Genomic DNA, 115343 nt, shown 5'->3' with positions numbered 1-115343 from the left:
GTTAATACCTACGATATACGCTTGATGGACAGCGAAAATATATTGGAAGATATAGCTGTCTCTGCTGAACACCGCAGTCATTCCAATACTGAATCTTTGGTTAAAATCGAAAATACGATTATGCCCGTGACCATTATCGACCGCCGAACCATTGAGTTGATGGGAAGCCGGCGTTTGGATGAGGTTGTCAAGGAACAGACCGGTATTGCAATCGTCAATGATATCGGTGCGGGAGCACGGTCAGTAGGCGTGCAGATGCAAGGATTTGGCAGCGAATATGTGATGGTGCTGATCGACGGGCAGCCCATCGTGGGGCGTAACAACGGGAATTTTGATCTTTCCCGTATCAGCGTCAATAATATTGAACGCGTGGAGATTACCAAAGGTGCAGCATCCAACATTTATGGAGGTGACGCACTTGGGGGAACAATTAATATCATCACGCGTCAGGTCGTGACCGATCCGCAGGCGGTGGTCTCGGCTGCCTACGGCAGTAATGAAACTATTGATGTGTCGTTGGACGGAGAGACGCCTGTGTTGAATAAAAAAGGTATTCTCTCCTTGGGTGGAAATTTTTACCACACCGGCGGATTTAATACTACACAGGGGCATATAACCGGTACCACAATGCCTCCGTATGACAACTATGCAGGTCATAGCCGTTTCCGTTACAAATTTAATGAGCGCAATGCGATGTCCGTTAGCGCCCGTTATGGCCTCCGGCGCAGCTTTATGAACAAAGCCTTTGCAGGAACCGATTACCAAACGAACGATGCGCTGGAAGATCGTGACCTCAACCTCATGGTTAACTTCGACCACCGCTTTAGCGAACGCTGGCGAAGCATGACCCGCTATTATTTTACACGTTTTGACAACGATAACTTTGTTGCACTCACGCAGGGAGATAGCCTGAGCCAGTCGAGTTTCGGGCAGACCCTGCACCGTTTTGAGCAGCAGGTATCCTATAGTATACCCCAAAAACTGGAGTTGATTACCGGTGGCGGTGGTACAATAGAGAGCATCGATGAAAACATCTTAACCGGTATTGACCAGATTAAGGCCTATTTCGCCTATTCGCAAGCTAACTGGAATGTACTCCCGAAACTGGAAGTGACGTTTGGACTTCGCTACGACAATATTGTAGACTACGGATGGCGGTTGGATCCGAGCGCCGCCCTGAAATATGAAATTCTGCCCAATTTGACGGCAAAGGTCGCCTATGGAACAGCGTTTAAGGCGCCGGATATGAAAAAACTATATCAGGTGTCTTACGATCCGGGGATCAACAGTATGCTTTTAGGAACCTATACAATGCTCGACGTCATGAACGCATTGCGACAGAGCGGAAGGGTAAGTCAATATGAGCTAGAGCCCATCTATGATGAGATAAAAGGCTTGGCCTTGAACGCAGAACAAAGTAAATCCTATAATTTCAGTCTGATCTGGGAATCAACTGACCGAAAACTCCGGGCAGAAGCCAGTGCTTTCCACCATGATATTACCAATCAGATCAACCGGGTATTGATCGGTATGGACATCGATGGAGGTCTCATCTATTCGTATCGGAACAATCCCGAAGCCTATTACCAAGGGACGGATTTTTCTTTTACCTATAGCCCGTTCAGCGACTTGCTGATTAGTGGCGGGTACCAATATCTTGTTGCCAAAGACCGTAGCATTGCCAATGAAATACGCGAGGGCGGTCAGTTTTTTGATCCGTTGTTTGATCCAGAAGGTGGATCTGTCAACTATAATCCTTCGGCCAAAGACTACTGGGGTATAGAAAACCGCTCCAATCACATGTTCAATGCGCGTGTATTCTATACCTATCAGCCACTGGATATGACTTTCAATTTTCGACTTAATTATAGAGGGAAATATCCGTTTAGTGACCGAAATAACAATGGTTATCTGGATAGGTTCGATACCTTTGTCCGTGGACATTATTTGCTCAATGCCGGGATCGAGAAAAAATTTCCGGCAAAGCGCTTTGCCATTCGTGCCACGACGGAAAATATGTTGAATTTTGTGGATCCTAAAATGCCTTTCCAGCCAGGGAGAGTATATTTTGTGGGGTTAACGTATAATCTTTATAAACAATGATGAATTATAAGTGATGTGTGATGGGTTCGTGATATCGTTACGTTATGTCATGGTTTGGCTGTTCGTTTTAATAACCTCCGTTTCATATGCTCCATGCTGGCGCAAGCTTGTCGTTTGCTCCTTACAGTTGTTACTGCTCATATCCTTTTCGTTTGCTCAAACCGGAACTTTTAGCGGCAATGTCTCCGACGAAAAGGGAACGGCATTACACGGAGTGACGATTACGCTGGAGCCTGATAAACACATCGTGCAGACCGACCAGCAGGGTCTATTTGCGCTCGACGATCTATATCCCGGTACCTACCGATTTTCGACTTCCCATAAAGACTATGCTACGTATAGCGATACGGTTGTTATTGCCGTGGAACAATCGGTCGAAAGACAAATCGTGCTACAGCATACACGAACGATAGCTGAAGTCGTGGTCAGTGGGGCAGTGACGGAGCAGGAATCTCCTAACCAGCTGTTAAAATTGAACCGTTCCGCGATGCCGGTACAAGTCATCAGCCGGCAGATGATCGAGAAGATGGGGAGCCGACGCTTGGACGAAGTGCTTAAAGAGCAGACTGGTATTGCTATTGTTAACAATGTGACAGGAGGCAGTCGTTCGGTGGGCGTGCAGTTGCAGGGCTTTGGCAGTGAATATGTGATGGTACTGATTGATGGCCAACCGATGGTAGGACGGAATAACGGAAACTTTGATCTGTCCCGGATTTCCGTTAGTAATATCGAACGCATAGAGATTATCAAAGGGGCTTCTTCCTGTTTATTCGGTAGCGATGCACTAGGCGGCGCTATTAATATTATTACCCGATATGGCGCAGTAGAGCCGCAGGCACAGTTGGCGTTGCGATATGGATCGTTGAATATGGTCGACGCTACTGTCGATGCTGAGGCACCCTTTGCACACCAGCGGGGTTCCGTTCAGCTCAGCGCCAATTATTACCGCACGGATGGATTCAATACCAACCCGTATTTATCTTCCGGTCAATCTAGCCCACCATATCAAAATTTTGATACACAGGCTCGCATACGCTATCAATTGGGCCGACAAACCTATTTAGGCACGAGTATACGCTATGGCATACGTCGATCAGACATGACCAAAAACTGGAACGATGAATGGCAAGCCAGCGATCAACAAGACGAAAAAGATATTAATTTTTCCTTGAATCTCGACCATACGTTCCGGTCAGGCCTTCGTAGTATGAGCCGGTATTACCTTACGCACTACAATGTAGATCAGGCGAACCGTTGGCGGGGGAATGAGCATAGCAGTGGCGAACTGTCTTTTAGACAGACAGTACATCGTTTTGAACAGCAATTCGCTAAAAGCTATCGGAGTGGAATAAGTCTGACAGGTGGTTTAGGCGGCAGTATGGAGCATATGGACGACAAGGCACTTGGTGATATTCCTGTTCTCACGACGGCCTTCGGCTATCTCCAAGGCGATAAGCGGTTCTTCGAAAAACTAGATCTGCGTGGCGGATTACGGTATGATCACACCAGTTCTTATGGAGGGAAAATCAACCCAAGTTTTGGCCTGGAGTATTACCTCAACGAGAAGCTTTCCTTGAAAACCGGAATTGGCACGGGCTTTAAAGCACCGGATTACCGCATGCGTTACCTGGTGTTCTTCAACCCCTCGGCCAGCTACCTCGTGGTAGGTAATGAGCTATTGGGTGAAACTTTGCTGCAGATGCAGCGCAACGGCGAAATAAGCGAAATTTTTCATGTAGCCGAGCAGCTGGACAAAAATTTAAAACCGGAGCGCAGCACATCCTTCAATATCGGCGCGAAATATAAACCCATAGCACAGGTTACGATGGAAGGTGGATTATTCTACCACAATCTGCGTAACCAGATTGACGCGGTACCAGTGGCTACGGGAACATCCATCAGCCAGATATACAGCTACTGGAACTTACCGAAAGCTGTCAATAAAGGGCTAGAAGCCAATATGCAATGGCAGATCAACAACGATTTGAATGTGCAGGTGGGCTATCAGTACCTCATCGCCAAAGACCTTAGCGTTGCCGATAGTATCCGTGCTGGCAACTGGCCCTATAACCAAAACTTACACGATCCAAAAACGGGGCAGTCGCCGTCGCCCACGGTATCCGACTATTGGGGAATCGTGAACCGCTCCAGGCATATGCTGAATGCCCGTGTTTTCTATCACTATAAACCTTGGGATACCCACATGTCGCTCCGCGCCAATTATCGGGGAAAATACCCCTTTGCCGATTATAACAACAATAATTTTATCGACCGGTTTGATACTTTCGTGCCCGAGCATATCCTGTTGAACGCGTTTATCGAAAAGCGGCTGCTCCACGATAAACTAAAACTCTCCTTGACTATCGACAATATATTGGATTTCAAACATCAGCTTATGCCGGGGCAACCGGGAAGGATGTTTATAGGAGGAATCTCCTATCGGTTGCAGAAGTAAAAACGGTTTCATGAGCATGTGCACTACCATTTCCTTGATACAAATTAAGAAATCTTATCCCAGGAAATACCCGGCGACCGCTGATTAAGATAATGTGCCAACAGAGTGTTTTTCTTGGAGGAAAGAGAGGGATCTTCCTTAAATATCTCGATGACGCTTTGACGTGCCTCCATTAGGATAGCTTGATCGGAAGCAAGATTAGCGATTTTCATTTCGAGCACACCAGACTGTTGCGTACCCGAAATGTCACCCGGTCCGCGGAGTTGTAAGTCTACCTCGGCAATCTCAAAGCCATCCGAAGTACGTACCATAGTTTCCAGCCGGGTTTTCCCTTCCTTGCTGAGCTTATGCGTTGTTAACAGGATACAGAAAGACTGTTCTGCTCCCCGCCCTACGCGCCCGCGGAGTTGATGTAGTTGCGACAACCCGAAACGTTCTGCGTTTTCAATGATCATCACGGAGGCGTTCGGCACATTGACACCTACCTCAATAACGGTCGTAGCGACCATAATTTGTGTTTCGCCTTTAACAAAGCGTTGCATTTCAAAATCCTTATCTTTGACGGGCATTTTGCCATGCACAATACTGATTTTATATTGGGGCAATGGAAATTCTCTTTGCAGATTTTCAAGACCAGCTTCTAAATAGAGTAAATCCATTTTTTCACTTTCCTTAATTAACGGATACACGACATAAATTTGTCTCCCTTTAGCAATTTCTTCTCGCATAAAGCCGAATACCCGCAAACGTTGATTTTCGTAGAAGTGTACCGTTTTAATAGGTTTGCGCCCCGCCGGAAGCTCGTCGATAACAGAAATATCAAGGTCGCCATACATGGTCATAGCCAGCGTTCGGGGAATAGGTGTTGCGGTCATCACGAGCATGTGCGGCGGGACGATGTTTTTGCGCCATAGCTTCGCCCGCTGCTCTACACCAAAGCGATGTTGTTCGTCAATGACCACGAAGCCGATGTTTTTAAACTTTACCTTATCTTCAATGAGTGCATGTGTTCCGATGAGGATATCCAACGTGCCCTCTTCCAGTTGTTGATGTATCAATCGTCTCTCCCTGATCGGTGTAGAGCCTGTTAACAACTTAACCGTACAAAGTTCGTCGCCCAGTAATGCACGAATTCCAGCGAAATGTTGTTGTGCCAGAATCTCGGTTGGCGCCATCATACAAGCTTGGTATCCGTTATCGATGGCGATCAGCATCGACATTAACGCCACAACCGTTTTACCTGAACCTACATCACCCTGTACAAGTCGGTTCATCTGCGCACCTGTGTTCGTATCTTGACGTATTTCCTTAACGACGCGTTTTTGGGCGTTGGTTAGGGGAAAAGGAAGCCGCTCATTAAAAAAAGTATTGAATTTGTCGCCTACTTTGTCAAAGCGATGTCCTTTATATTTTTGCGTATTTAACTGCTTATTACGTAACAACCGAAGCTGAATAAAAAACAATTCCTCAAATTTCAACCGACGAACAGCAGCATTCAAATCGGGTGTATTTTGTGGAAAATGAATAGAAAGCATAGCCTTTGCATAATCCATCAATTGATGCTTTTCCAATAAATAAGGAGGAAGAGGTTCCTGAAGTGTGTTGAAAATTGTTTCTAATGCTACTTGTTGCAATCGCTGTATACCTCTAGTATCAAGATTAAATTTTTTGAGTTTTTCGGTCGATGAATATACCGGCTGCATGGTTAGGTTACCAATTTTCTTTTCCTGCGGATGAAATAATTCCATCTCGGGATGTGTGATAGAGATCTGACCATTAAATTCGGAAGGTTTGCCATAGATGATATAAGCAGACCCTACTTTCAAGCTTTTTTTTAGCCAGGTGATGCTTTGAAACCACACCAGTTCGATGCCGCCGGTGTCGTCCCGGAATTGACCAACCAGTCTTCGTGCTCTTTTTTCTCCAATTTCCTGAATAGAAATAAGACGTCCCAAAATTTGTGCACCGATCATATCGGGATGCAACTGACGAATTTTGTGAAATTGTGTGCGATCGATGTACCGAAAAGGGTAATGGGATAGTAAGTCGCCAATAGTAAAAATCTGTAGCTCTTTTTTGAGCACGTCTGCCTTTTGCGGCCCCACACCTTTTAGGTATTCTATCGGGGTTATTACAGATAAATTAGCCATTCCTAAGAACGGCTAATTTACAAATAAATATTATTTATTCGGTTACAGCTGGTGAGTTGGTTCCGATATTGAAAAACTCCGGTTTGCCATCCACACAACGAACCCCCGTAGGAGATGTTACATACATACAATCAGAAACAGCACCATATTTCTTATTGTATTCGGCCTCCAATTGGGTGTATTTTTCAATCAGATCCAGTAAATCACCCGATTCATCGGCAGCCTCGGGATAAGGAATATATTCCTGCGGGCCGCCGCATGCTTTGCTTCCCAATGCTTGTGGACGCCAATCTTCCGCATTTTCACAAGGTATGGTATTTATCTGGTCTAATATTTCTTGCCGCCTCTCGGCTAATCTTTTGCGATCAGCTTCTTGGCCATTGCCGACATTCGATTTTTCACAAGCAACTACAATTCCGAGCGTCATCAACAACATTAAAAATCTTTTCATGGCACATGGTGTTTAGTTTATCACATTATAGAAATGAACGTAAATTTTATATGGAACGCTACGTTTCGTTCTGTTGTTTAATAAGTTAAACCAATTTTGTGCTATAGCAGTTTGTTGTTTAGTTAGTTTTGCCACACTTTCGTTATAAATTCTTTTAATGTTTTCCAATTAAAAAGAACAATAGCAAATAAGATGATGGCATAGGCCAGGTACTTATGTGGTGCAACGGACTCCTGGAAATAGGTAATCGCCAAAGTGAATGCAATGAGTGGATTGACATAAAGAAGAACCCCCGTAGTAGAGGACGATATACGTGTTAGCGCATACATGCTGAAAAATAACGGGATGATTGTGAAAATGACGGCTATTGTCAGTATGCTAAACCAAAAAAAAGGCTCCTTAGGAACAGCATGTTGATTAATGAAAAGCTTAGGGATGACAAATAATGAACAGAGTGTTAGCTGGACGGCTAACATATTCAGCTTGTCAAACCCCTGCGAGGCGCGTTGAACGATTAAATAAAGGGCGTATAACGAAGCAATACTTATGGACCAGAGTACATCTGTAAGCGAACCGGTTGCCAATGTAACCGCGCTAATCAATGCAATGCCAAGAGCAGTCCTTTTTAAAGGCCCGAGTTGTTCTTTAAGAATGAAAAATGCCGCTATGGCGGTAATAAGTGGGCAGATGAGGTAAGCAAACGCCGCGGATTGTACGCTGATGTGATTAACGGCATATATATAGGTGAACCAATTTCCAAAAATCAACACGGAAGCCGATATAGTGAGGCCAATCGTTTGTGTTTGCCGAGGGCTTGGTAACAGTTTAAAGACTGCTATATCTCGTTTTAAAAACTTGAATCGGAATAAAAAGATAAATAACCATAGTACGGTAAGCGCAGCCAGAATGCGATAGTATAAAATATCTTCTGCCGAATATTCCCTTACCCAACGTACCGGAATAGCCATAAATCCCCATATTAAGGGAGCCAAAAAAGCCGCAAGAAAATAATTTTTGCGACTTTTTGTTTTCTCGGATGGTTGTTCCACGAGCTATGCTTTCCAGGCAATAACGGATATTTCTACGTTCACGTTTTTAGGAAGTGTCTTGACGGCTACAGTTTCACGCGCAGGCTGATTCTCGGTGAAGTATTGTGCATATACCTCGTTGATGGTAGCGAAATCATCCATATTGGAGATGAAAATACTCGCTTTTACGACATCGTTGAGCGTATACCCAGCATGTGTTAAGATAGCTTGTACATTTTTTAAAACCTGATGGGTTTCATCTGCTACTCCACTATTGATCAACTCCATCGTTTCAGGAATCAAAGGGATTTGTCCAGAAACATATAATGTATTCCCCGCCTGAATAGCTTGATTATAAGGCCCGATAGCTGCCGGAGCCTTTTCGGTATTTAATATCTGTTTGTTTGACATGATTATAAGTTACTTTGAAAAAAATATTTTATAGATAATGGCCAAAATAAACACGGAGATCGCAACGATATTCATGATGCGCATCGCTTTTCTGTTGAATCGGGATGATTCAGAAAGTTGTGGTTTCGTCTCTTTTGGCTCCATGCTGCTAATTTACAATGGAAAATCTGAAAAATCAAAAGTGGGTGTATTAATCCGTTCTAAACTTTGTGTAAGTTTACATCTTCCATAACTTAGCACAAAAGATATACAGATGGGGACACGTAAATTTGCACTGGTGAACGGCCATATTTTCAATGGAGATCATGTTTTTTTAGAGCATGCCCTAGTTATACAAGGAGAAAAAATCAATGGTATATGCCCTGCATCCGACGTTCCTGCAGATGCCGAACGGATTGATGTGGAGGGAACCAATATCTGTCCAGGGCTTGTTGATTTGCAGGTGTATGGTGCCGGCGATGACCTGTTTTCAGCCGAATTAACAGCGGAAAGCATTGCCCGGATTGAACGTCGGCTGCTTGCCCAGGGATGTACTTCTTTTGTATTAACGCTAGCAACGAATACCATATCCGTATTTAAAAAGGCGATCCGCATATTTAATAATTATCAGCCTCAATCAGCTATAGGGTTGCATCTAGAAGGACCCTTTCTCAATCCTCAAAAAAGAGGGGCACATCCTGCCAAACTAATTCTATCGCCATCCGTCGAACTCATTTCAGATTTATTGGAGGAAGATCGAGGTGCTGTTAAAATGATGACAATTGCTCCTGAACAAATCAATGCGGAGAGTCTGGACTTGCTTTTACAACGTTCCATCTTACTTAGTGCAGGGCATAGTGCAGCCCGTTTTGAACAGGGTATGCAGGGTTTCGATAAAGGAATAAAAGCAGCTACTCACCTATGGAATGCAATGTCATCTTTTCATCATCGCGATATTGGGCTCCCGGGAGCCGTATTTAGGCATCCCGAAGTTTCCGCATCGATTATCGTAGACGGTATACATGTGGATTTTCAAGCGGTAAAAATTGCAAAAGAGTTGATGGGAAGGCGTCTATTTCTGATTACCGATGCGGTTGCAACATGCCATAAAGGAATTTATCAACATGTGCTCAATGACGATCATTATATCTTGCCTGACGGAACGCTGAGTGGTTCTGCACTTTCGTTACTCGGCGCCATACGAAATTGTGTCGAATACGTAGGTATACCCTTGGAGGAGGCTGTTCGGATGGCGACCTGCTATCCGGCAAATTTAATTGGACGATCCGATATAGGCAATCTCGATGCGGGATCACGGGCAAATGTATTGGTGTTTGATGCTGACTTTAATGTTCATGCGGTGTATTGCCAAGGGGAAAAGGTTGTAGCTTAAATGGATCAGACTTCAATCAATTTAACATTTTCATATACATAAAAACATTAGTTTTGTACCCTATGAAATATCCATGGTTACAAAACGTAGTAATAGTTGCCTTGATTTTTTCCACCGTGATGCTTTCTTGTGCTTCCCGCAAGAACAGGCGAGCTTCGAAGGAATTGAAGTCGCCCGCAGTAGAAATAGTAAAAGCGGAAAATGAAGAGGCGAAGGCTATAAAAAGAGAAGAAGCAGCGGCTGCGCCAGCAGTTGAAAAATCGATTCCAGAAGAAAAATCTGTTGTCGAGGAAAAGAAACCTGTTGTGGAAGTTCCGTTACGCGTCGAATTACCAGACGTTAATCGAGAGTTTAGAGGAGCTTGGATTGCAACAGTTGCCAATATCAATTGGCCAAGTAAAGGAAATTACGCTACCGAAGCACAAAAACGAGAAGCCATACAGCTGTTGGACTTGTTAAAGGAGAATAATTTTAACGCCGTGATATTTCAAGTCAGGCCGTCAGCAGATGCCCTGTATGACAGTCCGCATGAGCCATGGTCTTATTTCCTGACAGGACAAATTGGCAAACGCCCAAACCCTTACTATGATCCATTGACCTTTTGGGTAGAGGAAGCGCACAAACGTGGGTTAGAGCTTCACGTATGGCTAAACCCTTATCGTGCGCATCATTCTACGGGTGGGGCGGTGACTAGTGAATCTATGGTACGTAAAGCATCCGATATGGTTGTTCGACTCAAAAACGGTATGTATTGGTTTGATCCAGCCAATCCCCATACGCAAGATCATGCGGCGAAAGTTGTGCTGGATATTGTAAAACGATATGATATAGACGGCGTTCATTTTGATGATTATTTCTACCCCTATGCAAGTTATAACGGAGGTGCAGATTTTCCGGATGATGCTTCGTGGAATACCTATCGTAGAGCGGGAGGGACATTGTCGCGAGCAGACTGGCGCCGGGACAACGTGAACCGTTTTATAGAACGCGTATATAAGGAAATAAAAGCCGAAAAAAGTTTTGTAAAATTTGGGCTTAGTCCGTTTGGGATATGGAAACCTGGTTATCCATCAGGTGTAACAGGTTCTTCTCAGTACGATGAACTATATGCGGATGCCAAATTGTGGTTGAATAAAGGATGGATAGATTATTTTGCTCCCCAGTTATACTGGCCTATTGATCCGCCTCGGCAAAGTTTTACAGCCCTTTTGCGATGGTGGGAGTCGGAAAATACACACAAACGACATCTTTGGCCAGGATTAAATACGGTGGAAGTACGAGCGCCAAACAGACCGCAGGAAATTGTTAGACAGATTGAAGAGACCCGGAAGCTGATTCCTAATAGTGTAGGCGCTATCCATTGGAGTATTGCTGGGTTAACGAACAGCCCCGGTATGGTGCAAGCCATGAAAACTGGCCCCTATAGCCACCAGGCATTAATTCCCCGATCACCTTGGTTACATGCAAATCCATTGTTGACACCCAGTTTGTTGCTGACAGAAGAAACCAGCAGCGTATTTGCAAAATGGCTGCATAAGCAGCCTGATCAAGTATTCCAATGGGTTGCCTATGCGCAATATGGCGATGTATGGGAATATGAAATATTGGATGGACAACAGACAGAAAAAAGTTATCCGAAAATAAAAAATGGAAAACCACTAAAAACGGTTGCTGTAAAAGCTATCGATCGGTTGAGCAACGAAAGCGATTATATTGCTAAAAAAGTGAAATAAACTTTATAAAACCGTATTATTAGGTTTAAAAAAGACGCTACATTATAAAAAAAGTAGCGTCTTTTTTCTTGTTTTAATTTTTCTTGTTTATGTTTGTTATGAAATTAAAAACGCATAAATATGAAAATATTCACCCATTTATTGCTTTTTTTAGCATTTTATTTTGCGGCATGTGCTGGTGGAAGTAAGCAAAATAGCGATAAAAACGCAGAAACCGATAAGCGTCAAACGAACGGCCCAATAATTCCTGGTGCTGATCAGCTTTCTGCTTATTTGCCTTTGTTAAAAGGAAAGAAAGTAGGTTTGATGGGTAATCAGACCTCTATAGTGGGAGAGGAGAAGGAGCATCTGGTAGATGTATTGTTACGGGAGAAGGTAGACTTAAGATTTGCCTTTGCACCGGAGCATGGATTTCGGGGGGATATTGAGCGTGGTGAAAAGGTGGATAATACGGTCGACAAAAAAACAGGCCTTACGCTGCACACGTTGTATGGTGAGAATGCGAAGGCCGATTCTATCGTAGGGTCGGTGGACGTTATGATTTTCGATTTACAGGATGTAGGCGCTCGATTTTATACGTATGTAGCCTCAATGCACCGGGTAATGCAGCTTTGTGCAAACCAAGGCAAAAAAGTAATTGTGCTGGATAGACCAAATCCCAATGGAGATCAGGTAGATGGCCCGGTACGAAAAGATGATAAATTTAAAGCGAACATCAGCTATCATAAAATTGCGATGATCCATGGGCTAACGGTAGGCGAGTTGGCAAAAATGATTAATGGAGAAGGTTGGTTGGATGGGGGCAAAACGTGTGATTTGGAAGTGATTCCGGTGAAGAACTGGGACCACAATATATCTTATGAGCTGCCCGTAGTTCCATCGCCTAGTTTGCCGAATTATGCCTCTGTAAGATTATACATGTCGCTCTGCCTTTTTGAGGGGACCGATATCAGTATAGGGCGTGGAACAGATTGGCCGTTTCAGGTAGTGGGATACCCAAACCCCGTATTTGGCGAATTTACTTTTACACCGGGTACACGGCCGGGAATGGCCGCACACGTGGAGCAGCAGGATAATTTGTGCTATGGAATTGATTTGCGGAATGTGGATGCCGTCAATGAAAAATTCACGTTGAAATACTTGTTGGACTTTTATCATAAAATGCCGGATAAAAGCAAGTTTTTTGCTCGTCCGGAGTTTTTTGACAAACTCGCAGGAACCGATGAATTGCGGAAACAAATTCTTGCCGGTAAGACAGAAAGTGAAATTCGTGACAGCTGGGCAGAAGAGCTAAAAGCTTACAAAGAAATGCGTGCGAAATATTTAATGTATGCTGATTTTGAGTAGAAAATCGGAAACACGCCTTGTGCGTGTTTTTTTATTCAAAAAAACCGTCGGGTATTCATAACATACGTTTTTACAAAAATTGTAAAACTAAAGCCGCAAAAATGAATCTTATTAGAAGTAATTGATACATTATAAATAAACTAACTTGCTATGCGAAAATCTTTACTATTTTCTGTTGCACTTGGGCTAACAACAGTATCGTTTGGTTCGTTGGCCTACGGGGGAGGGTACCCTATCGGCGAAGGTAAACCTCCGGTATCCGTTTCCGATATCAACATCCAAAATGCGGTTACCGGTCGGGTGACCGGTGCGGAGGGACCCCTTGCCGGTGTAACGGTGACTGTAGTTGGCGGAACAACTTCCTCCAGTACCGATGCAGAGGGGAGCTATTCCATCCAAGCACCAATGGGAGCGACATTACGCTTTACCTATTTAGGATACCACGCCAAAGATGTTGTCGTTTCTGGTAATACACTGGATGTGAATTTGGAAGCCGAAGACACGACATTGGACGAAGTGGTCGTCGTGGGATACGGTTCGCAGCGCCGTTCGAATATTACCGGAGCAGTGTCCACCGTGGATACGGAGAAGACCTTTGAAACGCGCCCGATTACCGATGTGGGGCGAGCTTTGCAAGGTGCTGTCTCCGGTTTATCCGTTTCGACGCCAAGCGGAGATTTGGGAGGCGACCCCACCATTCGGTTACGCGGTGTCAGCGGATCGTTGCAGACACAGGGCGGCGCGTCGCCATTGATACTGGTGGATGGAGTAGAAGTACCGAGTCTGTCCATGATCAACCCTACGGATATTGAAACCATGTCGGTTGTCAAAGATGCCTCGGCCGCCATTTATGGATCAAGAGCGGCATGGGGTGTTGTCTTGATCAAAACGAAATCAGGCAAAAGAAATACAAAGACATCCATCAACTATTCCAATAACATAGCCCTTCAGAAACCGACAACAACACCTGTTATTGCAGGAGGTGCAGAAGGAGCAAGAGCAGGGTTGCTTGCGCAACAGCGGACGAACCCCTCGCTAACGGGCTATAACAATTTAGGTACCCGTTACGATGACTACGCCATCGAGAAAATGGAAGAGTGGGAACGCCTATACGGAGGACAGAATCTAGGTTTGGAGATGGTGGAAGGACGAGATTGGGAAGTGAAAGACGGATTTCTTTATTTCCACCGGCCATGGGATGCAGAAAGTATGTTTATGCGCGACTTTACACCACAACAAAACCATAACCTGAGTATTACCGGCGGATCGGATAAAGTAAATTACAACGCCGGATTTGGATTGGTCTCCCAAACGGGTATATTGAAAGAAAACCCGGATAAATACAACAGATATAATTTTAATCTCGGCATAAATGCCGATCTCAATGACTGGCTGACAGGTTTTGCGAAAGTTTTGTATTCGGCTTCGGATGTTAGTAAGCCCTATTCCTTTAATGGCGACGTATTCGAGCCTATATTCTACATGTATCGTTGGCCGCGAAATTTTCCTTACGGAACGATCGACGGATTGCCTATGCGAAATGCGATAACAGATGTGCAGCAGGCAAACATGAATGTAAGAACGCTGAACATGACCCGTATTTCATTCGGGGGGCAGGCAACCATTATGGAGGGACTAACCTTGGATGCCGACTACACCTATTCACAGTATCTCAACCGGTTTGATATCAATGGTGGTAGCGTAACGGGTTGGGATTTTTGGAACAAAACAGATTTTGATTATATGACGTATACCGGTGCGACGCACGACCGGGCGAGAAAAGAACGTAGCATGAGTACCCGGCATGTCGCGAATATATATGCGACCTACGATAAAAGCTTTGACGACGCACACAACTTTAAGTTTATGGCTGGAGCGAATGCCGAGCTAGCTGAATCGGACAACGTTTGGGGGCAACGGCTCGGGCTTCTTGATCAAAGTTATCCGCAGTTAGGTTTGGCCACGGGCGACCAGACGACAAGTTCGGGCGCATCACATTGGTCTACACTCGGCTTTTTCGGGCGTATTAACTATGATTACCAAAATAAATATCTTTTCGAAGTACTGGCTCGGTATGATGGTTCCTCTCGATTCAATAAAGAAAACGTTTGGGGCTTTTTCCCGGCGATGTCTGCCGGATACGTGCTTTCTCAGGAAGAGTTTATGGACTGGACCAAACCTTATCTGGATTTCTTAAAAGTAAGAGCTTCCTGGGGTAGTGTCGGGAACCAAACGGTGCCTACTGGGCTATATCTGTCTACATTAAGCCAGGCCCCAACGAATTGGGTGATTGATGGGGTTAATCAGAATACGATGACGACGCCGACCATTGTTTCTCAAGATCTGACTTGGGAAACGGTAACAACACAAGAGATCGGAATAGATGCGGCATTTTTCCAGAATAAATTTAATGTGACGTTCAACCGTTTCAGAAGGACGATTTCGGATCTTATTACGGGGGGTGTGATATTGCCGTCTAGTTTTGGGGCACTCTCACCTTTGCGTAATTTTGGCGAGATGCAGACCAACGGTTGGGAATTGGAATTAGCTTATAATCATAGTTTCAGCAATGGTTTGAATATGCGATTGGCAGGTCAGCTGTCTGATTTCAAAGAAACGATCACCAAGTTCGATGGACAAGCTCAGGTAAATGTCAACGGTACCTCCACCAACTACGAAGGTAAGCTTATCGGCGAAATTTGGGGTTATGAGACCGATCGCCTTTTTCAAGTTGATGACTTCATTGCAAATCCAGATGGAACATATACGTTAAAAGAAGGGATTCCTTCACAGTCTTTTTATGAAACCCCAAATTTTAAATTTGGTCCAGGAGACATAAAATATAAAGATCTGAATGGAGACGGTGTGATCGGTATAGGGGATGGTACAGTGCAGAATCCCGGTGATCGGAGAATCATCGGTAATTCCAATCCAAGGTATCAGTATGGTTTCCGTGCAGATTTCGACTATAAAGGATTTGATTTAGGCTTCTTCCTGCAAGGAGTCGGCTCACGTGACATTTGGGCAGGAGGAGATTTTATCGTGCCGGGTTGGAGGCCTGCGGAAGCGTGGTATACACATCAAATGGACTATTGGACACCGGAGAATACCGGAGCGTTCTATTATCGGCCCACTGATCAGGGACAAAGTAATACCACGTTGAACCACATGCCGCAAACGAGATATCTGTTGGATATGTCTTATCTGCGGTTAAAAAATTTAACGTTTGGATATACGTTACCTTCATCGGTGATGGAAAAAGCTAAAATTTCGAAACTAAGGGTGTTCTTCTCAGGCGAGAACCTGTTGGAATTTGATAATTTAGACGTTCCGGTCGATCCAGAAATAGATTACACCGTGGAAGGAAGAGATGATTCCAATGCTTTTGGTCGATCAGGCAATGATCTAAATACATTCGGTCGCTCCTACCCGTACCGCAGAACATTTTCATTAGGGCTTCAATTAACTTTTTAGAGATGAAACTACTTAAATATATAGCCATAGCAGGTATTTTATCGATGACATCCTGCTCTAAAGATTTTTTAGGCGATGATTTTCTGACCAAAGATCCGCTAGATCAATTGACGGATCCAGCATTCTGGTCGTCCGAAAACAACATCCGGACCTATACCTTTGGTTTTTATAACTCCTATTTCAAAGGATATGGCAGTGGTTTTGGTAGGGGAACTTTCTATGATGGGCAGTTTATCAACGATGATTTTATACCGATAAGCCCGAATGAAATCGTTGTGGACGAGTTTGTGATCAACGTGCCGACCTCGGGTGGAGGCTGGTCGCCTACTTTGCCTGCAAGTCAAACACCAGCTGGTGTAACATCCTATTATTCCCGTATTCGAAAAGCGAATCACTTTATCAATAGTGTGCCGATCGCAGAACTCGCTGAAGAAGTTCAGAACCACTGGCTGGGTGTAGGGCGATTCTTCCGCGGTTTAGAATATGCAAATTTTGTGAATGCTTTCGGGGATGTGCCCTATATTGATCGAGTTTTAGCGGAGGACGACCCCGACTTATACCGTCCACGTGACTCGCGCGTGTATGTCATGGACAAGGTATTGGAAGATTTTAGGTTTGCTGTCGAACATGTACGTGCCAGCGATGGACCGGCGCAACAAGCCGTCAACAAATATGTGGTGTTGGCCTATATGTCCCGGGTATTTCTATTTGAAGGAACCTGGTTGAAATACCATGGCGTCGATGAAGCGAAAGCAACGGAATATCTGGAGGCCGCGAAATGGGCGGCTGAGCAGGTGATCACGAGTGGTGCTTTTTCGGTTTCCAATAACTATCGTGCTTTGTTTGCTTCGGAATCACTTAAAGGAAACTCCGAAGTTATCCTGTTTAAAGAATATGCGGAAGGTATTTTGTCGCACAGCGCGATGTCGTACAACAACTTGGAGCCGCAGGCCGGGATGTCCAAAAATGCACTAGATAGCTATCTATTGTCAGACGGACTGCCTATCGGTTTGTCGTCGCGTTACGAAAATGACCGGACGGTAGCCAATGCACTACGTGATCGTGATGGACGCTTAGTACAAACCATTGCACCGGAGCTCCGCATGATGAATGTGAGGAGCAACTTTGCCCTTTCAGGATACGCCGTACAGAAATTTCTGAACGAAAGTCTGCGGAATGAAACCGTGGGAACCGGCTCCTTGAATATTACCGACGCACCGATTATCCGTTACGGAGAAGTGCTCGTTAATTATGCGGAAGCCATGGCCGAGTTGGGAACGCTGACACAAGGCGACCTTGATATAACGATCAACGTCCTTCGCAACAGAACCGGAGTTGGCCTGCCGAGATTAGAATTGGTAGGGAATCAACCTGCTGTAAACGGCGTTCCTTACGATGATCCGGTTCGGGATCAAACAGTGTCCAGCCTGATTTGGGAAATAAGACGCGAACGCCGGTCTGAACTGATGTTCGAAGGACTTCGGCTGAACGATTTGCGCCGATGGAAAAAGCTGGAGTATGCGGATACAGACAAAAATCCGACGAACAATAGAGGTGCTTATATCGTAAAAGCAGATTATACAGACGAACAATTGAACGGCATCACAATCGATGGTGCAAATGAAGGGTATATTATACCTTCAGCGTCTATTAAGAGGACGGTACAGGACAAATTTTACCTCGATCCGATTCCTTTGGACCAGATTTCACTTTATGAAAGCAATGGTGTTGAGTTGAAGCAAAATCCAGAATGGTAAAGATAGTACAGGATCCAGGGTAAATACGGATTAATTTGATTTCTTTAAAAAAAACACGCGTTTATGCGTGTTTTTTTTGTTTTTGACAAAAACACTTAAAAAAAAGCAAAAAAGTTTGTTTGTTTTATGTTTTTTCTTATATTAGTGCAGGTTTTAGCATTTCTTGATTAAATTATGACAAAATATGCAAGAAGCAGGCCTTTTATGAAGTAATCATTATTAAAATAAACTAACTAACTAGCTATGAGAAAATCGTTATTATTTTCTGTTGCTTTAGGGTTGATTGCGACGACGGGAACCGTTGCGCGGGAAGGGCTTCCGGCTGAAAGAGAGACTCCTTTGCTATTGAACAATGTCGTTCAAGATATCGTTAAAGGAAGGGTATCAAGTGCTGATGGGTCGATAGCAGGAGCTACTATTGCGGTAGTTGGAACGACTGTTTCGGCAGCAACAGACGCAGACGGAAACTTTTCTATAAGAGCCAAAGTTGGCGATGTCCTAAGAGTCACGTATATCGGCTATGTGACTCAAGAAGTGAAAATCGAATCGGCTACTGTTCTGGTTATACTTCTGCCTGATGATGGTGCGATAGAAGAGGTGGTCGTAACAGCGTTGGGTATCGAGAGAAGCAAGAAAAACCTTACCTATTCAGTTCAGCAAGTCTCTGGAGACGATTTGAGGGCTGCAAATCAAGGAAATATTCTTAACGCTCTGCAGGGACAAGTTGCAGGAGCTCAGATTTCTTCGTCAGGAGGTTCACCCGGACTGCCTACCGAGATTATTCTTCGCGGATCTACAACCTTAACAGGCGATAATCAACCGCTTATGATTGTTGATGGTATCCGCGTAAACAATTCGTCTTCAAATGGAACAGTCAATCGTATCGCAGATATCAACCCGGAAGATATTGAAGATATTTCTATCCTAAAGGGTGCCGCCGCCGCCGCGTTGTATGGGATTGATGCGGCTTCCGGTGCTGTTATTATTACCACTAAAAAAGGGAAGGCCGGTGTCATGCAGATTGGCGGTACGTACAGAGCTTTTGTAGAGACCATGGGCCGATTGCCCCGTCAACAGCAGATTTACACTACGGGTACCGGAGGTACATATGACGAATCTTCTGGATCTTCGTGGGGTAGAAAATTTAGATATGATGAGCCTATCTATAACAACATCGAAAGATTTTTTCAGACCGCATTAACACACGATGCTGGCGTAAATATCAACGGCGGTTCTGAAAATCTACAATATTATATGTCTGGTGGATATAGAAAGGCAGGATCGATGGTGCCGAATACGCATCAGGATAAAATAAATTTTTTAATGAAAGGAACAGCGAAGTTAAGTGACAAAATCAGTGTTACGGCTTCTGCTAATTATGTACAGAATAATATCCAAGAGGGGTTGGGTGGAGCAACTGCTGGTGGATGGATTAACAGCATCTTGACCTATCCATTACGTTACGACATTTTACAGTACGAAAGACCTAACGGAGAACCATGGTATGCTTATAAGGAACCCGAAGATGATGGTAGGAACGCGCGGATTTCCCCCATGTGGGGCGTGATGCGAAATCCCAGAAATAATAATGTGGATAGATTTATTTTGAACGGTAGCATTGACTATAAACCGTTGGATTGGCTGACGTTAAACTATCGTTTAGGACAGGATTATACGGCTTCGAAATATAGAACAATCACAACGCCTGGGACACCCGGGGGAGTAAATATCTTCGATGGGAGAGTGACAGAATCTAATGCCAATTCTAAATACATCACTTCTACCTTTAATGCGACCATGCAGCGTCGATTTTATGACGATTTTGAAATTTCCCTGATTCTGGGTGCCAACAGTGATTATTATGTGACGGATGGCTTGGCGTATTTAGCGGAAAATTTACTGGTGCCAGATATTTTTTCGCCTAATGTAGTGGATCCGGATAACAAAATTCTTACTGATAATTTAGCCTACCGTCAACGCTATGCTATTTATGGAGATCTAAGCGTATCGTACAAAAATATGCTGACATTGGGGATTACTGGCCGAAATGATTGGACATCGACATTGTCTCCGCAACATCGACAGTTCTATTCGCCATCTTATTCGGGCAGCTTTACGTTTTCGGAACTTATTAATCCTGATACGTGGTATGGTAAGCTGCGTATGAGCTACGCTAAAGTAGGGAAAGATGCGCCAATTTTTAGAACGAATACAAACCTCAGGCAAGTCGTTACCGTCGGTGGTGGATTTGTGGTCGATGCGACAGGTGGAAATCCAGATTTGCGTCCTGAACGAACGTCAGAATTTGAGGTGGGAACCGAACTCGGATTCTTTAATCGCCGGTTGAATGTTGACTTGACATATTATAAGCGGGAAAGTATCGATATGATTATGACGCCGAGGGTTCCATTACCATCAGGATATGTAATTATGACGTTTAATGCCGGATCGTTGTGGAATAAAGGTTATGAGGCGTCAATCAATGTCATTCCTTTTAGAAATGAAGAGTTTACTTGGAGCACAACAGTGAACGCTTGGAAGAACACCTCTAAGATGCTGGAATTTGCGGGAGATATCCAAACGTTTAAGTACACGAACGCCCAATTAAATGCGGGATCGGCTGCGACCACATTGGATGAACATGTGTTGGGAATAGTAGGCCGAGACTATCAACGTACGGAGGAAGGATATCTCATCGTTGATAGTGATGGTTATCCATTGATTGATCAAGTCGAGACAACCATTGGAAATCGAGAACCAGAATTTAATATCGGATGGTTGAACAGACTTAGTTACAAAGGGTTTGATTTGTCGTTCATGTGGGATTTTCGGTTTGGAGGAGATATTCTCAATGCATCGCGCCAGGGTATGATGTCCGTTGGTACCGGTTATGACGTGGGGCAATGGCGAGATAAGGAGTTTGTGTTTAATGGTGTTGTCGCGCAAGAAGACGGCTCATATGTCAGAAATGAACAACCCGTGGTATTGAATTACAGCTTCTTTGCAAATAACTATTATCAAGTGGGAACAAACTTTGTCGAAAAGATAAACTGGGCCCGTGTGCGTTATATCACGCTTGGATATACAGTCCCGAAGACTCTTTCTTCAAGATTGGGTGTAAAGAGGTTAGGTTTGGAATTGTCGGCACAAAATCCATTCGTCATCACGAATTATTCTGGAGGAGATCCTGAAGTGAATAGTGCTGGTCCGAATGCCGGAGGCTCCGGAGCAAGTACAATGGGTGTTGACAACGGTGCTATTCCGTTGCCGAGATCGTTCTCTTTTGGTTTAAATATTGGACTCTAAATTAAAAAGTCATGAAAATATTCGTTAAAGGTTTTTCAATCATATTGGGTATAGTAGCGCTTTCGGCTTGTAACAAGTTGGATTTAAATTATAATCCGGTTCAACCCGTGACGGTCCCATCCAGCCTACGCTTACCTGCTATTCAAGCCAATTTAGCTTATTCGTTATATGCGCAGGCCCGGTTTGCTGCGTATCACAGCTACTATGTGACGACTAGAACAGGGAATAGCAACGCGCAGACAGACACTTGGAACTATAATAATATCACGCGTATGGGGGCTTGGAGATGGCATTATTTTGATGTTGGTTCGAATATTTCCGGACCAGCCGGTATGCTATTGAGAGCAGAAGAAGACGGTGATAACAATTATATTGGAGTTGGGAAGATTATGTTGGCATTAAGTTTCTTATCTGCTACTGACGTTTTCGGCGATATGCCATTTGATGAGGCTTACTCGGGCTCTTTTAATCCATTATACAACACACAGGAGGAGATTTATGCTGGTGTAGAGCGATTGTTGGACGAGGGTATTGAAGAGCTTCAAAATGTTAGTTCCTCAGCAAGTTCCATGAACGCTAATGCTGATTTAATCTATCAAGGCGATTACCGGAAATGGATAGCGCTGGCAAATGCTGTACGGGCAAGAATGAAATTGCATACGGCTAATTTTACGAACGGCTATCAAGAGTTGGTGACACTGATCAATGCAACGTTGACTGATTTTGAAGATGCAGTATTTCGTTATCCCGGCACCAGTACATCCAATTGGGAAAAGAATTTATGGGGAGAAAGCCGACCCAACCCCGAGTGGCAGTTTGCGGATATTCGTAACGATTTACTAAATTCCTTACCGACAGATGTATTAATGAAAACGTTGACCATTAATGAGGACGCCGGTCTCTATGACCCGAGACTCTATAAGCTTACAACGCCCGGGACAAATAATAAATACCTTGGCGCAAAAATGTCTGAAGGTTTGCGGGATAATGCGTTGCCATCGGGGACAACCTATCAAGATTTTGCTAATTTATATAATGGATATTGGACGGCCGATAGCTCTGCCTATCCTTACATGATCGAGGAAGAATTGTATTTTATCAAGGCAGAAGCCCTGTATTATCTAAATGATAACCAAGGCGCTTTAACGGCCTATAAACAAGGGGTGGAAACGAATCTAAGACGCTTGGGGATAGAAGAGGGGCAGATTATTAATTTCTTAGGGTCTTCGAAATTAGCACAAACGGCAGAAAACTTAAAAATATCAGATATTCTGATGCAGAAATGGATCGCACTTTATCTACAAGCGGAAAGCTGGGTGGATATCAGACGTTACCATTATAGCGTGGATGCATACCCCGATCTTTATTATCCTCGTTTCGCGTTAGCAGAATGGGGCGGGCGGTATATCCAAAGGTTTGTGTATGACCCGCAAACAGAGTATATCTACAATCCGAAAGAAATTTCTCGTTTAGGAGCCGATAAAAGAGATTGGGTTTTTACGCCGCTTTGGTGGGTCGAGAGATCTACATTGGCAGGTAACTAATGAAAGTAATTTTAAAAAATTTATTCTGATGAAAAAAGTTATTCTATATACCATTCTGTTAATTACAGTTTGCTGGTCAAGCAGTTGTGAGAAGAATGATCCTATAACAGAATTGGGAACCACAAATGAGGAGTTTTCAGCTCAGATAAGTATGAGTTTCAATAATACAAGGCCGGCTATCGGTGATACCGTGGCCGTAACAGTTTCTACATGGCAACGAGATGATAGGTTTGATAAAGTCGAATTTCACGAGACTATTTTTGAATCGTTCGGAATACAATTGAGTTTGGAAAAAGGGACATCAATAGATACGAAAGATATTACATCTAACAACAGTACATTCTCTACGTTGATTCTTACAGATACCATCAAGAATATGGCGGTATGGAATACGGTTTTGTCCAACGATCTGGACAAATACTGGGTAACCGTATCTAATAATTACGTTATTCGGTTCGAATATGAATTGGAAAGATTGGATGGAAAATATCCGAGTGATATTGCGCTAATTTCCAGTTTATCAGATGTTGATTTTGCCATTCTGAAAAGTATAATAGCCTATAACATTACAAAGGAGGATTACTTATTGCTATTCCCTGAAGCGCCACAGACACATTTCACGAATGGTGGAACTTATGCCTTGACACAGGTGGGGATTAATAATCTTAAAGAAAATTTAGCAAAAGAGAATCTTATATCGATAGTAAGTAGTATTGCAAAAAAAGGAACCTATAATGTACGGATCGATGCAAGGGTTACTACCCCAACAGGAGCCGTAACATCAGCGACACCACGTACATTTGAAAACAATATTTAGCGTTATGAAAAGGATTAAATTTTTATATCTGGTAATCGGGTTGACCATTTTTCTGGGATGTTCAAAGGAAGAAATCACGAGTATAGGACAGCAAGGAGACTACATCACAAATTTTGATTTTCCCACCATTGAAATATTTGCTCCTGCTAAAGTCGGTTTAACAAACCGTTCTAAAAATGCGGATAAATTCTTGTGGGAATTCTCCGGAGCTAAGACGATAACGCCGCAAGGAGATACCATAAGTTATAGTCAGTCAGAAAAAATGGTGCCGGATTCTGCTTTTTATGAGTTGCCCGGTGAATACAACGTGAAACTGACAACTTGGAAAGACGGTGAACAAAAGGAAATTACCAAGAAAATTGTTGTAGAAAAACAACAACCTGTTATCGTTGTTCCCGAAAATATCGGTGTATTTTTAGAAGTGACGTTCGCTGCGAGGGTTTTCCAATTTCCGGGGCGTCCTGTTAGTTACGAATGGGATTTTGGCCCCGCAGGTACTTCCACGGCAGCGAACCCAAAGGTTACATTTACGACAGAAGGACCGCAGCTGGTGAAGCTAACTGTAAATGATGGAGACGAGACACTTAGCACCGAGGTTGTCATAATTGTTCAAGGAGAGTTGGCAAAAACGATTTACTTCACCGATGCGTTCACTAGACGTATCTATAAATATAAGCTGACTACGCAGAGTGAAAGTCAGGTAGAGTGGATTGGCGCCACAACGGGTTATAATGCCTTTGGACTCTCCGTAAAAGGGAACAAACTTTATCTTTCAGAGACAGGTTTTGGAACAAGGTTCTCTGCGGGAGACGCCGCTATTGCTGACGGGGTGTTGAAATCTTATAATCTGGATGGTAGTGGTGAAAATATCATTACTAAACCAGTTGCCGCTTCTTTGGATTATCGTGATGACCCTTGGATGCATACTGTAGACAGATTTGGAAATATTTGGTGGACCTGCAGGAATTGGGGAGTACGTGTTATTAATGCTTCCTCGTCAGAAGCTGCTTATCCGGCGATTAAGTTCAACATCAATGCGACTATTGCAGGTGAAGGAGTTTCCACTTATTTCGCTTCAGACATAAAAGAAGTAGGTAATGAAATTTGGGTGTCTTATGCTGGAACCACTGGAAAAGGAATTTATAAATATGGTTATGATGGTAACTATATCGGCAAATTCACGACAGCTATACAAAGTCATGCTATCCGAACATTTGTAGTTGATCAAGTAAACAGTCATATTTACTTTGCTACAAACAGAGCTGATGCAGGGCATGGTTTAGGTATTTATAGAGCAGATATGGATGGGTCTAATATCATCTCGGTGGATACGCATTGGTCGATGAATATCGGCTCGGGGGGGTACAGTGACCAAGGCGCAGCTGGAGAGTACGTATATATTACCAATATGGACATTGATGTCGACGAGGATGGTAAAGGGTATCTATATTACGGGTACAGAGCTATTTCGGATATCTATGGTAGTGGAAACCCACCAACTTTAGGTCCATCGGCTGCTAATTCAGGTGTAAAACGCTATAATCTGGATGGTTCAGAAACTGCTAGCTTCTTATTTAAAGGCTATGCGCCATATGGTTTGGCAATCGATCAAGTAAAGAGATAATAAATCGGTTCTCTTCTCCAATCATGGAAGAGAACCGCTGATATTTAAATTTTAAAATAAGGTTCATGAAAAAGTTATTCCTACTTTTTATAACATCGGTTATTGTTTTTTCATCCTGTAAAAAAGATGTAATATGGGTGACCGATGATTATGGTTCCAAAGCGGTTGAGAAACCAACGGGAGAATATATCGCAGACAATTCTTTTAAGCGTGTTGCTTATTGCTATCATAATGCTGCGATAGCAAATTTTGATACTGTAAAACTTGCGTATATTACCCATTTACATTTTGCATTCCTAAACCCCAAAGAAGACGGAACATTACAGACGCTTACAAATCACGGAAACTTTGACGCCTTGAATAAGTTGGCAAAAGAATACAATGTAAAAACGGCCATTTCTATACAGGGGAATGAGTTGATGTTTAGAACAATCGCGGCAAACGAGCAAACACGCAATAAATTAGTGGAAAGCCTTGTGGAATTTGCTGTTCGTTATAACTTGGATGGGATAGACCTTGACTGGGAATATCCGCGTGCTAATTTTGGAAGTGATGTCACTTTTGAAGTTTTTGCTAAAGATTTGTCGGCCGAATTACATTCGTGGCATAAGTATCTGAGCATTGCGGTAACCCCCGGATTGTACGCGGGGCCAGTGAAAGAAGGAATAACCGCAGGTACCATTGAGGCCGTGGATTTTGTGAACTTAATGGCGTATGATGGATTTAATATAGATCCGGAAAATCCAGATCACCACGCAACTTACTATATGGCAAATCGAGTATTCGATGTTTGGCTGAATGAAAAAGGTTTGCCAAAGGAAAAAGCAATTTTAGGAATGCCGCTTTATGGTAAGAATAAAGACAATGTGTCCTTGACCTATTCGGCCTTATTAGGTAGTGGTGCCGACCCTAACGAAGATGAATTTGATGTGCAGGGAATTACTTATTATTACAATGGTATCCCTACGATCAAATCCAAAATAGAATTAGCAAAAGAACGTGGTAATGGCGTGATGTTTTGGGAATATGGACAGGATGCTAGAGGAGGTAATGCACTGCTAAAAGCTGCTCATGAAGTAAGTAAATAGGATTATGCTTGCGATACCTAAATATATTCTTGTTATATGCTTTTTGCTGATAAGTCTTGTTTGTTTCCCGCAACCCTTCAAATTCGCGCAGGTAACCGATACCCACGTAGGCGGGGCAACCGGTGCAGAGGATTTAAGGCGTACTGTTCGGGATCTTAACCAACAAAGCGATATCGATTTTGTCATCCTATCGGGAGACGTAACAGAGTTTGGGTCAGATGACGAACTTGCCCTGGCAAAGCAGATTTTAGATAGCCTCTCGTTACCTTTATACGTATTGCCCGGTAACCACGACAGCAATTGGTCAGAAAGTGGTGCCAACTCATTTCGGAAAGTATTTGGCGATGAGACGTTCTTCTTCCGTCACAAAGGTTATATGTTTATGGGGACGACATCAGGACCTAACATGCGCATGAGCCCAGGGCAGATACCTCGGGAGAACTTAGTGTGGATGGACTCGGTGTTTAAGGCGAATCCGGATACCGAGACCCCACTGATCTTTATTAACCATTATCCGTTGGACTCTTCCTTGAATAACTGGTTTGAAGCAATAGACCGTTTAAAACAACGGAATGTGCAATTGGCAATGTGTGGACATGGGCATAATAACAGTGTATACAATTGGGAGGGGATACCAGGTATCATGGGGCGTTCCAATTTGCGGGCAAAGGATTCTGTTGGTGGTTACAATATTATTTCTATCGAAAATGGAACGGCTACCTATAGCCTGCGTAGACCATTGTGGAAAACCGAGGTAAGTTGGACACAAGTGTCCTTGAAAAATCATTACTTTGGTCAAGGGACCGTTTCTTATAAACGCCCAGATTTTTCCGTAAATGATAAGTATGCAAGCCGTGTACAGGAAGTCTGGCGATTTCAAGATAATGCTGATTTGGGAGCAGGACTGGAAAGTCATCGGAATTTGATCTTGACCGGCAATACCGCCGGGCAAGTTTTTGCACTCGATGTAAACACCGGAAAGAAAGTGTGGGCGTACCAAACGGGAGGTAAAGTGTATGCTACACCCGCAGTTTGGAAAAATACAGTAGTCGTTGGTTCATCGGATGGGACGATATACGGGCTGAACGCAAAAAATGGCCAGTTACAATGGCAGATAAAAACAGAGAAAGCGGTGTTAGGTAGTGCGGTAATAGAAAAGGGAGTCGCTTTTATCGGCGGATCTGATGGGACATTCCGCGCCATAGATGTAAGAGAAGGAAAACTCAAATGGACGTTCGATCAGCTCCAAGGATATGTTTCTGGAAAACCTACATTGTATAAAGATAAAGTGGTATTTGGTGACTGGGGAAATGGGTTCTATGCATTGTCCAAAAAGACGGGTAAGTTACAATGGTCTTGGGATAACGGGCATAAAAACCGGATGTTATCAGCAGCTGCGTGTTACCCGGTAGCGACGAACAACCGTATTTTTATTGTCGCACCGGATCGCTATATGACCTGTTTGGATGCGACGACGGGACAAGTGATCTGGCGGAAAAAAAAGGATACCATACGTGTTCGCGAGTCGATGGGACTTTCAGAAGATGGACGTTATGTGTATGTTAAAACGATGGATGGCAACCTGCTGGGCGTATCTACAACGGCAGATAGTATGGATATTGCTTGGCGTTCAACATTGCAGTTGCCCTATGAGCTAACGCCGTCTGCCATAGCTACCAACGGTCGGCAAGTATTTGTACCAAGCCATTCGGGACTTCTTTCTGGCGTTGATGCGAAGACTGGAGAAGTTTTATGGCAGTATAAATGTTCAAATGCGATGATAAACCCTATATTTGTTTTGAGGTCTAACCAAATAGTTGTCACCACGATGGATGGTATGATGATGAAATTTAACCTCGGCAAAGAATAACGCATAGAACCGGAAAATCTTTTTTAAAGTATTTCTGCGTGTTTATGCATGTTTTAGATTAAAATTTGCATTTTTGTGTTGGAAGTAATAGAATTTTAAATGGTAAGAGTTACGGAAAAGGAGTCGAACTACCGAGACTTAGATAAAATGTCGGTCAACGAATTGTTGACTAATATGAATAAGGAGGATAAAACCGTGCCATTAGCTGTGGAGAAAGCGATTCCACAACTGGAAGCGCTGGTGGACGTTACCGTGGAGAAAATGAAAATGGGGGGACGTTTATTTTATATAGGTGCTGGAACGAGTGGCCGTTTGGGTATTTTAGATGCTTCAGAATGTCCACCGACTTTTGGCGTGCCCTTTGACTGGGTTATCGGATTGATAGCCGGTGGCGATACAGCCATTCGTAAAGCCGTGGAATTTGCAGAAGATGATATGGAACAGGCTTGGAAAGATATGGAAGAGTACGGTATCGATGAGAACGATGTCATCATTGGGATTGCAGCATCCGGAACAACGCCTTATGTTATTGGTGGATTGAGACGAGCTAATGCGGAAGGATTGGTAACAGGATGTATCGTATGTAATAGTAATTCACCTATTGCGCAGGAAGCACAATATCCGGTAGAAGTTATAGTCGGTCCCGAATTTGTAACAGGTTCTACGCGGATGAAATCAGGTACAGCGCAAAAGCTGGTGCTCAATATGCTGAGCACTTCCGTCATGATCCAGCTCGGACGGGTAAAAGGCAATAAAATGGTCGATATGCAATTGTCGAATATAAAACTAGTTGCCCGCGGCGTGCGGATGGTTATGGAGGAGACAGGACTCGATCAAGAAGCAGCCTCGATACTGTTAGAGCGCTATGGTAATGTGCGGAAAGCTATCGAAAGTTATCAATCCTTAAAATCGTAATATTTTACTTTTAACTATGTCGCCAATCACCCTATTGACGTTTTTATTCGTATATTTCGGTATACTACTGAGCGTGTCTTATTTCACTTCCCGTAAAACCGCTGACAATGCTACTTTCTTTGTAGCAAACAAAAGTTCCAAATGGTATATGGTTGCGTTCGGGATGATTGGTGTAGCACTGTCGGGGGTTACTTTTATCTCCGTTCCGGGAGCTGTAGGGGTTTCAAACTTTAGCTATTTTCAATTTGTTTTGGGGAACGCCCTTGGGTTTCTGGTGATCGCCTACGTTTTGTTGCCACTTTATTATCGGATGAACCTCACGTCCATTTATACCTATTTGGAGGAACGATTAGGGCATACGAGCTACAAGACAGGGGCAATGATCTTCTTGGTGTCCCGAACAATCGGATCAGCATTTCGGTTGTACCTGGTAGCTATTATTCTTCAAAAATTCATTTTTGACGCCTGGAACGTGCCTTTTGGAATTACGGTAGCTGGATGTTTGCTTTTAATATGGTTATACACCAATAAAGGTGGACTAAAGACCATCATTATCACGGATATGTTCCAAACATTTTGTCTGGTACTAGCTGTTGTCTTGTCGATTTATTTTATGGCCGATGGGCTTGGTATATCTGTTTTGGAGGCATTTGAGCGTGTGAAAGAAAGTTCTTATTCACAGATTGTGGTATGGGAAGATTTGTTAGGAGATCGAAATCATTTCTGGAAACACATTGTTGGAGGAGCATTTGTAACGATTGCGATGACCGGTCTCGACCAAGATCTGATGCAGAAAAACTTGAGCATGAAAACTATTGGTGAAGCACAGAAAAACATGCTCACGTTTACGGGGGTATTTGTTGTTATCAACTTATTTTTCTTGGCCGTTGGGGCATTGCTCTACATTTATGTGGCCGAAAAAGGGATTGATATCAGCATGCTCCGTACACCAGATTATCTTTATCCCGAGATTGCACTGAACCATCTGTCTATAGCTGCGGGGGTCATCTTTATGATGGGATTGACGGCGGCAACGTTCGCGACCACCGATTCGGCACTCACGGCGTTGACGACATCGTATTGTGTGGATTTTCTCGACTTTAATAAAGCAAAGGATCCGAATGCGAAGGCCTTGGTGCGGAAACGGAATATAGTGCATTTCGCCTTTAGCGTCGTGATGCTTGTCGTCATTTTGATATTCCGGCTATTAAATGACGATTCGGTCGTGACGGCTATTTTTACCGCGGCGAGTTACACGTATGGGCCATTGCTGGGTTTATTTGCCTTTGGGATCTTAACGCGAAATAAGGTGAAGGATAATCTGGTGCCGTATTTCTGTATTTTGTCGCCCATTATATGGTATGTATTGAATACGTATTATATTATACCGTATACCAGCTATCGTATTGGTTTTGAATTGATTGTTTATAATGGATTGACGACTTTCCTGCTGATGTGGGGGACTTCACCCGGTAAACTGCCGCGGGAGGAACGCAGACTTTAATAAACTCATTTTAGATAAATTTTAAAATTGATTTCACATTAACTATCTTTGAGCCGCGCAAGCGTCGACCGGGAAATTAGCTCAGCTGGTTTAGAGCACTACCTCGACAAGGTAGGGGTCACTGGTTCGAACCCAGTATTTCCCACAAAAAAGGAGACTTTAATAGTCTCTTTTTTCGTTTCTACAGTTTATTTTTTACTTTTAATCCAACATGTATCATTTAATAGAAGAAACCGTCGTCTCTATTCGTCGTAAAATAGGCGATTTCACACCGGAATTTGGTATTATTTTAGGCACAGGGCTTGGCAAATTGGTGGAGGAAATAGATATAGAATACAAGATGATGTATTCCAATATTCCCAATTTCCCCATATCAACGGTCGAATTTCATAGTGGAAAGCTGATTTTTGGTTTGTTGAACGGGCGCCGGGTTGTGGCTATGCAGGGACGCCTTCATTATTATGAGGGATATGATATGCAGGCGATCACGTTTCCGGTACGGGTGATGAAAGCTTTAGGTATCCAGAAGCTTTTTGTATCCAATGCCGCGGGATCGCTCAGTCCGAATATTCTGAAAGGCGACATGGGTATTATCGAGGATCATATCAATTTACTTCCCGACAATCCGCTGCGGGGACCAAACGACGACGATTTTGGTTCGCGTTTTCCCGACATGAATGAGCCGTATAACAAGGATATGATTCAGCAAGCGTTGGAGATTGCCGATCGCTTCAAATACAGAGCGCATAAAGTCGTGTATGTCTCCACGCAAGGGCCGAATCTGGAAACAAAAGCCGAGTATCGTTATATGCGTATCATTGGGGGTGATATTGTCGGTATGAGTACCGTACCTGAAGTGATTGTGGCCAATCATATGGGGTTACCGGTATTTGCGATTTCGGTAGTAACCGATGAAGGATTTCATGCCGAATTAAAACCTGTTTCTTTTGCAGAGATCATACAAGTGGCTACCGAAGCAGAGCCAAAAATGACAAAGATTCTAAAAGAATTGATAGCATTGCAATAAATGAAGATTTTTAGCCTTATTTTTGGCATAAAATTTAGAACAAATTGGTATTGATGAACAGGCACTTGAAGCAACTCCTACTTTTTTTTGTGTTTATCTTCGTAGGTACGGCATATGTTTCTGCGCAAGTGGAAGAGGAATTTAGCAGTGCCTTGGATTCGGCAAGAGCCAAAGAGGATAATAGGCAGGACTCCGTTGTTTTTACCGCGAGATATGTACGCTATGCTACTTTGGATATGCTCAAGCAGAGTACACGTACTATACAGATTGATACAACCCATGTCAATTTCCAATATTACAATAAACAAAATGTCCCCTGGAACCCGACGATTAATCTAGGCTCTTATGGATTAGCATCACGAGATCTGTTGTTCAATCCAAACAAGAGCATTGGCTTTCAGCCCGGATTCCATGCGCTGGAAAGATATTTACTACAATCGGATTCTATCCAATATTTTCGGGCAAGGGCACGCTATTCCGAATTATATGCGGTAGGTTTCTTTTTCAATGATCAGGTATTTCGTGCCCGACTGGCGCAAAATATTAATCCACAGCTAAATATAGGGGCGGAATACTACGCCACCAACACGGATGGCTATTATGTGAATCAAGATTATAATGACCGAAGGGCCGCCGTCTTTTCCTGGTATGAATCGAAGAGCCTACGCTATAACCTGTTGATGAATGTCACGATCAACAATCTCAACTCGCCCGAAAATGGATCTGTTGTGGATCGTAATGTCTATATGCAGGATGTATTTCAGGATACCTCCAGTATGTCCAATATGGGATATCCAGTTAGACTGAGCGGACGACAGGCAAATCGCCCTAACCATAAATGGAAAGACAACGGTGTCTTCTTACGGCAGTCCTATTATCTAGGACGGTTAGATACGCTAAACGTCGGAACCCCCGAGATGGAGGTGCGTCCTACGAATACTGTAGCTCACAATTCGTCGTTGCGTCAAAGAAGATTTACCTTTTTCAAAAATGAAGAGGATTTGGAAGGCGCATTCCCGTATGGTGACTTTGGCCTTGTCGAAGATACCACCACCATAACAAACATTACCAACGAATTTACCTATAGTTTTTATTTACGGGGTAAAGGTGTGTTTAAAAATGAAGCCAAACTGGATTTGGGCTTTCAGAATGATCTAATCTGGTATAAGGATAGTCTGACGAACGAGTTTTTCCAAAACAGTATGCTAAAGGGTACTCTAGGTTATCAATTTAGTGACCGTGTGCAGCTGCAGGGAAATGTAAACCAGATTGTTGTAGGGCGTCATGCGGGAGACTTTCTGTATGAAGCGAACGCCGATATTTTGTTGAGCGAAAATGCGGGTAGGGTGCGGATCGGCGCCTATTCGCAAAATAAATCACCGGAAATGGTATTTAATCTGATGAACTACACGTATCATCAGTGGGATCATAGTTGGGAAAAAACGAAGACACAGAACCTTTCTTTCGCTTATACCAACAATAAAATCGGATTTTCAGGTAAAGCGGAATACTTTTTAATGGATAAGTATCTCTATTTTCGCGAAATCGATAACCCAGATAATGATGAGTTATATATGCGGCAGATCACCCCGGAGCAATCCGGCAATATGAATTTATTGAAAGTCTCGGTCAGTCAGAAATTTCGTTTAGGACGCTTCCATTTTGATAATATGGGTGTATATCAGAAAACGGACGCTCAGAATATATTGGCCATCCCGGAGCTGTACACTTGGCATAGCTTCTACTATGCCAATAAATTATACAACGTCATGGATTTCCGATTGGGAACCGATGTGCGCTTCAATACACCGTTCCGTTCGCCTTCCTACGCCATTAACGTTGGGCAATTTTACAACGATAATGTGGGGATAGAATACTCCACCTATCCGATAGTGGATTTATGGTTTACCGGTAATATAGACCGCGTGAATTTATTTATCTCCTATAATTTTGTTAATCAGTTTGTTTATCCGAAGGGATACTATACTGTGCGGCGTTATCCTATGCAGGATGCGAATCTGCGATTTGGGGTGTCCTGGAAGTTTTATGATTAGGCGGGCTACGCCACGCGCTACCGTCTTAGGGTAGCTTAGGGGTGTTTACCCTAGCCTGTACACCACTGCTGATTGCGCCCAGAAAGCTAATAATGGCGTGAACTTCATCATCACTTAGTTCTAGCTTCCGTAACAATGGGGACGGAATAGGTACTTTCGTAGAATCTATTTGAACATACCGCTGTATAGGCGCTGGATTTCCTAAATTATAGTATACCACAACATCAAACAACGTCGGGAAATTACCGTGATGCATCCAGGGGCCGGTCAAGGTGATGTTCCGCAACGAAGGCGTACGAAAAGCACCAACATCGATCTGTTTGCCGCTAATATGGTAATGGCCTAAATCTTCTTGACGGCTGCCATATAAGGCCTGCCCGTCGTTATGAAAGAGATTGTCCGAAAATAAGGGCGTGTTATGGCAATTGATGCATCGAGCTTTTGTGCGGAAGAGGTGCATTCCCCAGATTTCCTGGTCGCTTAAGGCTTTTTCGTCCCCTTTGACAAATCGGTCGAATCTGCTCGGCAGACTTTTGATTCCCCTTTCAAACGTCGCGATGGCGTATTGTATACGTTCCAGATTGACCATTCCATCGCCAAAAGCAGCCTCAAAATAGGGCGCATAGCCCGGGATCTCCGAAATGTGCTGTACGACGATGTCCAGCGGATTGTTCATCTCTACACTGTCTATCAACGGGAAATCCACCTGTTCTTCCAGAGACTTAGCCCGGCCATCCCAAAAGAAAGATGTAAAATACCCCATATTATATAAACTCATGGCATTTCTTTTCCCCACCTTTCGGTCATGTCCGTGCGAAAGACTTTTGCCATCCCCCCATCCGAGCTGCGGATCATGGCAACTTGCGCAGGCAATCTGTTTACTGGCGGATAAGCGGGGATCGAAAAATAGCATCTTCCCCAACGCGGCTTTTTCGGTGCTGAAGAGATTATAATCCGGATAAGACACCGGGGGGAGGGAACCGATATCTTCAAAATGGGGCACAACGGTTGAATCAATATTGGCTTTGGGCCATTGCGTAACATCTCCCGAAGCGTATAGGCGGCGTAAAGTAGTCATATCAGGAATTTCCTTTTCCTGGACGAAACCGACCAGAAAAAGGAAAATTCCCAATAAGGCAAAGACAGCTGTTTTCTTCATCAAAAAAAACTAAAAAGTAAGCGCCTCTTTACTGATCTTATACTGACGCACAACATCCTCTTGTCCACCGATCTCGCGCTCGTCAAAATGAACCTCCAAGTCGATAACGCCGGTTTTTAGGTCGTAAGTACCTTTACCGCTGATACCGATTTCAAAAAAATCGACTAATCCTGATTTTCTGATTTTAACTTTTTGGCTGACCACTTCGACCTCACCTTTAGCATAAGTCAGGTCGTTGTCCTCTTCCTTACCGGTCAATTCCGAGCTTTCGTCGGGTACAAAACCCAAAACCTTCTCCACATTGATGCCGGCCGTCTTGACGTTAGTGGAGCCGATATGCTCGGCGTACAAGGTCACCATATGGAATAAGTTGACCCCGCTGTCTTCCACATAGGGTTGGGTATAGCCGATGTATGTCGGGCTGCTTTCGGAAATGGTCGAGAAATGTGCGCCAATCCGTTTGCTCCATGCAGCTGTCTCTGTGTCATACCGATAGACGTACGGTTGGTAATACGCTTCATCCTCGTGGAAATACGCGATGGTGCGGGTAATGGCAAGCTCTTTAGGAAGGGTCTCTTCTTCCGGTTCCGGTTCTGGCTCCGGTTGCGGCTCCTCCGAGCTTTTGCTACAGGAAAGCAGGAATAAAACGATCAACGCGAATAATGTACTTTGTGTTTTCATTTTTTGGATAATATAAAATATGTGATAAATAATGTGTAATAAACGTTTATTGTTAATAACCGGGATTTTGCTCCATATGGTTATTGCTGTATACGGATTGCTGTGGAATGGGCAAGACGAATCTGTCTGACGGATAGCTCATATTACAATTTGTGCCCTCACAGTCGCTCCGTTCTACCGATAAGCCGCGCCGCATCAGATCGAAAAATAGAAATCCCTCGAGGCAGAGCTCCCGCCGACGTTCGTTCAGTATTTCATCGATCAGCGCTTGTTTGTTCTGCGTCGTCCAAGGTTCCTGCTCCGGGTCCGCACGTAATCGGATCAGGTTCAGGTCCGCAATAGCTTCTTCTGTTTCCCCCATTTCTGCCAAAGCCTCGGCACGGATCAGGTACATTTCAGATAACCGGATGATTTTGACACTCGTAGCCTCGAAATTATAGGAATCATATTTGAAGATCCCGCCGGCGGATCGAATATCATGCTCGCTAAATAATTCGAGCAGGTCTTCGGATGGCGCAAACTGAAAATAAGAATTGGAACTCTCGTTAACATAATAGTTCCCTAGCGAGTTTCCCCCGTGACCGGTAGGCACGGCAACCTCCAGGATGGTTTCTTTCGCTGCCGCCGTTTTCCACGAAGGGAGGTATTCCTCCCGGCTATACAAGGTAAAGTTTTCGGCGATCACTTGACTACTATACAGGGAAGCCCCTTCCCAGTCTTGTTTATGTAGGCACAGCCGTGCATACAATGCCTTTAGCGCCGAAGTGTTCATATATTGAACGCGGTTGCCCGTAAATACCCGCTTGCTGTTCGCAAATAAATCGGTTGCCAGCTGCAGATCAGACGCGATCTGATCATACACTTCTGCCACTGTTGCCCGTCTTCGTTGTGCATTCCCTACAAGAATGGGTTCGTCGGCAATGACAATCCCGAGGTGGCTGGCGTCCGACGTATAGCGGTAAGGTTGGGCAAAAAGCTGCACCAGATCCAAATGGATCAATGCCCGTATACCATGGGCTTGGGCAAGAATTTCGTTGCGCTCGGCTGCTGTTCCGTCCGCCAGATCGGGTACACGCGTCAAGATATTGTTGATGTTGTTTAACATGCTATAGAGATGCGAATAGACCGTATTCATACTACTGCTGTCGGCGTCAGCGCTGAAATGGAAGAGATCCAGCAGGCTTGTCCGTGTAGGATAGGCATGCCGCAGGTTTCCGCCCGTGAGTTCTGGGTAAACCATCCGTGGGCCATTAAAATAGCTCGTGCTGAACATATCCAAATAAACCCCGGTGAGTGCGGCCTTTGCACCGGGCAGATCGGCGAAAATTTCCTCTATCGAAACCTTGTTCTCCGGCTCTTTGTCCAGAAACTTATCGCAGCTGAGTGATAACAGGGAAACGATTAGAATAATAATGAATTTTATCTTCATGGTTTAAGACATTTAAAGGGTCATTTGTAAGCCTAGTGAAAAATTCCGGGTTTCTGGATAATTGAAACGGAGTTCGCGGATGCCGTTTCTGCCTTCCGGGCTCTTATCCTTATACCAATAAAGGAGGTTGTTGACGTTGAAACTGGCCGATAGATTGGGCAGTCGCAGGCGTTGTACCAGCTCCTTGTTCAGCGTGTAACTGAACGCCAGGTTGGACAGTTTGACATGGGTCATATCATAGAGATACCGGGACGAATTGGTAATGGCCGAAGGCGGAAGCCTGCTCAGTTTCGGTACAGTGGTGATATCGCCAGGTGTCCGCCAGCGATCCAATATATTAACGGCCATATTGGAATGATCTAGATTTAAGCCATCCTGAAGACGGGTGGTTGCTACAAGACGATCACCGCCAAGCTGATATTGGATATTGAAGGATAGTGTCATGTTTTTCCAGGATAAAGTGTTTACCACCCCGCCTTGGATAGCCGGTAGGGAGTTTCCCAACGGAACATAGGCGCTGGTGCGTAAGGCGCGGATACCTACCCGGTTTACCGTTTCGCCGGACGGCGTATAAAAGCGTTCCTCTCCGGTATCTGGATCTACACCTGCCCATCGTACACCCCAGATGGTATTGGTACTATAGCCTACCCGATGTGCATTTCCTACCTCATCCACGTTCGTCCCTGCATATTGGTCGGCGAGCGGGTTGTTGAAGGAAAGCACTTTGTTTTTGTTCCAACCGGCGATAAAGGAAGACCGCCAAGTGACCGGCTTTTCTTTAAACCAATCCACCGCTAGGCTGAGATCTATTCCCCGGTTTCGCATGTTGCCCGTGTTAACGGGGATACTGCTGTAACCTGTCTCTAACGGGATCCGAACCTGCGCAATTAAATTCCGGACATCGTTCTGATAAAATTCCGCCGTGAAATGAAGCCGGTCTAATACAGATATATCGATGCCGATATTTGTTTTGTAGTTGGTTTCCCAGCCGAGATCAGGGTTTGGAGCTGCCTGGGAGGACGGCCGGGCACCTACTTGTCCGAGATAATCACTACCGATGTCGTACATCCCACGGGAAGCATACGATCCTATGCGGGAGTTTCCGGTGCTACCGAAACTTGTTCGCAGGCGTAAAAAGTCGATGATGTCGGATTCGGCAAGAAAATCTTCACTGGAGATATTCCAGCCTAGACCCACCGCAACGTTGACGGCCATTTGTTTGTCTCCACCAAAAAGAGAAGATTGATCCGCGCGTCCACTTAACGTGGCGTAATATTTACTTTTGAAATCATAGTTCATCTGCGTATAGTAGGATACCGTCGCATCAGAAATCTTAGACGATGCTGACAACTTATTGGTTGCCAGACTCAACTCACGGATTTTCTCGTACGAAAAGCCGCTCCCACTTCCGAAAAGCAGGGAAGAATATTGATCGCGTATTTCTGTTCCGAGGATGATAAGCATGCGATGATCTTCCGAAAAGTTTGGCCGATAGCCCGCCTGTAAGAAAGATGTGTAGTTATAATTCTGGCGGTTGTATATACGCAGCCGTCCGCCCACCGTATTCGTTGGGGGAACCTGCCCCGATTGGTAAATCTCCTGTTTGGACTGAAAAATATTACCGCCCGCCGCACCTCGTATATACAACGAAGGGGTAATGTCATACTGCAGGTCGAAATGGGCATTGGCCGTGAAAGTCTGGCTCTCGTCACTGTTGTAAGCGAGTACCGCTAATGGATTAGGTGTATTGGAAAATGTAGCGAAGCTGCCATCGGTATTATAAGGCGCTAGATTCGGGGGGATATAGGCGTTGTTCGCAAAATTATCGAGCCCTTTCCGCTGCATGAATGTAGGCGTGAACGTGCTGGTCAGACGAAGTTTTTCGGATATTTTGTTTTGGTACCGGAACTGCCCGGTGTACTGCTTCAGACCATTTCCCGGACTGGCATTTTGCTGGTCGCGGTAACCTATGGAGAGAAAGTAGTTGTTGCCTTCCTTACCGCCAGAAACAGAGGCATGTATGTTGGTGTAATTGGCATTCCGGGATGTCAAGGCAAACCAATCCGTGTCGATCGTGCTGCTTCCGGCGAGATTTTTTGCTGTGCTCTCCGACATGCCTCCGTTCATATAGGTTTCTTTGAGTACCTCATAATATTGTGGCCCCGACAGTAATTGTAGACGATTGATAAAGGTGGATACGCCAGTCTGGAAGGAGGCCTGCACCCTCGGAGAACCGCTTCTGCCCGATTTGGTGGTGATCAATATAACGCCGTTGGCTGCATTGGCACCATATATCGTCGTTGCAGCGGCATCTTTCAGGACCGTAACCGATGCAATGTCCATCGGGTTTATTCCCGCTAGTGGATTTAACAGGGTTTCTTGATTGAAATTGGAGCCGGCATCACCCTTTTCCTGCTCCTGCATCGGAACACCGTCAATGACAAATAAGGGTTGGGAGGACGTCGTCCGGGAGGAAGCACTCATAGCAGATAATGTCCCCTGGCCACGGATGTTTATCTTGACGGGCGTGCCTAACGCGGTGTTTGTCTCCACGTATAAGCCCGGAACAAGTCCTTCCAGCATTTTGTCAATACTTTCCAGCGGTCGGCTTGTCTGCAGTTCCTTTGCGTTGAGGGAAAAGACACTCCCCACGGTTTCTTCGCGTAGCTTCGGGCCTTCATAGGTATTGGTAATGATGACTTCTTCCATGCTTTGGTCTGCGGATGTCATCCGTACTTCCTGATAGGTAGTGTTGACAATAATTTCAGCCCGGTTATAACCGACATAGCTGATCTGCATTTTTTTGCCGATGTACGTATCTGGTAGGTTAAAGGCATATTCTCCTTGTTGGTCTGAACGGAACTGTGTTTTTTCCGATTGTAGGTAGATTGTTGCCCCGCGCAGTACGGATCCGGATAACGAATCCCTTACGACACCAGATACCCGGATGGTTCTGTCGGCCTTGGTAACGGCGATGACTTTCCGGCCCATTTTACGGAAATTAAGCTGGTGGTTCAACGTAAGGTACTGCAGGTGGTCGTCCAGCGTGGTTATATTTTTTGGTAACTGTATATATTGCTCCGGCTGGATGGCGTTATCATAAGAAAAAGAAACCTGAAAGCGTTGTTCCAGCGTGGAAAGTGCTGAACGTAACGTAACCTTTTGTGCCTCCTGGGCAAAGAGAGCAGGGGATATGCAATGCATAAGCAGGAATAGAACGGAACCCCAAATCCGTTGATAACTAATAGAGTACATAGTGGTTGTCTGCTGTTTTTCTGTATTTTTTACCTTTGATATGGCAAATGGTATTTAGGACATCTTCTGCTGTCATGTTTTCATACCGCCCTGTTAACTCCCAGTTTTGGACAGTACCTTCATGGCGCAGTATGATGCCGTAATAGCGTTTGAATTTGAGTTGTACTTCTTCAAAATCAGCCTTGTCGAAGGCAAGTACGCCTTTTACAAAATCGGAGCTATATAGGTTCGAAAAAGAAGATACGGTAATTGTTCCGGAACGATGGACAATGGCCTTATCCCCGGGGGAGAGTATGGTGCGATCTGCCGAATGTGGATGGGGTAGGCTGATTTTTCCGGAAAATAAACTGATTTGATGCTGGGCATCCCCTTTTTCTTCCACCAGGAAGTTTGTTCCCAATACCTGGATATCGGTAAACGCGGTACGCACCGTGAAAAGGCGCTCTATGTTACGTTGGATGGCGAAATGCCCTTCTCCTTGGAGTTCCACGACCACCGAATCTTTTCGGAATACCTGTGGGTACCGAAGCGTGCTGCCTCCTGCTAGAACAACCGAACTGCCGTCCGGGAAGTTGATTTTTTTAAGTTTACCGAATTCTACATTGACCTCCTGCCATGCAGAAACCTGTTTTTGGGCAGCTATATCGTTATCTGTACCTACGCCGTCAACGGATTTTATCGTATAGGCAATAAAAAATCCCAAGACCAAAATGATAGAAGCGGCGGCAGTCCAGCTCCACCAGCGATAACGGAATCTGGTTGTTTTGGTCGATACCTTGTGGTACAGCGATTGCTTAAACCTATGCTGTTCTTCTAAAAATTCTGCCTCAGGCAAATGAACACGAAAGCCATCCAACATCCGGATAGCTTCTTCTATCTTTTCGATTTGATCAGGGTTTTCGCGGCTAAATTCTGACCAATAGCGAATTGCCGCAGGATCCGTTTTCTCATAAAATGCAAGAAAGCTGTCATCGCAGATCAGCTCTTCTACTGTGCATTGTTTTTTATCCATTTATAGGTGTATATCACGATGTGTAATTTGTTCTTTATTCTATAGAGGGGAGGAACAACCGTTTTTACCGATTATTTTTTACTTTTTTTTTCAGGACTTTCAAAGCCTCGGAAACGAGGTTATAGATGGTGCGGACGTTGTTCTGGGTTCGATCGGCTATTTCGTCATACGATAGCTTGTCAAAATAACGTAGTTGGATGGCTTGCTTTTGTTTGGGTGTGAGCTGCTCCATCCCGAGAAGGAGTTGTTGCCATGTTTCCCGGGCTAACTCCGCACGGATAATGATATCTTCTTGTGAGTCTGCAGACGCTTCCAGGTGGTGAGCTATCGGGAATGTAGTTTGGTGGTCTTTCTTTTCGTTCAGTATGCGGCGTAACCAAGTGAAAAGATAGGGTTTGACAGATGATACCTGAGGGAGGCGATCCCGCTTTTCCCAAATAGAAAGGAAAAGATACTGTATACCGTCTTTTACTGCTTCACGTGGATGCCCTAACATCACGCCGTAAGCAAATAAATCGTGGTAAGTACTTGCATATAAGCTCTCCAAGGCATCGGGAGAGCCGGTTAATACTCCTTTCCAATCGTCCAACATACTATAAATTCCGGCAAAGCTACGTATAGTTTAGAATGATTCCAAATTGTTTGCAACAACTACATATACGAATGATATTTTCCTAGACCAACTTTGTGGAAGGAACTCGCGGAAGTTTGATGACGAAGTAGCTGTTTTTCTTTTTGTCGAAATGTTGTATCTTTAGGAAGCGAAACCAACATAAATACGAACATGCTCACTTCTAATTTCTTTTGTTTACAACAACGAATTATCCCGTCAACAAGAACGATCGAAGGCGGCTACCTTTCTTTTTTGCCCTTAAACCACCATTATCGTATAGGGAACAGCCTAGATGCTATTTTTATAGAACTCGAAGAATGTGTTCTGCTGGAATTAAAGGGAACCATTGATCCGGCTGGATTTCGTGTGGACCCTGCTATGGAGGGGATCAGTTTCTGGCAAATGTACCAGTTTAGGAACACCTCCCAACTTTATTTACCTCATAGCCTGCCTTTGAGCGATAACCGCTGCATTTCGTTTTCTACAGCGGCACAAAAAGTTCCGTTGTTGCTGAACCAGGGCAAGCAATGGACTGTTCTCATAGGCTATAAAACCGATGCCGTAGCCGATTTGCTCAAAGAGTTTCCAATGTTGGCGAGTTTGGTCTACCGTAACGAATCCCCTAAAACGAATGCTTATTGGGAACCGGATATCAGTGTCAACCATAGTCTACGGGACGCCTGGAACCGTCTCAGCAGACCGGAATATCTACCTTTCCGTGGTAAGGGCGAACTCTTGTTGGATGTTTGTCGGTTGCTGGAAGAATACTGCCGGCAATTGGATCGTCAGGCAGACCAAAACGAACGAAGCCGGCTGGGACTTTATCACAAAGCATTGGCCTATATTAATGAAAACTTGTTGGATTCGATCAATAAGCATGATGTTGCGGAAGGGTTAGGCGTGAGCTGGCGTACGTTGAACCGGGCTTTTGAAGGTCGGCCGGTCAAAATAGCAGAATATATCCAGCGGACGAAACTCAACCAAGCAAAAAATCTACTCTACGAAGGCGAGATGACCGTGGACCAGATTTCCAACCTGCTGAACTACCCCAACCGGAAATACTTTAGCCGGGAATTTAAAAAGTACTTTTTCCAAACCCCGAGTTCCTTTCAGAAAGAAATGGGTGAATTTCGGAAAGGTAACGAAGAAGAGGAATAAGTCAGTGCAATAGGTTTTTTTTGTAGGGAAAATATATATTTTGTTGGTGCATCACGTTTATATTTCTGTAATATAATCTTGTTTGTGGTACAAAAGAATTATTTGTTGGGGAAGAAGCAAATTTTTGTGGGGAAGTAAGAAGTTTTGTTGGTGCATGACATTTCTGTTTTTGGAATATGATGCGGTTTTTGGGGAATTACAACTATTTGTTGGTGAAAAAAGAAGTTATGTTGGTGAAAAAAGTAGTTTTTGTGGTTGGATAAAATATGCATTTCCAAGCTGGAAACGCACAAATTTACCGTTTCTGCTGGGATAGGGGGTCAAATCGTGCCAAAGTTTTCTGCAAAACGCGAGAAAATTGTCACGATTTGACCCCCTGTTTCGTGGCCTTCCATGTTATGTTTGTATCGTTGATCAACAAAAGGTTTAATTTTTAACACAAAAAAAACTATCATGAGTAAAGTAACATTAAAAACTGGGGGAACCAGTAACGGAGAAGCACAGTTTCTTAGATTCGTTGAAAACATCATTGTTAAATTAGCAGAAAATGCAGATTTGTTTACGGACGCAGATCCTAGTATTGCGGATCTGGAACAGGCACTGGCTAAAGTCAAGCAGGCACAGGCCGATGCAGCCTATCGGGACAAGCGTTTTGTCGTGCTCAAAAACCAGGCTTTTGCGGCGTTGAAGACCATGGTTTATCATCTGTCGCTCTATGTAGAGCGTCAGGCAAACGGCGATGCAGCTGTCATTTTGGCGGCAGGTTTTAACCCGTCAGCAAAGGGTATCATTGGACCCAAACCGGCACCACAGCCAAAATTCCTATCGGTAGAGGTCAATGCGCGCATATCGGGGGTAACCACGCTGAAGACGGCCTACTGGAAGGGTAAACTCGCCTATCAGTTTGAATATCGGAAGAAAAACAGCGACGCTGACTGGACAAGGCTGATAAGTTCCAAGTCCAAAGTGACCATCACCGGACTGGAATCGGTACAGGAATATGAGTTCCGGGTCGCTTATATCGGTAGAAATCCACAGGTGATCTATAGCGATGTTGTGAGTTCGTACGTGTTTTAAACGTTAATCGTGTAATTTTGGCTATCCCCGCATCACGGAATATGATGCCCTCTTCGGAGTGGGATAGCCACTTTTTAAAAAAATAAATAGACAAAATATATGAAGACGATCGTTCGCCCACATCCACTAAAAGATATTATACTGGAATTTGATGAATCCAAGGAGCAGCCAGACTACGAAAAAGAAGCTTTAGAACGTTACTACATGGCGCATGATGTGGTGTGGGATTTGAGACAACGGCTGGAATATTTGGCAAAAGGTCTGTTGGCTATACAGGAGCATACGCGTGAAAGCGAGATGGAAGCCCTCCGCTTAGATCAAAGCCTGGCCTTTGTGGAAGATAGCCTGGGCTTGTCTGACGGCAAGAACCTGCCGGAAATAAAGGATGAATTTACCATTGATGTGACCGGTTTATTTCAGGATTTGGAAGAGCACAATAAAGCGGTGCAGGATTTGTATGTGCTGGTGGATGATTTGACTCAACGCTACAATTATGAAATAGACCTGATCGACCCCGCGGACGAATACCGGGAACATTGGCCGGTACATGGTCGGCATTTTGGTATATTCGACGAGGTGTATCCGCGCTATGAGGAGCTCTCTGTCAATATCGTTTCCCTGGACGATGATGAACAGCTTTTTTTGGAGATATACAGTGAGTTATCTGACATGTACCAGCGAAACTTAGATTTTGCAGAAGAAGTGTTTGAATCTTACCGAAAGTTACTCGAACTCGTCGACCCGATGTACAAGCGGGCATCGATTGCTATGAAGACGATGAATCAGAGAATGCGAGGAGATTCGCTTTAATATCCTTAACAATTAGTAGGTTGTCTTTTAACGCTTAAAAAAATCAAAAAATAATTTTGCAAATCAGATTTTACCCCTATATTTGCACACGCAATAAGCGAAAGGCTTGGAGAATTAGCTCAGCTGGTTCAGAGCACCTGCCTTACAAGCAGGGGGTCACTGGTTCGAACCCAGTATTCTCCACATCATATAGAACCTCGGGAGATTAGCTCAGCTGGTTCAGAGCACCTGCCTTACAAGCAGGGGGTCACTGGTTCGAACCCAGTATCTCCCACGAAAAGCACCGGATATCCTCGGTGCTTTTTCCTTTTATAAATCTTCTTAGAAGATAAGAATATTAGACCCCAATGTTGTACCTTTATCGATTATTCTTAGTCCAAATGCAAATTTATGGTTATTGACACCGAAAAAATGGAATTGATGGCGATTCCTTTTTTACGACATAAGGTGTGACAGCTTGACGACATATCAATATATATGGAAGAATGTACTATATTTAATGAGATAAAGAAATTAGCACAATTTGCGCACTACTCCAAACGTGAACAAATCGTTCAAGGCGTAATTAACGCCTTAGAACAAAACCTTATTCGACGGGGGGATACGATGCCTTCTGTCAATAAAATGATTCAAAAACTGGGATTTGCCCGACAAACTATTGTCAATGCCTATCAAGAACTTATCGAAAGAGGTATCTTGGAGTCCAAAAACCGTCTCGGATATTTCGTCGCCTCCGATGAGAGCCACCAACAATTGAAAGTTTGTTTGATCATTTATGCCTTCGATACTTTCCAGGAAACTTTTTATGAGACTTTCCGGAAGAGTTTGGGAGAGCATGTAAAAGTAGATGTGTTTTTTCATCATAACAATTTTGAGGTTTTTCAGCAAACCATCAATACGGTAAATGCTAAATATGGTGTATATGTTATCGCGCCTATAGAGCGTCCGGAAACAGCTAGGTTGCTCGAACAGCTCCCTGCGCAGAAAACCTTAATTGTAGACAGACACATTTCGTTAGATCCATCTTACTCCTATATTGCACAGGAATTCAAGAACTCTTCTTATCAGGTTTTTGTCAGTTTGCTGGATGATATTCGGCGATTTGATGAATTTATTTTCTTATTCAAACCTTTTTCCGCAGAACCTAATGATGTGCTGCTCTCTTTCCAACAGTTTATAGCAGATTACCAAGTCAACGGGATAATTAAAAACGAATATGAATCCGGAAGTATAGAGAAGAATAAAGTATATTTCACGATCCATAACCTGGAATTGTGGGAGATGTTGAAAGACGTTAAAAATAAAGGTTTTAAGTTAGGCGTTGACGTAGGAATACTTTCTCATAATGATGACCACGTGAAGGAAATTATTTTTGATGGGATAACTACTTTTTCGATCGATTTTGCTGAAATGGGTGTATTAGCGGCTGAATTCGTCAAACACAGAAAACCTATCAAGTATATCATGCCTACAAAGCTGTTTAAACGAAATTCGCTTTAGCTTACATCATGTTAGCTCTTTCTGCCATAAGTTTCATTTTTTTCATTCTGGCGGCGTTAACCTTATCCATTTACCTCAGTCGGAAAAGAAAAGGAAGTCAGACTGTTGCCGGGTTCTTTTTAGCTAACCGTGCAAATGGGTTTATTTTAGTAGGCGCTTCGTTGTATTTGAGCAACCTAAGTGCTAACCAACTGATTGGGGAGAACGAATCCGTATACATCAACAATATGTCTGTTATCGGATGGGGTGTTTCTTCTGTTTTTGCCATGTTGCTCGTGGCGGAATACTTTATTCCTATTTATCTAAAATCAGGCATCAATACGGTTCCGGAATTTTTAGAAAAACGCTATGACAGCGGCACGAAGAATTTGGTCTCGCTTGTTTTTCTATTGGGATATCTACTGAATTTGCTTCCCACGACACTTTATGGAGGTGCTTTGGCCCTTGATAGCCTCTTTGACATTTCTGGATATATCCAGATAGATTACTGGCAAACGATTTGGATATTGGTTTGGTTTATCGGCTTGGTTGGGGTTATTTTTACCGTTCTCGGCGGATTAAGTGCCATTACGATATCCGACACGATATTGAGCGTTGGGCTCTTGATCCTCATGGTAGCCATTCCGTACTTTGGACTTAAATATCTGGGGGATGATTCGGTATATCAAGGTCTTAAAACCGTGTTATCAAACAAAAAAGAACATCTCAATGCTATTGGTGGGCCACAAGATGCTATTCCTTTCTCTGCTCTATTTACAGGGGTATTTATTGCCAATCTTTATTATTGGGGAATGGAGCAATATATTGTCCAGCAAATTATTGCAGGAAAGAGCCTTGCGGAGAGCCAAAAGGGTGTAGCTTTAACCTGCTTCTTGAAATTGCTCAGCCCATTATTGATTAATATCCCAGGATTAATTGCGGTTAATTTATATGTTGACTTACCGCACACGGCGAGTGTATTTCCGTTATTGGCTAGAGATGTATTACCTGCGGCAATGAGCGGATTGACGGCAGCGATATTGCTAGGGGCAGCCATTAATACATTCAATGTAGGATTGAACGGTGCGAGTTCACTGTTTATTTTTAATATTTACAAACCTATTTTCGCCAAAAAGCATAAAGAAGAGGTATCGGAAAAACGAATATTGAGGACCGGCAAACTGTTCCAGATTGGGATATCACTTTTTGCGATGAGCATCGCCCCATTTATCATTTACAGCGATAAAGGCTTCTATTTTTATATCCAGAAAGTTAGTGGCATATTCAGTGTACCCATTTTTACGATTCTATTCCTAGGTTTTTTCAAGACTAAGATTCCGCCTATTGCCGCAAAAGCAGGTATTTTCTTTTATATTGTCTGCTACATTTTTACCCAGTTCATTTTAAACAGTTCTCTTCATTTCCTGCATTGGATGGGTATTTTGTTCGTGGCTACAGCCCTTCTTATGTTTGTCATCGGACGGCTTTACCCCATGTCCCAGCCATTTCAGCTTATCCAGGAGAATAAAGTGGAAATTGTGCCTTGGAGAAATCGTGGTTATTATTACGCACTGCTCCTTGGTTTACTGATCTTGGTGTATTGGATATTTTCTCCATTCGGCATTGCATAGTTCCTTGGAAGGTTAGGTTTCCTCTATTGCAACAATCTTATTTCATCTGTTTTTATTAAAAAAATTTGTAAGATAAAATTTCTTGATTACATTTGTAGAGTGGTACAGAATAGAATAGATAAAATTAGCTATTAGTTACTAATTATAGACATTGTTAACTAAATTCAATAACCATTTAAAAAAACCAAAAAGTCTATGTGTTATTTTTCTACCAAGAGAGTTCGGCATATGCTGCTATTCTTTTTCGGCACTTTTCTTATGTTGCCAACACTGTGGGCTCAAGAATCCTTTGACCTGAAAGGGGTCGTATTGGATAGCATTAACCGACAGCCCATCACAAACGTTTCCGTCTCGATTAAAGGCGTACGAGAGGCAACGAGCACCGATAACGTCGGACAATTCACCATAAGAGGTCTACAGGAAAATTCTATTTTAGAATTTTCCGCTATCGGTTATCATCGGAAAGAAGTTGCCGTTGCCGGACAGCGAGAACTCGTTATACACCTAGCACCTGCAGAATCCGAAATTGAAGAAGTAGCCGTAGTAGCATATGGGAGCCAACGAAAGAGCAGTATGGTAGCTTCTATTACAACAGTAAACCCAAAAGAACTTAAAGGCCCAACGTCAAACCTAACAACGATGTTAGCGGGTAAAGTAGCCGGAGTAATTGCCTATCAGCGCACTGGCGAACCGGGAGCAGACAATGCTTCTTTCTTCATTAGAGGAGTTGGTTCGTTCGGTGCTGGTAAAAAAGACCCATTGATATTGATAGACGGTGTAGAGTCTTCATCCACAGATTTGGCACGCCTACAACCGGATGATATCGCTGGTTTCTCGGTATTGAAAGATGCAGCCGCTTCGGCTTTGTATGGTGCTCGCGGTGCCAATGGCGTAGTATTGGTGACGACAAAAAGTGGTATCATCGGAAGAGCAAAATTTAATGTTCGTTTTGAGAACTCATTATCGACTAATACGAGAAATTTTAAGTTCGCAGATAATATCACGTATATGCAGATGGCAAATGAAGCCGTATTGACGCGTAATCCTAGGGCAGAGCTCCCGTACGATCAAAATAAGATCGAACATACGCGTAATGGAGATGATCCTTATTTATACCCTAATAATAATTGGTTGGACCAAATGATCAAAGATTATACAACCAATCAACGCTTAAATTTCAATGTAACAGGTGGTGGTAATCTGGCGCAATATTATGTGGCCGGTACAATGAATATAGACAATGGAAACCTTCGGACGGAGAATACGAACCAGTTTGACAATAACATTAAATTGAAAAATTATTCGGTACGGTCAAACATTACCTTGAATGTTACACCGATCACAGAGGCTTTTATCCGCACATATGCACAATTTGACGATTATAGAGGTCCTATTGGTGGATATGATGAATGGGGCAATATGATCAATGGTGGTCAACGTGTATTCAAAGAGGCCATGTGGTCTAATCCGGTAATGTTCCCTGCTATTTATCCGAATTCATTTTCGCCGTTTACTACCCATCCATTATTTGGGAATGCATTGATTCGTCAAACAAATTCGATGTATAACAACCCTTATGCACGGATGGTTTCAGGATATCAGGAATACAATACGTCTACGGTAAATGTACAACTGGAAGTAAAACAAAAATTGGATTTTTTGACGGAGGGTTTATCTGCCCGGATGATGGCCTATACACAACGTTATTCTTATTTTGACGTGGCGCGTAGTTTTGATCCCTTTTATTATAATTTAATTCACATTCCTGCTGCCAATCAGAGCATTCTGAATCCACTAAATCCAGACGATGGTACGGAATACTTGAGTTATGATGCAGGCAATAGGAGGCAAAATACGACAACCTATGGAGAATTGGCTCTTAATTATAACAAACTAGTTGGCGAGGACCATGAATTCACGGGCATGTTGATCGGTATTATCCGAAACTACGTAACAGCCGACGGAGGGGATTTACAGACATCCTTGCCGGCAAGAAATTTGGGGCTCTCGGGGCGCGCTACGTATTCATTTAAAAACAAATATTTATTTGAAGGTAATTTCGGTTACAACGGCTCTGAACGTTTTTCACAAAACAATCGTTTTGGTTTCTTCCCATCATTTGGTTTGGGGTGGAACTTACATGAGGAGAAACCTTTTGAATTTATGCTACCCGTAGTAAGCCGGTTAAAATTGCGAGCCACATACGGTGCTATCGGTAATGATCAGATTGGGGAATGGTATGATCGTTTCTTCTATTTGTCCAATGTAAACCCCAACGATGGCGGTAGAGGATTTTCTTGGGGTAATCGCTGGGATTATTCACGACCTGGATATGGCATCTATAGATATGCTAATGATCAGATAACCTGGGAAAAAGCGACTACATTTGACGCAGGGTTTGATTTGAGTTTGGTGAATGGTTTGAATGTAATTTTCGATTATTATCATTCTATAAGAAATCAAATTTTGATGTACCGTTCTACGATTCCTACGTCTATGGGGTTCCAAGCGCCCATTCAAGCAAATTTAGGGAAAGCAGAAAACAGAGGATTTGATATTGCTTTCGATTATAGCAAATCATACAATAACTCTTTGTGGACACAATTCCGCGCCAATATGACTTACGCTGCGAATAAAATGTTGGTCAACGAGGAACCTGATTATCCGGATGGATTAAAGCACTTGACAAACATTGGACAACCGTTAAGACAAGAATATGGTTTGATTGCCGAACGTTTGTTCGTGGATGATATTGAAGCTAATAATTCGCCGGTACAAAATTTCGGAGGACTGATTCCGACGATGGGTGGCGATATTAAGTACCGTGACGTCAATGGGGATGGGCAGATTACAGATTTGGATAAAGTGCCGCTTGGTTTTCCAACTGATCCAGAGATTATCTATGGCTTTGGCTTTTCAGTAGGATATAGAAACTTTGATGTCAGTGCATTCTTACAAGGATCTGCCAGATCATCCTTTTTTATTGATCCTGGAAATGTGACGCCATTTGCATTGAACGGCGGATACCAGAATGGGTTGTTGGAGGTGATCGCTAACGACTATTGGTCGGAGGATAACCAAAACCTGCATACATTCTGGCCACGTTTGACGGATGGTTTTAATAATAACAATGGGCAACGATCTAGTTGGTGGATGCGCGACGGGGCATTTATGCGCTTGAAGTCTGTAGAGCTGGGTTATAATATGCCGACTAGTTTATTACAACGTTTCAAAGTGTCCAATCTACGGATATATTTAAATGGTATGAATTTATATGCTTGGAGTAAATTTAAATTGTGGGATACGGAAATGGGGGGCAATGGATTGGGATATCCCATTCAGGCCGTTTATAATGTAGGTATTAATGTCGGTTTTTAATTGTGGAAAGTCATGAGATTTAAAAATATTTTACAAATAGCATTAGCAACTTCAATATTGAGTTTGTCTTCCTGTAATTTTTTGGATGTAACGCCAGACAATTTACCGACGGTCGACAATGCATTTACGAGACGTAGTGAGGCCATCAAGTATTTGGCGACTTGTTATTCTTATCTCCCTAATGATGGTGAACCTACGCAGAACGTGGCTTACATGGGTGGAGATGAGTTATGGTATGATTTTCCTTCTGTTAGTATAACAACGACCAATTGGAACATCGCTCGTGGGAATCAACGCGTAACAGATCCTTATGTAAATTATTGGGATGGTGGTTTTGGAGCTAAATCTATGTTTCAGGCTATAAGGGACTGTAATATCTTCCTGGAAAATGTTGTAGACGAGAATAAGGTAAGGGATCTTTCTATTGATGAAAGGCAGAGCTGGTTGGGAGAAGTCGAGTTCTTAAAGGCCTATTATCATTTTATCCTTCTTCGTCACTATGGTCCTATTCCAATTACGGATGCCAGTCTTCCGGTTAATACGCCTATTGAAGAAACACAGTTAAAACGCGCCCCGGTGGATGATGTCGTAGATTTTATCGTAACGCTTTTGGATAGTGCTATCGAAAAATTGCCTCAGGCAGTATCGGCACCAGTGACTGATTTAGGGCGTATTACTAAACCTATAGCGATGGCCATAAAAGCGAAGGTATTATTATACGCGGCGAGTCCATTATTTAATGGAAACCCAGATTATGCCACTTTTGTTGACAAAGAGGGTGAAGTGCTATTTAATCCGACTTATGACAATAGCAAATGGACGAAAGCTGCTGAGGCGGCTAAAGAGGCGATTGAAATGGCGCATAGTCTAGGCGTCAAATTGTATGAATTTCCGGGAACCACTTTTCCTATTTCTGAAACAACGGAGATACAGATGAATGTCCGAAATGCGGTAACAGAGGCGTGGAACAGTGAAATCATTTGGGGTAATCCTAATTCGCGTACGTGGCAGATGCAATATTCGTCTATGGCTCAAATCGATCCAAACAGTGCAGGAAATAACAGCGTACATGGTACTATGGCTCCAACGATTAAGATTGTGGAACAGTTTTACACGAAAAACGGTGTACCAATCGATGAGGATAAAACATTAGATTTTTCAAATATCACTCTACTCCGGACTGCTACGCATGATGAACGTTATAATTTAATAGAAAACTACCAGACGGCCAGACTACATTTTGACCGTGAAAATAGATTTTATGCATCGGTCGGATTTGATGGCGGAATTTGGTTTATGGAAAATACACCTAGCCGTAGTGATGAGGACACATTTAAAAGTATGTTTAGATTAGGACAATTGGGAAGTTCTTCCTTGGTGACGGTCACCACTTATTATACGAAAAAATTAGTCAATTGGAAATTTGCATTTAAAGATGGTAATAGTAACCACATTGAGGAATATCCTTTTCCTATGGTTCGCCTAGCTGATCTGTACTTGATGTATGCAGAAGCACTCAATGAGAGTGAAGGTCCTTCCGCCGCTGTCTATGAATACTTGGATTTAATCAGAAAACGTGCTGGTCTACAAGGGATACAAGATTCGTGGTCAACCTATTCTTTGAATCCAGGAAAACCCAATACCAAAGAAGGGTTACGTCAAATCATTCAACGCGAAAGAAATATTGAACTCTGTTTTGAAGGATCACGTTTTTGGGATTTACGTCGTTGGAAATTGGCCGCACAAGAATTAAATAAAAATATCACGGGCTGGGACAGAACACAAGATAAAGACCACCCAGCATTATTTTATACGGTGAATACGTTCTTTAGGCAACGTTTTATAGCACCGCGTGATTATTTTTGGCCCATAAGAGAGTCCAATTTATTAGTAAATCCAAATTTAGTTCAAAATCCAGGCTGGTAAATCTAAATTATACAGAGATGAAAAAAATGAATTTAAACGAAAAATATATCTTTTTCTATTGGTGCATTGCATTCATATTAATAGGCTTAGGGGGCTGTAAGGATGATCATTTCAACGGCATCGTGGAAGGAAATGACACACCTCCTGGGCCTGTCACCAATGTACAGGTAACAAACGATCACGGTAAAGCTGTATTAAGATATAGGCTTCCAGATGATGTTGACTTATTATATGTCAAAGCAGAATATCCGTTAGCGAACGGACAAATGCGGGTGATCAAGTCTTCTCAATATACCAATGAATTGGTTGTGGATGGCTTTGCGGATACGAAACCGTATCAAATTAAGTTGTACGCCGTTAATAAAAGTGAGATTAGTTCGGACGCTACGGAGGTTACCGTTCAACCCAAAGAACCTATATTTAATTTGGTTTTTGATGAGATCCAAGTTACGCCGAGCTTTGGCGGAGTCCGGATCCGTACCCTGAATAAACTAAAAGGAAGTGTCGTCATTGTACCTTTACTAGATTCTCTTGGCACGGGCGAATATGCACAACTCGATTCCTATTATACAGAAGATTCATTGATTAATTACAATGTTCGGGGGTTAAAGCCGGAGGAAATGAAATTCGCCTTTTATGTCCGGGATCGTTGGTTGAATACTTCTGACACGCTATATACCTCTATAACCCCCTTGGAAGAAAATCTCCTGGATCGAAATCTATTTCAAGCCATCCGACTTCCAAATGATGCTGAATTCCGGTTTGATACCAACCTGCAGATGCTTTGGGATGGAAATATGAGTGAAGGAAAATGGCCAAGTCTATATACGCAGGATGTCGCCGGTTCGCCTACTTCGCTGACATTTTCAATAGGCAAAGAAGCCAAAATAAGCCGTGTGGTGATATTTCCACGCCGCGAAAATGGTTTCTATGACAAAGGAAATCTAAGGGAATTTGAGGTGTGGGCGACTAATGAATATAATCAAGATGGATCATGGGATAGTTGGACAAAACTTGCATCCTGTCTCGTCGTGAAACCATCAGGCACACCGGTTGGAACTTCCACGCCGGCAGATGATGCGGCGGGAACGATCGGCTGGTCCTTTGATATGCCCGAAGAAGCAGCCAAGTATAAATATTTAAGAATAAGAAATTTGCGTAATTGGCAGGGAAGCTACTTTATGCAGATGCGACAAATTCAAATTTGGGGTGTATATTAATCAATATATGATGAAGACAAATAATCTAATCTATATCATTGTACTACTAAGTAGTATAATTTTATCCGCTTGTTCCAAGATGGATGAATATAAACAGTATGTCGAAGGGGGTGAAATCGTGTACCCGACAAAAATTGATTCATTACAAATACTTTCCGGTAAAAATCAAGTTATGGTGCATGGTGTAGTCAGCGTAAATAGAGGAATGACAAACTATAGAATATTTTGGAATAATCGACAAGATTCGATAGTTGTTCCTGTAGAACTGACGGAGAATATCGATACACTGACGTATGTCATCGAAAACCTTCCGGAAGGAACGATTAACTTCGAGGTTCGCAGTTACGATGATAAAGGTAATAGTTCCGTGCCGACTTACCTTGTTGGAAATGTATATGGTGATCGTTTTAGAGAAGGTCTGTTCCAACGGGCTATCTTGAATTCCGCTTTTAATAAGGAAGGTGAATTCAACATTACCCTTCAGGATGTATCCAAAGACATGGGCTTTTATGGTATCCGGTTAGAATATAAGAATATCGATGATCGACAAGTTGACACGGTGATTGTCACACCTAATATCAATGCAACGGCAGTTTTGAAGGACTATGTCATGGGTAGTACCATTGACTATACAACGGTTTATCGCCCCGAGCCGAATTCAATTGATACCTTTGTTTATAACAAACACGAAGCTGTCCGTGTCATAGGCGACGTCTCGGAAGTATATCTCAAAAATTATAAAAAGCCTTTCTATCCATCAGACTATGACGGAAATCGATGGGGAACCTTGCTGGATTGGGAAACAAACGCGGCAGCGAAGAACCATTGGGCCGGAGATATTTTGGTCGGTGGATATGCTTCCGATAATGGTGGATCTGCTAAATTTGAAGCTGGATGGGGAGCGGCAGATATCATTAATGGAAAAATCCATCAGACCATATTGCTTCCTAAAGGAAAATATCGGTTCTCGACGCGAGTAACCGAAGACGCTTGGGGTGGAGATGTTCCTGGCTATTTAATCGCGAATGAAGGCAATCAGCTTTCTGACTACGATTATATAGATTCAGACACACGACTCGGTAGCGTCAAAATGACCGGTGGAGATGTAAGTTTTGAATTTGAAGTCATGGAAACATCGGCGGTCAGTCTCGGTTATGTGGTGAATATGACAGCGGAAAAATGGTTAACCATGGAATATTTTAAGTTAGAAATTTTATAATAACCTCAAGTTATTCATGAAAATAAAAAAAATAGCTATCCTTTTAATTTTTTTGTGGACCTGCACGACAACTGCACAACCTTTTAACGCATTAACACTTTGGGATGACAAACCGGCTAAGGATTGGATGACACAATACTATCCTATCGGTAATGGGCGATTAGGTGCCATGTTATCTGGTGGAGTGACGCAAGACCATATTCAATTTAATGAACAATCTTTATGGACAGGCGACGAACAGGAAACAGGTGCCTATCAAGCTTTTGGTGATGTTTTTATAGATTTCGACCATCCATCTCCAGCTGTAAAAAGTTACAGTCGATCACTGAACCTTCGGGAGGCAAGTCACCATGTAAAGTACCAGTCGAACGGACATACCTTTCAACGCTGCGGTTTTGCTAATCATCCTGATAATGTATTGGTGTTCACGTATAAAGCCAGTGCCAAGGGCGCCTATTCCGGACGCATCCGATTAATCGATGCCCACGGAGCTATCATCTCAGGTGATAATGACGCCTTACACTTTAGCGGCCAGTTAGAAAATAAGCTCCGCTACGGAGCCTCGTTAAAAATAAAGCATATCGGTGGAACCGTCGGCCTTCAAAAAGACGAAAATAACATGGTAAGTCTGGAATTTAAAGCTGTAGATTCCTTCACGCTCTATCTCGTTGCGTCAACGGATTATAGTCCATTACGAAGTGACAATTGGAGAGCTGGGGATCCCATTATCAAGAATAAACAAACACTGGATAATATCTTCAAAAAATCAGATGAACAGCTTTTTAAAGCGCACATGGCCGATTATCAAGCCCTTTTCAACCGCTTTAATCTATCCATTGGGAAACAGCATAAGGAAAATAATATCAAAACCACTGTACAACGCATTATCGACTATAAGGAGGAGACTGACCCAAGTTTAGAGACACTGCTCCTACAATATGGGCGATACTTGCTTATCAGCTCCTCGCGAAAAGGCGGACTACCCGCCAATTTACAGGGGCTGTGGAATAATAGCAATACACCTCCGTGGCGTTCGGATTATCATTCCAATATCAATGTGCAAATGAATTACTGGCCGGCAGAAGTAAGCAACCTTGCTGAATGTCACGTTCCTTATCTGGAGTATATCCAATCCATGCGGGAAGTAAAGAAACAAAATACACAGGTGGAATTCCCGGGTGTACGGGGCTGGACAGTGCGTACCGAAAATAACATTTTTGGTGGAGAAAGCTTTAGTTGGAACACCCCGGGCAGCGCATGGTATGCGCAGGCATTATGGGAACACTATGCTTTTAATCACGATAAGGAATACCTTAAAAATTTTGCGTATCCCATCCTAAAAGAGATCTGCGAATTTTGGGATGACCATCTCAAACATCGTGACGACGGTACGATAGTAGCTCCCAATGGTTGGTCACCGGAGCATGGCCCCACGGAAGATGGCGTGAGCCACGATCAGCAAATTATCTATGACTTATTCACCAATTATGTAGAGGCTTGCGATTCTTTACAGATTGATCCCGAATATCGAAATCACATTGCAACGCTACGAGATCAGCTATTGAAGCCTAAGATCGGCAGATGGGGGCAATTGCAGGAGTGGGAAACAGATCGCGACGATCCGGAAGATAAGCACAGACATGTATCCCACCTTTTTGCACTACATCCCGGACGACAGATTTCGGTCAACAATACACCTGAGCTGGCAGAGGCCGCCCGCGTCAGCCTTACGGCAAGAGGCGATGAGTCTACCGGCTGGTCCATGGCTTGGAAAATGAATTTTTGGGCAAGGCTTCAAGATGGTAACCATGCATACACCATTCTGCATAACTTTATTACGTTGGCTGCTAGCGAAGGTGTAGATTATGATAGTGGAGGAGGTGTATATGAAAATTTGCTTTGTGCACATCCGCCTTTCCAGATCGATGGCAACTTGGGTTACGTGGCAGGCGTGTGTGAAATGCTGGTACAAAGTCAAGAAGGCTTTATCGATCTTCTTCCCGCCGTTCCTGATCAATGGAAATCCAAGGGAGAGGTATCCGGTCTCCGGGCTCGTGGTGATATCACCGTGGATATGACATGGAAAGATGGAAAAGTCGTGTCCTACCGATTAACTTCTTCCAACAAAAAGAACGTAAAGATCAAAATCAATGGCAATTTTAAAGACGTGATTGTTAGCCAACTGTAGTTTTTTATATTTAGTATATCCCCTATGAACTGTAATCGTAACCTCTATTCGTTTTCTGCATTATGCCTGTTTGTTTTACCACTTCACGCTCAACAGCATTTAAAATTGTGGTATCATGAACCTGCCGAAAATTGGGAAGAAACGCTACCTCTTGGAAACGGGCGCCTTGGCATGACGCCAGACGGAAATGCAACGCATGAAACGATTGTCTTAAACGATATCACATTGTGGTCTGGCGCTGTACAGGATGCCAACAACTACGATGCCCATAAAAGTTTGCCAAAAATCCGACAATTGATACTGGAAGGAAAAAACGATGAAGCGCAAAATCTGGTGAATACCAATTTTGTATGTTTAGGGCCGGGATCCGGTGGCGCGCGATGGGGTAAGTTTCAAACGTTAGGAAGCCTTCATCTGGATCAGTATTATGGCGAAAATACCGCAATAGAAATCAAGAATTACAAACGTACGCTGGATTTGCAGGAAGCTATCGCAACGTCGACTTATACGGTAAATGACGTTCATTATCAAAAAGAGTATTTTTCCAGTTTTGATGATGACGTGAATGTGATTCGCTTAACGGCTGACCAACCACAGATGTTAAACCTACAGATCGCCCTACGCAGGCCTGAAAAGTTTACGGTAAAAACGACCGATCAGGAATTGTCTATGTATGGACAACTGGATAATGGAATCGATGGAAAGGGGATGCAGTATGAAGCAAGAGTTCGTGTCCAATTAAAGGATGGTGTGCTCTCTAACACGGACACCTCGCTCGTGATCCAAAATGCATCCGAGGTTATACTATTTCTCGCTGCTGCTACCGACTTCCGGCAACGTGACTACAAACGAGAAGTACGTGAAGTACTTGATGCGGCCTATCAGAAACCCTATGTGCTGCAAAAGAAAAAACATACGCAAAACTTTAGCAAATTATTTGGACGGGTGAAGCTGGATTTAGGGCAAGGAAGAGAAACGGAATGGTCTACCCGTCAACGATTGGATAATTATTATGAGGGTTATGCAGATGATGTATCCTTACCTGCATTATTTTTTCAGTTTGGACGGTACTTGAGCATCAGCAGTACACGCATTGGATTATTACCGCCAAATTTACAAGGGCTTTGGGCGAAGGAAATCAATACACCCTGGAATGGGGACTATCATCTCGATGTAAATGTCCAGATGAATCACTGGCCATTGGGTGTGGCGAATCTATCCGAGTTGAATTTGCCGTTGGTCGATCTGGTGAAGGGATTAGTTGAGCCGGGTAAAAAAACAGCCAAAGCATATTATAATGCCCAAGGGTGGATTGCGCATGTGATCACGAACGTATGGGGCTTTACCGAGCCGGGAGAGAGTGCCAACTGGGGGGCGTCTAATGCGGGTTCAGGCTGGCTATGCAATAACTTATGGGAACATTACGAATATACTCAAGATATGGATTATCTAAAAGATATCTATCCGGTACTCAAAGGATCAGCTTTATTCTACAACGATGCTCTCGTGAAGGATCCAAAAACGGGATGGGTGGTCACTTCGCCATCGGTATCCCCGGAAAATTCATTTTATTTACCGAACGGCAATCAAGCTAGTATCTCTATGGGGCCAACGATTGATAACCAGATTGTCCGTGAATTATTCAGCAATGTCATCACAGCATCCAAACTGCTGGGGATTGATCATGATTTTAGAAGCGTATTGGAAGAAAAATTACCGATGGTTCCACCCCCGGGCGTCGTGAGTAAAGATGGTCGGATCCAAGAATGGCTTGAAGACTATAAGGAGGTAGATCCAGAACATCGGCATATTTCGCATTTATATGGGTTATACCCGGCAGCATTGATTACACCGTATAAAACACCGGAACTGGCTGAGGCATCTAAAAAGACACTCGAGGTACGTGGAGACGATGGGCCGGGTTGGGCAATTGCCTATAAGCAGTTGTTTTGGGCACGCCTCCATGATGGAAACCGTGCCTTCAAACTATTTAAAGAAATATTAAAACCAACATTACGTACCGACATTAATTATGGTTCGGGAGGCGGGGTATATTATAACATGCTCGCTGCCGGTCCTCCTTTTCAAATCGATGGAAACTTTGGTGCGACAGCAGGGATTGGTGAAATGTTGCTACAGAGCCACGACGGCTTTATTGATCTGCTGCCTGCATTACCCGATGCATGGAAAAGTTATGGAAACGTACAGGGTCTAAAAGCTAAGGGAAATGTAACGGTCGACCTGAAATGGAAGAACGGAAAGGTCGTGCACTATAAACTTCGATCTCCCGAAACCAAGACCGTGCAGGTAAAGGTGAATGGTAAATTAAAGAAAATAAAAACACAGAAAATATGATGAAAAAAAACGTATGGTTTATCTTCCTAGTCGTTTTAGCTGGTTTACAAACCGCCGATGCAATCGACATTCCCTTCGGTAATGGAGGAAAGGTTCTTTACGATATGAACACCGGAACCTTTGACATACTTTCCCGCGAGGGGGTATGGCTAAAAAGAGGATTTTCAACAGCGAAAAATGGGGAGGCCTTCTTAAACACCAAGCAATATACACAACGGGAATATACGAAAGGCTCTTTTGAAGATGGGTATGGGGTGGGAGCGAAACACACCATCACGTCTAGCCAGCGGGGTCTTCCGGATTTCAAGCAGATATTTTACGCCTATGCCGGCAAAGACTATATCGTCGTGGAAGTGGAAATCTATGATAAAACGCGTAAGTTGATCACGAATGGCTTCGTTCCTATCGAGGGAACCCTTGTCACCGATCATACAGACCAATTACAATCTCTTTTTGCGCCGTTCGACAACGATACATTCATCAGTTATGATCGTAAATCTTTAAAAGATACAGATGAGTTATATAGTGCCGAAGTAGGCGTTTTGTACCATGAACAAAACCGTTTGGGACATATCATTGGATCTATTGATCAGCAAATTTGGAAAACTGGAGTCCGTACCGTCAAAAATCAGGATCAATCGATAACGGTACAGGCGCTCGTTGGCTTTACCGCCAAAGATATTAATCGGGACGATATGCCGCACGGCTCGCTGGAAGGGAATAGCATTCATTCTGCAAAGGTGATGGTAGGCCAGTTCTCAGATTGGCGCACAGGTATGGATACGTATGCTGCACACATCCAAGCACTCCAACGCCGTGTCGTGCATGAATGGAAAGAGCATACGCCGGTAGCATGGAACAGCTGGGGTGCTATGCAGCAAGACATCAATTACGACAGACTTCTGAAAGTAACTGATTTTTTTGCGCACGACGTCCAGCAGTTGGCATCGGGACAATCTATTTATATCGATCTGGATTCTTATTGGGATAATATGTTGAAAGGGGGATTAGAAGGTGATTATTCCCAGTTAAAGAAATTTGCTGACTACGTGAAATCCAAAGGGCTAAAACCTGGAGCCTATTGGGCACCATTTGTAGATTGGGGTTTTGGCGGGGGTGCAAATCGTCGTGTGGAGGGAACCAGCTATACTTATGGCGATATATGGACAAAGGTAAAAAATGGTTATCATGATCTGGATGGAACCCGAGCGCTGGACCCTACCCACCCCGGAACACAGCAACGTTTAGCCCTTGTCATTGGCAAACTCAAAGAATGCGGTTTTGACATGATTAAAATTGACTTTTTAGGGCATGCGGCGATTGAATCTACAAAATTTGCTGACCCTACTGTAAAGACCGGTATGCAAGCCTACCATCGGGGAATGGAATATCTGGTAGAACAGTTGGATGACCAAATGTTAATTTATGCTGCTATTTCGCCAAACATCGCTACAGCACCTTATGTACATATGCGCCGCATCGCTTGCGATGCTTTCAGTTCCATTAAGGACACCCGTTATACACTCAATGCATTGACGTTTGGTTGGTGGCAAACCCACCTCTATGATTATATGGATGCTGATCATATCGTCTTTAAAAACGCAAGCGAATCGGAAAATACGGCTCGATTCCTATCTGCTGTGATTACAGGAAGTGTCGTTTTAGGCGATGACTTTTCCCAACCCGGCATATGGCATAAAACGACACAACAGCTTTTTGAAAATCAAGATATTTGGCCCGTAATCGCCGACGGAAAATCGTTTGTACCGGTGGAAACTGACCAATATGCTTCCCGTGTTTTTGTAAAACATACGGAGACAGATGCCTATATCGCATTATTTAATTACGACGAACAGGAATTGCATTTGACCTTATCAAACGAAAAACTAGGCTTTGATAAAAACGCAAGATACAAAATGATTAATCTAACGGACAACAGTATACATTATTTGTCGCCCGAAAAACCTATTCGTTTAGACGCTAAACATGCAAAACTATTTAAAGTACAGAAAAACTAATTCTAACTATTAACAACAACATGCAATCCATGCTACAGAAATTTTTTACCGTAAGTTCCGTATTCCTTTTTATTGCTAGCTTCCTGCCTATATGTACTCAGGCACAGAGTATCCCTATCGAAACACAATCCAACGCTTTGGTGCTACATAAGGATAGCGCCAATAATCTTACCGTTATCTACTATGGAAAGAAACTATCCGATGAAAGGGAATATGTATTGGTGCCCGCTTCTTACAAGCAATCGGAAGATTATACGGGTTTATCCAATGCTGCCTACACACCTTCGGGATCGAAAAACATCCTGGAACCAGCTATTAGCGTCGTCCATGCCGATGGAAATAAATCATTGGACCTCCGATATGTAACGCATAAACTAGATCAGCTAGCAGATAATGTTTCGCTGTTAGAAGTGGAATTAAAGGATCCTGTGTATGACTTTACTGTCCGTTTGTTTTATAAATCTTATTTTGCAGAGGATGTCATAGAGCAGTGGTCCGTGATCGAACACAACGAAAAGGGTGCCGTGCTCCTCGAAAAGTTTGCTTCCGCAAACTTGACCCTGAAATCGAACAGTTACTGGCTGCGCCAATATCATGGCGACTGGGCTAAAGAAATGCAACCGGAAGATTCCAAAATTACACATGGAATTAAGACGATAGACAGTAAATTGGGAACACGTGCGAACTTGTTTCAACCCTCCTCTTTTATGGTCTCTCTGGATAAGCCCGCACCAGAAGATGAGGGAACGGTATTGTTTGGCACATTGGGGTATAGCGGTAATTTCAAAGTCGATATGGAGCTCGATTATCTAAATAACCTACGCATCATCGGGGGCATAAATAACTATGCTTCCAATTATACGCTAAAACCCCAAGAGAAATTCACTACACCAAAATTCATCTATACGCTTTCCACTACCGGTAAAGGAAAGGCATCACGCAATTTGCATAACTGGGCGAGAAAATATAAACTATTGGATGGCCAGGGCGACCGACTAACGTTGCTTAATAACTGGGAGGCAACTTATTTTGATTTCAATGAAAACAAGCTGAAGGAATTGCTTAAAGATACCAAGAAGTTAGGTGTCGATCTTTTCCTGCTAGATGATGGTTGGTTTGCCAATAAATATCCTCGGAATAATGACGACACGGGGCTTGGTGACTGGCAAGTAAATAAGAAAAAGCTACCAAACGGAATCACTTCTTTGGTAAAAGAAGCCGGTCGGCAAGATGTAAAATTTGGTATCTGGGTAGAACCCGAGATGGTCAGTCCAAAATCAGAACTCTATGAGCAACATCCGGACTGGGTCATTAAACAATCCGCACGGGCAGAGCATTATTTTAGAAACCAATTGGTATTAGATCTGTCCAACCCTGCCGTTCAAAACTTTGTATTTGGTGTTCTTGATGAACTGTTTACCGAAAATCCGGAATTGGCCTACATCAAATGGGATTGCAATGCCATTATTTATAACGCATATTCTGCGCACTTGAAAAATCAGGAGCATTTCTATATCGAATATATGCGGGGTCTCTATCATGTATTGGAGCGTATCCGCGCCAAGTATCCGAAAGTTCCGATGATGCTCTGCTCCGGTGGTGGTGGTCGTGTAGACTATGCTGCTTTACAATATTTCACAGAATTTTGGCCGTCGGACAATACCGATCCGATGGAACGAATCTTTATGCAATACGAATATTCGTATTTCTATCCGGCTATCAGCACGTCAAACCATGTAACAGATTGGGGGAAGCAGCCAATCAAATTCAGAACAGATGTAGCTATGATGGGGAAGCTAGGTTTTGATATTGTGGTCAGTGAACTGAATGAAAAAGATCTTAAGTTCTGTCAGGATGCCGTCCAAATATATAATAATATGAAGGACATTATATGGCATGGTGATCAATATCGTTTGGCAGATCCAAGGGAAGGAAATTTTGCGGCTATTCAGTATATAGATACCAATCGGTCTGCAGGCGTTATTTTTAACTATCTCGTAAATAACCGATACGATCAGGGCAGTCATTTCCCCGTGCTTTTGAAGGGATTAGATGCGAATAAAAAATATAAAATAACGGAAATCAATCTGTATCCTGGAACATCTTCATCCATAAATAATAAACAGGTATATTCGGGGGAATTCTTAATGAAGATCGGTATTAATCCGGATTTACACAAAGATCGTACGAGCGTAATATTGGAAATTAAAGCTATCGACTAAAAAATGACGAAAAAGATTATAAGCATCGCTTCGCTTTTGTTGGTTATTCTCTTTGTGGAAGCAGAGGTGAAATTGCCGACCGTATTTAGTGACAATATGGTCTTACAACAAAAAAGTAAGGTCAAAATATGGGGCACGTCTTCCAATCAGGAGGAGGTCACCGTAAGCCCTTCGTGGAGCAAGAAGAAATACGTAGTGCCTGTGCAGGACGATGGACATTGGTCTGCATACGTCTCCACTCCTTCTTTTGGCGGTCCCTATGATATACAGATCGATGACGGACAACAATTGGTTTTGAAAAACATTTTGATTGGTGAGGTATGGGTTTGTTCAGGTCAATCCAACATGGAGATGCCCTTAGCGGGCTGGGGAAATATCAACAACTTTAAGGAAGAGATTGCAGCAGCAAATTTTCCAGACATCCGCTTTCTACAGGTACAACATACTACCCGTAACCGGCCCGTGCAGGATGCAGAGGTCCAATATGGCGGTTGGGTTGCAGTTACACCTCAAACGATTGCTGAATTTTCTGCTACTGCCTACTTTTTTGCGCGCGAATTGTATGAAAAGACCGGTATACCGATAGGATTAATACATACCTCTTGGGGAGGTACGGTAGCCGAGGCATGGACAAGTACAGAAACGCTGAACAAAATTCCAGATTTCCAATCGGCCATACAACGGGTAACGAGTGCCGATGCGCAAGCGGAATACGAGCACGAATTACACGTCTGGAACCAAATTATGGCTCAACATGATGAAGGACAGCAAGATGGGGAATTTGGTTGGCTCTCCCACAAAACAGCAGATAGCAACTGGTCTGTCATGCAATTACCCACGCTCTGGGACACAGACATTTTACCAAATTTTGATGGTGTAGTATATTTCCGAAAAGAAATACAACTACCAAAACACTGGATAGGAGAAAAACTTTATCTTCAACTGGGAATGATCGATGACGAGGATGTTACCTATTGGAATGGGAAACAGGTGGGTACCACACAAGGTTATAACCAAAATAGAGTATATGAAATACCCGCTTCATTGGTGCAGTCTACCGATGTAACCATAGCCGTCAGAGTCTTCGATAGCGGCGGTGGTGGTGGAATGTATGGCGAGGCGGCACAGTTCAATGTAGTGGGGCCGAATGGCGAATATCTTTCCCTGGCATCCGATTGGAAATATAAAATCGGTGTAGACTTGGCGAAATTACCCGAGATGCCTACCTCCAATGAGGGTCCAAATCGTCCTACAGTGCTATACAATGCCATGATACATCCATTTACGCCCTTTAAAATACGTGGTGCAATATGGTATCAGGGAGAGAGCAACGCGGATCGAGCCCATCAATACCGTAAGCTATTTCCAGATTTGATTCGGGATTGGCGTACGCACTGGAATCAAGGAGATTTCCCTTTCTACTATGTACAATTGGCGAATTTTATGCATAAAGAACCTCAGCCGATAGCTTCAGCATGGGCCGAACTGCGAGATGCGCAAAAGGGTGCACTACAACTGCCCAATACGGGTATGGCCGTTATCGCTGATATCGGCGACGCAGACGATATACATCCTAAAAACAAACAGGAAGTAGGTAAACGTCTGGCTCTTATCGCGTTGAAGAAGACGTATAAAAAAGCGGTTGTGTTTTCAGGGCCTATCCTTCGGTCTGCTGTGGAAAAAAATGGAGAGATTCATCTTACATTCGATCCGGTAGGCAAGCGCTTAATCAACCGAAATGAAGAGCCCCGATTAACGGGCTTTACCATCGCTGGCGAAGATCAGGTGTTTTACAATGCTGAGGCTCTACTGCATGGTGATAAAGTTATCGTAAAAGCATCGCAGGTTAGCAAACCCGTTGCGGTTCGATACGGCTGGACAAATAATCCCGATTTGTCTCTGTATAACGATGCAGGTTTGCCTGCCTCGCCATTTAAAACGGATAATTGGAAAGATAGTACCCAAAAAGCTCGGTCCGCAAATCCTGATAGTTATGCAAAATGACTTCGGCATTATTGAAATCACGTTGTGTCATATATATCTGCCCCAGCTTGTCTGCAATAGCCAGCTGGAGCAGTTTATTATCTGCTGATTTAGCCAGTTCGTCTGCTTGCAGAAATTCCTTTTTTGCAACATTATAATTCTTTTGGACAAATTTGGAGGACGCCAGCATATATTCGATTTCCGCAAGCTCTCCGTTGAAGTTTTTGCTATTTGCCAGATCGCGTGCCTGAATCAGAAACCACTGGGCTTCTGTATGTTTATTTTGTAATTGGTAAATCCGGGCTAAGGTTTGCCAAGCGATGATTTTTTGTTCGTAGGCTTTCGCACGGTTTAGCAATGGGATAGCCTTACGGATGATATTGTTTTCTGCAGAACGGTAATCTTTGTCGTGTGCTTGGATAAGTGCTATTTTCAGAAGAGAATTAGCCTGATCGACAATACTCTTCTGCTGCACAGCTGTTTTATAGTAAGCTTCTTGAAAATAACCTGCCTGTTGAATATTCCTATCGTACAAATAAGTGTTGGCCAGATTATATTGAATAACAGCCACATCGGATGTGTTTGATGTTTTCTGTGCATGTTGAAGGGCACTTTGCAGCAAGCCTAGGGTTTGAGCGATAGTTCCTTCTTTTAAAGATAACGATGCATAAGTATGCAGTAAACCGTAGGCTGCGTTATAATTGCCACGCTCAACTTCCCGTTCTACCAGTTCATTCCACGCCAAAGCAGTGCTGGGTATAGGCGACAGCAAGTGCTGCACATTCATTTCAGCGCGCGTGGTTTTAAAATCCACAATCAATTCTTGAAAGTCAAGTGCTCTATCGATACTGTCTTGAAAGGCTGTTTTTTCGTTGTATGAATCCGTCAGTAATTCCTCACGAGTCCGTGGAGCTGGAAGTACGTATACCCGTGGACCCACCCCGTCAAAATCAGTATCATACTTATTAACATAGCCTGCGGGATCCAACGCGACGTCGGCCTCCTGTGCTTGGATATGGGGTACGCTCAGTCCGAAAGCGAATAGCCCTGATGTAATATAAAAAAGACTCTTTTTATCGAGTGTCATACGCGTTCCTTTCCTGTTTTATCAAAAGTAGCGTCTAAATCGCATATTCACAAAGATACGAATATAGAAAATAGTATATCAACAATCGAAAATGTTGCGGAAGTTGACCGTTTGGTTATCTTTGTATGATAGAACGGAGATATCCGATATGTAGGATGTACTCCTATTGTTTAATTAAATAATGGAATCAATATTTCCTTTTGTGAAGAGCGCTTTACCAGTCTAAATCACGCTGAATCAAACCATGAGACTTAAATTAATTTTTATAGTACTACTAGCAGCATTAAGCATAAGCATTAATACAAAAGTATGCTCTCAACCAATTGGGTTAGGTTTTGCCAGCCACGAAATTGTCCAGGATAAACGGACGGGGTTAGATTTAAGTGCGAATAAAACAATCTGTTTAGATCGTAACTTTGAACTATCTTTTGACCTTTCTTTTTATGCTGGTCATTCAGATTATTTTGGTTATATCTTTAGAATAATAAGCGATGAAAAACAAAATATAGACTTAATTTATGATTATAGGCTCTCTGAAAAAGAAAACTTTAAAATTACTATAGGCGATAAACCTTCAAAGATAAAATTTAGTATAAGCCTCCATGAGTTATTTAGAGATTGGCATGCTATTAAATTGAAATTTGATGTTGAACAAAACGAATTGCAAGTATTTGTTAACGGCAACTTATTAAAAGATAAAGTAAAGCTCAAAAAAAGCTGTTACAAAATACTTTTCGGTACAAATAACTATAAAGATTTCAAAGTCACTGATGTTCCACCCATGAAGCTTAAAAACATTAAGCTGAAAGAGGATAATAATACGGCTTATTTCTGGCCTCTTGATGGAATAGAAGAAGACATAACGATTGATGAAAATAATGGGTTAGCGGCTGCCGTTTTTAACCCTATCTGGATTAAAAAGCAACATCGGGATTGGGAATTAATTAGCCATTTTTCTATCAAAGGTGCAGCCAGTTTGGCATTCGATAGCGCTAAAAATAATATGTTTCTAATCGGAGAGGATTCTTTATTTGTGTACAATATCATCAACAAAATGCTTAAACCTAAAGCATATCCTCATACTTATCATTTATTAGCCGGAAATCAGTCTTTATTTGCTTCAGGCAGGTTACTCAATTTATATATAGATCAAAAACTGGTTTCTACCTATGATTCGTTAACAAACAACTGGACCGGCGAATATGTATTTCCGGATGTCATCACGCACTTTTGGCATTATAATAAATTCTATTCTTCATTAGACTCTTCGCTCTATATGATTGGGGGGTATGGACAATTCAAGTATAAAAGTAATGTTTATAAATACCACGTACCTTCAAAGGAATGGACAACAGTAAATCTGGAAGAGGGGTTTGTACCAAGATATTTGGCCGCATTGGGACAACTGGAGGATGGTGTTTACATATTAGGAGGGTATGGAAGTACGACAGGAGAGCAAATACTGAATCCAAGAAATTTATATGATCTAATCTATTTTGATATTAAAAACAAAGCTTTTAGAAAGATTTTTGAGTTGAATCCTAGAGAGGAAAATTTTGCATTTGCAAACTCGATGGTTATTGACGCTAAGAGCCGTACGTATTATGCACTCACCTTTCCAAATCATCGATACAACTCGCATTTGCAGTTAATACAAGGTTCTCTTGACTCGGCGTATTATAAATTACTCGGGAATGAGTTGCCGTATACTTTTCATGATATTCATTCGTTCGCTGATTTATATTATAGTCCGAAAAGCAAGCAATTTATCGCGGTAACGATGTTTCATAATGAAGTAAATAACAACACGGATATAAGTGTTTATGTGTTGAGAAGTCCACCTTTAGAAATGGAAATCGATAAGAGACTTCTCTCTCGTAGCATCTGGCTATATGTATTGTTATTTGCAGGGTCGGCTATCTTATTTTTTCTTTTTTTGAGATGGAGAAAGGCCAGAGTGATCAAGAAAGAGGTGATTCACCGAGAAGAAACACCTCATGACTTTAAAGAAGTGGTTACTCTTTTACCTCTCGAAAAAACGCCGAATCTGGTAATGCATGAAGCACCATCGGCAGATATTCCAAAAACAAATACGATATTTCTTTTTGGAGGTTTTCAGATCTATGACAAGGAAGGAAATGATATTACCAAACTTTTCAGTCCATTGATTAAGGAGCTTTTGTTAATAACACTTTTATATACCATAAGATGGGAAAGAGGAATAAGTTCCCAAAAATTAACAGAAATTTTATGGTTCGACAAAACAACAGAAAGTGCTAGGAATAACCGTTCGGTGAATATTGCAAAATTGAAGGGTATTTTAGATAAATTAGATGGTTTTCAGATTTCCAAAGAAACGGGTTACTGGAAAATTAATGTGGACGCTCCGGCCTATGTAGATTATAAAGATTATTTAGATATTGTAAATAGAGGGAAGAAAATTTCCAAGATGGAGGTCAATCGTTTAACGGAGATTGTCCAACGAGGTAGCTTTTTATCCAGTTTGGAATACGAGTGGCTGGATCAATTTAAATCTGAAATTTCGAACGACGTTATAGATACCTATTTACATTATATGTCAACGCTACAAATTAGCGAAGACCCGGAATTTATTATTAGTCTGGCTAATTATATTTTTTATTTTGATCCGGTAAATGAAGAAGCAATGGTACTTAAATGCAAAGCGTTGGTTTATCTAGGCAAGCATTCTTTAGCGAAAACTACTTTTGATAATTTCAGTAAAGAATACAAGGCTATATATGACGAAGATTTTTATAAAAACTTTAATGAAATTCTGGAATAAAGAAAGCCGCAATATATAGCTTCGGAGCTATACATTGCGGCTTTATTCATTTAATGGTTACTCTTTTTCAAATCGTAAGTGATCTATACCCACCGTGAGCGGATTTTCTGCAGATACTAGACCCGTAGCTCTCAGGTATATTCTGAAAAAATTAATGTTTGCTAAATCGATTGTTCCACCCTGTGCTTCGCCTTCTGATAATTTCAATTCTACTTTATTCCAACCGTTCTGCGGATTTTCAATTTGGGATGGGAACCAATGTATTTCATCTTTATCAGGTCCGCCAGAACTACTTAGTTCGATCTGCGAATTTTTTGCAGCCCAGTCTATTTCGCTTACATCAGCAATCCATAACCAGAAGGTGAATTTGCCGTCTTCAAAGTCTATTTCCGGATTTGAGGGCGTAACAAATGCTTTTTTAAACTCTAAAGCACCACTTCCCCCTTCAACTGTACTTGTGGGTGTGCCATCAGGTTTATTCTTAAATATAAAGCTCAATGATCCCGTACCAACTTTTTTATCAACCGTATTAAGTAGAAGTTCAGCCGCCATACCTCTGTTCCAGCCAGTAATATCGTCACAGGCATCAAGCAACAGGTGGTCGACAGGATCCGTTGTCACTTCAGCAACAACAAATTTTACATCGTCTATAGCCACAGAGAACGGAGTTGTGGTTGCTTCTGTGAGCTTAAAGTACATTCTAAAGAAATTGATGGCATCTAGATCAGCTCCGCCGTCTCCGGAAGCGGAGGCTTGACTTACCGCTAATTTTACTTCATTCCATCCGTCTTTTAGGGACAAAGAAGCGGTAGGCCAATTAAATTCGTTAACATCAGGCCCTCCCGAACTGGTGATTTCTATTTGTCCGGTACGCAGATCTAATTTACTGGCATCTTCTATCCACAACCAGAAATTTAATTGTGCGGTTTCTTTGGTTAATTGTGTAATGATCGGCCTTGTTAATTTTTTCTGCATTCGTAGATCAAGTCCTGAGGTTATGGTGAATTTCACGGATGCAACTCCTTCTTTCTTATCTTCTGTATTCAGCGAATTCGTTCCTGTCTGTCCCCAATCATCTGTTAAATCGGCATTATCAAAGATTTTAGTAATAATAGGGTCCGTGGAATCCGGATCAGGGTCTGTATCGTCCGGATCTGGAGTTGGAGGAGTTCCGGTAATAGGCTCACCATGAATTAACGGGGGAGCTACATCTTTTTTACAAGCCACAGCAAGACAGATGAAGATGGATAAAAGCGATAAATTTAAAAGCTTCATTTTTTTCATGTTAATGATTTTTAGATAGTAATTGAATTTATTTTTTTAATTGTTCGGCATATCTAATACCTAATTGTGTGGCGGATTTACTGTCGAAATGTAAAGCATCTCCTCGGTCAGTGAGTCCTTCCGAAGAAATCTTATACGTATTTGGAACGGATTGTATAAGTTCTGGAATTTGGTTATTGATTAATGTAAAACTCTCCTTACCATTAAAATCTCTGCCTATTTCGCCAATTAGAAATTTTAAGTTCGGATCCTGTAATTCCTTCCTGTATCCTTGGATGATCAGCTTAACCTTATCTCCCCACCCTACAGTGGTATTAGCAAAGGCATCAGCTTCCCCTTGTAAATAAAGTACACCCTTAATTACGCCATCAGTTTGTGCAAAAAGTGACTTTCCTATCGAAGGGCCATAAAGACTGCCTCCAGGTATCCAATGACCAACATTACTATCACCTTTAGCCGTAGGAATAAGTCCAATTTTTATCTTCGGGTCGGCATCTTCCAACATTTTAATGGCGAAATCTAAACCCGGCCCAACGCCGGCGTTTTCGTTTTCTCCCGGATGTAATGGATGTATGGCAGTTTTCCATTCATTTTCCGCGTTTAAGACCAAAATCCGGTCGTCGGAGACGTCAGCATATTTTATATTCAATATTGGATGGATATCCGTTAAATAACCATAGCCAGCCATATTAGACTGGCCAGCTAAGATATAGATATGGAAGTTAGGATCGGCAACATGTCCGTTATCATAAAAATTAGTGAAACGAATGTTGTCAATTTTAAAGATAACAGACTCCCCATCTTTTGAATTGGCATAGAACCTAATAAAATTGATAGCGGTGAAATCGGTCGTGCCACCTGTATTCGAGCCGGCACTTAGTTTTAATATAACATCGTTCCATCCATTTTTAAGCCCTAAATGATTAAGGCCCCAGGCAGTTTCGTTTAAATCCGCTTTTCCAGAACTTGAAATTTCAAATTGTCCGGCGCCTGTTAGCTTGGATAAATCAGAAACGTATAGTGAAAAACACAGGTATGCTTCATCGGGATGTATAGTTACATTAAATGGCGAAAATGTGCTGATAAACCTTCCGGTAGATGATCCTTCAGATTTTAACGAGCTGTTTCCCTCTGTTTTATCAGTCTGATCTATGATGAGCTCATTGCCCGGAGACTGCCATCCTTCGTTATTTTCTAGTTTATCAAAAGAGAGCGTTATTCTATTATCTGGATTTTCTTCTTCTGGAGGAAGGTTGTTCCCGTCGTCATCTGGGTCTACGTGTTCTTCATTGTCTTTTTTCAATTCTGGGTTCGCCTTTTTACATGCTATGGTCATGAAAAAAAGCATCGCGAAAGCGAAAAGGAATAAGTTTTTACTTTTCATAAAATTGTTGTTGGCCTAAACGTTTTGTTATTACTTCTTTTGATGGATCTGGTCCTATATTGATTATACCTATTTAGGATTTTAGGGCAATTATAGTTTGCAACATTAATAAAAGATAAATAAATAATTAATCACGCTAGTTTTTAGGAAGAGATTTTTCGCGGGCCCGTGTGTTAAGTAAATATTAATTTTTTATTAAAAGCCCATATGTATATTAGAACGAGATTTTAAAGGAAAGCAATCAAAAACTAAGTTATATGAATACAAGAAGAGGGTTTCTTCAAAAGGGATTATTAGGCCTATCGGGAATCGTGTTAGGAAGCACAATCCAGTCTACCGCTCAAGCAGCTCCACCTACAAAGAAAATAAAAGAAGATCCATTTCATTTAGGAGTCGCAGGCTTTAGTTTCGTTAATTTTAAACTTGACGAATCGTTAGCCATGATGAGGCGTTTGGATATAAAATATTTATGTATTAAGGATTTTCATTTGCCTTATAACAGCACTGAGAATGAAATTGCTAATTTTCATGAAAAGCTGAAACATTCGGAAGTTATCGGTTATGCTGTCGGACCGATTTATACAAAATCGGAAAAGGAGATTGATGATGCCTTCGATTATGCAAGTAGAGTGGGTGTGAATTTGATCATCGGTGTGCCAAGCCCCGAGGATTTAGCATATTTATCAGATAAGGTTAAAGCTACCGGAATTAAATATGCTATTCACAACCACGGACCGGAAGATAAACTTTACCCCAATGCGACCATTATTTATAATCTCATTAAAGACCTACACCAAAATGTAGGAATTTGTTTTGATATGGGGCATGACGCCAGAGATGGACAAGATGTCATCAAAGACGTTCAGAATTACCATAGACGTATTTTTGATATTCATCTTAAAAATGTGACCTCAGCGACAGCGGAAGGATCAACGACAGAGCTCGGCCGGGGTGTAATAAATATTCCATTATTTATCAAAGCGCTGCGGAAAGTAAACTACAATGGTAAATGTAGTTTAGAGCATGAAAAGGATATGAAAGATCCTTTGGCGGGTTTGGCAGAGTCAGCAGGATATTTTAGAGGAGTTTCAGATACTTGATTCTCCCTCCTATTTTATATAAACCATCCTTGATTGTCTCGGGAAGCAAGTCTGCGATACACCAATAAAATTGTACGTAGATAAAAACGATGGATAAAAAGCCGTCAGTCTATGAAATGACCAAGAAATCGAGTTATAATTTTTAAGAAATGAACAAAGTTACTATTTTATGTTTATGCCTTTGCGCATCATTATTTTTGCAGAGTGTGGCCCAAACCAAACATGCAGAACAAACAAACTATCCCGCGTACGAGGGTTTGGTAATGTCTGGTTATCAAGGTTGGTTTAGGGCGGAAGGCGACGGCAGCAATGCGGGATTTAGCCATTATTTTTCAGGTAAAGAAAAAGTAGGCATTGATATGTGGCCTGATATGACTGAATATGAGAAAACGTATCCAACACCGTTCAAAAATGCAGATGGAACGACCGCTCATCTATTCAGTTCTTACGATAAAAGTACCACTGATTTACATTTTAAATGGATGAAAGACTATGGAATAGATGGTGTCTTTATGCAGAGATTTGTGGGATATACACGAGATGAAAGAAGCAGAGCTAATTCCAGCATTGTACTAAGAAATGCTTTTCAGGCAGCATCTTCGGAAAATAGGGCTATAGCAATTATGTACGATTTATCTGGACTAAAAGCTTCGGGAGAAGATTGTTCTATGATTATTGAAGATTGGAAATATTTGGTAGACGAATTAAAAGTGACCAATCAGGAATCTGGAAATAAAACCTATTTACATCATAATGGAAAACCTATTGTTGCCATTTGGGGAGTGGGGTTTCCGGATAGACCTTATAACATTAGAAATATAGGGTTACAAAGATTAATGGACTTTTTAAAATACGATCCTGTTTATGGTGGCTGTGCAGTAATGCTAGGTGTACCCACTTTTTGGCGAGAATTGAACGCGGACTGTATTAACGATCCGTATCTGCATGCGCTAATTAAACAAGCAGATATTGTTTTGCCATGGACTATTCAGCGTTTTACGCCTCTATTACATAATGATATGGACCGTTTTCGGGATTTAATTATAGATGATATCAAATGGTGTAATGAAAATAACCTTCAATATGTGCCATCAATTACGCCGGGATTTAGCTGGCATAATTTAAGTAAATATGAATTTCCTGATGATGTAAAGCCTTCCGGATCTATACCCAGACAAGGCGGTCGCTTTTTCTGGCAGCAAATTTCAACTTCACTGTTAGCAGGCGCTAAAATGTTGTACGTTGCTATGTTTGATGAAGTGAATGAAGCTACCGCTATATTTAAAACTACCAATACACCTCCCGTAGACGACAATGCTAAATTTATCGACATGGATGGGGTTCCTTCTGATCATTATCTGTGGCTAACAGGAGAAGCAGGGAAAGTGCTTCGAGGAGAAAAACCTTTAACCACAGTAATGCCAAAAAGATAGAGCAGAGAATAAGCCATCATCAGATAAAAAATATCATTTAATGATGGTATTAATCAATTTTTAATCTTTTTTTAAGCCTCTAATAGTTATTTAGAGCTGTAATGTGGGTAACCATGATGTCCAGATAGCATCTGGCATAATGAGCAACTTAAATTAATTAATTAATAAACCAAGTAATAAAAACAAAGCATGAAGAAATTATTATTTTCCATATTGGCGTGTTTTATGTCAATATGCTTATGTGCTCAAAATGTAACGGTGAAAGGCAAAGTTACCGATGAGATGGGGGAGCCGCTTCCTGGAATTTCAATTAGACTCAAAGGGAGCGGACTGGCAGCACAAACGAATGTTGACGGAAATTATACCATACAAGCCAAAGACTCCAATTCAATTTTAGAGTTTTCATATTTAGGTTTCATACCGCAAGAAATTAAAATAGGGTTACGAACAGTTATTGATGTTGTTTTGGTCTCTTCAAATACGGGGCTTGATGAGGTCGTAGTCGTGGGATATGGAACCCAAAAGAGAGAAACCGTAGCAGGTTCTGTTGCCGCTATTTCAGGTGATGAACTGAGAACCACAAAAACGCAGAATGTTCAGAATATGATGACCGGAAAATTGCCCGGTGTACGTGTCGTTCAAAGAACATCCGAACCGGGAGAATTTAATAATCAATTTGATATAAGAGGCTTTGGTAATCCGTTAATTGTTATTGACGGTGTTCCCAGAGATAATATAACGCGATTAAATCCAAATGAGATAGAAAGTATTTCGGTGCTAAAAGACGCATCGGCAGCGATTTACGGTGTTAGAGCGGCGAATGGTGTCATTTTAATTACAACAAAACAAGGAAAGGGTAAACCAAAAATTGAATATTCGGGATATTGGGGCTACCAAACGCCAATCGGTTTTCCAAAACCAGTAGGTGCTATCGACAGAATGACCCTCATGAATGAGAAAAGTATGAACAACGTGGAATCTCCGGTAATTACTTACGATGAATCTGAATTTGAGGCTTATAGAAATGGAACAAGAGTAAGTACCGATTGGCATGATATTATTTTACGACGGTGGAGTCCGCAACAGGAGCATAATATCAGTACAGCTGGGAGCACGAAGGACGATGATATTACTTATTTTGTAAATCTTGGGTATACCAATCAGTCAGGGCTTTGGCGAAGTAATGTTACCAAATATGATAGATACAATGTGCGGTCTAACATTAGTGCAAAAATATCGCAAAGACTTCGCGCTTCTTTAAATATTAATGGTGTTCTGGATGAGTCCAAACGACAACAGACACCAACATGGGAAGTTTTTAGTGCGCTATGGAGAGCGCAGCCTACAGAACCTTATTATGCAAATAATGATCCCGATTATTTATTTAAGCCATTATTTAGACATGTAGGAGCGCTTACAGAAGAGTCCATTTCGGGATATAATAAGAATAAAAATAACTGGATCCAAAGCCAATTTAGTTTAGAATACGATATTCCGCATATAGAAGGCTTAAAAGCAAAGGGAACATTTAGTTACGATAGAAGGTTGACGGACAATACGAATTACAGAAAAGAGTATAATACTTACCTTTTTGATGAAAGTACCTATACTTACCTGGTGACGGGTAATAATACACCGCAACAAATCACGCGTAATTACGGCAGTAATCCACAGACTTTACTCAACCTGTCGTTAACGTACAATAAAACCATTGCAGAGAGGCATAATATAGGGGCGTTGGCATTATATGAAGAAACGACATATGATGGAGACAATTTTAATGCGTCAAGAGAGCTTGCTCTTCCACTAGATTATCTGTTTGCCGGAAATGCCTTAAATCAGCAGGGAACATCTAATGCAAGTGGTGTTTATAGAAATACAAACAAGGCATTTGCGGGTAGGATTAACTATGATTTTGACGGCAAGTATATTGTTGAAGGGACCATAAGGAGAGATGGGTCTTCTAAATTTACAGAAAATAAGAAATGGGGTATTTTCCCGTCTGTTTTACTGGCTTGGCGCATTTCGGAGGAGCCGTTTATCAAAAACAATGCATCGTTGTCTTTCATTAACAATATCAAGCTAAGAGGATCTTATGGAGAAATGGGTGACGATGCAGCCAATAGTAATCAGGATATAAATGGATATACTTACCCGTTTGTCGGAAACCCGACACAATTGCCTTCGGGAGCTGTATTTGACGATGTATTTGTATCTTCTTTATGGCCTACCGTTTTGCCTAACGTTAACCTGACATGGTATACCGTACAGACATCTAATATAGGGATTGATGCCGATCTCTGGAATGGAAAATTGGGCATCAATTTCGATATGTTCAAAAGAAACAGGCAAGGTTTATTAGCTACTAGATTGGTAACCTTACCCGCGACGTTTGGTGCTTCCCTGCCACAGCAAAACTTGAATAAGGATCAAACAAGCGGGGCTGAACTGGCATTGTCCCACAGAAATATATTATTCCATGATTTAGGTATTCACATTTCTGCAAATGTAAATTACACCAGAACAAAAGTTATTTTTCAGGAAAGAAATATGGACGGTAGTAGGTATGCCCAATGGAGGAACAATCCGGTTAATAGGTATAATGACATTTGGTGGGGTTGGGGAGATGGCGGACAATTTACTTCCTACGAGGAGATTGCCAACGCACCTTATTTCGTCGGACGGGCGGCCTTACCGGGGGATTATGTTTATGAGGATTGGAACAATGACGGCGTGATTGATGATCTTGACAGACATCCAATTGCCACGGGTACAAATAGAGGCGATGGGACTAGACATAACTTCCCGTTAATAACGTATGGTTTTACGTTAGGGGCAGACTATAAAGGATTTGATATGAATTTATTGTTTCAAGGAGGTGCAATGTCTTACGTTTCTTACCCGGAACAATTATCGCAGCCATTAGGATGGGACGGAAATGCATTGAATATGTTTATGAACAGATGGCACCCGTTAGATCCTTTAGCTGATCCCTTCAACCCTAGTACAGAATGGAATGCTGGCTATTATGCCTACACAGGTAGAGGGGTTGACGCCAATTCGGAAAGGAATATACAGAATGGAACATATCTAAGATTGAAAAGTGCAGAGCTTGGATATACATTACCATTAAAAATATGCGAACGTATAGGAACACGGAATGTGAGACTGTACACGAGTGCATATAATCTGTTTACCATTACCAAAGTGAAATTTTTGGATCCGGAGCACCCGTCTGAACTTTATGGTGCTATGTATCCGATCACCAGAACCGTAAATTTTGGAGCAAGTATTTCATTCTAATTAATTAAAGACTTACACATATGAAAAAGCAAATAATAGCATTGTTTATAGCCGCATTATCCCTAGGTAGTGCCTGTAATAAAATAGACATCGCACCCCTAAATATTATTCAAGACAAGGATGTGTTTACAGATGCAGGCATGAGAGCCTATATGGCAGCCTTATACAGTAGATTGCCCATCGAGGATTTTAAGTACGGTTTAAGTGACGGTGGCGCAGCGGAAGGATTTAATACATGGAACGGCATTGTTACCCCCGAATTAAACACTGGAACAATAGCTAATCGTAACCAAGGAAATTTTGCCGATCCTGGACAAAGGCAATATTGGCGTTCTGGCTATCAATTGATTAGAAATGCAAATTATATTATCGAGAATTTACCGGAACATGTTGAGTCGATTGGGATAGATAACGTAACCAAATGGGTGTCAGAAGCAAAGTTTATCCGGGCATATACCTATTTTGCTCTAGCGAGAAGATATGGTGGTGTTCCCATTGCCGACCAAATATTGTGGGCTGACTTGGAGACAGATAACAACGATCATTTAAAACTACCTCGGAATAGTGAGGAAGATACATACGATTTTATATTACAAGATCTGGATGAGGCGTATGCCGATATGCCGGTAATAAGCGAACAAAAAGGCCGCGTTAATAAAAATGTGATCGCTGCTTTTATATCCAGGGTTGCCTTACATGCCGGATCTATCGCTAGATACGGCGCACTACAGCGATATGCTGTTGACGGAGTGATGTTAACAGGTATACCGGATAGCAGGGCAAACGATTATTTTTCGCAGAGTTTTAAGGCCGCAAAGGCAATTGAGGGAGTATATTCCCTCTACAAAAAAAAGTGGTCAGCGACAGATAAGGTGGCGACTGCAGATAATTATGCTGATTTATTTTTGGATGCAGAAAGTCCGGAGACTATATTCTTCAAAGCTTACCAATACCCCTATGCGGTACATAGTTTTGATGCTGTTTATTCACCACCGCACATGACCTCCGATTACGGAGATCGATATAATATTACCCTGGATTATGTCGAGCTGTTTGATGGTTTGCCTAAAAATGAAAAAGGGCAGTTAAACACCCTTCATCCGAATGGCACCTATGTCGTTTACAATACGGTGGATCAACTATGGGAAAATGCGGAACCTCGTTTGCGAGGAACAGCCCTTTTACCTGGACAGGAATTTAAAGGGTTTAGAACGGATATAAGAAGAGGGACAATCATCGAAAGTGTCGATCCGGCGACTCCAATTCAAAAAATGGTAGTTGAAGAAGCAACGGCTTCGTATAACACTAGCTCGTTTTACCAAGCAAACATCAAATCATTTGGAAATGTTAATAATCAAGAGCAAGTTACATTAGCTAATGGGACAAGAATTAACCCGATTGGTATTGACGGTCCAACCAATGCAAATACCGGAACCATTACGGGCTTTCATGGACGTAAATGGATGCAGCCTAATATTACCAGGGCACAGACAAATTTACATCTTTCAGACCAGACCTGGATCGATATTCGATATGCAGAAATTTTACTCAACAGAGCCGAGGCTGCTTTAGAATTATCACAGAATGGCGTAGCTACATTGGAAGGCGTAAATCTTCAGCAAGATGCTTATCTATGTATTAATCTCATCCGGGAAAGAGCCGGTGCGACGTTATTAACGTCTTCCGGAGAGTTGTCTTCTATTGCTCCTTTAGCAAAGGACACCGGTGTTGGATCGTATGTATTAGCACCAACTAGAGGATTACAAATTATCCGGGTAGAACGCAGAAAAGAATTAGCCTTTGAAAATAAACTATGGTGGGATTTGGTGAGATGGCGTACAGCGGATCAAGAAATTAATAATCGTATCTGGAGAAAATGTAACCCATTTCTTTTCGCAAGAGGAGCAATTGTTGAATCGATTGATTATGTGAAAGGTAAGTACATTTTTGACTGTAGATATGAAGAAAGATCAGCTCGGTTTACTGTTCCTCCAACAAGATACTATCAGGGAATTCCCAATAACGAGATTGCTGCAACAGATGGCATTATCAAACAAAATAATAACTATTAATTTTTTTGACTTCTAAAATACAGACAATATGAAAAGGATATTTTTTAAGCTGATGATTCTTTTTCTGACACTTCACTCTTGTGAAATAGATAATTTCGATGGACCTGATGCCTCCTTGCAAGGAGAAATAGTCGACCCTAACGGAAAAAGACTGGAACTCGAGCAGGGAAGTAGCAGTGCGAGAATCAGGTTGGACGACTTTGGGTTTACGGAAACTCCCGTTCCTATTTTCTTTAATTTTAAGATGGATGGGACTTATATCAATACCAAAGTGTTTGCTTCCAAATACTACATCACGCCGATCGAGGGACCTTGGTTTCCGGTGCTGGGAGACACTGTGGAGGTGATCGGTAATACGACGCATAATTTTACCGTTATTCCTTATCTGGAAGTGGAATGGGAGGGTGATCCGCAAGTAACCGCAGATAAAAAGGTGGTCGCTAATTTTAAATTTAAGCGAAATGAACCAAGTGCTGGTGCTGCTAAACCAAATGTCTTAGATTATCAGTTATTTATTTCGACAACGAAATATGTAGGAAATAATAATTCGATATTAAACGGGCAGCCTACTCTTGTAGGAAACGCAGCTGAAGGGACGTCTTTGTCAATTACATCCCAAAACCCAATGAAATATGCTACAACGTACTATGTCAGAGTTGGTGTAAGGGTCGATGATAGTTTTAAAAAGTATAACTACTCATCTGTTAAAACCATTCAGATACCCGAATAAATTTAATTTTTTAATGACAGCAGTGCATTGCGTTTTTACAATGCACTGCTTTATATAATTCATATTATGAGAATAGGAATATTAGGACTTTGCTTTGTTCTTTCTGTCGTATCGTGTTCAAAAGGGAGCGATGGGCCTGTAGATAACGGAGATGGAGATCCAATAAACGAAGAAAAGAGAGAGAAGGTCGTCTATGATGAAACAGGGTTAACTTATACAAGCTATACAGGTTTAGCCATGGCTGGTTACCAAGGTTGGTTTAATACGCCAGAGGATGGTGCAAATAGAGGGTGGACGCATTATAACAGGCCTGGTTGTACGTTTGGACCGGGTTGTGTAGGTGTCGATTTCTGGCCGGATGTTTCAGAACACAGTAAGTTATACGATAGCCCTTTTAAATTTGAAGATGGTTCTATAGCACAGCTGCCGAGTTCATATGATTACGAAACGGTAGATCTTCATTTTAAATGGATGCAGGAATATGGGATAGATGGTGTTTATCTCCAAAGATTCATTTCTCAGCTGCGAAATCCAGGCGCAAAAAATCAAGTAGACAAGGTATTTGAAAATGTGCTTAAAGCAGCCAACAAATATGGAAGAGCGGTGAGCTTAATGTACGATCTTAGTGGATTGAGCGATAAAACAGGCATAGAGGCAGACTTACAAATGGTTGTGGAGGATTGGGAAAGTCTACAGGAAAAACATGATCTCTTTAACAATGTTAAAAACCCCAGTTATTTAAGGCATAACGGGCAGCCGCTATTGGCTTTATGGGGAATAGGATTTCGGGATAGACGATATTCTACAGCGAATATAAAAGAGCTTATTAACCGACTGCAAGGAGAAGGAACAAAAAAATATTCGTTGCTACTCGGTGTACCTTATAACTGGCGTGAATTGAAGGGGGATGCAGAGAATAATGTTCATTTTCATACTTTAATCAAAGAAGAAGCAGATATTATTATGCCATGGGCTGTGAATAGGTATAATAGCGGAACCTACAATACAGTTTCGACGCCTGTGCTAAAGCCAGATATAACTTGGTGCGACCAAAATAACGTAGATTATGCTCCACTTGTATTCCCGGGTTTTAGTTGGGCAAATTTATATCAATCTTCCGAAAACGAGAATGATAGAGTTTACGATAGAAATCCCAGATTGAAGGGGGACTTTTTTTGGATGCAGGTGGCAGGAGCCAAAGCAGCGGGCGCGAAATCACTTTATATAGCCATGTTCGATGAAATAGATGAAGGTACCGCTATCTTTAAATGTGCAACAAGTGACAAACTTCCTTTAAATGGCGACGGAACATTTGTTGGGATTGATCCGGAGTTAGGTAGCGATCATTATTTATGGTTAGCTGGAGAAGCTACAAAATGGATAAAAGGCGAGGGAACATATACGGCAACCAGACCTGTTAGAACTGTTAAGTAATAATAAAAATTAGAATATACGATGAAAAACCTATTCATTTTTGTGTTTTTGTGCTTTACATTGAATGCATGTAAATCACAGGAAAATGATAGTATAATTATTCCTCCTGATGAAGAATTTCCGCAGGATTTCACGGCAATAATAGATAATAATGATCCGTTTAAAAATTATCTTTATTCATTGCCAGATAAGATAACTACGCTTAGTACAAATAGTACTTACAACATTATTCCGACAACCACTGAAAAATTTGTATTTAAATCTAAAGATGATATAAATACAGTTTATAGCGTTTTATCGTATCCGCAACAAAAAGGGAAATATCCTACTATATTGATTCTACACGGTGGCGGTGGTAATGCCGAAGGTTTGCTTGGAGAAGTAGAAGCATTTGCTAAACAAGGATACGTTGCGATGGCCCTAGATTTACCCGGATTATGCGGATTTGACAATACACCTAATTCTTCGGGACCTTGGAAAGCAAGAACAAATGGAGAGACACCAAGATTTGAAGTCGGGGAAGATCCGAAAAATAACACTTTATTTGACGCCTTAATAGCCGCTATTGAAGGATTTAACCTGCTAACATCCAGAGATAACGTTGACAAATTGAATGTTGGTATTACAGGCTATTCATGGGGTGGTTATACAACGACAATGCTTTCCGGCTTAACGAGAGATCGAGTGAAAGCAGCCTATTCTGTATATGGTAGCGGTTATTATGACAAACAATCTTTTTGGACAAAGATAATAAGCGATTTACCCCAAGCAACAAGAGAAACCTGGCTGAAATATTATGATGCAGGACGAAGAGCAGCGTTTATTACTGCTCCATTCTTTATGGAAGCCGCTGTAAACGATACATATTTCGGTCCCGAATCGGTTCTGGAAACATTTAATGCCATGCCGGGCGCGAAAAAACTGTACTGGGGTGCGAACTTAAATCATAAGCGAATAGAAGGTGCGGAGAATATGAAAAAAAGCTATTTTGAATATTTCTTAAAGAACAAAGGTAAAGCGCCTATCGCTATTTCTATTTTGAACGATGAGAAACAAGTTGATGGGAGCCATAAGATTACGGCAAATATAGGCGCGGCATCCTTGTCAGAAATTAAAAGTGTAAAGTTAGTTTACAGCGAGCCTAATACAGACTGGACACAAAAAAAATGGATAGAAATTGACGCGGAAAATATTAATGGGATTTATACTGCAATCCTCCCAAAAACAGTAATAGAGAAGAATGTCTCTTACTATTTACAGCTCATAGATAAGACCAATGTACAGACATCCAGCCTAATCGTTACGCCTCTTTAAGGGGTGTAGCAGTCGAACTCGACAATTTAGGCCCTTATTTACATGTTTAACCATTGTTTTTATGCAGACTTGAGCATATGCTCAAACAGATTTTAGATTGATTCGATACCGATTTTGAGAACAACATTCCCCAATCACGAAAGTTGATAGGGGTATATAATCTTTTAAAAATGTTTTTGAAAAAAAGTTTTTTAGCTAGTAAAGCTATCGCATTAACAGCCTTAGTCTTGTTATTCTTGGGTTGCTCTGTAAAATTAAATAAAGTGATTTTAGAGGATCAAAATATGAGCTCGTATGGTATTAATCCTATTATAAGACATATGTATACGGCAGACCCTTCGGCAAGAGTGTGGGACGATGGACGGTTATACATCTATGCATCACACGATATAGCCCCTCCGAGAGGGTGCGATTTAATGGATCAATATCATGTGTTCTCTACAGATGATATGAAAAACTGGGTAGACCATGGCGAAATTCTAAGAGCAAGTGATGTGCCATGGGGAAGAAAGGATGGTGGCTTTATGTGGGCACCTGATTGTGTTTATAAAGATGGAACTTACTATTTCTATTTTCCACATCCAAGCGGAGACGAATGGAACAAAACATGGAAGATTGGAATTGCAACAAGTAAAAAGCCAGCCAATGATTTTGAAGTTCAAGGATATCTTGAATTAGGAGACGACAATTTTGCAATGATTGATCCTTGTGTTTTTACTGATGATGATGGAGAGTCGTATTTCTATTACGGTGGTGGTGGTAGGTGCGCCGGAGCTAAATTGAAAAAGAATATGATGGAGTTAGCACACCCTCTTCAATTTATGGAGGGGTTAAAAGATTTCCATGAGGCTACCTGGGTATTTAAAAAAGATGGACTGTATTATCTTACGTATGCAGATAATCACGAAATAAATGGAAAAGGAGCTAATAGGCTGAATTATGCAACGAGTATGAGCCCTTTAGGTCCGTGGACGTATAGAGGAATTTATTTAGAGCCAACAGGTTCTGATACAAGTCATGGTTCGGTGGTAGAATATAAAGGACAATGGTATGCCTTCTATCATAACAATGTGCTTTCTGGACAGGGGAATCTTAGAAGTGTGTCTGTAGACAAATTATATTTTAATACAGATGGAACCATCCAAATGGTTAAGCAAACGGGCTTAGTCATAAAATAACAACCCCGAATTTTTTAAGAATTATAAATAAAATAGTTAAAGTTAGCATGTTACAACCAAAAATATATATACAGGTCAAGCACTATTTATCTCTATACTGCGTCACAATTATCCTTGGATTAATTGCCGTTACAGCTTGTTCTTCAAAGAAAGCTGGTGATGCGACTCCCGTTGAATACGTTAACCCCTATATCGGGAATATAAGCCACATGTTGGTGCCCACTTATCCTACGATACATTTACCGAATAGTTTGTTAAGAGTATATCCAGAAAGAGGGGATTTTACGGGAGATAGGCTCCATGGATTGCCATTAATTGTGACTAGTCATAGAGGTAATTCTGCGTTTAATTTAAGTCCATTTCATGGAGAAACTATGCCTTCTAAGCCGGTGATTGATTATAGCTACGATCAGGAAATAATTACCCCATATTCTTATTATGTTTATTTAGAAGACGAAAATATAGATGTTGATTTCGCCGTCTCTCATCAATCGGCTATTTATTCTTTTGATTTCCCAGATAATAGTGTTTCCCATCTGATGTTTAACTCAAAAAAAGGTAACTTAAACTGGGATGGAAGGGGTCTTTCAGGTAGTCAAGAAATTGGTAATAATACAAACGTATATATTTATGCGGAACCAGAATATCAACCCCTTAATGTTGAAACGCTAAACAGTAATAAAGCCGTTTTGAAAGCTCCTGATGTGACAGAGGGGGATGCTTGTTTAATATTAACTTTTGGAGAACGGAAAAATATTAAGATTAAATACGGAATTTCTTTTATTGATGCGCAGCAGGCTAAGGCTAACTTAACTCGTGAAATTAAAAAGTTTGGTGTTTCTGAAGTGAAAAACAAAGGTAAAGCGGTGTGGAACGAAGCTTTGGGGAAAATTCAGATTAGTGGAGGAACGGAATCGGATAAATATGTTTTCTATACTTCTTTATATAGAACTTTTGAACGCCCGGTAAATATTTCTGAAGACGGAAGGTATTTTAGCGGATTCGACGGAAAAGTTCATCAAGATGGAGGGAGGTCATTTTATACAGATGATTGGATATGGGATTCCTATAGAGCACATCATCCTTTAAATGTGTTAATTGATGGAGATAAAGAAGCCGATATTTTAAACTCATTTGTCAGAATGTCTGAACAAATGGAGAATTTTTGGTTACCTACTTTCCCGGAAATCAACGGGGATAGTAGAAGAATGAATTCTAACCATGGAGTTGCTTCTTTATTGGATGCCTACGAAAAAGGTATAAGAGCCTTTGATTTCGAAAAAGCATATCAAGCAGCAAAAGGGGCACTAACAGAAAAAACATTAGCTCCCTGGTCGGCTATGCCCGCGGGTAAATTGGATGATTTTTTCAAAGAAAAAGGATATATACCTGCGTTGTATCCCGATGAAAAAGAAACTGTTCCAGAAGTTCATGATTTTGAAAAAAGACAACCTGTAGCAGTTACTTTAGGTACCTCTTATGATTTGTGGTGTTTAGCAAAAATGGCTAAAATATTAGGACATACGGACGATTACGAATTATTTATAAAACAATCCTTCAATTATCGCAATCTATTTAATCATGAGACTAAATTTTTTCATCCAAAAGATGATAAAGGGAAATTTATAGAGCCTTTTGATTATATTTTTTCGGGAGGCCAGGGGGCAAGAGCATATTATGGAGAAAATAATGCATGGATTTACAGGTGGGATGTACAACACAATATAGAAGATTTGATAAAACTGATGGGAGGAAAAGATCAGTTTGTCAAAAATCTTGAAGATATGTTTAATAAACCTCTAGGAAAGTCGAAGTCTAGTTTTTATGCACAATTGCCAGATCATACAGGAAATGTAGGACAATTTTCTATGGCAAATGAACCTTCTCTGCATATTCCCTATTTATATAATTATGCTGATCAGCCCTGGAAGACGCAAAAAAGAATCAGGGCATTGATTCATCAATGGTTCAGAAACGATTTAATGGGTGTTCCAGGAGATGAAGATGGAGGTGGACTATCTTCTTTTGTGGTCTTCTCCCAGATGGGGTTTTATCCGGTAACCCCTGGGAGTCCAATTTATACAATTGGAAGTCCTTTCTTTGAAAAGTCTGTAGTGAAGCTGACAAATGGAAAGGAATTTATAATTATTGCAAATGATGTTTCTGCTAGAAATAAGTATATTCAATCAGCAAAACTTAATGGAAAGAATTTGAATGAACCCTGGTTCGCACATAGTGATATTGCAAACGGGGGACTTTTAGAATTGGAGATGGGACCGTTGCCAAATAAGAAATGGGGTAGATATTTATAGATATTAGGGGTACAATACACAATATCTCACCGTTTATTCAGTTATTTACAGGTGTATGTTTGTTTGGCAGAAGTAACTTATTGCGTTAATTTTTGCGACCTTGTTATTTTGTGCTTTGTTTTCAGTATTTTTATGGCAAACAAAATTTTATTGCAAGTTTTGAATACTGAAAAGGATTATTGCAAATGCATTTAAAAAAAATAGCTTATATGTTTAAGAATATCGTATTTGGTCTGGCTTTAATTTCATTTATCGCATGTGGATCAAAACCTAGGGTGAGTTTGGATGAAGAGGCATTACAGTTAAAACCTTCGGCACAGCATGAAGTTATTGCCGCCGAGGTAGCCAATCTGTTGGAAAACTATAGCTATAAAAAGGTTCCGATGACGGATTCCTTGTCACGGATCGTTTTTGCCAATTTGTTAAAATCGATGGATCAAGGGCGTAATTACCTGCTACAGTCTGATATTGATGATTTCAAGCAATTTGAAAATACCATTAGCCAAGACTTTAGAAAAGGCGACTTATCTGCCCCATTCTATATTTTCAATCTATATTCACAGCGTTATCTGGAAGCGATGGAATACGCGCTGACACAAGTAGATGTGCCGCATGATTTTGATATGGATGAGAAATATGTGGCTTATCGAGAGAAACTTCCTTATTTCAAAGATGAGACAGAATGGAAAGACCAATGGCGTAAGCGTGTGAAATACGACTTGTTGAATTTGCGGTTGACCAGTACAGATAAAGATTCTGTGGATGTAGAAAAACACAAAGAGACATTACGCAAACGGTATAAAAATTTGGTTAGTCAGGCAAAACAAACCAATTCCAATGACGCATTTCAACTCGTTATGACAGCGTTGACAGATGCTGTTGATCCGCATACGACCTACTATAACCCGTCGTTCGCGCAAGCATTTAACGAAAGTATGTCCAATACATTTGAAGGTATCGGTGCACGTTTATCGATGGAGAATGAAATGGTTACCATCAAAGAAATTATTGCGGGAGGACCTGCTTTTAAAGATAAAAGCTTAAATGTAGATGATAGAATTATCGGCGTAGCACAGGGAGAAGGTGAGTTTGAAGATATTATCGGCTGGCGTTTAGATGCCGCGGTAGCAAAAATTAAGGGGCCAAAGAATACGATCGTGCGGTTGAAAGTTATTCCCGCTGGGCAAGAGCTTACTGCTCAGCCAAAAGTGGTCGCACTGAAGAGAGACAAAATTGTTATTGAAGAAGAATCTGCGCAGAAAGAAATAAAGCAAGTTAAGGGAGACGATGGTAAAACCTATAAAGTAGGGCTTATCAAGTTGCCTAAATTCTATATTGAATTTGAAGCTTATCGTCGGGGTGATCCGAATTACAAGAGTACAACGCGAGATGTTCGCCTGATTTTGGATACTCTTCGTCAAGAAAATGTAGATGCAGTTGTATTGGATTTAAGGAACAACGGTGGCGGTTCCTTGCAGGAAGCTATTGAATTGACCGGACTGTTTATTGACAAAGGGCCGGTTGTTCAAGTACGCGACGTACGTAATCGGGTAGATGTAGAAAGTGATAAAGATGCCGGAGTGGCTTGGGATGGCCCGTTTGGGGTACTGATTAATCGTTTTTCGGCATCGGCTTCCGAGATTTTTGCTGGCGCCATTCAAGACTACGGCAGGGGAGTGGTGTTGGGAACGCAGTCGTATGGAAAAGGAACCGTACAATCGGCTATTGATATGTCACGTTTTATAAGCGCAACCAATAAATTGTTGTTAAAAGCTAAAGGATTAGACAAAGATCCGGATACACCGAATGGCGCTCCAGAGTTCGGTCAGATCAATATTACCATGGGTAAATTTTACCGTGTGACGGGAAGTAGCACGCAACATAAGGGTGTGGTGCCGGATATTACGTTTCCGACACAGTATACGGCAGAGAAATTTGGGGAAAGCTCGGAGCCTTCGGCGTTGCCGTGGGATCAAATCAAGTCATCTAGCTTTACCGCTGTGGCGGATCTAACGAATTTAAAGGATCAGTTGAAAGAAATTCACGAATCGCGGATGGAAAAATCTCCCGAGTATGCCTATCTGCTGGAAGATATCGAAGAATTCCAGAAGCTAGATTCTATCCAAGAGATTAGCTTAAATCAAAATAAATTAAAAGAGGAGCGGGCGAAAACCAGAGAGAAAAATAGGGCGCGTATCAACAAAGGATTAGAACTGCGTGGCCTGCCTTTATGGAAAGAAGGGGAGCCGCAGCCAAAAACGGATTTCGATTTTATCTTAGACGAAAGTCTGTCGGTGATGACCGATTATATACGGCTTGGACAGACTAAGTTGGCAAAGAAATAGAAAGGGCATCAAAATAACTTCAATTGGGGGTCAGTAACCCGAAATGATTTTCTATGGTGTGGGCTGATACCATATTGTAGGATTGCATTTCGGTGCTTAATAGTCGGATACCCTTTATTGGACAGCCAATCATAATAGGGGAATTCACTTGCCAGATTATGCATGTATTCGTCCCGATAGGTCTTTGCCAAAATCGATGCAGCAGCGATAGAAAGGTATTTTCCATCTCCCTTTACGATACACTGATGGGGGATGTCTTGATATGCGCTGAATCTATTGCCATCTACAATAATGTAAGCCGCCTTTGTTTTCAGCTGATCCAACGCACGGTGCATCGCCAAATAAGAAGCATTTAAAATATTGATATGGTCGATTTCTTCTGCGGAGACACTCGCTACCGCGAAATCTAAAGCTTCTTCCTCAATAATGGGACGCAAAGCCATCCTTTTCTTTTCCGAAAGTTGCTTGGAGTCGTTAAGCAGTACATTGCAGTAATCGGGTGGAAAGATAACGGCAGCAGCAAATACGGGTCCCGCTAAGCACCCTCTTCCTGCTTCGTCACAACCCGCTTCCACAAAATCTTGCTGAAAAGTTGATAATAACATTTTGCTAAAATACGAAACCGAGATGTAAATAAGCATTCACACACAAAGGAATGATTATCTAAGATGAGCTCGCAAGCTCGGTTATTTACTCGAGCTCTCATCGGCCATAAAAAAGAAATAAATAGATGAAAAGAGCAGGACTGTATGTAACATGTGTGTGATATTCGATAAAAAAGTGTTTCTTCTTTTTTACTTTGCCGTGATATAGGAGTCTATAGGTAAAGCATTAAAGTCGCAAAGTAATCATGAAGAACAACGTCCTTCTGGGTATATTATTTATAATGGCAACGATTCCATCTTTTGCACAAAAAAAACAAAAGATAGTGATCCATTCTTTATCGGACGTAACGGTCAATGCAGATTTAGCAGAATGGGATACGTTAAACAACGTCGCAGAAGAAGGCTCGTGGTTCTATCAACTCGCACAGGATGCCTCCAACCTCTACGTTGCTATTCGTGTAGAAAACCCGATGATACAGCATTTGGCAGCCAGAAACGGTATTTTGCTGACTGTTCAATCTAATAAAAAAAACAAAGACGATATTCAATTTCTATTTCCTTTTCCTGATAGCGAGGTGAAGCGTGCGATGATACGTGAGGACCACGATTCTGACGGCGCTTATAAAGCGGAGTTGATCAACCGGTCGCGAGGATATTTTGTTTATGGATTTCCGACAGTGCCAAATGGGCTGTTATCTTTAAAAAATGGCTATGGTCTGGATGCCAAGGCACGTATGGACGATGGAAAATTGTTTTATGAAGCTGTTGTCCCCAAGTCATTACTGGATTATACGACACCTGTAGCAACCTTAAAATTGGGGATTTATGATGGTTTTATGCCGTTAATTTCGTCTAAGAGCGTAAAAGCCGCCCGTTCGGGAGCGATGTACGGTCCTTATCGTGGAAGACCTGCAGCTCGGTCTAAAGACAAACTGACACTAACCGTACTTTTAGAAACAACATTAGATTAGCATTCGACTTAAAAAAAATATGAAAGGTTTATTGACAATAATTTGCGGTTTGGCGGTTTGGTTATCCGCTTCCAACGCGGTGGCACAAACGGGTAAAACAGTACAGGGGATGTTGCGCGACGATGAGTCCAGAGTAGTGGCTGGCGCTTCTGTGCAATTGGAGGGCGATAAAGATACCTTAGGAACGAGTGCCTCTCCAGCGGGTATATTTACATTTAACAATGTGAAATCAGAAACGTTTACCATTAAAGTAAGCAGTTTAGGCTTTGAACCCTTTGCCCGACAATTCAGTTTTTCGCCGGGGCAGGATAAAATGACAATTCCATCGTTTCAACTACAAGGAATAGCTAATATGTTGGAAGAAGTCGTCGTAGATGGTGTGCTTACGGTGCAGGTGAAAGGAGATACAGTCGAATATTCTACAAAGGATCTGAAATTAAGGGAAGGTGCGCTAGCCGAAGATGCCTTAAAAAGATTACAAGGGGTGGAAGTAGATAAGGATGGGAATGTAACGGCCCAAGGTGAACAGATTACACGGGTACGTATCAATGGGAAAGACTTTTTTGGTGGCGATGTGAAAACAGCGACGCAAAACCTCCCCGCCAATATCATTGAAAAAATGCAAGTAATCGATGATTATGGAGATATGGCAAACTTGACAGGTAATAGAACCGGAGATTCGGAAAAAGTTTTAAATATTCAGATCGATCCGGAATATAACAAAGGTCAAATGGCAACGGTGCGCGTAGGCTATGGAACGGAAGAAAGATTCCAGACCACGGGTATGTGGATGGGCTTGACGGATAAGACACAGGTTTCTGTATTAGGAAACTTGAATAATATGAATGCCAACTTATTCGACTTTAATACGATGGGTGGTGGTGCGCGTCGACGTATGGGAGGCGGGGGTGGCCGTGGAGGTAGTGGTGGTATGTGGGGAGGTTCCGATGGTATCACAAAAGTAGGATCAATCGGTTTGAACGTTCGCCATGATTTCAGTGATAAGTTTAAGGTGTATGGTTCCTATTCGTTTGGCAGGGATGACAATAATACACAAACACAATCATTCACCGAATATATCGGTCAGAATATGGGCGTGGATAGCGATCAGGATAACAACGCCATCCGTACTAACCATCGTATGGAAGCAAATATGGAATGGAATATTTCAGAAAAAGACTATTTGAAATTGACCCCACAGTTTGGCTTTAATAAGAATGATGCGGATAATCTGGATAATTCTATGTTCTATTTGAATAATGTACTGGATTACACACAAGTGCAAACCCAATTGAACGGCAGCAATGCTCCACGCTACGGGATCAGTGGATTGTACAACAGACGGCTGAATGACAAGGGAAGAAATTTCTTTATCAATTTTAATTACGATAATGCTGTTTCCGAAAGCGATTACAACCAGATTTTAGATCGCCTCATATATGACCCGAACAACCAAGATCAAACGATAGGAGAGATTTATGAACAGACCATACGGGAAGCGCAAAACAAAAGTTGGAATGCTGGAACATCTGTTTCTTATACGGAGCCTCTTGGAGAAAATAGTCGGATGGAGCTGACATACGATTTCAATATTAACGATTATGATAATTTCGACAGGCAAAATGGATTTGATAGAGACGGTAACCCTATAGCTAATGGGGCAGGTGATGCAGCCGTGCTGAACTATTCGTATGATTATGACTACGCATTTACTTCCCACCGGGTGGGGGCAAACTATGCTTATGACAACGATAAAATTAAGTATAGTATAGGTGCTGCGGTACAACCTACTGTTTTGAGCGGAAATGCATATAATGCATCGGAATCTGCCGTAATCGACCGGAAAAATTTTAATATCATTCCGATCGCCCGGTTTGAATATAAATTTTCAAGACAATCGAATATTACCTTTAATTATTCTGCGCGTGCTTCTGAACCAGGAGTGTCTCAGATATTGCCGTTTGAAGTCAGTACGAACCGTACAAGTACGACGATCGGGAATCCTAATCTGGACCCTGAATTTCAGCACAGCGGTCGAATTCGTTTCCGCAGTGGTGATTTCCAGCAAGGAAAGACGTTCTTTGCGACTATTAATGCAAATTTGACCACGGACAAAATCGTTTCTTTTAATAAACGTTACCCTGTTGAAGGAGATGGTATTTACCAGGAAGTACGTTATTTAAACGAATCCGAGCCTGTTTATTCTGTTAATTCTTTTTACCACCTGGGGCGCTCACTAAAAGATAAGACCTATAACATCATGTATATGGGTAGCGCCAATTATAATAAGAATATCGCCTATATAGCAGAAGATGCGGATGCGTTGGAAGGGGATAAAAACGTGACCAATAATACGGTTTTGATGCAAGGGTTGTTTTTTCGGTACACACCATCGGAGAATCTGGAAATTAGTCCAGGAGCACGGTATTCTTATAATATAACCAAATCATCCTTACCGCAGTATTCACAAGGAAATGTGTCGTCGTTTTCGCCAACGCTGATAGGTTCTGTAAATATCACCCCGACGACCATTTTTGGGGCTGATGTTTCTAAGACTTTTAATAAAGGCTACCGAGCAACGGAAAACCCATTCATCATCAACACCTATATTGAGCAACGTATGTTGAAAGGACAACGAGGCACGATCCGCTTACAGGCTTTTGACTTATTAGATCAGCAGATCAATATCAATAGAACGGTAGGCGATATACTGACAGACTCCCGTACTAATCGCTTAGGAAGGTATTTTATGTTGACCTTTACCTTTAGATTTCAGAAGTTTTCGGGGATGAATCCTTTTCAGGAAGAAAGTGGCCCAGGGGGGATGAGAAGACCAAGGATGTAAATGTCCTTTTTTATTGCTAATTTTGGGGTTTGACTTTGATAGATATGGAATATGAAATTATCCGCTTGGATAACGGTATCCGTGCGGTATTTCACCGTCAGATTTCTCCCATTACCCACACTTGTTTGGTAGTAAATGCCGGTTCCCGAGATGAAGAAGAGGGTAAATATGGTGTGGCTCACTTTATTGAGCATCTACTGTTCAAGCAAACGGAACGACGGTCTACGCAACAGATTCTTAATTACTTGGAAGCTGTTGGGGGAGACCTAAATGCATACACCACGAAAGAATATACGTGTGTACACGCTTCCATTCTCAAACCACATCTGCATAAAGCGCTGGATTTATTTGAGGACATTATCTTCCATTCTACATTTCCGGCGGATGAAATGGAAAAGGAAAAAGGGGTTATCGTAGACGAAATGGCATCTTATCGGGATAATCCCGAAGAATCCATTATGGATGATTACGAGGATCTGATTTTTAAGCGTTCTGGATTGGGGCACAATATTCTGGGTTTGGAAAAAGATCTTCTGGCTTTTACGAAAGAAGATGTGCAGCAATTTATTCATCAAAATTACCACACCAATGACATCGTCATCGGTATCACAGGTGATTATGAATTAAAAACGGTGGAGAAGATGTTAAGGCGTTACTTTGAGCCGGTAAAGGAGAACAGACCCGCTCGTTCCCGTCAGGAAGTATTTGTGAATATGTCCGCGCATCTGGAGCAACAGAAACCAATCAATCAAGTGCATTTTATGCTGGGCGCACCAGCGTATAGTATTCATGACGATCGTAAAACTGGCTTGCTGCTGCTCAATAATATGTTGGGTGGATTTGGTATGACATCTATCCTTAATCTTGCTGTTCGCGAAAAATACGGAATTGCTTATACAATTGAATCAAACTATACGCTCTTTACGGATACGGGGTTATTCACCATTTATCTGGGCACGGACGAAGAAAAGATCAAGCGGGCAAAAAAGATTGTTTTTCGAGAACTTGATAAATTGAAAACGAAGGGAGTCTCTGAAAATCAGCTGCAAAAAGCAAAAAATAAGTTCAAAGGGCAAATTGCGCTCGCGGAGGAGAATAGAATGAGTATGATTATAGCAGAGGCAAAAAATGTCATGGACTATGATCGGGTCATATCACTGCCTGAAGTCTTTGAAAAGATAGATGCGGTATCTGCGAGCGACCTGTTGTCTACTGCGCAAGATATTTTTGAGGAAAAGAAGCTCACGTCTTTAGCGTTTGTTCCGGAAACCTAGATGAAAATCCATAGAATTACAGAAAATATTTTTATTTTGTGATATGAAACGGCTCTCGATTTATCTGGAGAGCGCTCATCAGCCATTTGAAAAGACAAATAAATAGATAAATGAAAACAGCATATATTTTTCCAGGTCAAGGTGCTCAGTTCGTAGGAATGGGGCAGGATCTATACAATTTAAATGAAGAGACGAAGGCTCTTTTTGAACAAGCAAACGATATTTTGGGTTTCCGTATTACCGATATTATGTTTGCGGGAACAGAGGAAGATTTGAAGCAGACAAATGTGACCCAGCCCGCTATTTTCCTTCATTCGGTGATCCTGGCAAAAGCTTTAGGCGATAGTTTTCAACCGGCGATGGTAGCAGGACATTCGTTAGGCGAATTCTCCGCATTGGTGGCAGCAGGAGCGTTATCTTTTGAAGATGGTCTAAAATTGGTAGCGAAGCGTGCCAACGCAATGCAGAAAGCATGCGAAGCACAGCCGTCGACAATGGCGGCGATTTTAGGGTTAGACGATGAAACTGTAGAGAAAATATGCGCGCAAGTAGAAGATGTGGTTGTGGCGGCAAATTACAATTGTCCTGGACAATTGGTTATTTCCGGAACAATAGAGGGGGTGGATAAAGCTTGTGTTTTATTGACTGAAGCCGGTGCTAAGCGAGCTTTAAAGTTAAATGTTGGAGGGGCATTCCATTCTCCGTTGATGGAGCCTGCTAAGGTAGAATTGCAGGCTGCAATAGAAGAAACAGAAATCAAAGCGCCTGTTTGTCCGATTGTCCAAAATGTGGATGCAAAGCCTTATACTGATCCGGCACAAATCAAAGCGAATCTAATTGCACAATTAACCGGAGCTGTCCGCTGGACACAAACAGTACAACAAATGCTAGCTGACGGTGCGGAAGCTTTTGTAGAAGTGGGACCGGGAAATGTATTACAGGGATTAGTGAAAAAGGTAGATCGTTCAGTACAAACTTCGGCAGCGACGATCAGCGAATAGGAATGGTAGCAGCTGCTAGAATAGAACAAAAAAGCCACTTCTTGTGGCTTTTTGTCTGAAATGGTGTCGTGCTTGGGGGTAACGCATTACAGGTTAATATTTTCCGCGGATTTCTTGGCGAATCCGTTCGGCATAGAGTTCTTTAAGCTTTTGGAGAGTGTCGTTGTCGAGATCCGGTTGTTGTGCGGCTGCTATGTTGGACTGTACCTGCTCCACTTTACTTGCTCCTGGGATGACGGTCGTAATTGCAGGATGCTGCAATATCCACTTGATACTTTGTTGTGCCAAGTTTCCATCGGGGAGGATGCTCCGTATTTCATCCAGTAATTCGATGCCTTTTTCAAACGCAATTCCACTAAAGGTTTCACCTACATTAAAGGCATCGCCGTTGGCGTTGTAATGCCGGTGATCCTTACCATCAAAGGTTGTCGACCGGTTGAATTTTCCGCTAAGGAGACCGCTCGCCAAGGGTACCCGGGCGATGAGTGCCGTCCCTTGCGCCCTGGCTTTGTCAAAAAACTCATCTGCTAGATGCTGACGGAATAGGTTAAATATAATCTGTAGAGCAGCGACATCCGGATGCTCGAGACAGATAAGTGCTTCCTCCGCCGTCTCGACACTCACACCGAAATGCTGGATAAGACCTTCTTCTTGTATACGGCGGAGGTGGTCAAAAACCTCTCCCCGACGAAGAACTTCAGTCGGAATACAGTGTAGCTGCTCTAGGTATAGCTGCTCGAGTCCGAGATGTGTCAGCGAATCTTCTACATGCCGTCGTATAGCGTCATAAGTGAAATTTTGAGGCCATCCGTTTGGCACATCGTCCCGCCTGCCCAATTTCGTTGCGACATACACCTTCTTGTCGGTCTGTTTTAGGAATTTTCCAATCAGTCGTTCGCTGGTTCCCATGCCGTAAACGTCGGCTGTATCGATAAAGTTTCCACCTGCTTCTACATAAGTGTTTAGGATTTCCAATGCATTGGCTTCGTCTATTTGTCCCCAATCGGCACTCCCCAACTGCCATGTTCCTAATCCTATTGCTGCAATCTGGTCACCTTTAAAAATTCTATAATTCATTTCTTTTCTATATTAAATGCCAATCCGATTTTCTTGCGATGTTGTTCAGGGCTATGCCGGAACGGAATACGGTAACGCCTTTTAGCCACGTCCGAATATAAGGGGATTTTCATAAATTCTTCTCCTCCTACACCAAATTATACACCTTTTTGAACGATAACTCCTCTTATCGCAGGCGTTGTATATGCATCTTGCGTCCAGTAAACTGAAAAATTAAGTAAATCTATTGTCATGGTGTATGTAAGGGAGCCTAGTAACCGAAAGGCTGTTTTTTGTTTTTACCTCTTTTTCCTGGTCGTGCTTGTTGGATGGTATCCGCAAACTACCCTAGCTTGCAAAAAAGCGGATGGCGTTATTATCGCTTATGTGACATCTTGGACGGCGGTCATGCCCGATCCCGCTTATGTTACGCATATCAACTATGCCTTTGGACATGTCAATGATAATTTTGATGGGGTCAGGGTCGATAAGCCAGAGCGTTTACAGGCACTCGTGGCACTGAAAAAACAATCTCCTCACTTGAACGTCCTGCTGTCTATCGGTGGTTGGGGAAGCGGTAGGTTTAGCGAGATGGCGGCCTCTCCCGGCCGTCGTGAAGAATTTGCCAAAGATTGTCTGCGTATCGTGGAACAATTCAAACTGGACGGCATTGATATCGATTGGGAGTATCCCACCAGTTCGGCAGGAGGAATTTCGTCCTCCCCCGCAGACACGGAGAACTTTACTTTATTGATGCACGACATCCGCAGCGCTATCGGAAAAGGAAAATTGCTGACGCTGGCTTCGGCGGCAAATGGAAAGTATATTGCATTTCGGGATATTGCATCTACCGTTGACTTTGTTAATATCATGACCTACGATTCCGGCAATCCACCGTATCACCATGCCAGCTTATATCGTTCGCCATTGTCAGGAGGGACTACCTGCGAAGAAGCGGTAGCAGCACATGTTAAAGCAGGTATGCCTGTAGAAAAGCTTGTTTTGGGAATCCCATTCTACGGACGGGGAAATAAAAAAGAAGTAAAAAGTTTCATCGATTATAAAGACCTGTTGAAATTGGAGGGATTTGAGAAAAAATGGGACGATGAGGCCAAAGCTAATTACATGATAAATAGAGATGGGGAATTTGTGCTGACCTATGAAACACCTGAATCCATCGCCCTTAAATGTGCTTATGTTCGCGATCAAGGGTTGTTGGGTGCAATGTATTGGGAATATGCCGGCGACACCTCGGAAGGAATACTGCGCCGCGCCGTGTATAATGGGATTATAAAATAGAAAATACGACGAGAGATGATTATGGTTAGAAAATTCTTATGGTTATTTGTTTTAATTGGGATAGCACCGGGATTAAAGGTGGTTGCGCAAGAGCAACATCGTCTATTGCATGGATGGGAGTTTGTCCGAGGGGATTTGGGTGACATTTGGGAGGGCGTGCGGCCAGTACCTAAGGGTGCACCCGAAACCTTACCTATTTGGGAAAAGATAACGCTTCCACATAGCTACAACGCGATCGATGCGGTGCATCCCGAAAAAAATTATTACCAAGGCCCTGCTTGGTACAGAACGTATTTGGATATCGAGAATCCCTATCTCGATGGCCGGACGATCCTGCATTTTGAAGGTGCCGGACAGAAGAGCGAGGTGTATGTCTATCAAGAAAAAGTCGGTGAGCATGTTGGCGGATACGATGAATGGTATGTTGATATCACGGACGCTGTAGCACAATTCTCCAATACGGATGTAGCGAAGCGTTTCAACGGGCTGGTTCCGATCTTGGTCCGTACGGATAATTCGCGAGATGTCGAGATCATTCCTTCGGATTTGTCTGATTTTAATGTGTATGGTGGTTTATATCGTTATGTCAATCTATGTTATGTGCCGAAACTTTCTGCCCGTTATCTCTTTGCGGATACGAAGTTGACGGACAACGATGGAATGGTCGCTTTGCGGGCACAGCTGTGGAACCCAGATGAAGTGTCTATTGCAGACATCCATACTACTATTAAAGATCAATCGGGAAAGATAGTCGCTCAGCAGAACAAGAGCGTACAGTTACAGACAGGATCCGAAGTCCAAATGCTAGGGGATATCCGTGTGCAGCAACCAAATATGTGGTCTCCAAACGACCCTTATCTATATACCCTAGAAGTCGCAGTGATACAGGGTGTCGATACGGCCTTGATCTCCGAACGGATAGGTTTTCGGAATTTTGAGTTCGTCCGGTCGGGGCCATTTAACTTCAACGGAAAACGGTTGTTGTTACGGGGTACCCATCGGCATGAAGACCATGCAGGTGTGGGGCCTGCTATGACCGAGGAGCAGATCTGGCAGGAAATGCGGATGATGAAAGAAATGGGTGTCAATTTTATTCGTTTGGGGCATTACCAGCAGTCGGGTATTGTCCTGGATGCCTGCGATTCATTAGGTATTTTGGTGTGGGAAGAGATTCCCTGGTGTCGTGGGGGGCTAGGTGGCCCTGTTTATCAGCAGCAGGCGAAAAGGATGCTGACGAATATGATTCAGCAACATTTTAACCATCCATCCATTATCATCTGGGGCTTAGGTAATGAGAATGACTGGCCGGGCGATTTTGATGAGTTTGACCAACAGAAAATAAGGGCATTTATGAAAGAGTTACACGACCTGTCGCATCAGCTGGACGATAGCCGTAAAACGGCTATTCGACGGTGCGACTTCTGTAAGGATATTGTGGATGTGTATTCACCGTCGATATGGGCTGGTTGGTATCGTGGTGTATATACCGATTATAAAAAAGCGAGTAGGAATGAATTTGAAAGGGTAGATCATTTTCTGCATGTGGAATGGGGAGGTGACAGTCATGCCGGTCGGCATTCGGAAACACCAGATGCCGGGTTATCCGAAGTGATGCGTAGTACTACTGCTGATGAACGCGCAGGTGATGCATCCTTGTACGGCGGACCGTCGCGGGTTTCGAAGGACGGTGATTGGAGCGAGAGTTATATGGTGAATTTGATTGACTGGCATTTAAAGGAACAGGAAACGATGCCTTGGCTCACCGGTACAGCTTATTGGCCTTTCAAAGACTTCACTACACCAATACGCCCTGAAAACCCTGTTCCTTACATGAACCAAAAGGGCGTCGTGGCACGTGATTTTAAGAAGAAAGAATCCTATTATGTTTTTCAATCCTACTGGGCCGAGAAACCGATGATTCATATTTATGGACACAACTGGCCGGTCCGTTGGGGAAATGAGGGACAAGAGAGGATGGTGAAAGTCTATTCGAATTGCCAGGAAGTAGAACTGTTCCTCAATGGGGAAAGCTTGGGTAAGCGAAAACGCGATAGCCAGGATTTCCCGGCGGCAGGTTTACGCTGGATGGTGAAATTTAAAACCGGTGAAAATAAGCTGGAAGCGATCGGATATAAAAACGGACTGACGATCCGTGACATGCTGGTACAGGAATATCAGACTGAACGCTGGGGCAAGCCAGTACGGGTGGCACTAGAGGTCTTGGAAGAACAACAGGATACACTTTTGCTACAGGCACAGCTCTTTGATGAAAATGGTGTGCGCTGTCTCGATGCAAGTAACTATATTAGCTTCGATGCGGTAGGCGAAGGAAAACTGTTAGTGGATCAGGGAACCTCTGATGGCAGCCGGCGTCTGCAAGCCTATAACGGTAGAGCTTTGCTGCTTTTAGTACGTACGGGAAAGAATGTGGTGGTCACGGTTAAGGCTGACAGCTTGAATACCTGTATCTTGGATCTGTCCCATACCACTGTCAATGTCAGGGCACAGGTGTCAAAGCGCATTAAAGCGAGTGTATTGAAGGAAGCGGAAGAAGCGTTAACCTTACCTCGGTTAACGGTTACCAGCAGTGTTTCTCCACGCAGTGCTGGCGGAAAGCACGACTTTTATTCGGAAGGGGATTATTGGTGGCCGGATCCGAATAATCCCGAAGGGCCTTACATCCGGAAAGATGGTTTGAGTAACCCTGATAATTTTATAGATCACCGAAACCTTGTTATGCGCTTAGGCGACATCGTTGGAACACTGGTCTCGGCATGGGAACTGACCCGCGACGCACGCTATCGAGATGCTTCATTGAAACACTTGAAGGCATGGTTCATAGATCCGAAAACGAAAATGAATCCCTCCATGGAATATGCACAGGCCATAAAAGGTATAGCCACTGGGCGTGGCATCGGCATTATTGATGGCATTCACCTCGTAGAGGTGGCGCGTGCACTAAAAGTATTGCATGACGCCCGTGAGCTTCCACATGAAATCTATGTAGGAACAAAATCTTGGTTTTCGACTTATTTGGAATGGATCATGACACATCCTTACGGTTTACAGGAAAGAGACACAAAAAATAATCATGCAGCCTGCTGGATCCTGCAGGTTGTAGCCTTTGCACAGTATATTGGAGATGAGGAGGCGTTAGCCTTTGCAAATGAAAGATATCGCTCCGTTTTGTTGCCTAATCAAATGGCAAATGACGGGAGCTTCCCATTAGAATTGGAACGTACTAAGCCTTATGGTTATTCGCTGTTTAATCTAGATGTCTTTGCGGGTATATGTTATATGTTAAAAGACGATGATACGACCATTCATACTTTTCAATTTGGTGAAAAGAATCTCGAAAAGGCAATACAATTTATGGTGCCTTATGTCAAGAGCAAAGTGTCCTGGCCTTTTGGTAAAGATGTCATGTACTGGGATAATTGGCCTATAGCCCATCCATTTCTACTTTTGGGAAGCACTATGTTCGAGCAGTCACAATGGCTGCAGTTATGGGGTCAATTACCCTTGGATTACAATGAGCTAGAGGTAAAACGCAACTCCCCAATTCGTCATCCTTTACTGTGGATGTAACAAAATAACGATGTAGAGCGATTTATCCTCTCAAATAAACAATTTCTCTCCCCCAAAATACACAGGAAGGTGGAACTTTGTATGGAGAGACCTCAAATTATAGACGTAAAAGTCCAAGTTAAACCAACATGTTATGATAAAAATTTTAAACCGAATGAGCAATGGTGCACTAATCATAGGCTACATGCTCTTAACATTAAATTTTGTTTATGCCCAGTCGGCGCGAACAATAAGAGGAGAAGTTCGTTTCGAGAATGGAACACCTGCTATTAACGTCACGGTTAAAGTCAAAGATGGTTCGCAGATAGCAGTCACCGATGAACGTGGTGTCTACGAAATTCAAGCGGGAGAATCAGCAATCTTATTATTCAGTTTGGTAGGATTCCAAACACAAGAGGTTTTAGTGGGAGTACAAACGACAGTCAACGTGGTTCTGCAGGATCAGGGGGCTTTGGAAGAAGTCGTGGTCGTTGGATATGGTACCCAAAAGAAGGTTAACCTCAGTGGAGCCGTCTCACAGATTGGTGGCGATGAACTCGTCGACCGGCCGGTGGCTAATTTGACCGGAGCCTTACAAGGAACATTGCCTGGCGTAGCTGTCACGCGTGGAAGCGGTAAACCAGGTAGCGAGGGATATGGTATTCGTATCCGTGGGTTCAGTTCTGCGAATGCAATGTCTGCTTTGGTACTGGTGGATGGTATACAAATGGATCTGAATCTGATTAATCCGGAAGATGTCGAATCTATATCCATATTGAAAGATGCCTCGGCATCGGCTATATATGGTGCGAGAGCAGCGGGAGGTGTTATCTTAGTAACGACAAAAAAGGGAAAACAAGGTAAACCCATTATCAATTACAATAACTATTATGGTGTAAACGTGGCCGCTCGCAGACCGGAACGTTTAAACTCCTGGGATGAACAGATTCTAATTAATGAATCTCGGCTAAATGCGACGGGAAACCCGGAATTTACCGAAGAGCAAATAGAGTGGTTGAAAAACCCGAACTTCTCTGTGCGTCCAAACCCAACGCAAGATAGGTGGGAATATTTTGGAAACAACAATTGGGTGACGGAGGGGATGAATAAATATAGTGGGATGCACAATCATAATCTATCTGTCAGTGGGGGAGGAGAAAAAACGGTTTATAATATCTCAACCGGTTATTATCACCGTGACGGAGTATTACGATACGGACCGGATGACAATTCCCGTTATACGCTACGTACTAACCTCAGCACCGAAGTAAACAAATACATCAGCTTGGATATTTCAGCTAACTACGTAGGGTCTGAAGTAAATGAAAATGCCTATGGTACGGATCAGATCATCAATCGTTTGTATCGAAGCCGTACACGCCAAAGCTTATATGTTCCGGAGGAAGATGTAACCGGGCAACCCTATAACGGGGATTTGCAGATAAACGCTGTGGATATTCAAAAAAACGGCGGCGAATGGCGACGTTTATATGAGTCTTTCACGGGGCGGGCTAATTTGAAAATTAAAGACCTTGTAAAGGGATTAACGGTAGATTTGAGTGGATCGCGTAATCAGGATTATTATTCGTCTGTTCGTAACCGACGTACGTTGATGTGGTACGGACGTTCTACAAATACCACACGCTTCTCCATCCATAATCCAAATAGCACGGAAAACACAAAAAATAGGGGATATCTCAATAACCTCCAAGCGGTAGCTACCTATAATTTCGATGTGGCAGACGATCACCATTTTACCCTCTTGGGTGGAACTTCTTATGAGGAATACCGTAAGGATGAACTCACGGCAGGAGCACAGTCTATGATCACCAACGACTTTTTTAGCTTAAACTATGGTGATCCATTAACCAAGACCAATGGCGATTTGGTCGAGACATGGGCAATTGCGTCGTATTTTGGTCGTTTGAACTATAATTTTCAAGAGAAATACTTGTTTGAAGCTTCCGTCCGCTACGACGGTAGTTCGCGTCTGGCTCCCGAAAATAGATGGAAATTATTTCCGTCTTTCTCGGCAGCATGGCGTTTGGATCAGGAAGATTTCCTGCGTGATAACGGTATTTTTGATCAGTTGAAATTACGGGGTTCCTGGGGGCAATTGGGAAATGGCTCCTCCTTGGGGTTTTACGACTATATTCCGCTACTAACTAGTGGGTTGAATGTGCCTACAAGCGAAGAAGATCGATTGGTGTTTAACAACCTACGGACACAGTTTTTGTACCAAAGAGAGTTAGCTTCCGCACAGAAAACTTGGGAAATTGTCGAACAGAGTAACATCGGTTTGGACATGACTTTCCTAGAGAACCGATTGTCATTTACTGGAGATTACTACGTCAAGCGTAATAAAAACATGCTGGCAGCTCTAAATTTACCTTCCATTATTGGAATTAATGTGCCCCGTTTTAATGTCGGAGAGCTGAAAAGTTGGGGCTGGGAGTTTGATCTAAAATGGCGTGATAAAGTAAATGACTTCAGCTATTCTATCGGATTGAACCTGTCGGATAATCAAAATGAACTGGTGAAGTTTGATGGTCGAAATATCATCAACGAAGGATATGTGGAACTATTGGAAGGGTATCCGATGAATACAGTATGGGGATATAAGACAGACGGTTATTTCCAGACCCAAGAGGAATACGATCAATATAAACAATCGGTGTCTACACCGTTTTTTCCGAACAATGCGGGGGCTGGAGATGTTAAATACCTGGATTTAAATGGCGACGGGGTAATCAGCGCCGGTGGGGGTACACCAGAGGAACCTGGGGATTTAATAAACTATGGAACGACTAACGGGCGCTATTTCTATGGACTTAATCTGGACTTTCAATGGAAGGGCTTTGACGCTAGCATCTTTTTTCAAGGGGTCGCCAAACGGGTGTTTTTGATCAATCAAGCTACACTGTCGCCTATGTTGGGTACTGCGGATTTACCGTGGACTATCCATATGGACCGCTGGACACCAGATAATCCAGAAGCTTTTTTCCCTCGAATGTACCAAACGAGTGCGCACAATTATCGACCATCGGACAGGTATATTCAGAACGGGGCCTATGTCCGCCTTAAAAATCTGCAGCTAGGTTATACGGTTCCTCTTCGTACTCCGGCGATCCAAAAGCTTCGGGTATTTTTCTCTGGACAAGATTTGTGGGAGCACACAGATGTGTTGAATGTATTCGATCCTGAAGTTCCGAACGATGTGTCCGCGACGGCTTATCCGTTCTTCCGCTCTGTTTCTTTTGGTCTAAATGTAACCTTTTAAAAGACAAAACTATGAAAGTAATAAACATCTCTATAAAAGCAGTGACGCTAGCTACGTTGATTATCTTTTTGGGTAGTTGTAGCTTGGATCGTTTCCCCGAAACGGAATTCTCCGATCAGGACTTCTGGAACACAGAGAATGATCTTAAATTTGCCGCCAATCGTTTATACCAGCAGCTTGGTGGAGTGCAGTTGGATGCCCGCGCAGACGACAATGTGAATCAAACGGTGAACCTGACAAGCAATGGCGCCTGGAGTATTCCGAGCACGAGCGGCGAATGGTCTGATCCGTACGACATGATTTTTACGGCAAACAATATACTGGAGAAAGGTGGGCGAGCGTCGGTTGCCGATGAGGTAAGGAACCGATACTTGGCTGAAGCACGATTTTTTAGAGCCTATGCGTATTTTCAACTCGTACAACGCTATGGCGATGTACCTTTAGTAACGGCAACATTAGATTTTGACTCGGAAGAATTAGAGATGCCGCGTACAGCAAAAAGTGAAATTGCTACGCAGATATACGAGGATCTTGATTTTGCTAAGGACTGGCTGCCTGCATTCGGTGCTTTGCCCACTATAGATTATGGTCGTGTAACCAAGAGCTCGGCACAGGCACTGAAAGCAAGAGTCGGATTATTTCTCGGCACATTTGGGAAATATCATGGTGAAAGCGGTTACGAAGAGCACTTGCAGCAGGCGATAGAAGCCGCATTATTCGTGATGAACGAAGGCCACGTACTGTTTGCAGACTATGGAAGATTATTTGTGAATGAGGGTGACGGCCCAGCAAATAAAGAGAATATTTTTGTTAAAATTTATGGCGAAAGCTCATCAAATTTGATTCTTGGACATAATTACTCGCGCGATTTGGAGAATGGACGTGTGGCAGTTACACGAAACTTGATTCGTCAATACTTGTATGAAGACGGACTTCCGGCGTATAATGAGCACAACGAACTGAAAGAAAATAGATCATCGTTCTATATTCAAGAGGGAGATGAGGAGCGGTACAATAGTATATTTGATCACCGTGACCCCCGTTTAAGCTATACACTTTTCCAGGCAGGCGAACAGGCGTATAAAGGGCCGTGGATACCAACTACAACTTTAGGCTCTCGCACAGGTTATGCAACGAAAAAAGGATTTAGTGCAGAAGATTGGCAAATTAATAGTGCTGGAACAACGGATAAAATTCTGATCCGTTATGGGGAGGTCTTATTAACATATGCCGAGGCAAAATATGAATTGGACGGTGAGATATCCGATAGTGACCTTAACCGTACCATTAATGCATTGCGGAGCCGGGTGGGGATGAACGTGGAATTGACAAATGCGTTTGTGGCTAATCACCAGCTGAATATGCTGGAGGAGATACGGCGCGAGCGCACAGTGGAACTTGCCTTAGAAGGATTTCGGTATACAGATATTATACGTTGGAAGTTGGCAGAAATCGTATTAACCCAGCATATACTGGGGGCTAAATACAATCAAACAGATTGGGAAGGTGCGGACGTTTCCAATTTAAATTTGAATGACGATGAGGTTGTCGTGGTCGAGGCGGCTTCGACACGACGCTTTGATACTGCAAAAGATTATCTTTATCCTGTGCCATTGAACGAAATCTCGCTGAGTGGAGGAAATGTTACACAAAACCCTAATTGGAAATAATATGAAGACAATAATAAATAAAATAATGCTTGGCCTTACGTTTGGTTTCACGGCCTGTATATTGACAACTCTTTTTGTTGGCTGCGAGGATCGAGACTATCCCGCAGGCTTATCGGAATATGAACACCATTATTATATTGTTTATGTGCCGAATAATAACAGTGCGATGACGGTGAATAGCGAGCAGACGACGCTATTGGAGCTACCGGTGCAGTTCTATTCAGAATTTGAGCGTAATTATAATGCGGTTGCAACGTATGAAGTCAGTACGGGAGATTTAGCAGAAACTGCAGTTCCGGCAGTCCGGGGAGAAGACTTTGAAGTCGTCGACGAAACAGGACAAGTGCTTAATCCTGTAGAGGGCAAATATCAATTGGTTTTTCCTAATGCCAAGAAAGCACAAGCTAAAATCTATCTCAAGCTTTTAAATAATACGGCGGCTACGGGACGGCGGTCTGTTAATATTAATTTGGTGGATAATATCCAGGAACAGTTCCGCGTCGACATTTTTTCTACCGCGTTTAGACGTACTATTCAAATCGATTAATATGAACAAGTATATATGGTGTCTAATATTTGTCTGCTATTCTTTCTCGGGATGGGGACAATCTCGGCAGGACGAGAAGATCGTAGCGGATGCGGCGGAGCAGCTCCGTCATTTGGTAGAATATACGGAACAATTGGTAAAGGATTCAATAGGGGTCTCACCGCGTACGATGGAAAAAGGTGAATTGCAACTGGTGCGTAGGGGCGATTGGACGAGCGGTTTTTATCCAGGTGTGCTGTGGCAGATGTTTGCATTAACCAAGGACAAATCGTGGAAAGACTGGGCAAAAACGGCTACGGCGAGAATAGAAGGAGAAAAGGACAATGGACGAACGCACGATATGGGCTTTAAGGTGTACAACAGCTTTGGTAAAGGTTATCAGCTAACAGGCGATAGCCATTACCGCGACGTCATTATCCATGCAGCGAAGACGCTCTCTTCGCGGTTCAATCCCACGGTGGGCTGTATCCGTTCTTGGGATCATAATACGGATAAATGGCAATTTCCGGTGATCATTGACAATATGCTTAACTTGGAACTGTTATTTGCGACGACGAAGTTAACAGGGGATTCGACCTATTATCGGATAGCTTTATCACATGCCGACAAAACCCTCGAAAATCATTTTCGACCGGATGGAGGAAGTTATCATGTGGTTGACTATGATCCCCAAACAGGTGAGGTGAAACACCGACATACCCATCAGGGTTATGCGCATGAGTCGACATGGTCTAGAGGACAGGCATGGGCTTTATATGGCTTCACGATGTGTTACCGTGAAACGAAAGAAGAGCGTTTTTTGGGAAAAGCCTTGGCTCTTTTTTCTTGGTTGTCAGAAAGATTACCCGAAGATGGTGTCGCCTATTGGGATTTTGATGCTCCTACTATTCCTAATGAGCCGCGAGATGCGTCTGCAGCCGCTGTTATGGCGTCCGCACTATACGAACTTGACCATCTGATTTCCGATAAACCTGTTTTAAGGAAGCTAGCCGATCGTATCATAACTTCCTTGACTGCCAACTATAGGAATGCGAAAGGTACAAACAGCGGCTTCCTGTTGACACATAGCACCGGCTCTAAACCGCATCATTCGGAAGTAGATGTCCCGTTGATCTATGCAGACTATTATTATTTAGAGGCACTTTTGCGTAAAAACGGAAATTTTTGATTAATTTGACACCTCGGCGTGCGTTATTCCGCCGCGAGCTGACGATGAAGATAATCCTAAAAATACTACTGTTATGTCTCTGTTTAATAAGCGACTTTTTACATGCGCAGCCTTTTGCTGATCAGGTAAAGTTTGTGCACGTTTCGACAAAAGACGGTTTGTCGCAAAGTACCATTTTTGCAATAGCACAGGATCATTTGGATTTGATGTGGATTGCAACACGGGACGGGCTAAACAAGTATGATGCGCATCGGTTTGTTACATATAGAAATGTACTTTCTGATAGCACATCGCTGTCGGATAATTATGTAACGGCTATTTTTGAAGACAATCAAAACAGACTTTGGATAGGTACGGGGCAAGGTATTAACTTGTATGATCGGAAATCTGATCGATTTTTAAGGGTTCCACTTGTAGGGAGAGGATCACCCGAGCCGTTTATCTATGCTATTGATCAGGACCGTAATGGTAATGTCTGGTTTTGTTCTAGTGCAGGGCTGTTTTTATTAAAATCCAACCCTGAAAATCAACTACAATGTTTCTTAGTCTTTAATGGTAGAAACATTGCGGGGCATACTTTCCCTCCGGGCTCGGGGAATGTCCAACAGGTTTATCAGGATAGTCGAGGTCGACATTGGCTGAGTACGACAAACGGCGTATATGTATTCGAAGGACTTTCTAGACAGTCAACTCCCCAACTTATCTATGATATCCAGCAGCGAAGGGGCGCATTAAACAGTGCTGATGTCCGTTTTGTCTACGAGATGAAACCCGGAATATTTTGGATGGGCACCAAAGAAGGCGGAATTAATGTATATGAGGAAGAGAAAGATACGTTTCGTTATATCACAAACGACGGCTCTGCAGGAAACCGACAGGCATCACTAAGTAGCAACGATGTGCGAAGTTTAGTTCGCGATAGGCAAGGCGGATACTGGATTGGCACGATCAATGGATTAAACTATTATGATGAAAAACTTGGTTTTGTTACCTTCCTTAAAGATGAACATGATACCTATTCATTAGCCGATAATTCGATCCGTCCAATCTTTCAGGATCGACGAGGTTCGATATGGGTGGGGACATACTACGGCGGGATCAGTATTTTCGATCGAGATCTGGCAAAATTCCGACATTATGGGAAAAACGGACAAGATGACCATCTGTCTTACAGCGTTGTAAGCGGTATTGTACAGGACCGTCAAGGTGGATTTTGGATTGGCTACGAGGGCGGTGGATTGGATTACATGACAATTGACAGACGGGTGAAACGACATTATAAACATAAAAGAGAGGACCCGCGCTCCTTGACGAACAACCATGTGAAACATATTTATCTGGATAGCGAGGACAATCTATGGGTGGGAACGTACACCGGTGGTTTAAATTTGCTCAAGAAAGACGCGCAGGGCTTTGTGCATTATAAACATGATCCAGATGATATATCCTCCTTATCTAATAATAACGTTTATTCAATTACGGAGGATAAAGCAGGAAACCTCTGGATAGGAACTTATGGTGGCGGATTGAACGTAAAGAAAGCGGGAACGGAAGGGTATTTTGAAAGTTATCGATCTACCGGTAAAGCGCAATATCACTTAGGTTCTGATCTGATTAGAATCGTTTATCTAGACAGCCGCGAAAACTTATGGGTGGGAACAGAAGATGGACTGCATGTTAAATGGGCAGGAGCAGATCGTTTTGATGTCTTTCACCCCCAAGCGGATAATTCCCATAGCATCAGCGGAAACGTTATATTGAGTGTCTATGAGGATGAAAAAGGGAGGCTATGGATAGGGACGTCTATGGACGGTTTAAATGAATTTCGATATGCCACGAAAGATTTCAGAAGAATAGGAACCGAGAACGGGCTTCCGGGGAATAATGTTGTGGGAATAGCAGAAGAGGATGGTATATTATGGTTGAGTACGAACAAGGGTATTTGCGCTTTCGATCCGTCGACAGATGAGATTGTATCGTATAATTTAAAAGATGGATTGCACGGGAATGAATTCTCCGTTGGAGCAGTATGCCACAGCCGGGAAGGTGAGCTTTTACTGGGCGGTACACATGGGATTACGGCTTTTTACCCAAGTAAAATCTCCCGTAGTCGTTTTCGTCCCAAAATGATTTTTTCTGAAGTGCGGGTACACAATAAAGTGCTGCTCCCGGAAAGTAATCAATTATCGAATCAGCATATTTCGATGGCAAAAGAACTTCGATTATCATATCGGGATAATAATGTGAGTATAGACTTTGCCACACTCAATTATATTACGCCAGAGAAGAACAAATACGCCTATCGTTTGGAAGGGCTGGAAGAGGATTGGAATTATGTGAATGTGCCAACAGCGACGTATACAAACTTGCATCCGGGAACATACATTTTAGAGGTGAAGGGAACGACAAATGACGGTGTGTGGTCGGAAGAGGTTGGAAAACTTCGGCTCGTTGTGTTGCCGCCTTGGTGGGCCACTTGGTGGGCATATACGACTTATATTGTAACGTTTTTGGTGGTGCTGCTTATGGTTTGGCGCTTTTTTAATGCCCGAAGAGAATTGAAGTATCAGTTACGTCTAAAACAATTAGAGGCCGTCAACGAGAAAAAGATGGCGGATATAAAAGCAAATTTTTACACCCACATATCCCACGAGTTGAGAACGCCTTTAACATTGATTCTAGGACCGGTGCATCAAATGCTTTCGGAAACAGCGGAAAATGATCCCCGTCGATCGGCGCTACAAGTGGTACGGCAGAATGGACAAAGACTCTTGCGTTTGGTCAACGAGCTGTTGGACAGCCGTAAAAATGAATTGAATCTGGTACAGTTAAATGTGGGTGAATATCAGCTGCTTGAACTTATTCAAGAGGTGTTAGCGTCCTTTCAAGAGGAGATTCGGGCGAAGAATGTCGCCATTGAGTGGAAGTATAAAGAGCCCGTCCCTGTTGTTTGGCTGGATTATACGCAAATGGAAAAGGTATTCTTTAATCTCTTGGGAAATGCATTGCGCTTTGTGCCGCAAGGAGGTCGGGTTTGGATCCACGTATCGGCGATACCCGAAATATCAGGAAAAGGAATTGTACGCCTGGAGATTGGTGACGATGGCCCGGGCATTACGGAAGAAGACCTGCCTTTTATTTTTGAACTCTTTTACCAAAGTAGAAGTCCATTGTCTGCTAAGAATCGATATGGTAGCGGCTTGGGCTTGGCCCTCACACGTGATATCATCCGCCTACACGGAGGAAAGATTAATGTGAGCAGTCAGCATGAGAAATCATCAACAGATTCATTTACGGTCTTCACATTAGAGCTGCCTGTTGGAAACGCACATTTTGATACCGACAAGGTAGATTTTGTTGATACGATAAAGGAGGAAGCTAATACGGTGTTACCGGAAAAAACACCTATAGATTTTTTGACCAACGGCATAGTAACGGACGAGTCGAATGTTGAAAAGGAAACAGACTCGGCATTGGTACTTGTGGTAGACGATAACGATGATATTCTACTATTCTTGCAACAGGAGTTGGTAAAGGAATACACGGTCGTTACCGCACGTGACGGTGAACAAGCATGGGATATTGTACGGGAGAGATTGCCGGATGTGGTGATCTCCGACGTTATGATGCCCAATATGGATGGTGCTTGTCTGACGAACTTGATAAAGAGTAACGAAATGACAGCCCATATCCCCGTGATATTGCTTACGGCATTGAGCTCCGAAGAGGATATGCTGATAGGGATGGGTGCAGGATCGGATGATTACCTAACCAAACCTGTTCACATGGACTTGCTGATGATCAAAATCCAAAATATTCTTTATACGAAGAAAAGTGCTAGGCGTTGGTTTATCCGTAAATATATGCTGGCTACGGAGGATAAACGAAGTGAGAAGCCAAACGAAGAACAGTTGTTCTTAAATCGTATTGTTAACGTTATAGAAAGCCGGTTGTCCAGTGAAGATCTCAATGTCATGCAATTATCGTCTGAGTTGGGTATGAGCAGACCTGTGCTGTATAAAAAAATTAAACAACTTACGGGGATGAGTATCATAGAACTGATCAATATGCTACGTTTGAGACGGGCAACGGAGCTTTTCGACCACGAATCATTAGGAATAAGTGACATTGCTTACCAAGTAGGGTATTCGGATCCCAAATGGTTTAGTAAAACCTTTAAATCGTATTATGGTATTACGCCGAAGAGGTTTGCGGAGATGACACCCGTGGAAAAAGCGCGGATTATCGACGAGCACAATCTATTTCATATTTTTCAAAACCGTAACTAGAGAGATTATCTAAACGGAGTCTGTAAATTATAAAAATAACCCCCAAAATAGCCCCATAAACCGTACGGTTTATGACGTTGACCGAACCCTTTCTCCTGTGAAGGGAACACTATATCCCAGAAAGGGAAAGCTTTTGGCTGAAAGGGGAATACCGTATCAAATAATGTGTTCCCTTTTTAGCTATACACCAAACGCTTTATCGGAGAAAGGGAACACTTCGCATTAAAAAGGCGTTACTTAATCGTACAAAGGGAATACTCCTCGGAAAGAACCGTCCCCTTTGTACCAATAGGGGGATACCTTATACCAGAAGGGAAACACGGAATGCCGGAAAGGGAATGCCAGATATCAGAAAGGGATCACTCGATGGAATATACCATTTCCTCTACACCATTAAGGAACTACTTGGTGGCGTTAAGTGTTTACGGAATATTCTATAGGGAACACATCCTTCGGAAAAGGGGATACCATTTACGATACAGCGAATGGTAAACACGGCTAAGCGATCACCTGATCGCGCAAAGGGGATACGTTATCGTATAGACCGTTCCCTTTTTCCCGTAAAGGAATCACCGGATGGAAAAAAGGGATCACTTGTTATGAAAAAGTAATCACAAGATAGAAAGAACCATTCCCTTTCTGGTAAGAAGGGAATGCCAAACATCGTCGACCGTTCGGTAAATCTCGGAAATATTTACGTTTTTTCTGCAGTTCTTTCAGGAAAGTTAACACTATCCACTATAAATACATCTTATTTTCACTTTTTTATCCATAAATCATCATGCACAACGGGTAAAAATAAATAAGCCCCGAAGCAATCGCTCCGAGGCTTTTACATAAAACTAATAAAGATAATGTTATTCTGCAGCAACTACGGCAGGCCATAGTGGATTCTGAACGAGTAGTTGGCCTTTACTTTTATTGATTTCATTTTGGGGAACGGGATACCAGTAATACTGCTTTAACCAACGACGCTCTTCCAGACGGGTACGACGATAATAGGAATCTGACGAACCCAGATCACGTATCGGGGTTGTTTCATTACCGATGGTCATGGGAACGTTATCGAATCCGTTCATATTCATGCCGTGCATACGCGTAATATCACCGTCTACACCGCCTTTGTCTGGTTGATTAGAGGCCTCTGGA

The 115343-nt window shown here is 42.5% G+C and carries 70 protein-coding genes and 3 tRNA genes (2 of these 73 cut by a window edge); 57 read left to right on the top strand and 16 right to left on the bottom strand.

The features are described from left to right. Both EWE74_RS15605 and EWE74_RS15600 read left to right on the top strand, forming a co-directional pair. Window positions 1-2103 carry the 3' portion of a TonB-dependent receptor gene (locus EWE74_RS15605; RefSeq protein WP_130142533.1) on the top strand. Its footprint begins 267 nt before the window's first position, so 2103 of the gene's 2370 nt are visible here — the last part of the coding sequence; its start codon lies off the left edge, out of view; the stop codon is at window positions 2101-2103. Between the two features lie 127 nt (window positions 2104-2230). Then, window positions 2231-4558 (top strand): TonB-dependent receptor, encoded by a 2328-nt coding sequence (locus EWE74_RS15600; RefSeq protein WP_206365276.1) that lies wholly within the window; start codon window positions 2231-2233, stop codon window positions 4556-4558. A 44-nt stretch (window positions 4559-4602) separates the two neighbouring features. Here the strand turns inward: EWE74_RS15600 and recG are convergent, their stop codons facing one another. The 4 genes from recG to EWE74_RS15580 form a co-directional block, all read right to left on the bottom strand. Next, on the bottom strand, window positions 4603-6708 hold the full coding sequence (gene recG / locus EWE74_RS15595; protein ID WP_130142531.1) for an ATP-dependent DNA helicase RecG: 2106 nt from the start codon (window positions 6706-6708) through the stop codon (window positions 4603-4605). Between the two features lie 34 nt (window positions 6709-6742). After that, window positions 6743-7159, bottom strand: a complete 417-nt coding sequence (locus EWE74_RS15590) for a hypothetical protein (RefSeq protein ID WP_130142530.1) — start codon at window positions 7157-7159, stop codon at window positions 6743-6745. A 122-nt stretch (window positions 7160-7281) separates the two neighbouring features. Further along, window positions 7282-8208 (bottom strand): EamA family transporter, encoded by a 927-nt coding sequence (locus EWE74_RS15585; RefSeq protein WP_239018680.1) that lies wholly within the window; start codon window positions 8206-8208, stop codon window positions 7282-7284. Between the two features lie 3 nt (window positions 8209-8211). Then, complete coding sequence (locus tag EWE74_RS15580; RefSeq protein ID WP_130142529.1) at window positions 8212-8598, bottom strand: RidA family protein; 387 nt, start codon at window positions 8596-8598, stop codon at window positions 8212-8214. Window positions 8599-8635: 37 nt separating this feature from the next. Between EWE74_RS15580 and EWE74_RS15575 the strand changes: the two genes are divergently transcribed. The 17 genes from EWE74_RS15575 (at window position 8636) to EWE74_RS15495 (ending at window position 34030) form a co-directional block, all read left to right on the top strand. After that, complete coding sequence (locus EWE74_RS15575; protein WP_130142528.1) at window positions 8636-8830, top strand: hypothetical protein; 195 nt, start codon at window positions 8636-8638, stop codon at window positions 8828-8830. 21 nt (window positions 8831-8851) lie between these two features. Next, entirely contained in the window at window positions 8852-9970 is a 1119-nt protein-coding gene (gene nagA / locus EWE74_RS15570; RefSeq protein ID WP_130142527.1) for an N-acetylglucosamine-6-phosphate deacetylase, read from the top strand. 62 nt (window positions 9971-10032) lie between these two features. After that, window positions 10033-11703: a glycoside hydrolase family 10 protein gene (locus EWE74_RS15565; RefSeq protein WP_130142526.1), complete on the top strand. Its 1671-nt coding sequence runs from the start codon at window positions 10033-10035 to the stop codon at window positions 11701-11703. A 120-nt stretch (window positions 11704-11823) separates the two neighbouring features. Beyond that, entirely contained in the window at window positions 11824-13050 is a 1227-nt protein-coding gene (locus tag EWE74_RS15560) for an exo-beta-N-acetylmuramidase NamZ family protein (RefSeq protein WP_130142525.1), read from the top strand. A 150-nt stretch (window positions 13051-13200) separates the two neighbouring features. Continuing rightward, complete coding sequence (locus EWE74_RS15555; protein ID WP_130142524.1) at window positions 13201-16524, top strand: SusC/RagA family TonB-linked outer membrane protein; 3324 nt, start codon at window positions 13201-13203, stop codon at window positions 16522-16524. Window positions 16525-16526: 2 nt separating this feature from the next. Continuing rightward, window positions 16527-18281: a RagB/SusD family nutrient uptake outer membrane protein gene (locus tag EWE74_RS15550; RefSeq protein ID WP_130142523.1), complete on the top strand. Its 1755-nt coding sequence runs from the start codon at window positions 16527-16529 to the stop codon at window positions 18279-18281. A gap of 243 nt (window positions 18282-18524) precedes the next feature. Continuing rightward, on the top strand, window positions 18525-21587 hold the full coding sequence (locus EWE74_RS15545; protein WP_130142522.1) for a SusC/RagA family TonB-linked outer membrane protein: 3063 nt from the start codon (window positions 18525-18527) through the stop codon (window positions 21585-21587). 11 nt (window positions 21588-21598) lie between these two features. Then, the gene (locus EWE74_RS15540; RefSeq protein WP_130142521.1) at window positions 21599-23131 is read left to right on the top strand and encodes a SusD/RagB family nutrient-binding outer membrane lipoprotein; all 1533 of its coding nucleotides are present in this window, start codon (window positions 21599-21601) and stop codon (window positions 23129-23131) included. A 28-nt stretch (window positions 23132-23159) separates the two neighbouring features. Beyond that, window positions 23160-23948 carry a hypothetical protein gene (locus EWE74_RS15535; protein ID WP_130142520.1) on the top strand — a complete coding sequence of 263 codons (789 nt, stop codon included), beginning with the start codon at window positions 23160-23162 and terminating at the stop codon, window positions 23946-23948. Window positions 23949-23952: 4 nt separating this feature from the next. Beyond that, window positions 23953-25572: a PKD domain-containing protein gene (locus tag EWE74_RS15530; RefSeq protein WP_130142519.1), complete on the top strand. Its 1620-nt coding sequence runs from the start codon at window positions 23953-23955 to the stop codon at window positions 25570-25572. 65 nt (window positions 25573-25637) lie between these two features. Then, complete coding sequence (locus tag EWE74_RS15525; RefSeq protein WP_130142518.1) at window positions 25638-26660, top strand: glycosyl hydrolase family 18 protein; 1023 nt, start codon at window positions 25638-25640, stop codon at window positions 26658-26660. Window positions 26661-26664: 4 nt separating this feature from the next. Next, complete coding sequence (locus EWE74_RS15520) at window positions 26665-28530, top strand: outer membrane protein assembly factor BamB family protein (protein ID WP_130142517.1); 1866 nt, start codon at window positions 26665-26667, stop codon at window positions 28528-28530. 99 nt (window positions 28531-28629) lie between these two features. Then, window positions 28630-29445, top strand: coding sequence for an N-acetylmuramic acid 6-phosphate etherase (murQ, locus tag EWE74_RS15515; RefSeq protein ID WP_130142516.1), 816 nt, complete (start codon window positions 28630-28632; stop codon window positions 29443-29445). 16 nt (window positions 29446-29461) lie between these two features. Beyond that, window positions 29462-30949: a sodium:solute symporter gene (locus EWE74_RS15510; RefSeq protein WP_130142515.1), complete on the top strand. Its 1488-nt coding sequence runs from the start codon at window positions 29462-29464 to the stop codon at window positions 30947-30949. 70 nt (window positions 30950-31019) lie between these two features. Beyond that, window positions 31020-31094 (top strand) — tRNA-Val (locus EWE74_RS15505). A gap of 66 nt (window positions 31095-31160) precedes the next feature. After that, entirely contained in the window at window positions 31161-31976 is an 816-nt protein-coding gene (locus tag EWE74_RS15500) for a purine-nucleoside phosphorylase (RefSeq protein WP_130142514.1), read from the top strand. A 53-nt stretch (window positions 31977-32029) separates the two neighbouring features. Next, window positions 32030-34030 (top strand): putative porin, encoded by a 2001-nt coding sequence (locus EWE74_RS15495; RefSeq protein WP_130142513.1) that lies wholly within the window; start codon window positions 32030-32032, stop codon window positions 34028-34030. Between the two features lie 25 nt (window positions 34031-34055). On the opposite strand, the gene EWE74_RS15490 is transcribed toward EWE74_RS15495, so the two are convergent. From EWE74_RS15490 to EWE74_RS15465, 6 genes are all read right to left on the bottom strand, one after another. Continuing rightward, complete coding sequence (locus EWE74_RS15490) at window positions 34056-35189, bottom strand: cytochrome-c peroxidase (RefSeq protein ID WP_130142512.1); 1134 nt, start codon at window positions 35187-35189, stop codon at window positions 34056-34058. A 9-nt stretch (window positions 35190-35198) separates the two neighbouring features. Continuing rightward, complete coding sequence (locus EWE74_RS15485) at window positions 35199-35870, bottom strand: hypothetical protein (RefSeq protein WP_130142511.1); 672 nt, start codon at window positions 35868-35870, stop codon at window positions 35199-35201. Window positions 35871-35922: 52 nt separating this feature from the next. Then, on the bottom strand, window positions 35923-37299 hold the full coding sequence (locus EWE74_RS15480; protein WP_130142510.1) for a RagB/SusD family nutrient uptake outer membrane protein: 1377 nt from the start codon (window positions 37297-37299) through the stop codon (window positions 35923-35925). 12 nt (window positions 37300-37311) lie between these two features. Further along, window positions 37312-40554, bottom strand: coding sequence for a SusC/RagA family TonB-linked outer membrane protein (locus tag EWE74_RS15475; RefSeq protein ID WP_130142509.1), 3243 nt, complete (start codon window positions 40552-40554; stop codon window positions 37312-37314). Beyond that, window positions 40541-41566 carry a FecR family protein gene (locus EWE74_RS15470; protein WP_130142508.1) on the bottom strand — a complete coding sequence of 342 codons (1026 nt, stop codon included), beginning with the start codon at window positions 41564-41566 and terminating at the stop codon, window positions 40541-40543. Before EWE74_RS15470 ends, EWE74_RS15475 begins: the two co-directional genes overlap by 14 nt. Before the next feature lie 64 nt (window positions 41567-41630). Then, entirely contained in the window at window positions 41631-42158 is a 528-nt protein-coding gene (locus tag EWE74_RS15465; RefSeq protein ID WP_130142507.1) for an RNA polymerase sigma factor, read from the bottom strand. Between the two features lie 192 nt (window positions 42159-42350). Between EWE74_RS15465 and EWE74_RS15460 the strand changes: the two genes are divergently transcribed. The 16 genes from EWE74_RS15460 (at window position 42351) to EWE74_RS15385 (ending at window position 66864) form a co-directional block, all read left to right on the top strand. Further along, window positions 42351-43337 (top strand): helix-turn-helix transcriptional regulator, encoded by a 987-nt coding sequence (locus EWE74_RS15460; protein ID WP_130142506.1) that lies wholly within the window; start codon window positions 42351-42353, stop codon window positions 43335-43337. Between the two features lie 453 nt (window positions 43338-43790). After that, window positions 43791-44414: a fibronectin type III domain-containing protein gene (locus EWE74_RS15455; RefSeq protein WP_130142505.1), complete on the top strand. Its 624-nt coding sequence runs from the start codon at window positions 43791-43793 to the stop codon at window positions 44412-44414. A 99-nt stretch (window positions 44415-44513) separates the two neighbouring features. Next, window positions 44514-45224 (top strand): hypothetical protein, encoded by a 711-nt coding sequence (locus EWE74_RS15450; protein ID WP_130142504.1) that lies wholly within the window; start codon window positions 44514-44516, stop codon window positions 45222-45224. 108 nt (window positions 45225-45332) lie between these two features. Next, window positions 45333-45407, top strand: a tRNA-Val gene (locus EWE74_RS15445). 16 nt (window positions 45408-45423) lie between these two features. Beyond that, window positions 45424-45498: transfer RNA gene (locus EWE74_RS15440), tRNA-Val, on the top strand. A 203-nt stretch (window positions 45499-45701) separates the two neighbouring features. Then, window positions 45702-46724, top strand: a complete 1023-nt coding sequence (locus tag EWE74_RS15435; protein ID WP_130142503.1) for a GntR family transcriptional regulator — start codon at window positions 45702-45704, stop codon at window positions 46722-46724. 8 nt (window positions 46725-46732) lie between these two features. After that, entirely contained in the window at window positions 46733-48334 is a 1602-nt protein-coding gene (locus tag EWE74_RS15430) for a solute:sodium symporter family transporter (protein ID WP_130142502.1), read from the top strand. A gap of 228 nt (window positions 48335-48562) precedes the next feature. Beyond that, on the top strand, window positions 48563-51712 hold the full coding sequence (locus EWE74_RS15425) for a SusC/RagA family TonB-linked outer membrane protein (protein ID WP_206365275.1): 3150 nt from the start codon (window positions 48563-48565) through the stop codon (window positions 51710-51712). 12 nt (window positions 51713-51724) lie between these two features. Beyond that, complete coding sequence (locus EWE74_RS15420; protein ID WP_130142501.1) at window positions 51725-53638, top strand: RagB/SusD family nutrient uptake outer membrane protein; 1914 nt, start codon at window positions 51725-51727, stop codon at window positions 53636-53638. A gap of 26 nt (window positions 53639-53664) precedes the next feature. Next, window positions 53665-54858 (top strand): DUF5000 domain-containing lipoprotein, encoded by a 1194-nt coding sequence (locus EWE74_RS15415; RefSeq protein ID WP_165384743.1) that lies wholly within the window; start codon window positions 53665-53667, stop codon window positions 54856-54858. Between the two features lie 7 nt (window positions 54859-54865). Further along, the gene (locus tag EWE74_RS15410; RefSeq protein ID WP_130142499.1) at window positions 54866-56077 is read left to right on the top strand and encodes a DUF4998 domain-containing protein; all 1212 of its coding nucleotides are present in this window, start codon (window positions 54866-54868) and stop codon (window positions 56075-56077) included. Window positions 56078-56093: 16 nt separating this feature from the next. Beyond that, on the top strand, window positions 56094-58265 hold the full coding sequence (locus EWE74_RS15405) for a glycoside hydrolase family 95 protein (RefSeq protein ID WP_130142498.1): 2172 nt from the start codon (window positions 56094-56096) through the stop codon (window positions 58263-58265). Between the two features lie 24 nt (window positions 58266-58289). After that, complete coding sequence (locus EWE74_RS15400; RefSeq protein ID WP_130142497.1) at window positions 58290-60620, top strand: glycoside hydrolase family 95 protein; 2331 nt, start codon at window positions 58290-58292, stop codon at window positions 60618-60620. Then, entirely contained in the window at window positions 60617-62638 is a 2022-nt protein-coding gene (locus tag EWE74_RS15395; protein WP_130142496.1) for an alpha-amylase family protein, read from the top strand. The genes EWE74_RS15400 and EWE74_RS15395 overlap by 4 nt, the downstream gene beginning before the upstream one ends. 29 nt (window positions 62639-62667) lie before the next feature. Further along, entirely contained in the window at window positions 62668-64860 is a 2193-nt protein-coding gene (locus tag EWE74_RS15390; RefSeq protein WP_130142495.1) for an alpha-galactosidase, read from the top strand. A 3-nt stretch (window positions 64861-64863) separates the two neighbouring features. Then, window positions 64864-66864 (top strand): sialate O-acetylesterase, encoded by a 2001-nt coding sequence (locus EWE74_RS15385; RefSeq protein WP_130142494.1) that lies wholly within the window; start codon window positions 64864-64866, stop codon window positions 66862-66864. On the opposite strand, the gene EWE74_RS15380 is transcribed toward EWE74_RS15385, so the two are convergent. Then, entirely contained in the window at window positions 66794-67930 is a 1137-nt protein-coding gene (locus EWE74_RS15380) for a tetratricopeptide repeat protein (RefSeq protein ID WP_130142493.1), read from the bottom strand. The genes EWE74_RS15385 and EWE74_RS15380 overlap by 71 nt on opposite strands. A 244-nt stretch (window positions 67931-68174) precedes the next feature. Between EWE74_RS15380 and EWE74_RS15375 the strand changes: the two genes are divergently transcribed. Next, on the top strand, window positions 68175-70733 hold the full coding sequence (locus tag EWE74_RS15375) for a galactose oxidase (protein ID WP_130142492.1): 2559 nt from the start codon (window positions 68175-68177) through the stop codon (window positions 70731-70733). Window positions 70734-70790: 57 nt separating this feature from the next. Here EWE74_RS15375 and EWE74_RS15370 read toward each other — a convergent pair whose 3' ends face one another. Together EWE74_RS15370 and EWE74_RS15365 are read right to left on the bottom strand one after the other, a co-directional pair. Then, window positions 70791-72008 (bottom strand): hypothetical protein, encoded by a 1218-nt coding sequence (locus EWE74_RS15370; RefSeq protein ID WP_130142491.1) that lies wholly within the window; start codon window positions 72006-72008, stop codon window positions 70791-70793. A 37-nt stretch (window positions 72009-72045) separates the two neighbouring features. Next, entirely contained in the window at window positions 72046-73401 is a 1356-nt protein-coding gene (locus EWE74_RS15365; protein WP_130142490.1) for a sialate O-acetylesterase, read from the bottom strand. 257 nt (window positions 73402-73658) lie between these two features. Between EWE74_RS15365 and EWE74_RS15360 the strand changes: the two genes are divergently transcribed. The 10 genes from EWE74_RS15360 to EWE74_RS15315 all read left to right on the top strand — a co-directional run bounded on the left by EWE74_RS15360 (window position 73659) and on the right by EWE74_RS15315 (window position 90622). After that, window positions 73659-74501, top strand: coding sequence for a sugar phosphate isomerase/epimerase family protein (locus EWE74_RS15360; RefSeq protein ID WP_130142489.1), 843 nt, complete (start codon window positions 73659-73661; stop codon window positions 74499-74501). A gap of 149 nt (window positions 74502-74650) precedes the next feature. Then, a complete protein-coding gene (locus tag EWE74_RS15355; protein WP_130142488.1) occupies window positions 74651-75934 on the top strand; it encodes a glycoside hydrolase family 71/99-like protein in 1284 nt (427 codons plus the stop codon). 189 nt (window positions 75935-76123) lie between these two features. Then, window positions 76124-79237 (top strand): SusC/RagA family TonB-linked outer membrane protein, encoded by a 3114-nt coding sequence (locus EWE74_RS15350; protein ID WP_130142487.1) that lies wholly within the window; start codon window positions 76124-76126, stop codon window positions 79235-79237. A gap of 20 nt (window positions 79238-79257) precedes the next feature. Next, window positions 79258-81309, top strand: coding sequence for a RagB/SusD family nutrient uptake outer membrane protein (locus EWE74_RS15345; RefSeq protein WP_130142486.1), 2052 nt, complete (start codon window positions 79258-79260; stop codon window positions 81307-81309). 28 nt (window positions 81310-81337) lie between these two features. After that, the gene (locus EWE74_RS15340) at window positions 81338-82039 is read left to right on the top strand and encodes a DUF3823 domain-containing protein (RefSeq protein ID WP_130142485.1); all 702 of its coding nucleotides are present in this window, start codon (window positions 81338-81340) and stop codon (window positions 82037-82039) included. 66 nt (window positions 82040-82105) lie between these two features. Continuing rightward, the gene (locus tag EWE74_RS15335; RefSeq protein ID WP_130142484.1) at window positions 82106-83473 is read left to right on the top strand and encodes a glycoside hydrolase family 71/99-like protein; all 1368 of its coding nucleotides are present in this window, start codon (window positions 82106-82108) and stop codon (window positions 83471-83473) included. Between the two features lie 21 nt (window positions 83474-83494). Further along, complete coding sequence (locus EWE74_RS15330) at window positions 83495-84787, top strand: alpha/beta hydrolase family protein (protein WP_130142483.1); 1293 nt, start codon at window positions 83495-83497, stop codon at window positions 84785-84787. Window positions 84788-85050: 263 nt separating this feature from the next. Next, a complete protein-coding gene (locus EWE74_RS15325) occupies window positions 85051-85965 on the top strand; it encodes a family 43 glycosylhydrolase (RefSeq protein ID WP_206365274.1) in 915 nt (304 codons plus the stop codon). A gap of 47 nt (window positions 85966-86012) precedes the next feature. Next, the gene (locus EWE74_RS15320; RefSeq protein ID WP_130142481.1) at window positions 86013-88277 is read left to right on the top strand and encodes a GH92 family glycosyl hydrolase; all 2265 of its coding nucleotides are present in this window, start codon (window positions 86013-86015) and stop codon (window positions 88275-88277) included. A 209-nt stretch (window positions 88278-88486) separates the two neighbouring features. Next, window positions 88487-90622 (top strand): carboxy terminal-processing peptidase, encoded by a 2136-nt coding sequence (locus EWE74_RS15315; RefSeq protein ID WP_130142480.1) that lies wholly within the window; start codon window positions 88487-88489, stop codon window positions 90620-90622. Between the two features lie 8 nt (window positions 90623-90630). Here the strand turns inward: EWE74_RS15315 and EWE74_RS15310 are convergent, their stop codons facing one another. Next, the gene (locus tag EWE74_RS15310; protein ID WP_130142479.1) at window positions 90631-91227 is read right to left on the bottom strand and encodes a ribonuclease HII; all 597 of its coding nucleotides are present in this window, start codon (window positions 91225-91227) and stop codon (window positions 90631-90633) included. A 245-nt stretch (window positions 91228-91472) separates the two neighbouring features. Here EWE74_RS15310 and EWE74_RS15305 point away from each other — a divergent pair, with 245 nt between their 5' ends. The 4 genes from EWE74_RS15305 to fabD all read left to right on the top strand — a co-directional run bounded on the left by EWE74_RS15305 (window position 91473) and on the right by fabD (window position 97318). Then, complete coding sequence (locus tag EWE74_RS15305) at window positions 91473-92198, top strand: hypothetical protein (RefSeq protein ID WP_130142478.1); 726 nt, start codon at window positions 91473-91475, stop codon at window positions 92196-92198. Window positions 92199-92217: 19 nt separating this feature from the next. Beyond that, entirely contained in the window at window positions 92218-95043 is a 2826-nt protein-coding gene (locus tag EWE74_RS15300; RefSeq protein ID WP_130142477.1) for an outer membrane beta-barrel protein, read from the top strand. Between the two features lie 44 nt (window positions 95044-95087). Then, entirely contained in the window at window positions 95088-96317 is a 1230-nt protein-coding gene (locus EWE74_RS15295; RefSeq protein WP_206365273.1) for a M16 family metallopeptidase, read from the top strand. A gap of 110 nt (window positions 96318-96427) precedes the next feature. After that, a complete protein-coding gene (gene fabD / locus EWE74_RS15290; RefSeq protein ID WP_130142476.1) occupies window positions 96428-97318 on the top strand; it encodes an ACP S-malonyltransferase in 891 nt (296 codons plus the stop codon). Between the two features lie 93 nt (window positions 97319-97411). Here fabD and EWE74_RS15285 read toward each other — a convergent pair whose 3' ends face one another. Beyond that, on the bottom strand, window positions 97412-98395 hold the full coding sequence (locus EWE74_RS15285; RefSeq protein ID WP_130142475.1) for an aldo/keto reductase: 984 nt from the start codon (window positions 98393-98395) through the stop codon (window positions 97412-97414). A 231-nt stretch (window positions 98396-98626) separates the two neighbouring features. Between EWE74_RS15285 and EWE74_RS15280 the strand changes: the two genes are divergently transcribed. The 7 genes from EWE74_RS15280 to EWE74_RS15250 all read left to right on the top strand — a co-directional run bounded on the left by EWE74_RS15280 (window position 98627) and on the right by EWE74_RS15250 (window position 114194). Beyond that, window positions 98627-99673 (top strand): glycoside hydrolase family 18 protein, encoded by a 1047-nt coding sequence (locus EWE74_RS15280; protein ID WP_130142474.1) that lies wholly within the window; start codon window positions 98627-98629, stop codon window positions 99671-99673. 21 nt (window positions 99674-99694) lie between these two features. Beyond that, window positions 99695-103261: an alginate lyase family protein gene (locus tag EWE74_RS21495; RefSeq protein WP_394343228.1), complete on the top strand. Its 3567-nt coding sequence runs from the start codon at window positions 99695-99697 to the stop codon at window positions 103259-103261. Between the two features lie 133 nt (window positions 103262-103394). Continuing rightward, window positions 103395-106520: a SusC/RagA family TonB-linked outer membrane protein gene (locus EWE74_RS15270; RefSeq protein ID WP_206365272.1), complete on the top strand. Its 3126-nt coding sequence runs from the start codon at window positions 103395-103397 to the stop codon at window positions 106518-106520. Window positions 106521-106531: 11 nt separating this feature from the next. Further along, complete coding sequence (locus EWE74_RS15265) at window positions 106532-108190, top strand: RagB/SusD family nutrient uptake outer membrane protein (RefSeq protein WP_130142472.1); 1659 nt, start codon at window positions 106532-106534, stop codon at window positions 108188-108190. Between the two features lies 1 nt (window position 108191). Further along, entirely contained in the window at window positions 108192-108737 is a 546-nt protein-coding gene (locus EWE74_RS15260) for a hypothetical protein (protein ID WP_165384741.1), read from the top strand. A gap of 1 nt (window position 108738) precedes the next feature. After that, entirely contained in the window at window positions 108739-109905 is a 1167-nt protein-coding gene (locus tag EWE74_RS15255) for a glycoside hydrolase family 88 protein (protein WP_130142471.1), read from the top strand. Then, window positions 109902-114194 carry a two-component regulator propeller domain-containing protein gene (locus EWE74_RS15250; protein WP_130142470.1) on the top strand — a complete coding sequence of 1431 codons (4293 nt, stop codon included), beginning with the start codon at window positions 109902-109904 and terminating at the stop codon, window positions 114192-114194. The genes EWE74_RS15255 and EWE74_RS15250 overlap by 4 nt, the downstream gene beginning before the upstream one ends. Window positions 114195-115051: 857 nt before the next feature. Here the strand turns inward: EWE74_RS15250 and EWE74_RS15245 are convergent. After that, window positions 115052-115343 carry the end of a RagB/SusD family nutrient uptake outer membrane protein gene (locus EWE74_RS15245; RefSeq protein ID WP_130142469.1) on the bottom strand. Its footprint extends 1772 nt past the window's final position, so only the last 292 of its 2064 coding nucleotides appear in the window; its start codon lies off the right edge, out of view; it ends in the stop codon at window positions 115052-115054.

The sequence above is a fragment of the Sphingobacterium corticibacterium genome (genome assembly GCF_004208525.1).
Taxonomy (GTDB): Bacteria; Bacteroidota; Bacteroidia; order Sphingobacteriales; family Sphingobacteriaceae; genus Sphingobacterium; species Sphingobacterium corticibacterium.
The sequence above is the reverse complement of the archived record's forward strand: the minus strand, read 5'-3'. Positions and strand labels throughout refer to the sequence as shown.

Bases quoted from the DNA above. Each gene is read 5' to 3' on its own strand.
- recG (WP_130142531.1), bottom strand. From the start codon at position 6,708: ATGGCTAATTTATCTGTAATAACCCCGATAGAATACCTAAAAGGTGTG.
- EWE74_RS15590 (WP_130142530.1), bottom strand. From the start codon at position 7,159: ATGAAAAGATTTTTAATGTTGTTGATGACGCTCGGAATTGTAGTTGCT.
- EWE74_RS15580 (WP_130142529.1), bottom strand. From the start codon at position 8,598: ATGTCAAACAAACAGATATTAAATACCGAAAAGGCTCCGGCAGCTATC.
- EWE74_RS15575 (WP_130142528.1), top strand. From the start codon at position 8,636: ATGGCCAAAATAAACACGGAGATCGCAACGATATTCATGATGCGCATC.
- nagA (WP_130142527.1), top strand. From the start codon at position 8,852: ATGGGGACACGTAAATTTGCACTGGTGAACGGCCATATTTTCAATGGA.
- EWE74_RS15565 (WP_130142526.1), top strand. From the start codon at position 10,033: ATGAAATATCCATGGTTACAAAACGTAGTAATAGTTGCCTTGATTTTT.
- EWE74_RS15560 (WP_130142525.1), top strand. From the start codon at position 11,824: ATGAAAATATTCACCCATTTATTGCTTTTTTTAGCATTTTATTTTGCG.
- EWE74_RS15555 (WP_130142524.1), top strand. From the start codon at position 13,201: ATGCGAAAATCTTTACTATTTTCTGTTGCACTTGGGCTAACAACAGTA.
- EWE74_RS15550 (WP_130142523.1), top strand. From the start codon at position 16,527: ATGAAACTACTTAAATATATAGCCATAGCAGGTATTTTATCGATGACA.
- EWE74_RS15545 (WP_130142522.1), top strand. From the start codon at position 18,525: ATGAGAAAATCGTTATTATTTTCTGTTGCTTTAGGGTTGATTGCGACG.
- EWE74_RS15540 (WP_130142521.1), top strand. From the start codon at position 21,599: ATGAAAATATTCGTTAAAGGTTTTTCAATCATATTGGGTATAGTAGCG.
- EWE74_RS15535 (WP_130142520.1), top strand. From the start codon at position 23,160: ATGAAAAAAGTTATTCTATATACCATTCTGTTAATTACAGTTTGCTGG.
- EWE74_RS15530 (WP_130142519.1), top strand. From the start codon at position 23,953: ATGAAAAGGATTAAATTTTTATATCTGGTAATCGGGTTGACCATTTTT.
- EWE74_RS15525 (WP_130142518.1), top strand. From the start codon at position 25,638: ATGAAAAAGTTATTCCTACTTTTTATAACATCGGTTATTGTTTTTTCA.
- EWE74_RS15520 (WP_130142517.1), top strand. From the start codon at position 26,665: ATGCTTGCGATACCTAAATATATTCTTGTTATATGCTTTTTGCTGATA.
- murQ (WP_130142516.1), top strand. From the start codon at position 28,630: ATGGTAAGAGTTACGGAAAAGGAGTCGAACTACCGAGACTTAGATAAA.
- EWE74_RS15510 (WP_130142515.1), top strand. From the start codon at position 29,462: ATGTCGCCAATCACCCTATTGACGTTTTTATTCGTATATTTCGGTATA.
- EWE74_RS15500 (WP_130142514.1), top strand. From the start codon at position 31,161: ATGTATCATTTAATAGAAGAAACCGTCGTCTCTATTCGTCGTAAAATA.
- EWE74_RS15495 (WP_130142513.1), top strand. From the start codon at position 32,030: ATGAACAGGCACTTGAAGCAACTCCTACTTTTTTTTGTGTTTATCTTC.
- EWE74_RS15490 (WP_130142512.1), bottom strand. From the start codon at position 35,189: ATGAAGAAAACAGCTGTCTTTGCCTTATTGGGAATTTTCCTTTTTCTG.
- EWE74_RS15485 (WP_130142511.1), bottom strand. From the start codon at position 35,870: ATGAAAACACAAAGTACATTATTCGCGTTGATCGTTTTATTCCTGCTT.
- EWE74_RS15480 (WP_130142510.1), bottom strand. From the start codon at position 37,299: ATGAAGATAAAATTCATTATTATTCTAATCGTTTCCCTGTTATCACTC.
- EWE74_RS15475 (WP_130142509.1), bottom strand. From the start codon at position 40,554: ATGTACTCTATTAGTTATCAACGGATTTGGGGTTCCGTTCTATTCCTG.
- EWE74_RS15470 (WP_130142508.1), bottom strand. From the start codon at position 41,566: ATGGATAAAAAACAATGCACAGTAGAAGAGCTGATCTGCGATGACAGC.
- EWE74_RS15465 (WP_130142507.1), bottom strand. From the start codon at position 42,158: ATGTTGGACGATTGGAAAGGAGTATTAACCGGCTCTCCCGATGCCTTG.
- EWE74_RS15460 (WP_130142506.1), top strand. From the start codon at position 42,351: ATGCTCACTTCTAATTTCTTTTGTTTACAACAACGAATTATCCCGTCA.
- EWE74_RS15455 (WP_130142505.1), top strand. From the start codon at position 43,791: ATGAGTAAAGTAACATTAAAAACTGGGGGAACCAGTAACGGAGAAGCA.
- EWE74_RS15450 (WP_130142504.1), top strand. From the start codon at position 44,514: ATGAAGACGATCGTTCGCCCACATCCACTAAAAGATATTATACTGGAA.
- EWE74_RS15435 (WP_130142503.1), top strand. From the start codon at position 45,702: ATGGAAGAATGTACTATATTTAATGAGATAAAGAAATTAGCACAATTT.
- EWE74_RS15430 (WP_130142502.1), top strand. From the start codon at position 46,733: ATGTTAGCTCTTTCTGCCATAAGTTTCATTTTTTTCATTCTGGCGGCG.
- EWE74_RS15425 (WP_206365275.1), top strand. From the start codon at position 48,563: ATGCTGCTATTCTTTTTCGGCACTTTTCTTATGTTGCCAACACTGTGG.
- EWE74_RS15420 (WP_130142501.1), top strand. From the start codon at position 51,725: ATGAGATTTAAAAATATTTTACAAATAGCATTAGCAACTTCAATATTG.
- EWE74_RS15415 (WP_165384743.1), top strand. From the start codon at position 53,665: ATGAATTTAAACGAAAAATATATCTTTTTCTATTGGTGCATTGCATTC.
- EWE74_RS15410 (WP_130142499.1), top strand. From the start codon at position 54,866: ATGATGAAGACAAATAATCTAATCTATATCATTGTACTACTAAGTAGT.
- EWE74_RS15405 (WP_130142498.1), top strand. From the start codon at position 56,094: ATGAAAATAAAAAAAATAGCTATCCTTTTAATTTTTTTGTGGACCTGC.
- EWE74_RS15400 (WP_130142497.1), top strand. From the start codon at position 58,290: ATGAACTGTAATCGTAACCTCTATTCGTTTTCTGCATTATGCCTGTTT.
- EWE74_RS15395 (WP_130142496.1), top strand. From the start codon at position 60,617: ATGATGAAAAAAAACGTATGGTTTATCTTCCTAGTCGTTTTAGCTGGT.
- EWE74_RS15390 (WP_130142495.1), top strand. From the start codon at position 62,668: ATGCTACAGAAATTTTTTACCGTAAGTTCCGTATTCCTTTTTATTGCT.
- EWE74_RS15385 (WP_130142494.1), top strand. From the start codon at position 64,864: ATGACGAAAAAGATTATAAGCATCGCTTCGCTTTTGTTGGTTATTCTC.
- EWE74_RS15380 (WP_130142493.1), bottom strand. From the start codon at position 67,930: ATGACACTCGATAAAAAGAGTCTTTTTTATATTACATCAGGGCTATTC.
- EWE74_RS15375 (WP_130142492.1), top strand. From the start codon at position 68,175: ATGAGACTTAAATTAATTTTTATAGTACTACTAGCAGCATTAAGCATA.
- EWE74_RS15370 (WP_130142491.1), bottom strand. From the start codon at position 72,008: ATGAAGCTTTTAAATTTATCGCTTTTATCCATCTTCATCTGTCTTGCT.
- EWE74_RS15365 (WP_130142490.1), bottom strand. From the start codon at position 73,401: ATGAAAAGTAAAAACTTATTCCTTTTCGCTTTCGCGATGCTTTTTTTC.
- EWE74_RS15360 (WP_130142489.1), top strand. From the start codon at position 73,659: ATGAATACAAGAAGAGGGTTTCTTCAAAAGGGATTATTAGGCCTATCG.
- EWE74_RS15355 (WP_130142488.1), top strand. From the start codon at position 74,651: ATGAACAAAGTTACTATTTTATGTTTATGCCTTTGCGCATCATTATTT.
- EWE74_RS15350 (WP_130142487.1), top strand. From the start codon at position 76,124: ATGAAGAAATTATTATTTTCCATATTGGCGTGTTTTATGTCAATATGC.
- EWE74_RS15345 (WP_130142486.1), top strand. From the start codon at position 79,258: ATGAAAAAGCAAATAATAGCATTGTTTATAGCCGCATTATCCCTAGGT.
- EWE74_RS15340 (WP_130142485.1), top strand. From the start codon at position 81,338: ATGAAAAGGATATTTTTTAAGCTGATGATTCTTTTTCTGACACTTCAC.
- EWE74_RS15335 (WP_130142484.1), top strand. From the start codon at position 82,106: ATGAGAATAGGAATATTAGGACTTTGCTTTGTTCTTTCTGTCGTATCG.
- EWE74_RS15330 (WP_130142483.1), top strand. From the start codon at position 83,495: ATGAAAAACCTATTCATTTTTGTGTTTTTGTGCTTTACATTGAATGCA.
- EWE74_RS15320 (WP_130142481.1), top strand. From the start codon at position 86,013: ATGTTACAACCAAAAATATATATACAGGTCAAGCACTATTTATCTCTA.
- EWE74_RS15315 (WP_130142480.1), top strand. From the start codon at position 88,487: ATGTTTAAGAATATCGTATTTGGTCTGGCTTTAATTTCATTTATCGCA.
- EWE74_RS15310 (WP_130142479.1), bottom strand. From the start codon at position 91,227: ATGTTATTATCAACTTTTCAGCAAGATTTTGTGGAAGCGGGTTGTGAC.
- EWE74_RS15305 (WP_130142478.1), top strand. From the start codon at position 91,473: ATGAAGAACAACGTCCTTCTGGGTATATTATTTATAATGGCAACGATT.
- EWE74_RS15300 (WP_130142477.1), top strand. From the start codon at position 92,218: ATGAAAGGTTTATTGACAATAATTTGCGGTTTGGCGGTTTGGTTATCC.
- EWE74_RS15295 (WP_206365273.1), top strand. From the start codon at position 95,088: ATGGAATATGAAATTATCCGCTTGGATAACGGTATCCGTGCGGTATTT.
- fabD (WP_130142476.1), top strand. From the start codon at position 96,428: ATGAAAACAGCATATATTTTTCCAGGTCAAGGTGCTCAGTTCGTAGGA.
- EWE74_RS15285 (WP_130142475.1), bottom strand. From the start codon at position 98,395: ATGAATTATAGAATTTTTAAAGGTGACCAGATTGCAGCAATAGGATTA.
- EWE74_RS15280 (WP_130142474.1), top strand. From the start codon at position 98,627: ATGGTGTATGTAAGGGAGCCTAGTAACCGAAAGGCTGTTTTTTGTTTT.
- EWE74_RS21495 (WP_394343228.1), top strand. From the start codon at position 99,695: ATGGTTAGAAAATTCTTATGGTTATTTGTTTTAATTGGGATAGCACCG.
- EWE74_RS15270 (WP_206365272.1), top strand. From the start codon at position 103,395: ATGATAAAAATTTTAAACCGAATGAGCAATGGTGCACTAATCATAGGC.
- EWE74_RS15265 (WP_130142472.1), top strand. From the start codon at position 106,532: ATGAAAGTAATAAACATCTCTATAAAAGCAGTGACGCTAGCTACGTTG.
- EWE74_RS15260 (WP_165384741.1), top strand. From the start codon at position 108,192: ATGAAGACAATAATAAATAAAATAATGCTTGGCCTTACGTTTGGTTTC.
- EWE74_RS15255 (WP_130142471.1), top strand. From the start codon at position 108,739: ATGAACAAGTATATATGGTGTCTAATATTTGTCTGCTATTCTTTCTCG.